At 59.8% G+C, this 114,502-nt stretch carries 108 protein-coding genes, 2 tRNA genes, 2 pseudogenes and 1 riboswitch (2 of these 113 running past the window's edge); of the genes and pseudogenes, 53 read left to right on the forward strand and 59 right to left on the reverse strand.

Annotated elements, in window-relative coordinates; genetic code table 11:
- The 5 genes from BJP08_RS07140 to BJP08_RS07160 form a co-directional block, all read right to left on the reverse strand.
- Positions 1-751 carry the 5' portion of an HtaA domain-containing protein gene (locus BJP08_RS07140; protein WP_071568941.1) on the reverse strand. It extends 20 nt beyond the left edge of the window, so the window shows 751 of its 771 coding nt (coding positions 1-751); its start codon is at positions 749-751; the stop codon falls past the left edge of the window.
- Positions 752-851: 100 nt separating this feature from the next.
- Positions 852-1,631 (reverse strand): heme ABC transporter ATP-binding protein, encoded by a 780-nt coding sequence (locus BJP08_RS07145; RefSeq protein ID WP_071568942.1) that lies wholly within the window; start codon positions 1,629-1,631, stop codon positions 852-854.
- Positions 1,628-2,671, reverse strand: coding sequence for an iron ABC transporter permease (locus BJP08_RS07150; protein ID WP_071568943.1), 1,044 nt, complete (start codon positions 2,669-2,671; stop codon positions 1,628-1,630). Before BJP08_RS07150 ends, BJP08_RS07145 begins: the two co-directional genes overlap by 4 nt.
- Positions 2,668-3,735, reverse strand: coding sequence for a hemin ABC transporter substrate-binding protein (locus tag BJP08_RS07155; protein WP_071568944.1), 1,068 nt, complete (start codon positions 3,733-3,735; stop codon positions 2,668-2,670). Before BJP08_RS07155 ends, BJP08_RS07150 begins: the two co-directional genes overlap by 4 nt.
- Before the next feature lie 14 nt (positions 3,736-3,749).
- Positions 3,750-5,660 (reverse strand): HtaA domain-containing protein, encoded by a 1,911-nt coding sequence (locus BJP08_RS07160; RefSeq protein WP_083428462.1) that lies wholly within the window; start codon positions 5,658-5,660, stop codon positions 3,750-3,752.
- A gap of 77 nt (positions 5,661-5,737) precedes the next feature.
- On the opposite strand from BJP08_RS07160, the gene BJP08_RS07165 reads away from it, so the two are divergent.
- Complete coding sequence (locus BJP08_RS07165; protein WP_071568946.1) at positions 5,738-6,190, forward strand: hypothetical protein; 453 nt, start codon at positions 5,738-5,740, stop codon at positions 6,188-6,190.
- Here BJP08_RS07165 and BJP08_RS07170 read toward each other — a convergent pair.
- Positions 6,176-6,829 (reverse strand): heme oxygenase (biliverdin-producing), encoded by a 654-nt coding sequence (locus BJP08_RS07170; RefSeq protein WP_071568947.1) that lies wholly within the window; start codon positions 6,827-6,829, stop codon positions 6,176-6,178. The genes BJP08_RS07165 and BJP08_RS07170 overlap by 15 nt on opposite strands.
- 101 nt (positions 6,830-6,930) lie before the next feature.
- Complete coding sequence (locus tag BJP08_RS07175; RefSeq protein ID WP_071568948.1) at positions 6,931-7,509, reverse strand: DNA-3-methyladenine glycosylase; 579 nt, start codon at positions 7,507-7,509, stop codon at positions 6,931-6,933.
- A gap of 156 nt (positions 7,510-7,665) precedes the next feature.
- Between BJP08_RS07175 and BJP08_RS07180 the strand changes: the two genes are divergently transcribed.
- Together BJP08_RS07180 and BJP08_RS11630 are read left to right on the forward strand one after the other, a co-directional pair.
- Positions 7,666-9,204, forward strand: a complete 1,539-nt coding sequence (locus BJP08_RS07180) for an FMN-binding glutamate synthase family protein (protein ID WP_071568949.1) — start codon at positions 7,666-7,668, stop codon at positions 9,202-9,204.
- A 39-nt stretch (positions 9,205-9,243) separates the two neighbouring features.
- A complete protein-coding gene (locus BJP08_RS11630) occupies positions 9,244-9,420 on the forward strand; it encodes a hypothetical protein (RefSeq protein WP_177221731.1) in 177 nt (58 codons plus the stop codon).
- A gap of 21 nt (positions 9,421-9,441) precedes the next feature.
- Here BJP08_RS11630 and BJP08_RS07185 read toward each other — a convergent pair whose 3' ends face one another.
- Positions 9,442-10,242, reverse strand: a complete 801-nt coding sequence (locus BJP08_RS07185) for a Cof-type HAD-IIB family hydrolase (protein WP_071568950.1) — start codon at positions 10,240-10,242, stop codon at positions 9,442-9,444.
- 336 nt (positions 10,243-10,578) lie between these two features.
- On the opposite strand from BJP08_RS07185, the gene BJP08_RS07190 reads away from it, so the two are divergent.
- The 7 genes from BJP08_RS07190 to BJP08_RS07220 all read left to right on the forward strand — a co-directional run bounded on the left by BJP08_RS07190 (position 10,579) and on the right by BJP08_RS07220 (position 20,339).
- The gene (locus BJP08_RS07190; RefSeq protein ID WP_071568951.1) at positions 10,579-12,045 is read left to right on the forward strand and encodes a glyceraldehyde-3-phosphate dehydrogenase; all 1,467 of its coding nucleotides are present in this window, start codon (positions 10,579-10,581) and stop codon (positions 12,043-12,045) included.
- A 253-nt stretch (positions 12,046-12,298) separates the two neighbouring features.
- Complete coding sequence (locus BJP08_RS07195) at positions 12,299-14,233, forward strand: Rib/alpha-like domain-containing protein (RefSeq protein ID WP_071568952.1); 1,935 nt, start codon at positions 12,299-12,301, stop codon at positions 14,231-14,233.
- Between the two features lie 17 nt (positions 14,234-14,250).
- Positions 14,251-16,617 carry a zinc-dependent metalloprotease gene (locus BJP08_RS07200; protein ID WP_143110047.1) on the forward strand — a complete coding sequence of 789 codons (2,367 nt, stop codon included), beginning with the start codon at positions 14,251-14,253 and terminating at the stop codon, positions 16,615-16,617.
- Between the two features lie 160 nt (positions 16,618-16,777).
- A complete protein-coding gene (locus tag BJP08_RS07205) occupies positions 16,778-17,734 on the forward strand; it encodes a metal ABC transporter substrate-binding protein (protein ID WP_071568954.1) in 957 nt (318 codons plus the stop codon).
- A 3-nt stretch (positions 17,735-17,737) separates the two neighbouring features.
- Positions 17,738-18,487, forward strand: coding sequence for a metal ABC transporter ATP-binding protein (locus BJP08_RS07210; protein ID WP_071568955.1), 750 nt, complete (start codon positions 17,738-17,740; stop codon positions 18,485-18,487).
- A gap of 50 nt (positions 18,488-18,537) precedes the next feature.
- The gene (locus BJP08_RS07215; RefSeq protein ID WP_255364794.1) at positions 18,538-19,440 is read left to right on the forward strand and encodes a metal ABC transporter permease; all 903 of its coding nucleotides are present in this window, start codon (positions 18,538-18,540) and stop codon (positions 19,438-19,440) included.
- Positions 19,437-20,339 carry a metal ABC transporter permease gene (locus tag BJP08_RS07220; protein ID WP_071568957.1) on the forward strand — a complete coding sequence of 301 codons (903 nt, stop codon included), beginning with the start codon at positions 19,437-19,439 and terminating at the stop codon, positions 20,337-20,339. Before BJP08_RS07215 ends, BJP08_RS07220 begins: the two co-directional genes overlap by 4 nt.
- Here the strand turns inward: BJP08_RS07220 and BJP08_RS07225 are convergent.
- Entirely contained in the window at positions 20,242-20,943 is a 702-nt protein-coding gene (locus BJP08_RS07225; RefSeq protein WP_071568958.1) for a metal-dependent transcriptional regulator, read from the reverse strand. The two genes, BJP08_RS07220 and BJP08_RS07225, sit on opposite strands and share 98 nt — an antisense overlap.
- Positions 20,944-20,948: 5 nt before the next feature.
- Positions 20,949-21,392: a hypothetical protein gene (locus BJP08_RS07230; protein WP_071568959.1), complete on the reverse strand. Its 444-nt coding sequence runs from the start codon at positions 21,390-21,392 to the stop codon at positions 20,949-20,951.
- Between BJP08_RS07230 and BJP08_RS07235 the strand changes: the two genes are divergently transcribed.
- Positions 21,391-22,539: a YihY/virulence factor BrkB family protein gene (locus tag BJP08_RS07235; RefSeq protein ID WP_071568960.1), complete on the forward strand. Its 1,149-nt coding sequence runs from the start codon at positions 21,391-21,393 to the stop codon at positions 22,537-22,539. The genes BJP08_RS07230 and BJP08_RS07235 overlap by 2 nt on opposite strands.
- Here BJP08_RS07235 and BJP08_RS07240 read toward each other — a convergent pair.
- Complete coding sequence (locus BJP08_RS07240) at positions 22,536-24,182, reverse strand: peptide chain release factor 3 (protein WP_071568961.1); 1,647 nt, start codon at positions 24,180-24,182, stop codon at positions 22,536-22,538. The two genes, BJP08_RS07235 and BJP08_RS07240, sit on opposite strands and share 4 nt — an antisense overlap.
- A gap of 128 nt (positions 24,183-24,310) precedes the next feature.
- Between BJP08_RS07240 and BJP08_RS07245 the strand changes: the two genes are divergently transcribed.
- Positions 24,311-24,865: an NADPH-dependent FMN reductase gene (locus tag BJP08_RS07245; RefSeq protein ID WP_071568962.1), complete on the forward strand. Its 555-nt coding sequence runs from the start codon at positions 24,311-24,313 to the stop codon at positions 24,863-24,865.
- 13 nt (positions 24,866-24,878) lie between these two features.
- Here the strand turns inward: BJP08_RS07245 and pth (BJP08_RS07250) are convergent, their stop codons facing one another.
- From pth (BJP08_RS07250) to BJP08_RS07285, 8 genes are all read right to left on the reverse strand, one after another.
- Positions 24,879-25,478 (reverse strand): aminoacyl-tRNA hydrolase, encoded by a 600-nt coding sequence (gene pth / locus BJP08_RS07250; protein ID WP_143110061.1) that lies wholly within the window; start codon positions 25,476-25,478, stop codon positions 24,879-24,881.
- 66 nt (positions 25,479-25,544) lie between these two features.
- Complete coding sequence (gene pth, locus BJP08_RS07255; protein WP_071568963.1) at positions 25,545-26,120, reverse strand: aminoacyl-tRNA hydrolase; 576 nt, start codon at positions 26,118-26,120, stop codon at positions 25,545-25,547.
- 84 nt (positions 26,121-26,204) lie between these two features.
- Positions 26,205-26,837, reverse strand: a complete 633-nt coding sequence (locus tag BJP08_RS07260; RefSeq protein WP_071568964.1) for a 50S ribosomal protein L25/general stress protein Ctc — start codon at positions 26,835-26,837, stop codon at positions 26,205-26,207.
- Between the two features lie 140 nt (positions 26,838-26,977).
- A complete protein-coding gene (gene hisC / locus BJP08_RS07265; RefSeq protein ID WP_071568965.1) occupies positions 26,978-28,042 on the reverse strand; it encodes a histidinol-phosphate transaminase in 1,065 nt (354 codons plus the stop codon).
- Between the two features lie 34 nt (positions 28,043-28,076).
- Positions 28,077-29,435, reverse strand: a complete 1,359-nt coding sequence (locus BJP08_RS07270) for an amino acid permease (protein WP_071568966.1) — start codon at positions 29,433-29,435, stop codon at positions 28,077-28,079.
- A 161-nt stretch (positions 29,436-29,596) separates the two neighbouring features.
- Positions 29,597-30,574, reverse strand: coding sequence for a ribose-phosphate diphosphokinase (locus BJP08_RS07275; protein ID WP_071568967.1), 978 nt, complete (start codon positions 30,572-30,574; stop codon positions 29,597-29,599).
- A 9-nt stretch (positions 30,575-30,583) separates the two neighbouring features.
- Positions 30,584-32,023 (reverse strand): bifunctional UDP-N-acetylglucosamine diphosphorylase/glucosamine-1-phosphate N-acetyltransferase GlmU, encoded by a 1,440-nt coding sequence (glmU, locus tag BJP08_RS07280; protein ID WP_071568968.1) that lies wholly within the window; start codon positions 32,021-32,023, stop codon positions 30,584-30,586.
- 66 nt (positions 32,024-32,089) lie between these two features.
- Positions 32,090-33,316 (reverse strand): MFS transporter, encoded by a 1,227-nt coding sequence (locus tag BJP08_RS07285; protein ID WP_071568969.1) that lies wholly within the window; start codon positions 33,314-33,316, stop codon positions 32,090-32,092.
- 54 nt (positions 33,317-33,370) lie between these two features.
- On the opposite strand from BJP08_RS07285, the gene BJP08_RS07290 reads away from it, so the two are divergent.
- From BJP08_RS07290 to BJP08_RS07305, 4 genes are all read left to right on the forward strand, one after another.
- Complete coding sequence (locus tag BJP08_RS07290) at positions 33,371-34,903, forward strand: multicopper oxidase family protein (RefSeq protein WP_071568970.1); 1,533 nt, start codon at positions 33,371-33,373, stop codon at positions 34,901-34,903.
- A gap of 248 nt (positions 34,904-35,151) precedes the next feature.
- Complete coding sequence (locus BJP08_RS07295) at positions 35,152-35,784, forward strand: TetR/AcrR family transcriptional regulator (protein WP_071569096.1); 633 nt, start codon at positions 35,152-35,154, stop codon at positions 35,782-35,784.
- A gap of 47 nt (positions 35,785-35,831) precedes the next feature.
- Positions 35,832-39,416: a transcription-repair coupling factor gene (mfd, locus tag BJP08_RS07300; protein WP_083428474.1), complete on the forward strand. Its 3,585-nt coding sequence runs from the start codon at positions 35,832-35,834 to the stop codon at positions 39,414-39,416.
- Between the two features lie 74 nt (positions 39,417-39,490).
- Positions 39,491-39,564: transfer RNA gene (locus BJP08_RS07305), tRNA-Leu, on the forward strand.
- 392 nt (positions 39,565-39,956) lie between these two features.
- On the opposite strand, the gene BJP08_RS07310 is transcribed toward BJP08_RS07305, so the two are convergent.
- Complete coding sequence (locus BJP08_RS07310) at positions 39,957-40,583, reverse strand: bifunctional 2-polyprenyl-6-hydroxyphenol methylase/3-demethylubiquinol 3-O-methyltransferase UbiG (protein WP_071568972.1); 627 nt, start codon at positions 40,581-40,583, stop codon at positions 39,957-39,959.
- A 478-nt stretch (positions 40,584-41,061) separates the two neighbouring features.
- On the opposite strand from BJP08_RS07310, the gene BJP08_RS07320 reads away from it, so the two are divergent.
- A complete protein-coding gene (locus BJP08_RS07320) occupies positions 41,062-41,892 on the forward strand; it encodes a Bax inhibitor-1/YccA family protein (RefSeq protein WP_071568974.1) in 831 nt (276 codons plus the stop codon).
- 138 nt (positions 41,893-42,030) lie between these two features.
- Here the strand turns inward: BJP08_RS07320 and BJP08_RS07325 are convergent, their stop codons facing one another.
- From BJP08_RS07325 to BJP08_RS07335, 3 genes are all read right to left on the reverse strand, one after another.
- Entirely contained in the window at positions 42,031-42,561 is a 531-nt protein-coding gene (locus tag BJP08_RS07325; RefSeq protein ID WP_255364796.1) for a hypothetical protein, read from the reverse strand.
- A gap of 52 nt (positions 42,562-42,613) precedes the next feature.
- Entirely contained in the window at positions 42,614-43,135 is a 522-nt protein-coding gene (gene greA, locus BJP08_RS07330) for a transcription elongation factor GreA (RefSeq protein ID WP_071568975.1), read from the reverse strand.
- A 107-nt stretch (positions 43,136-43,242) separates the two neighbouring features.
- Complete coding sequence (locus BJP08_RS07335) at positions 43,243-43,707, reverse strand: DUF4307 domain-containing protein (protein ID WP_071568976.1); 465 nt, start codon at positions 43,705-43,707, stop codon at positions 43,243-43,245.
- Positions 43,708-43,812: 105 nt separating this feature from the next.
- Here BJP08_RS07335 and mca point away from each other — a divergent pair, with 105 nt between their 5' ends.
- Genes mca through BJP08_RS07350 form a run of 3 tightly spaced genes read left to right on the forward strand, consistent with a single transcriptional unit; the run spans position 43,813 to position 45,870 of the window.
- Positions 43,813-44,721: a mycothiol conjugate amidase Mca gene (gene mca, locus BJP08_RS07340; protein WP_071568977.1), complete on the forward strand. Its 909-nt coding sequence runs from the start codon at positions 43,813-43,815 to the stop codon at positions 44,719-44,721.
- A gap of 30 nt (positions 44,722-44,751) precedes the next feature.
- Complete coding sequence (locus tag BJP08_RS07345; RefSeq protein ID WP_143110048.1) at positions 44,752-45,054, forward strand: hypothetical protein; 303 nt, start codon at positions 44,752-44,754, stop codon at positions 45,052-45,054.
- A 45-nt stretch (positions 45,055-45,099) separates the two neighbouring features.
- On the forward strand, positions 45,100-45,870 hold the full coding sequence (locus BJP08_RS07350; protein WP_071568978.1) for an isoprenyl transferase: 771 nt from the start codon (positions 45,100-45,102) through the stop codon (positions 45,868-45,870).
- Positions 45,871-45,890: 20 nt separating this feature from the next.
- Here the strand turns inward: BJP08_RS07350 and coaA are convergent, their stop codons facing one another.
- A complete protein-coding gene (gene coaA, locus BJP08_RS07355; RefSeq protein WP_071568979.1) occupies positions 45,891-46,826 on the reverse strand; it encodes a type I pantothenate kinase in 936 nt (311 codons plus the stop codon).
- A gap of 187 nt (positions 46,827-47,013) precedes the next feature.
- Between coaA and glyA the strand changes: the two genes are divergently transcribed.
- Positions 47,014-48,306 (forward strand): serine hydroxymethyltransferase, encoded by a 1,293-nt coding sequence (glyA, locus tag BJP08_RS07360; protein WP_071568980.1) that lies wholly within the window; start codon positions 47,014-47,016, stop codon positions 48,304-48,306.
- A gap of 7 nt (positions 48,307-48,313) precedes the next feature.
- Here glyA and BJP08_RS07365 read toward each other — a convergent pair whose 3' ends face one another.
- On the reverse strand, positions 48,314-48,673 hold the full coding sequence (locus BJP08_RS07365) for a DUF5997 family protein (RefSeq protein WP_071568981.1): 360 nt from the start codon (positions 48,671-48,673) through the stop codon (positions 48,314-48,316).
- Positions 48,674-48,696: 23 nt separating this feature from the next.
- Between BJP08_RS07365 and BJP08_RS07370 the strand changes: the two genes are divergently transcribed.
- The 3 genes from BJP08_RS07370 (at position 48,697) to BJP08_RS07380 (ending at position 50,672) form a co-directional block, all read left to right on the forward strand.
- Positions 48,697-49,407 carry a LysR family transcriptional regulator substrate-binding protein gene (locus tag BJP08_RS07370; RefSeq protein ID WP_071568982.1) on the forward strand — a complete coding sequence of 237 codons (711 nt, stop codon included), beginning with the start codon at positions 48,697-48,699 and terminating at the stop codon, positions 49,405-49,407.
- A 49-nt stretch (positions 49,408-49,456) separates the two neighbouring features.
- Positions 49,457-50,053 (forward strand): LGFP repeat-containing protein, encoded by a 597-nt coding sequence (locus BJP08_RS07375; RefSeq protein WP_071568983.1) that lies wholly within the window; start codon positions 49,457-49,459, stop codon positions 50,051-50,053.
- A gap of 82 nt (positions 50,054-50,135) precedes the next feature.
- Positions 50,136-50,672 carry a GNAT family N-acetyltransferase gene (locus BJP08_RS07380; RefSeq protein ID WP_071568984.1) on the forward strand — a complete coding sequence of 179 codons (537 nt, stop codon included), beginning with the start codon at positions 50,136-50,138 and terminating at the stop codon, positions 50,670-50,672.
- Here the strand turns inward: BJP08_RS07380 and BJP08_RS07385 are convergent.
- The 5 genes from BJP08_RS07385 to glpX all read right to left on the reverse strand — a co-directional run bounded on the left by BJP08_RS07385 (position 50,669) and on the right by glpX (position 55,905).
- Positions 50,669-52,150, reverse strand: coding sequence for an MDR family MFS transporter (locus tag BJP08_RS07385; protein WP_369816414.1), 1,482 nt, complete (start codon positions 52,148-52,150; stop codon positions 50,669-50,671). The two genes, BJP08_RS07380 and BJP08_RS07385, sit on opposite strands and share 4 nt — an antisense overlap.
- A gap of 50 nt (positions 52,151-52,200) precedes the next feature.
- Entirely contained in the window at positions 52,201-52,827 is a 627-nt protein-coding gene (locus tag BJP08_RS07390) for a TetR/AcrR family transcriptional regulator (protein ID WP_071568986.1), read from the reverse strand.
- 41 nt (positions 52,828-52,868) lie between these two features.
- A complete protein-coding gene (locus tag BJP08_RS07395) occupies positions 52,869-53,384 on the reverse strand; it encodes a hypothetical protein (RefSeq protein WP_071569099.1) in 516 nt (171 codons plus the stop codon).
- A 61-nt stretch (positions 53,385-53,445) separates the two neighbouring features.
- Positions 53,446-54,846, reverse strand: a complete 1,401-nt coding sequence (locus BJP08_RS07400) for a class II fumarate hydratase (protein WP_071568987.1) — start codon at positions 54,844-54,846, stop codon at positions 53,446-53,448.
- 45 nt (positions 54,847-54,891) lie between these two features.
- Entirely contained in the window at positions 54,892-55,905 is a 1,014-nt protein-coding gene (glpX, locus tag BJP08_RS07405) for a class II fructose-bisphosphatase (protein WP_071568988.1), read from the reverse strand.
- A 260-nt stretch (positions 55,906-56,165) separates the two neighbouring features.
- Here glpX and BJP08_RS07410 point away from each other — a divergent pair, with 260 nt between their 5' ends.
- Complete coding sequence (locus tag BJP08_RS07410; RefSeq protein WP_071568989.1) at positions 56,166-56,738, forward strand: DUF4245 domain-containing protein; 573 nt, start codon at positions 56,166-56,168, stop codon at positions 56,736-56,738.
- Positions 56,739-56,744: 6 nt separating this feature from the next.
- Here BJP08_RS07410 and BJP08_RS07415 read toward each other — a convergent pair whose 3' ends face one another.
- Complete coding sequence (locus BJP08_RS07415) at positions 56,745-57,017, reverse strand: exodeoxyribonuclease VII small subunit (protein WP_071568990.1); 273 nt, start codon at positions 57,015-57,017, stop codon at positions 56,745-56,747.
- Between the two features lie 28 nt (positions 57,018-57,045).
- Positions 57,046-58,308, reverse strand: a complete 1,263-nt coding sequence (xseA, locus tag BJP08_RS07420; RefSeq protein WP_071568991.1) for an exodeoxyribonuclease VII large subunit — start codon at positions 58,306-58,308, stop codon at positions 57,046-57,048.
- Between the two features lie 112 nt (positions 58,309-58,420).
- On the opposite strand from xseA, the gene BJP08_RS07425 reads away from it, so the two are divergent.
- Positions 58,421-59,380, forward strand: a complete 960-nt coding sequence (locus BJP08_RS07425; RefSeq protein ID WP_071568992.1) for a 4-hydroxy-3-methylbut-2-enyl diphosphate reductase — start codon at positions 58,421-58,423, stop codon at positions 59,378-59,380.
- Here BJP08_RS07425 and BJP08_RS07430 read toward each other — a convergent pair.
- From BJP08_RS07430 to BJP08_RS07440, 3 genes are read right to left on the reverse strand one after another with little or no spacing between them, the layout of a single operon-like run.
- The gene (locus BJP08_RS07430; protein WP_177221733.1) at positions 59,377-60,036 is read right to left on the reverse strand and encodes a DUF6542 domain-containing protein; all 660 of its coding nucleotides are present in this window, start codon (positions 60,034-60,036) and stop codon (positions 59,377-59,379) included. The two genes, BJP08_RS07425 and BJP08_RS07430, sit on opposite strands and share 4 nt — an antisense overlap.
- A 57-nt stretch (positions 60,037-60,093) precedes the next feature.
- Positions 60,094-61,146 carry a DNA recombination protein RmuC gene (locus BJP08_RS07435; RefSeq protein WP_071568994.1) on the reverse strand — a complete coding sequence of 351 codons (1,053 nt, stop codon included), beginning with the start codon at positions 61,144-61,146 and terminating at the stop codon, positions 60,094-60,096.
- A gap of 31 nt (positions 61,147-61,177) precedes the next feature.
- A complete protein-coding gene (locus BJP08_RS07440) occupies positions 61,178-62,536 on the reverse strand; it encodes an AI-2E family transporter (RefSeq protein WP_255364798.1) in 1,359 nt (452 codons plus the stop codon).
- 101 nt (positions 62,537-62,637) lie between these two features.
- Between BJP08_RS07440 and ychF the strand changes: the two genes are divergently transcribed.
- The gene (gene ychF, locus BJP08_RS07445) at positions 62,638-63,723 is read left to right on the forward strand and encodes a redox-regulated ATPase YchF (protein ID WP_071568995.1); all 1,086 of its coding nucleotides are present in this window, start codon (positions 62,638-62,640) and stop codon (positions 63,721-63,723) included.
- Positions 63,724-63,726: 3 nt separating this feature from the next.
- On the opposite strand, the pseudogene BJP08_RS07450 reads toward ychF, so the two are convergent.
- The 3 genes and pseudogenes from BJP08_RS07450 to merA all read right to left on the reverse strand — a co-directional run bounded on the left by BJP08_RS07450 (position 63,727) and on the right by merA (position 66,077).
- A pseudogene (locus BJP08_RS07450) lies at positions 63,727-64,116 on the reverse strand (peptide chain release factor I).
- Positions 64,117-64,308: 192 nt separating this feature from the next.
- A complete protein-coding gene (locus tag BJP08_RS07455) occupies positions 64,309-64,659 on the reverse strand; it encodes a hypothetical protein (RefSeq protein WP_005293255.1) in 351 nt (116 codons plus the stop codon).
- On the reverse strand, positions 64,656-66,077 hold the full coding sequence (gene merA / locus BJP08_RS07460; protein WP_071568997.1) for a mercury(II) reductase: 1,422 nt from the start codon (positions 66,075-66,077) through the stop codon (positions 64,656-64,658). The genes BJP08_RS07455 and merA overlap by 4 nt, the downstream gene beginning before the upstream one ends.
- 98 nt (positions 66,078-66,175) lie before the next feature.
- Between merA and BJP08_RS07465 the strand changes: the two genes are divergently transcribed.
- Positions 66,176-66,565, forward strand: coding sequence for a heavy metal-responsive transcriptional regulator (locus BJP08_RS07465; protein ID WP_005290994.1), 390 nt, complete (start codon positions 66,176-66,178; stop codon positions 66,563-66,565).
- Positions 66,566-66,611: 46 nt separating this feature from the next.
- Here the strand turns inward: BJP08_RS07465 and BJP08_RS11995 are convergent.
- Positions 66,612-66,857 (reverse strand): annotated as a pseudogene (locus BJP08_RS11995) (alkane 1-monooxygenase); the annotation flags it as partial.
- 145 nt (positions 66,858-67,002) lie between these two features.
- On the opposite strand from BJP08_RS11995, the gene BJP08_RS07475 reads away from it, so the two are divergent.
- Positions 67,003-67,764: a helix-turn-helix transcriptional regulator gene (locus BJP08_RS07475; RefSeq protein WP_143110051.1), complete on the forward strand. Its 762-nt coding sequence runs from the start codon at positions 67,003-67,005 to the stop codon at positions 67,762-67,764.
- Positions 67,765-68,123: 359 nt separating this feature from the next.
- On the opposite strand, the gene BJP08_RS07485 is transcribed toward BJP08_RS07475, so the two are convergent.
- The 4 genes from BJP08_RS07485 to BJP08_RS11635 all read right to left on the reverse strand — a co-directional run bounded on the left by BJP08_RS07485 (position 68,124) and on the right by BJP08_RS11635 (position 71,633).
- The gene (locus BJP08_RS07485; protein WP_071569000.1) at positions 68,124-68,369 is read right to left on the reverse strand and encodes a CopG family transcriptional regulator; all 246 of its coding nucleotides are present in this window, start codon (positions 68,367-68,369) and stop codon (positions 68,124-68,126) included.
- 994 nt (positions 68,370-69,363) lie between these two features.
- Positions 69,364-69,807, reverse strand: coding sequence for an alternative ribosome rescue aminoacyl-tRNA hydrolase ArfB (gene arfB / locus BJP08_RS07495; protein ID WP_071569100.1), 444 nt, complete (start codon positions 69,805-69,807; stop codon positions 69,364-69,366).
- A 303-nt stretch (positions 69,808-70,110) separates the two neighbouring features.
- Entirely contained in the window at positions 70,111-71,433 is a 1,323-nt protein-coding gene (locus BJP08_RS07505; protein ID WP_071569002.1) for a hypothetical protein, read from the reverse strand.
- Positions 71,434-71,486: 53 nt separating this feature from the next.
- A complete protein-coding gene (locus tag BJP08_RS11635; protein WP_177221734.1) occupies positions 71,487-71,633 on the reverse strand; it encodes a hypothetical protein in 147 nt (48 codons plus the stop codon).
- Between the two features lie 697 nt (positions 71,634-72,330).
- Here BJP08_RS11635 and BJP08_RS07510 point away from each other — a divergent pair.
- A complete protein-coding gene (locus tag BJP08_RS07510; RefSeq protein ID WP_071569003.1) occupies positions 72,331-73,311 on the forward strand; it encodes an NAD(P)-binding domain-containing protein in 981 nt (326 codons plus the stop codon).
- A 78-nt stretch (positions 73,312-73,389) separates the two neighbouring features.
- Here the strand turns inward: BJP08_RS07510 and BJP08_RS07515 are convergent, their stop codons facing one another.
- The 4 genes from BJP08_RS07515 to BJP08_RS07530 form a co-directional block, all read right to left on the reverse strand.
- Complete coding sequence (locus BJP08_RS07515) at positions 73,390-75,282, reverse strand: cation-translocating P-type ATPase (RefSeq protein ID WP_071569004.1); 1,893 nt, start codon at positions 75,280-75,282, stop codon at positions 73,390-73,392.
- A complete protein-coding gene (locus BJP08_RS07520) occupies positions 75,279-75,638 on the reverse strand; it encodes a helix-turn-helix transcriptional regulator (protein WP_070362728.1) in 360 nt (119 codons plus the stop codon). Before BJP08_RS07520 ends, BJP08_RS07515 begins: the two co-directional genes overlap by 4 nt.
- A 187-nt stretch (positions 75,639-75,825) precedes the next feature.
- Positions 75,826-76,374 (reverse strand): DUF488 family protein, encoded by a 549-nt coding sequence (locus BJP08_RS07525; RefSeq protein WP_071569005.1) that lies wholly within the window; start codon positions 76,372-76,374, stop codon positions 75,826-75,828.
- Between the two features lie 10 nt (positions 76,375-76,384).
- Complete coding sequence (locus tag BJP08_RS07530; protein ID WP_083428468.1) at positions 76,385-77,875, reverse strand: HNH endonuclease signature motif containing protein; 1,491 nt, start codon at positions 77,873-77,875, stop codon at positions 76,385-76,387.
- A gap of 146 nt (positions 77,876-78,021) precedes the next feature.
- On the opposite strand from BJP08_RS07530, the gene BJP08_RS07535 reads away from it, so the two are divergent.
- On the forward strand, positions 78,022-78,399 hold the full coding sequence (locus BJP08_RS07535; RefSeq protein WP_143110052.1) for a hypothetical protein: 378 nt from the start codon (positions 78,022-78,024) through the stop codon (positions 78,397-78,399).
- Between the two features lie 32 nt (positions 78,400-78,431).
- Positions 78,432-78,929, forward strand: coding sequence for a 2'-5' RNA ligase family protein (locus BJP08_RS07540; protein WP_071569007.1), 498 nt, complete (start codon positions 78,432-78,434; stop codon positions 78,927-78,929).
- On the opposite strand, the gene BJP08_RS07545 is transcribed toward BJP08_RS07540, so the two are convergent.
- Both BJP08_RS07545 and BJP08_RS07550 read right to left on the reverse strand, forming a co-directional pair.
- Positions 78,856-79,965 (reverse strand): FUSC family protein, encoded by a 1,110-nt coding sequence (locus BJP08_RS07545; RefSeq protein WP_177221735.1) that lies wholly within the window; start codon positions 79,963-79,965, stop codon positions 78,856-78,858. The two genes, BJP08_RS07540 and BJP08_RS07545, sit on opposite strands and share 74 nt — an antisense overlap.
- 123 nt (positions 79,966-80,088) lie before the next feature.
- Positions 80,089-80,886 carry a spermidine synthase gene (locus BJP08_RS07550; RefSeq protein ID WP_071569009.1) on the reverse strand — a complete coding sequence of 266 codons (798 nt, stop codon included), beginning with the start codon at positions 80,884-80,886 and terminating at the stop codon, positions 80,089-80,091.
- A 37-nt stretch (positions 80,887-80,923) separates the two neighbouring features.
- Here BJP08_RS07550 and BJP08_RS07555 point away from each other — a divergent pair, with 37 nt between their 5' ends.
- Complete coding sequence (locus BJP08_RS07555; RefSeq protein WP_071569010.1) at positions 80,924-81,343, forward strand: GNAT family N-acetyltransferase; 420 nt, start codon at positions 80,924-80,926, stop codon at positions 81,341-81,343.
- On the opposite strand, the gene BJP08_RS07560 is transcribed toward BJP08_RS07555, so the two are convergent.
- Positions 81,340-82,782 (reverse strand): DHA2 family efflux MFS transporter permease subunit, encoded by a 1,443-nt coding sequence (locus BJP08_RS07560; protein ID WP_255364799.1) that lies wholly within the window; start codon positions 82,780-82,782, stop codon positions 81,340-81,342. The genes BJP08_RS07555 and BJP08_RS07560 overlap by 4 nt on opposite strands.
- Before the next feature lie 63 nt (positions 82,783-82,845).
- Between BJP08_RS07560 and BJP08_RS07565 the strand changes: the two genes are divergently transcribed.
- A complete protein-coding gene (locus BJP08_RS07565; protein WP_083428478.1) occupies positions 82,846-83,799 on the forward strand; it encodes a Dyp-type peroxidase in 954 nt (317 codons plus the stop codon).
- Here the strand turns inward: BJP08_RS07565 and BJP08_RS07570 are convergent.
- Together BJP08_RS07570 and BJP08_RS07575 are read right to left on the reverse strand one after the other, a co-directional pair.
- Positions 83,796-85,028 carry a DUF4185 domain-containing protein gene (locus BJP08_RS07570; RefSeq protein ID WP_143110054.1) on the reverse strand — a complete coding sequence of 411 codons (1,233 nt, stop codon included), beginning with the start codon at positions 85,026-85,028 and terminating at the stop codon, positions 83,796-83,798. The two genes, BJP08_RS07565 and BJP08_RS07570, sit on opposite strands and share 4 nt — an antisense overlap.
- Before the next feature lie 268 nt (positions 85,029-85,296).
- The gene (locus tag BJP08_RS07575; protein ID WP_071566945.1) at positions 85,297-85,794 is read right to left on the reverse strand and encodes a ferritin; all 498 of its coding nucleotides are present in this window, start codon (positions 85,792-85,794) and stop codon (positions 85,297-85,299) included.
- 154 nt (positions 85,795-85,948) lie between these two features.
- On the opposite strand from BJP08_RS07575, the gene fdnG reads away from it, so the two are divergent.
- The 3 genes from fdnG to nrfD are packed head-to-tail and all read left to right on the forward strand — an operon-like array spanning position 85,949 to position 91,321.
- The gene (gene fdnG, locus BJP08_RS07585) at positions 85,949-89,218 is read left to right on the forward strand and encodes a formate dehydrogenase-N subunit alpha (RefSeq protein WP_255364800.1); all 3,270 of its coding nucleotides are present in this window, start codon (positions 85,949-85,951) and stop codon (positions 89,216-89,218) included.
- 9 nt (positions 89,219-89,227) lie between these two features.
- Positions 89,228-90,226, forward strand: a complete 999-nt coding sequence (locus tag BJP08_RS07590) for a 4Fe-4S dicluster domain-containing protein (protein WP_071569015.1) — start codon at positions 89,228-89,230, stop codon at positions 90,224-90,226.
- Positions 90,227-91,321: an NrfD/PsrC family molybdoenzyme membrane anchor subunit gene (gene nrfD, locus BJP08_RS07595; protein WP_071569016.1), complete on the forward strand. Its 1,095-nt coding sequence runs from the start codon at positions 90,227-90,229 to the stop codon at positions 91,319-91,321.
- A 74-nt stretch (positions 91,322-91,395) separates the two neighbouring features.
- Here the strand turns inward: nrfD and selD are convergent, their stop codons facing one another.
- Positions 91,396-92,385 (reverse strand): selenide, water dikinase SelD, encoded by a 990-nt coding sequence (selD, locus tag BJP08_RS07600; RefSeq protein ID WP_071569017.1) that lies wholly within the window; start codon positions 92,383-92,385, stop codon positions 91,396-91,398.
- A 24-nt stretch (positions 92,386-92,409) separates the two neighbouring features.
- Between selD and BJP08_RS07605 the strand changes: the two genes are divergently transcribed.
- From BJP08_RS07605 to selB, 3 genes are all read left to right on the forward strand, one after another.
- Positions 92,410-92,504 (forward strand) — tRNA-Sec (locus tag BJP08_RS07605).
- A gap of 29 nt (positions 92,505-92,533) precedes the next feature.
- Positions 92,534-93,823, forward strand: a complete 1,290-nt coding sequence (selA, locus tag BJP08_RS07610) for an L-seryl-tRNA(Sec) selenium transferase (RefSeq protein WP_071569018.1) — start codon at positions 92,534-92,536, stop codon at positions 93,821-93,823.
- Between the two features lie 7 nt (positions 93,824-93,830).
- Positions 93,831-95,603, forward strand: a complete 1,773-nt coding sequence (gene selB / locus BJP08_RS07615) for a selenocysteine-specific translation elongation factor (RefSeq protein WP_071569019.1) — start codon at positions 93,831-93,833, stop codon at positions 95,601-95,603.
- 20 nt (positions 95,604-95,623) lie between these two features.
- Here selB and BJP08_RS07620 read toward each other — a convergent pair whose 3' ends face one another.
- The 4 genes from BJP08_RS07620 to BJP08_RS07635 are packed head-to-tail and all read right to left on the reverse strand — an operon-like array spanning position 95,624 to position 98,960.
- Complete coding sequence (locus BJP08_RS07620) at positions 95,624-96,049, reverse strand: cupin domain-containing protein (protein ID WP_071569020.1); 426 nt, start codon at positions 96,047-96,049, stop codon at positions 95,624-95,626.
- Positions 96,050-96,082: 33 nt separating this feature from the next.
- On the reverse strand, positions 96,083-97,108 hold the full coding sequence (locus BJP08_RS07625; RefSeq protein WP_143110055.1) for a hypothetical protein: 1,026 nt from the start codon (positions 97,106-97,108) through the stop codon (positions 96,083-96,085).
- 36 nt (positions 97,109-97,144) lie between these two features.
- The gene (locus BJP08_RS07630) at positions 97,145-98,032 is read right to left on the reverse strand and encodes a DMT family transporter (protein WP_071569022.1); all 888 of its coding nucleotides are present in this window, start codon (positions 98,030-98,032) and stop codon (positions 97,145-97,147) included.
- A gap of 19 nt (positions 98,033-98,051) precedes the next feature.
- A complete protein-coding gene (locus BJP08_RS07635; RefSeq protein WP_071569023.1) occupies positions 98,052-98,960 on the reverse strand; it encodes a DUF808 domain-containing protein in 909 nt (302 codons plus the stop codon).
- A 266-nt stretch (positions 98,961-99,226) separates the two neighbouring features.
- Between BJP08_RS07635 and BJP08_RS07640 the strand changes: the two genes are divergently transcribed.
- From BJP08_RS07640 to BJP08_RS07675, 8 genes are all read left to right on the forward strand, one after another.
- Positions 99,227-100,834, forward strand: coding sequence for an ABC transporter substrate-binding protein (locus BJP08_RS07640; protein ID WP_071569024.1), 1,608 nt, complete (start codon positions 99,227-99,229; stop codon positions 100,832-100,834).
- 118 nt (positions 100,835-100,952) lie between these two features.
- Positions 100,953-101,879 carry an ABC transporter permease gene (locus BJP08_RS07645; protein ID WP_071569025.1) on the forward strand — a complete coding sequence of 309 codons (927 nt, stop codon included), beginning with the start codon at positions 100,953-100,955 and terminating at the stop codon, positions 101,877-101,879.
- Complete coding sequence (locus BJP08_RS07650; protein ID WP_071569026.1) at positions 101,872-102,837, forward strand: ABC transporter permease; 966 nt, start codon at positions 101,872-101,874, stop codon at positions 102,835-102,837. The genes BJP08_RS07645 and BJP08_RS07650 overlap by 8 nt, the downstream gene beginning before the upstream one ends.
- Positions 102,834-104,513 (forward strand): ABC transporter ATP-binding protein, encoded by a 1,680-nt coding sequence (locus BJP08_RS07655; protein ID WP_071569027.1) that lies wholly within the window; start codon positions 102,834-102,836, stop codon positions 104,511-104,513. Before BJP08_RS07650 ends, BJP08_RS07655 begins: the two co-directional genes overlap by 4 nt.
- 97 nt (positions 104,514-104,610) lie before the next feature.
- Positions 104,611-104,726, forward strand: a riboswitch (TPP riboswitch).
- A complete protein-coding gene (locus BJP08_RS07660; RefSeq protein ID WP_071569028.1) occupies positions 104,722-105,321 on the forward strand; it encodes an ECF transporter S component in 600 nt (199 codons plus the stop codon). (Overlaps the previous riboswitch by 5 nt.)
- 11 nt (positions 105,322-105,332) lie before the next feature.
- Positions 105,333-106,685, forward strand: a complete 1,353-nt coding sequence (locus BJP08_RS07665) for an ABC transporter ATP-binding protein (protein WP_071569102.1) — start codon at positions 105,333-105,335, stop codon at positions 106,683-106,685.
- Positions 106,682-107,443, forward strand: coding sequence for an energy-coupling factor transporter transmembrane protein EcfT (locus tag BJP08_RS07670; protein ID WP_071569029.1), 762 nt, complete (start codon positions 106,682-106,684; stop codon positions 107,441-107,443). Before BJP08_RS07665 ends, BJP08_RS07670 begins: the two co-directional genes overlap by 4 nt.
- 3 nt (positions 107,444-107,446) lie before the next feature.
- Complete coding sequence (locus BJP08_RS07675) at positions 107,447-107,926, forward strand: hypothetical protein (RefSeq protein WP_071569030.1); 480 nt, start codon at positions 107,447-107,449, stop codon at positions 107,924-107,926.
- Here the strand turns inward: BJP08_RS07675 and BJP08_RS07680 are convergent.
- Both BJP08_RS07680 and BJP08_RS07685 read right to left on the reverse strand, forming a co-directional pair.
- Positions 107,923-108,459: a DUF402 domain-containing protein gene (locus BJP08_RS07680; protein ID WP_071569031.1), complete on the reverse strand. Its 537-nt coding sequence runs from the start codon at positions 108,457-108,459 to the stop codon at positions 107,923-107,925. The genes BJP08_RS07675 and BJP08_RS07680 overlap by 4 nt on opposite strands.
- 7 nt (positions 108,460-108,466) lie before the next feature.
- On the reverse strand, positions 108,467-109,156 hold the full coding sequence (locus BJP08_RS07685; protein ID WP_071569032.1) for a hypothetical protein: 690 nt from the start codon (positions 109,154-109,156) through the stop codon (positions 108,467-108,469).
- A gap of 182 nt (positions 109,157-109,338) precedes the next feature.
- Between BJP08_RS07685 and typA the strand changes: the two genes are divergently transcribed.
- The 5 genes in view from typA to fdxA are tightly spaced (at most 30 nt apart) and all read left to right on the forward strand, a layout consistent with a single transcriptional unit that may run on beyond the window.
- Positions 109,339-111,255 carry a translational GTPase TypA gene (gene typA, locus BJP08_RS07690; protein WP_071569033.1) on the forward strand — a complete coding sequence of 639 codons (1,917 nt, stop codon included), beginning with the start codon at positions 109,339-109,341 and terminating at the stop codon, positions 111,253-111,255.
- A 30-nt stretch (positions 111,256-111,285) separates the two neighbouring features.
- A complete protein-coding gene (locus BJP08_RS07695; RefSeq protein WP_071569034.1) occupies positions 111,286-112,965 on the forward strand; it encodes an ABC transporter family substrate-binding protein in 1,680 nt (559 codons plus the stop codon).
- On the forward strand, positions 112,949-113,824 hold the full coding sequence (gene mshB / locus BJP08_RS07700; RefSeq protein WP_071569035.1) for an N-acetyl-1-D-myo-inositol-2-amino-2-deoxy-alpha-D-glucopyranoside deacetylase: 876 nt from the start codon (positions 112,949-112,951) through the stop codon (positions 113,822-113,824). Before BJP08_RS07695 ends, mshB begins: the two co-directional genes overlap by 17 nt.
- Entirely contained in the window at positions 113,821-114,198 is a 378-nt protein-coding gene (locus BJP08_RS07705) for a hypothetical protein (RefSeq protein WP_071569036.1), read from the forward strand. Before mshB ends, BJP08_RS07705 begins: the two co-directional genes overlap by 4 nt.
- Positions 114,199-114,211: 13 nt before the next feature.
- Positions 114,212-114,502 carry the 5' portion of a ferredoxin gene (fdxA, locus tag BJP08_RS07710; RefSeq protein ID WP_071569037.1) on the forward strand. It continues 36 nt past the right edge of the window, so the window shows 291 of its 327 coding nt (coding positions 1-291); it begins with the start codon at positions 114,212-114,214; its stop codon lies off the right edge, out of view.

A 114,502-nucleotide genomic window follows, 5' to 3' on the forward strand; every position in this document is an offset into this window, starting at 1 on the left:
TTGCCTGGAGACCCGGCTGGCTCGCTGCAAATGCGAGGCCACCGAGGGTCGCGATTGCGGCCAGCACGATTCCGACGATTGCGCCGGTACCAAGGCTTGACCCTTCCGGTTGCGTGGAGGCATCTTTGAACTTCAGTGCAAGGGATACCTTGGAATCTGCCAAAGACTCACCGGCTTTGTACTGCTTATCGAAGATTGCGGAGCCGTCCTCTGTCAGTTTGCTCGGGGTGAAGGAGGCAGCAAATTTGTTGTCCTTGTCAGCCTTCAAGGGCTGCTTGACGTCGAACTCGACGATGCGCTTGTCATCACCGGTCAACGTGGTGGCCTCTGCGCCGGGCATAGCGCCCTTGCGGACATAGTCTGCCTGTAGGAACCCTTTGGCGCCCTCGATGATGACCTTGAAGTCCGACAGTTGGATATCCATCGCGCCGTGGTGTGCCTCGATGCGGATGGTGCCATCGAGGTCGATGACCCCTTCGCCGGTTGCCGTGAGCTTGGACTCCTGCGCGTTCACAGGCAAGGCGAAGTCGGTTAGCTTGTTTTCGGAAAGTACCTTTTCCGCCCCCTCGGACGTTGTGATGGTTGCCGCGGCAAAAGGCTTCTGGATGTAGTTCAGGAAGGATCCCTTGATATTCCAGGTTGCGTTCCCGGACTCGAGGATTGGGGCTTCCGCGAATGCGCTCGGTGCGGCGAGCGTGGTTGTGGCAAGGGAGGCAGCAGTAAGGGCTGCCAGGGTAGCGGAACGAGACATGTGCGTCCTTTCGTGAGTAATCGCAACCCCACAAGAGTGTGAGGTTAGGCTAACCTTAAATAGTACTGTTGGTTTGGTCAATGGCCGGGGGTAGTGGGGGCTACGGTGCACCTGTCGCAGGGACACAGTTCGCTTCATTGGGCGCGATGAACACCCGATTCCCGCTGTGCAGGACCGTAATAGGCCAGTCGTAGACCTCGCTCAGAATATGGTCCTGGTACACGTCAGTGACCGGTCCTGACGCCGCAACAGCGCCCTGCTTCAAGCACACCACGTGGTCGCAGTACCGCGCAGCAAGCTGAAGATCGTGTAGCACGACGATCACGGTTGCGCCATTACGCGCCAGGACGCGGGCGACGCCCATCGTCTGCTCTTGGAAGCGCACGTCCATCGCGGCAGTCGGTTCGTCGAGAAACACCACCGGTGTTTGCTGAGCCAACACGCGGGCGAAGGCTACTCGGGCGCGCTCACCGCCGGAAAGCGTGATCATCTCTCGCTCCTGGAGGTGCGTGATCCCGGTCGCGGCGAGCGCTTCGTTGACGATGGTGGCGTCGTCAGGCTGGGTGCCCCACGGGTGGCGCCCCATCTCGACGACGTCGCGCACCAAGAACGAAAAGGCGACGCTGACATCCTGCAGCATGACGGCACGCGTCCGAGCGAGTTGATGAGCGGTGCACCCAGACACATCCTGACCCGCAAGCTGGATGCTTCCGCTTGAGAGGGGCGTATCGCCTGAGAGCGCAGCGAGCAATGTTGACTTGCCAGCTCCGTTAGGGCCGATGAGACCCGTGACCTCTCCACTCTGCGCGGACATGGTGACATCGCGGAGTATTGCGCGCCCCTGTTTATGGACTGTGACATGTGAAGCGGTAACTGTCATTGTGCATGGCCCTTTCTCATCATTTGTCGCAGCAGGAAGAAGAAAGTCGGCCCGCCGATCAGCGCTGTGAAAATGCCGATCGGTAAGTCGGCGAACGGAATGATCGTGCGAGAGAGGATGTCACCAGCGCCGATCAGGAGCGCGCCACCGAGCGCAGAAGCAGGCACGAGCACCGTATTCGACGGGCCCACCGCGGTGCGCACGATATGTGGAACCACAAGCCCCACGAACCCGATCAACCCGGCGAAGGAGACCGCCGCAGCGGTGAGCAGGGTCGATAGTGCAATCGCCAACATGCGCAGGCGCGCAACGTTGATGCCTACATGGAAGGCTGCTTGGTCGCCCAAAGCAAGGATGTCGAGCTTGCGCACGAAACACATGGCGCATGCCACGGCGATGGCGACGACGCCAGCTACCACCCCAGTTTGCGCCCAACTGGCCCCAGCGAGGCTGCCCATCTGCCAGAACACGATCTGCTCCCGCGCTGTGGTGGGGGCGATGAAAGTTAGCGCTGAAATACATGCGCCACAGATCGCGTTTGCTGCGATGCCTACCAGCACGAGGTTCAATACGCGGACTCGGCCGCCCGAGCGTGCCAGCTGGTAGACGACCACGGTGACGAATATGCCAGTTGCGAACGCGAAGATCGGTACGGTCATCGTCCCGAACGCGGTGATGCCGAATACGGTGGCGATTGTTGCACCCACACCTGCTCCGGTGCTGACACCAACGATGCTTGGTTCTGCCAGCGGGTTGGCAAATACGGACTGCATCAGCGCCCCGCCTGTCCCCAGCGCTGCGCCGACGCAGAGTCCCAGAACGAGCCTCGGGATGCGGATCTGCCACAATACTGATGCCTCGAGAGAAGCCGCTGACATCGGCCCCGCTGTGAGGATCGGCCAGAGTTCTCCGGGGGAGAACTCAAACTGGCCTACCACGAGCGAGGCGACGGCGGTGAGTACTAGCAGGGAAGCGGTGGCTGCGAACAACACAATTCTTCCAACGCGCCGTGCGTGGATCGCTCCGCGGTGCCGACTCATAGCTGCTCCCCGTAGAGCGCGTGCGCCGCGCGTAGCAGCAGTTCGCCGGTTTGGGGGCCGAACGCAAGGGAGTCGCCGTCGGGCAGTGCGAGGACCCGCCTGTGCTGCCCCGCGGTGGTTTGCGCGACGCCGGGGCGCTGGAGGAGGCCTTCAATATCGCCTGTGGACTGGAGCCCACCGTTCATCATGACGAACACTTCGGGGTTTACTTCGGCGAGTGCTTCAGGGCTTGCTGGCGAAGGTTTGCCGATGCCGTGCTCGGAATTGACGTCCCTACCACCAAGCGCGGTGATGAGTTCTTCGGTTCCTTCATCGCGCCCAAGTAGGTAGAAGACTCCACCGGTGCCGCGAGCGTACAAAAACGACATTCGCAGGGGTTCTTCAGGAGCCACCGCCGCGATTGCATCGACCGCTTGCTGGACTTCTTTCTCGCTGCGTTCGGCGAGAAGTCGGCCCGCCTCCGGTTCGCCGACGAGGGTTGCCACATTAGTGATGTCTTCGGCAATCGAAGCCAGCGAACGCGTCGGCTCCAGCATGACGGTCGTGATACCGGCTGCCCGTATTTGATCAATCGCCTCAACTGGTCCTACTGAGCGGTCGACGAGCACCAAGCTGGGCCGCAGGTTCAGGATGGCTTCGACGTTAAGTGAGTGCCCGTTTTCCGTAACCACGGGCAGATGCGCAAGCGACGGCTCCGAGGAACTTACGGTGCGTCCAACAATGTTGTCTGCCATGCCGACACCACGAAGCGTTTTGGTGAACGTGCCGTAGAGGTCCAGTGCGAGGATACGGGAGGTGTCAGTGATGGTGACATCGTAGCCGTCCGCATCGGTCACTTCGACGGGCAGCGCTTGTTCCCGTGGGGTGTCGATTGGCTCGACCTCGGAAATCTCCGAGACCATCGCAACCCCTTGAGCCCGGTGCGGATCCCCGGTCGTCTGCAGCGACTCCGCGAGCTCGTTGGTGGTGTGTTGCGTTGGGTTGTCCCACTCCGCGCACCCGCTAAGGCTCAGCGTTATCGCAGTCGCGGTAACAAAGGAAAGAGCGGTTTGCAGTATTTTCATAGTGTCATATCTCCCTATCCGATGACTGCGAACCTGATGAGCGCACCGCCCGCACCAAGCAGCGAGGCAATGAGCACCAAGAGCGTTGCGACGGTCGCGTCATCCCAACCATCCGCTCCCGTACGAGAATTGGGTGCGGTGTTTTTGATCTGGAACTTTCCGCCTTCTGGCTGATCAGGGGATGAGGTGGTTGTATCCCCCGAATGCTCGTCGAGCACGCTTCCACGGGCAGGCGTAGCCGAGGAGGCAACAGACTTCCGCAGTTTTGCCCGAGCGTCGGCCCCGGCCGCACTGTTGGAAGCAGGGGACGCCCCATCTGTGGTGCCCTGACCGTCAGCGCAGTTAGCCGATCCGCCGAGTTGAGCGGTGAAGTGAATTGTGTCGAGCGGATCGCCAGGAGGGTAGAACTGCCCAAACGCTTCCGAACCTATGCTCGTGAGCTCTGCCTCTGCGGTGCCGGTTACCGCAGAGTCGCTTACATCGAGGCTTGTGAACGTGAGGTCTGCGATGGCGATGCGCCCGTAGTCTCTCGGCTCGCCCTCCATGGTGTTCGACGTCGCGTTGAGGATCAGCTTGCCAGTATTTCCAGAGAACTGGATTTCCATGTTGGAAAATCGGGTGTCCAAGATGCCCCCGTGCCCGGTAAAGCGGATCGAACCGGGGTAGAGGATAGACCCCGACCGTGTCGCAGTATCAACTGCCCCGGAATTGCCGTTGAACGTAAAGGCTCCGCCGCTATCCCCAACGCCTTGGAGCTCCCATTTTCCTTTCGCAATATTGCCCCGGATGTACGTACGGAACGACTGCCGGATTCCCCACTGCGCTTCAGCAGAGGTAACTCCGCGTGAGGTGTCACCATCACAGACAGTATTTGAAGATGCATTACCGGCCAACGGTGCTGCCGCTGCCGCACCGCTCTTACTATGGGCGGATACGTTGCTCGATGGGGATGTCGGAGCCGATGCTTCGTTGCGCGCCAGGGCCTTGTTAGCTGCCGCAGTGGTCGTCCTGGATCCCGTTGAAGGGTGCTCGGTACGTACGGCCTGTTGCGACGATGACGATGTGGCGCGCTCGTGTAATGACGTTGCACTTCGCAAGATCTTGTCGGCGTTGTTGAATAAGCCGTTGACCTCGACGAGCGTGTCGTTTATCTGTCCAAGCCAGAACGCTGGTCCGCTTGTCGCCTTGGACCGCATGGGTCCACTTCGCCCCTGACCTGCTGCGTTGCTCGTGCCCGCTGATGGGGGCCCGAGCGTGAAGTCGGGGGTCGGTCCGGCACCCGAAGCGTCCTTGAGCGAGAGCTCGATACTGACCGGGTCGAGGGGCTCGCCTGCCTCATAGAAGCCGGCGAAGATGTTTGCGCCGGAGGAGGTGAGCGAAGTTTGGCCGCTCAGCGTCGCCTGGTTTGCGGTGAAGTCCGGCTCGGCGTCAAGCGTGATGGTGGCGAGTACCTCCTTTTGCCCTTCTTCGACTGGACCCACAGCGCCTGCACCGACGTACTTACGTGTGCTGTAGTCCACCCGAAGTTCTGCGCTTGTGCCATTGACCACCAGGATCGGGTTGCTCAGTGTGAGCTCAAGCGAGCCATCGTGGCCGCTGAAGTGGACTGAGCCGATGAAGTTGAATTGCCCGGAGGATGGGCCGGTAATCGCGGAGGATTCGGCTGGGAATTGGAATGTCGCCCCCGATCGAGAGGCTCCTTCATCCGTGGAAATGGAACCCTTTGCGACGCCAGTTTCGATGTACTTGCGGAACGATTCTCGCACCCCCCAATCCATGGTTCCAGCAGACACAGTGCGGTGTGACGCGGTTTGTTCTTGTGCCGTAGCTGGAGGAGGGGAGAGAGGGAGCGGGCTGAACGCAGTGGCTGTGAGGCCAATCATGCTGGCCGACGCGGCCAATGCGCATACATAACGGATAGACATGTTTCTTGCGGAATACTCTTTAACGTTGGGGAAATGAGGGTAAGCTTACCTAACAAAAATAAGGGAAGCGTAGCTTTATGGAGGGTGTTGTGATGGTGGTGGATCAAGAGCCTGAAACCGAGCTGATTTCAGTCGTGTTAGAGGCGCCCCAGGAGCGGTTCGCGCCGTGGGAGCGTGCGCTGGCGGCTGTGATTGCTGGCGTTGTGGTATTTGGCGTGAGTGCTGGAAATCTGTGGGTGAGCTCCTTGGCTTGTGTCGGGTTGGTCGCGCTAGTTTTTGTGCTGGCTGCGCTGCCGTCGCGGCGTCGGTGTCAGGCGTCACCACGCGGCGACCGCCGCTCCGGCCTTCTCGTCGGTGCGGTGTGGGCCGGGGTGATCGCGGTGTCGTTGGTGGTGTTGTTTGTGGTGCCTGAGCGCTACACCTTTACCGGAGGCGTGCTTGCCGCCTTTGCGGCGGCAGGTGCTGTTTGGGGTGTGTTTGCGTACCTCGATAGCAGTGCCGCCAAGCGTCGGAGGCTAGTCCAGGCGTGACGTGAGTTCCCGGAATACGGCTTCATTGAGCGTGAAGACATGCTTCGCGGCCTCAATGAGCCGGGTGCGTTCGGCGTCGCTAAGTTGCATGGCGTCCAGCGACGCTTTGTACTGTGCGCGATACGGCGGGATTTTCCCGATAGCGGAAAAGTCGTAGAAATTTAGGGCGTCATCGCCGAGGCCGTACTCGCTGCGAAAAATGCGGGCGAGTGCCTGACCGCCGGCGATGTCGCCGAGGTAGCGGACGTAGTGGTGCGCTATCACCTCGGGTCCATTGTCGGCGGTGAGCGCGTTGAGTTCGGCAACGTAGCGCGAGGTTGCCTCGAGCGGGTGGTGATGCTGCTGCCAGTCTGCGCCGAGCAACGTTGTGAGGTCTGTGGAGATTGCGTTCACCCGCTCAAGTCTCGGGTCGGCGATGCGGACCACGGCGGGGTGAGCGGCCGCACGGCGTACCGCGGCTTCGAGCGCAGAGTAGATGTGGAAGTACTGCACGGTGAGCTCGGCGACTGCCATCTGGTTGAGCTGGCCACCGCTCAGGTTGGACATGAAGCGGGAGGTCTCGGCGCTTGCGTGCGCGGTGGCGGTCTGCTCTTTCAGGGCGGTAGAAAGTGGCATCTGCGCAGGGGCGATAAGGGTCATCGGTGACTCCAATCGTGTATAGGTGGGGAGCGTGCACTCCAAACTGACCTACCAATAGTAAGGCAAGGCTTGCCTAAGAAAAATCGCCCAAAAGTTTAGGGTTATACCTTGTTTTTATTGCTCGTTTTATAACCACGTGGCGTGGAAACACTTTTGTCTCCGGGGATCCAGAACCGCCAGGGGGCGTCAGCATTCTTTGAGATGCCAATACGGGGGCCACAAACCCACTCCGGGGGAGCGGTAGGTGCAGTCAGAGAGACGCTTTTGTGGTTGTCGGTGAGATCGAATCCCAACGCTTCGCCCAGGTTTCCGGGGCCACGCGCCAGGTTGTCTTCAGTGATGGGAAGGCGGTCGGGTTTTTGGCGGCGTCGATACGCGGTGTCGTGCCCCTCGATGACCCTGCCACCTCGGAGCAGGCATCCCTGGCCGACGCCCTCCGGTGCGCACACGATGTTGACATTGTGGTGAATGCCGTATGAAAGATACACGTAGAAGCGCCCTGGAGGACCAAACATTGCAGCATTGCGCTGCGTTTTTCCTCGATAGGTGTGGGCGGCGGCGTCTTCCTCGCCGAGGTACGCCTCCACTTCGGTCAGAACAATGGTGACTCCACCATGCGTCAATGTGCACCCCAGCAGCTCTGGCGCGACGATGTTTGCGGGGCGAGAAAAGTCAATCATGGGCCCAACTCTAACCAGTGATCCCCATTGGTGGCTGAACGAAAGGGGGAAATGCCACACGAAGCGTTGTTGGAGTTTGTTTTAATAATTTTTTGCGTACGGTGAACGGTGAACACGGAAACGCTTTTCTACGGGCCACGTAACCTAAGGAGCATCATGGCAGGCAAGCGCAACTGGGCAGCAACAGCATCAATCGCGGCAGCGTTGGGAGTGGGGACCGTCGCAGCTGTTGATCTGACTCAGAAGAAACACTCCATTCGCAGGATTTACCCCGTCCTGGGGCGTGCGAGGTGGGCGCTGGAGAAAATCCGACCGGAGCTCCAGCAGTACTTCATTGAACGCGACTGGGACGGACGCCCATTCGATCGCCGAACCCGCAGCCTCATCTACTCGCGTGCGAAGGGGCAGACCTCGACCACCGCGTTCGGCACGCAAGAAAACGTCTACGAGCAAGGCCACCGCTCCCTGGTGCACTCGATGCGCCCGGTGGAAATGCCTGCAGAGCCACCCCGCGTGCTCATTGGTGGCCCGCAGTGCTCCCAGCCGTACAGCGCCGCGCTGCTGAACATTTCTGCGATGAGCTTCGGCTCGCTGTCTGGTCGCGCTGTCGAGGCAATGAATAAGGGCGCCAAGTTGGGTGGGTTCTACCAGGACACCGGTGAGGGCGGCCTGTCTCCGCACCACGAAAAGTACGGTGGGGACCTGGTATGGGAAATCGGTACGGGCTACTTCGGCGCACGGACCCCGATGGGTGGCTTTGATTCGGACACGTTCGCGGAAAAAGCAAAGCGTCCGCAGGTAAAGATGACGCTGCTGAAGCTCTCGCAGGGCGCAAAACCAGGTCTGGGTGGTGAGCTTCCGGCTGCAAAGGCGACGAAGGAAGTTGCGGAGATCCGCGGCATTGAAGAAGGAAAGGCGTTCACATCTCCGGGCGCGCACTCCGAGTTTGATACACCAGTTGGGCTGTTGCATTTCATCGACCAGATGCGCACTCTTTCCGGTGGTAAGCCAGTTGGATTCAAATTGTGCATTGGCTCCCGCCAGGAGTTCCTCTCCGTGTGCAAGGCCATGCTTGAGACTGGGATTTTGCCGGACTACATCGTGGTCGACGGCTCTGAGGGCGGTACCGGATCTGCTCCGAAGGAATTCGAAGACCATGTGGGCCTGCCACTCACTGAGGGGCTGACGTTCGTGAACAACGCACTGGTCGGCTGCGGCCTTCGCGACAAGATCAAGATTGGTGCTGCAGGTAAGATCGCCGCCGGTAACGACCTTGTTCGTCGCATGGTGCAGGGCGCAGACTTCCTGCTGAGCGCCCGCGCAATGATGATGGCCGTCGGCTGTGTACAGGCGATGGAGTGCCACCTTGGCACTTGCCCGGCGGGCGTCGCGACGCAGGACCCCTGGCGTGAGCGGGGGCTGGACGTTGAGGATAAGTCGATGCGCGTGATGCGGTACCAAAAAGCCACCGTGGCTTCCGCATTGCGACTCATGGCCGCGATGGGAGTGCAGGATCCGAAGGACCTGCGTCCGGAGATGATTCGCTGCAACGACGACTACGGAAAGCCCCAGACGTACCGTGAGCGCTACGAGTGGCTTCGCGACGGCCAGCTGGTTGAGGGCGATATCCCATCGAACTGGCTCGAGGACTGGGAGGCTGCGTCTGCAGAGTCGTTTCTAGCGAACGAAAAGTAGCGCTTAGCGTAGGCAGGGAAAATTTGCCACAATAGGGGCATGACCCTAGATGAATCACAACGGGCGAAAGAACTGGCCGAGCTAGAGGAGCGTCTCGAGCTCGGTCGTAAACATCACGAAGAACTCATGGCGCAAATGAAAGCAAAAGTCCAGGAGTTCGAAGAGCGTCAAGCTGAGCTTGAGCGAGCAATTGCGGAGCGTAAGTCCGCAGAATAAACGCCGTAAGTGCCGTAAGCGTTAGGCCTCGTTGAGCCATGCAGCAAGTCGATGTACCGCTGCATGCTCGGCGTTTGTGCCAATGACTTCGTCCGCGACCGCCTTCAGGTCGGGGTGCGCGTTGCCCATCGCAACCGCAGTGCCAGCCTCCTGCAACATCGTGTAGTCATTAAGAAAGTCACCGATCGCGGCAGTAGCAGCGTGTGGCACGCCTAACGTATCCGCGATCGCGAGCAGTGCCTTCCCCTTGTCTGCCTCCGGGCTCATGATATCGATCCAATGCTTGCCACTGACCACGTGGTGCAGTCCAGGCGCATGCTCTTGTACCCACGCCAGCGCGTTCCGCTCTGCGTCTCCATCCACGTAGAGAGCTACTTTCACTGGTTGCTCGAAGGGGACGTCGACAAGAGAATCAGCGAGTGTGTTTGCATGGTAGTACTTCGCGATTTCCCGCTCCACCTCCTCGGACGCCCCACGAACAGAGTAGGACTGTTCCGGCGTGCACAAGACTGCCGACGCTGAAAATGGCGCCGTTTCAAACGCGCGGAGAAAGTCCCGCACCGGCCGCTCTGGCATGGCAGTCACGTTGATGATGCGGCCGTCGTGAACAACGACGGAACCGTTCTCGGCGATAAAGGTGCGTGGCTCGTGCGCTGTGAACATGTCTCGAAGTGTCGCTAGCTGGCGTCCAGATGCCGGTGTGACGAGGACGTTGCGTTCGTCGGCAAGTCGAAGCGCATCCCAAAATGTGTCGGGGATGTGTCCGTGCTCGTCGAGCAGCGTGCCATCCATATCGAGGGCGATAATTTGCGGGCAAGGCATAAGTTCGTAGTCCTCCAAAGCGTTGATGTACGAGCATAGGCTACCGAAGGAACGCCAACGGTCGCTTGTCGACGCCGCGCTGGACAAATACGGTCTTCCCGTACCGGGGGTACGGTTTGGGGGTGGAGGCTGGGTGTCGGCAGGTTCGCAGTACAAAGCCCACTTAAAGCGATCAATGTGGCATGGCTCGTCGACAGGGATTGATCTAGCTGGAGTATTCGCAACAAAGATGGACCAATACGCGCTACGATAAGTCCTTGGTTGGGGGTACGGCTGTTCGTGCTGTGCACCCCCAAGTCAAACGTTTGCCGATCGTTCAATTACCGCATGAAGAGGATGACTGTGTCTACGCCTACGAATACAACGCCCCAAAATGACTGGAACCACAAGCTGACCCTCGCGCAGGAAATGCTGCCGCTCATCAGTCAGCTACACCGTGAAAACAACGTTGTCACCTCGATTTTTGGGCGCCTGCTGGTAGGCGTGACAGACATCGACATTATTAAGGCGCACCGATACGCGCGCCGGATCGTCGAGAAGGAGCTCCCGCTTGAGGACACACTTCCGGTGCTCCGTGAGTTGGTGCAGATGAACTTGGGTACTGTCTCTATTGACCTTGGCCGACTTGCGAGCGACTACAAGAAGTCCGGTGCCAGCGATTTACGTGCGTACCTCAACGAGGCGCTCGTCGAGGTAGTCGACACTGACTCGGAACTCGAGCCGCGCGATGTCGTGCTCTACGGCTTCGGCCGCATCGGCCGCCTGCTGGCCCGCATACTCATTGCCCGCGAGGCGATGTACGGTGGCGCTCGACTGCGTGCTGTGGTCGTGCGGAAGAAAGGCGACGATGACATTGTGAAGCGTGCGTCGCTGCTGCGCCGCGACTCAGTGCACGGCCCATTCGACGGCACCATCACCGTCGATCACGAGAAAGAGATCATCTGGGCGAATGGCACGCCGATCCAGATGATCTACGCGAACGACCCGGCGGCCATCGACTACACCGCGTACGGCATCAACGATGCAATCGTCGTCGATAACACCGGCGTCTGGCGCGACGAGGCTGGTCTGGGGCAGCACCTGAAGTCCAAAGGGGTTTCTCGCGTTCTGCTCACTGCGCCTGGCAAGGGCGATATCAAGAACATCGTCTACGGCATCAACCACGCGGATATCACCGACGGCGACCAGATTCTGTCGGCGGCGTCGTGCACCACGAACGGCATCACGCCGGTGCTGAAGGTCATCAATGATCGCTACGGCGTGGTGCACGGCCACGTTGAGACGGTGCACTCCTACACGAACGACCAGAACCTGGCCGACAACTTCCACAAAGGCGACCGCCGCGGGCGCGCTGCAGGCCTCAATATGGTGCTCACGGAGACCGGCGCAGCGAAGGCTGTTTCTAAGGCGCTTCCAGAGTTTGAAGGCAAGCTGACCGGCAACGCGATCCGTGTGCCGACGCCTGACGTGTCAATGGCTGTGCTCAATCTTGAGCTGGAGGTCGAGACAACGAAGGACGAAGTCAACAACTTCCTCCGCAAAGTATCGACGGATTCCAACCTGCGGCAGCAAATCGACTACATCCAGTCCCCGGAGGTGGTATCGACTGATTTACTCGGCACCACGCACGCCGGTGTTGTCGACGGCCTCGCGACTATTTCCTCGGGCAAGCACCTCGTGCTGTACGTATGGTACGACAATGAGTACGGCTACTCCCACCAAGTGGTGCGTGTTGTTGAGGAGATTGCCGGTGTTCGCCCACGCATTTACCCGGCACGTGCTATCCCAGAAGATCTGAAGTAGTCATTTTGTTCCGCGCCCCGGGCTGTGTATCGCAGTTCCTGGGGCGCGGTGCAGATTTTTTGGGGGTGGACGTTTTGTGCAGGAAGTTCGCGAATTGACGTTCATACACTAAGTTAGAAGCGTACGTCTTTCTGTATTGGGTGATTCGAAGAAGTGTAAGGCAGAGGCAACAGTGCGTCGAGGTAAGTGTAAAACCGGTCTCGCGGTCGCGACGGCGACTTCGATCATGTTTGCTTCCGTAGGTGTAAGTCCCATGCGTGCTCACGCGCAGCATTTAGGCTCGGAAGCTATCGCAGAACACGCCGTGGACACTTCCGATAGCCTTGGATTCGAAGAGTTGCCCGCGGGGAAAGCGAAGCGCTCCTACCTATTCCTCGATACAGATGGATCCCCGCTCGCGAACACAGAGGTACGTTTCGTCAGCCAGGATGGAAAGACATCATACGCAGAGCGCACTAATGAGAGCGGTGCAGTCGCATTTATTGTTGACCCTGGCTCGTACCGCTATCAAATCTACGGTGGTCGTGAGGCAGAAAAGCCGCGGTTTGTGTCACAGTGGATCACCGTCAAAGAAGATACTTTCATAATCACTTCGTTGAAGTTGCCGGCTGAACAGACGATCTTCTATACGTGGCCGAAGATCGATTTAAAGCCTGGTGAGCGCAAAGTCGTCATGCCGAACGAAGAGAATGAGACCGGCACCGAGTTCGAAAAAATCGGTGGCACTCCCGAATGGGTAACTGTGTACCGTGACGGCACAGTGGAAGTTGCCCCACTTGAGACGACGAAGTCTGGTGTGTACACCGTTAGGATCCGTGCTTCGAATGCGCCCGATTTTGCTGTCAGAATCGAATTGCAGGACGCGGCTACCGGTGCTGATCGGTATGCGTTTAAGTATCCGACGAGTTATATTCGCCCGGGCTCTGTCGGCTCGAGTTTTAAGCCGAGCTTGACCCTGCGTAAAGACGGTTACGATTTCGTGAACCAGCCGGTGCCACCTGGGACTACGTTTGAGACCTCATCGCCAGAAGCGACGATCGATAAGAGTACCGGTGAAATCAAGTACATCGCTTCAAGGAACGCCAAGGTTGGGGAGACCGTTAAGATCCCCGTGGCTGTCACGATGCCAGATGGCAGTCGACTCAAGACGGAGGCGGCCTTTGAGGTGATTCCTCCACTGATCAAGACGGTAACAGACATCTCCTATGGTGAAGCGCGCGTTGCACCAGGAGGAAAGTTCGTCGCGAACCTCAATGTCAAGGGGGATCTACCGGTAGGGACAGAGTTCCGCTGGGATGCCAGGAAGAACAAAGATCTTCGAGGATGGAACGTCGCAGTCGACAGTGCTACTGGGACTGTCGAAGCTGTGGTTCCCGAAGGCGTCGAGGAGGATTATAGCTTGCGCATCCTGGCAAGCTATACGGACGGATCAAGCGAATATGTGACGTTGCCTGTGCACATCGTGGACCAGCTCGGTCCGGAAGAACTTGAGGCGCACAAGTTGCGGTACACGCAGCAGATTGTGACCCCTGGTAAGGCGTTCACCGCTGAGCCTGCGGGCGACCCAGTCTATGGCAGTGTCTTCTCCATTGAAAACGACGGCGGTATTCCGATCACTATCGATCGGGCGACGGGCCGAGTAACTGCAAAGATCCCCGCGGGCACGAAGGCTGACAGTACCTACACTGCGAAGCTGCGCGTCGATTTCCCTGGCGGGCACCAAATCATCGAGCTGAAGGCTACCGCTAACTCGATGGCTAGGAAGAGCTCAGTGGATTACGCTGTGCAGGAGGGCTTTGCGAAGCCAAAAAACAAGTACTCTGGCGTCCGTTACGGGCTGCCGAAGAGCTACAAAAATCAGGATGCGAAGGTTGAAATAAACCCGGAGACGGGTGAGGTCCGAGCAACAGTGCCACGTGGCCAAAAGGCTAAAGAGATCAATGTTCCAGTCGTTGCGACATGGGAGGATGGTTCGCAGCAACTGGTGGACTTGCACGTTGTTCCTAAACAGACAGCCACGCAAAAGGAGCTGACCTGGGAACGCGTATGGTGGCTCGTGCCGTTCATGATCGCAGCAGAGGGCTTTGGCATTTTGCTGTTTTGGGTGTGGGATAGCAATAAACATGTGGCACCGTTTAATGTACTAACGAATGCGTTGAAGAACGCCGGATTTAACGTTTCGGGATAAAGGACGAAAAAGTGAAGATGAAACGAACTCTTGCTATCGTGCTGTGCGCAGGTCTCACCCTTGGGGGGGTTGAGCCCGTCGCGGATGCGTCCATCCAGAAAAATCCCGGCGGAATCTGGATCGAAAATGATTCTCAGACTGAGGGGTTCGCTACTGTCAACCTAGCGTATGGGTCGAAGCTGAATGCTACCTTCCAAAATCCGCAGTCGGTTGGCGGCCTGTTGGAGTGCAGTCTTGAGACTGTTTTGACTGTTGACGGGAAGCGGGTGGCGTTCCTCCCGACCGAGACGAAAGCGGTTGATGAGCCAAGCGAGATTGGCTATAAAACTACGTTGACGCATTACGATGCAAACACCGAAATCGAGATGAAGCGCACGGTCGAAATCGGGACGAACTCGATGGATGTGACCGTCGAGGCGATCGACAAGTCGAAACGAGATCGACAGATCAGCATCGAGATGTTTTCCTCTGTGCCAAAGTATGGCCAAGAGGTCGGCACATACCGAGGCAGCAGGTTCAACTTCGGCCCAAACGAACTCGGTTACGACGTTTCTGTGAACTTCCGCAGTGCGGATGTCTCCAAGGCTGCGGGGCACGCTATCGAATCCGGTGAGGCGAACAGCGTTGGCGAGGTTGCCGATGACGGGGCTGGTTATCAGTACGCGGTGTGGAATAAGAAGTTGCCTGCACAGAAGTCGATTTCTGCCACCGCGAACATTTTTATCCAGACGCAGCCTACTGCAAAAGATACTGACCGCGACGGGCTGCCTGACGAGTGGGAGCGCTACGGGTTTACTACTGCGGACGGAACACCGCTGCCGCTGAATCGATGGGGCGCGGATCCCGATAAGCCCGATTTGTTCTTGCAGCTGAACTGGATGAAGTCTGAATGGGAAACGCTGAATTGCAACGAAGTAAACAAGTTCGGTGCGAACATAGAAGACTTCCAAAAATTTGCGAAGTGTGCCGAAGCCAATGCAAACGTGTACAGGCCATCCCGAGAGTCGCTCATGGAGCTGGAAGAGAAGTTTGCTGAGCATGGCATTAGTCTTCATATTGATGCCGGTGACCTCTACTCTTCTGTGTCGAGCTACGAGAACAAGCATGGTGGTCCGACAGAGGATTACACACCGCTGTATTTCGCAGATGGCATGTCGAAGCGAGACAAGCTCGGGAAGAAACGCCAGGAGCTGCTGGGGGCACGCGAATCAGTGTTCCGAGTGGGCATCATTGGTGACCAGATGGAGAAAGGTGATTGGTCGACAGGTACTGGTCTCGTTAACGATTCGGCGTTTTACGTGGCCTACCACGATAACGTGACTAGCCAGGAGCAGTTACGTAACACGATTCTTCACGAGTTCGGCCACAACCTGGGCCTTACTCACAACGGTGCGCTTTCTACGAATCCGGTCAACACCGAGGAATACCTTCCGACGTACAAGTCGGTCATGAACTACCTTTACCAGTGGTCGCACTTCGACTACTCAGACCAACTTTATGAGTCGATTCCCAAGACCGACAAAAACTACCCGAAGGAGAAGTGCGAGCAGGACGGGGTGGTCTGCTACGAGGGGAAGTATTCCGTCCCCGCTGACTGGGACAACTTGAATCTCAAAGGCAAGTACATTGGCTCAGGCGAAGGCATTATTGGTGCTGAGGAAGTTCCTGAGCCGAGCCACAATATTACAGCGCGCGAGCTCGAAGTTATCGCTGCAGATCAGAACCCTGGCAAGGCCGGTTTCCGTCTGGCAGGTGGAGAGGATGCGGCCGTGGTGACGAACCGTTCAACCGACGTGCTTCACGGCGAGATCCGTAACCTCGGTTTGGATCTGCACAAGTTCACGGTGTACGCCAAGTACCCGACGATCACAGGTGCTGAACCGATTGAAGTCACTGTGCCAGGGCAGATTAATGCCAATGGTGTGGAGCCCTCTGCACGAGTTGAAATACCGATTAAGAACGCAACCTCATTGCGTGACTCGACAATGCCGCTTGAAATTCGCATTGTAAATGCGGAGGGGAAGGAAGTATTCAAAGAGGAGTATCAGGTCTCTGTCCTCGACTACACGGCAGAAGAAATGGAGCGTATCCGTGAGGAGATCGAAAAGAATCCTGATGCCAGTGATCGCTTGAAAGAATCAGCACGTCGCATTTTGGATCCAAAGGCCGGTCGGCAGGCGCCGGAGGAACCGGACCGTATTGACGTGGCGACACCGACGCCGCAGAAGCCACCGAGCAATACGGGTAAGAACACGGTTGGCCAGTCGGAGAAGTCGTCCGCGTCTGACAACGTGGGGATGATCGTCGGCATTATTGCTGCGGTCGGTGGTGTGTTGGCTGCGGCGTACGCTGCGGCGTGGGCTTCAGGTCTGTTGAAGCTCTAAGCCTGTTGGCAAAGGCCCTGTGGGAATGCTCCCGCGGGGCCTTTTCTATTAGTGCAGTTTCATGGCGCAAAATCGTGAGTTTGCGCACACCGAGTTGGAAGTTCGGCAAGGCGAACTTTAGAGTTAGTGGGGTACACCTGAGTTTGAAAGGAAACACTTCATGTCACGCACATCCAGGATCCTCACCGCATGCGCACTTGCCTTGGGCGTAGGGCTTGCAGGCTGCTCGTCTGCCGATGACCACCAGGCGGCACAAGACGGCATCAGCACCGACGGTGCACTGCAGGTCTACGCAACGACGGGCTACCTGGCTGACGCGATCGCCAACATTGCTCCAGAGGCTGAAGTCACAACGATGGTTGGGCCCGGCGGGGACCCGCACACCTACCAGCCTTCAACGAAGGACATCGATAAGATTCAGTCCTCCGATGTGGTGTTCTGGAACGGGCTGCACCTGGAAGCCCAGATGATCAAACAGCTAGAGAGCCTCGGAGAGCGCCAGCTGGCGGTAGGGGACCAGCTGCCGAACAGCTTGCTGCTGGACTGGCCAGAAACCGATGCCGAGGGTAACCCGCTGCACGACCCGCACGTGTGGAACAGTCCAGAGGCGTGGAGCCTGGTCGTTGGCGAAGTAGCGGACAAGCTTGCAGAGGTCGACCCTTCCAAGGCTGACGAGTACCACGAGAATGCTGCGAAGTACCAGGCAGAGATCGCCGATGCGAACGAGAAGGCAGCAGCGATGCTGGCGAAGATCACTGGGCCTCGAATCTTGATTACTGGCCACGATGCCTTTAACTACTTCGGTAAGACGTACGGGTTGGAGGTCCACGCCACGGACTTTGTTTCCACAGAGGCGAAGCTGTCGGCCTCGGAACTCTCGGACCTCGCCGACCTCATCGCGGACAACAAGGTGCCGACGATCTTCCAAGACAATCAGGCGAACCCCCAGGCGATCAAGAGCCTGCAGGAGGCTGTGCACGCCCGCGGATGGGATGTCACCATTTCTGACGAGGAGCTCTTCGCTGACACGCTCGGCCCTACCGCGCCAACGGATACGTACATCGGGGCGTTCCTGCATAACGCTGGAGCTGTCGCTGCAGCGCTTGGAGGTAAGTAACCCATGACTACACAGTCGTTCGCGTGCGCCACGCGTAATCTGTCCGTTGCCTACCACCTCGATCCGGTCCTGGAACAGGTGAATGTGCGGGTCCCCAAGGGCGTCATCATGGGGATCGTCGGGCCGAATGGTGCCGGCAAGTCAACCCTGATCAAGGCGATGCTGGGGCTTATCCCGACGCTGACCGGGGAGACCGAGTTCTTCGGCCAGCCGCTCAAGGCAGTGCGCCACCGCGTGGGGTACATGCCACAACACGCGAGCGTCGACTGGGACTTTCCTACGACGGTGCTCGACGTGGTGACGATGGGTACATACGGGAAGCTGGGCTGGTTCCGCAGGGCGGGGAAGCGCGAACGCGCCGCCGCATACGGCGCCTTGGAACGCGTAGGGATGCAGGATTTCGCTGGCCGCCAGATCGGTGCACTCTCAGGCGGGCAGCGCCAGCGCGTCTTTCTCGCACGCGGGCTAGTACAGGACCCGGACTTGTTCTTCCTCGACGAGCCGTTTCAAGGCATTGACGCGAAAAGTGAGGCGACAATTATCGACGTGCTCCGCACCATGCGCGAGAATGGCACAACAATCGTGATGGTGCACCACGACCTTTCGACAGTGCCGACGTACTGCGATGCGGTGACGCTGCTGGATAAGACAGTGATTGCATCGGGGCCAGTCTCCTCCACGTTTACGCCGGAAACGATTGCGCAGGCGTACGGGTTAGGTGCGGACTCGATGGGATTGTTGGGTGTGCTGTGATGGGGACGTCGATAAGCCTTAGTGCGTTCTTTGCGAACCACACCTATGCCATGGTGTTTTGGGGGACCACCATTATTGGCGCAGTGGCAGGGATGCTTGGGACGTTCGCGTACCTGCGGAAGCAGTCGCTGACCAGTGATGTGATTTCGCACTCCGCACTACCAGGCACGTTGCTGGCGTTTTTGCTGTGCGTCGGGCTGGGAGTCGACGGCCGTAACATGGTTGCGCTGCTGGTTGGAGCCGTAGTCACTGGTACGTGCGCGGTGATGGTGGCGAACACGATTACTGCCCGGACGCGGACGTCGATTGACGCGGCGATGGCGATCAGCTTGTCGTTCTTCTTCGGGTTCGGGATGCTGTTGCTGGACGTGATCACGAACAATCCGTTCCCAGGCAAAGGTGGTATTCAGGACTACCTGTTCGGCAACGCATCCGTGATTACCAGGGCGGACCTGCGAATCAGCATCATCGTCGGGTTGCTCGCGGTCTGCGTGATGTGCGTGTTGTTTAAGGAGTTCGAGCTGCGCTCCTTCGACCCCGTGCAGTCCACGATGCTTGGGTTTCGCCCGAGGGTCATCGACACGGTGATGTTCATGACGATCGCGCTTGCGACGGTGATCGGCGTCAAATCTGTCGGGTTGGTGTTGATGGTGGCATTCGTCGTAACTCCGCCTGCCGCGGCGCGCCAGTGGGTGCAAACGGTGCCAGCGATGGTCGTGCTCGCGGGCGTGTTTGGAGCCGTCGGCAGTGGTGCTGGATCCTACTTGTCCATCGCGCTTGGCAACGTGCCGACCGGCCCCGTTATCGTGCTTGTCCTGTTCGCGATGTTTCTGGTGTCGTTCATCTTCGCCCCGAAGCGAAGCGTCATCGCCCGGGCCCGTTCGCAGCGGCGAGCGACGGCAGCGCTGCGTGCCCGGCTGGAAACAACAGCTTCGGCGGAGGTGGCGTCGTGAGTTTCATCGTCGGAACACTTTTGCTCGCGGTGGTCACGGCGTGCGCATGCGCAGTGCCGGGAGCATTCGTTGTGCTGCGGAAGCACTCCATGCTCATAGATGCTATCGGGCATGCGATCTTGCCGGGCATTGCCCTGGGGTACTTGTTTACGAACAACCTGAACTCACCGGTGGTGATCGTGTGCGCGGCGCTGGCCGGTGTGGCGGTGGTCCTCGGCGCACAGTGGCTCGGGGATTCGGGACTCGTGACTGGAGACGCCCCGCAGGGCCTCATCTTCCCGGCACTGTTCAGCGTGGGCGTCATCCTGATTACGTCCCACTTCTCGAACGTCCACCTGGATACGCACGCGGTGCTCGTCGGCGACTTGAACCTGGCTGCGTGGAATCAGCTTACAGTTGGCGGGGCGCAGCTGGGACCGGTGTATCTCTACATCATGCTCGCGGTGCTAGCGCTCAACGTGGTCGCGATTGGTCTTGTGTATCCGCAACTGCTCGCGTCCACGTTTGATGGCCAGTTCGCGCGCAGCATCGGCATACCAGTGCGCATGCTGTCCGTCGCGTTTATGTTCCTGGTGTCCTTGACTGTCACAGCAGCGTTCAACGCAGTCGGGGCGATCCTGGTCATTGCGCTGGTGGTCATCCCTGCGGCAGCAGCCAAACAGTTGGCCACGACGGTACCGCGCATGATATTGATGGCGGTCCTGCTCGCCGCGGTCGGGGCGGTCGCAGGCTTCGGCGTTGCTTACCTTCTCGACGCCCCTACGTCCGCCACGATGACCGTCATCTACGGGCTTGAATTCCTCAGCTGCGCCCTCTGGGCACGGCGGGCTCAGCGGTCACCCAGACGGCGTCCGCTGCGCGTTTCCCAAGAGCAAGGGGTGGGTGCTGGCCGTCGATAACCACTTCGACAGTGTCAGAAAACGGGGCTGCTTGCTGGGTGCGCAGACGCGTGCCCACCGTGACACCGGAGGTGTCGAAGAACTGCAGCAGGCTCGGATCACCGTCGGAAACACGCTGGACCACGACGTCGGTGCCTGGTGTAATCGTGCTCAGAGGCTCAGCGTGGAACTGCGGCACGGTGCCGTCGGCGGCGGGAATGGGGTCGCCGTGTGGGTCGCGGGAAGGATAGTTGAGGTGGGCGTCGAGGCGCTGCAGCATGAATTCCGAAACGGCGTGCTCGAGCACCTCGGCGTCATCATGGACCTGGTCCCACGTGTAACCGAGCGTTTCCACGAGGAATGTTTCGATGAGCCGGTGACGGCGAATCATCGCGACGGCGTGCGCGCGGCCTTCCTCCGTGAGCGTGATGGGCGCGTACGGCTTATGGTGCACATACCCTTGCTGGGCAAGCTTCTTGACGGCATCCGACACGCTCGAGAGCCGAAGCCCCATGTAATCCGCCAGCACCTTGGTGGTCACCTTCGTGTCTGACCACTCGGTGAGCGCCCAGAGTGACTTGAGGTAGTCCTGTGTACTGGTGGAGAGCTGGGAAACGGAATCCATGAGGCTTACTGTACAGACTCGAGAATGAACGCGAGGTGCATGGTTTGCAGCTCGAGCTCGCCTTCGGTCGCCGACAGCGAAGCGATTTCCTTACGCGCCTCAGCGGTCAGCGGGATGACCCATCCGGCGTTGGGGTCGAGTACGGGAATAGCGGGCTTTTTGACGGGTACCCAGGTCACGGTGCGCGCGCCGGGGCAGATCATCTGGAGTGGGCCGTCGAAACGCTGGAGCTCCGCGAGTGCCGCTGGTGTGGAGGTCACGATGACCAGTCGTTCGTCCGAACCTGGAGAGAGCGCCGCAGTCGTGACCTTGAGCACCGGGAGCTCCACACGCTCATACTCCGTCGGGTACTCAGCGAGCGCAGGAGCAGCGCCCGCCCCGAACCATTGTTTAATCTGACCCAACACGCTCATGGTGCACACGATACCCTGTACTAGGGTAAACGCCATGGAACACAGCCAATCGCCTCCGGCGACAGACTACGTCGTGCCCTATGGTCCCGGCGAACTCGTGCACGTGCCGCAGCACAGCGACAGGCCTGACGTGTTCACAAAAGATAACCGAGTGACGCCGCAGGGCTGGATATACGTGGCTAAGCGTGTCATTGCGGACTTCTCGGTTGACGCAATGCTTGACCGCGCGGCTGCGCTGACCTACTACGCAGTGTTGTCTATCGCCCCGATGATTCTGGCGGTCTACTCGATCGCGACGCTGCTGCTGCCACGTGACGAAGCCGCCGTCAACGACATTATCGACGACTTCATCGCCCTCTATGTGCCCGAAGCACTGGAAGATGAAGCCTTGCGCTTCCTCCTGACGGTGATTGGCACCCCGGCGCAGAGCACGATTGCGCTGGTGGTATCGATCGTGGTCTCGCTTCTTTCCGCATCCGCGTACGTGCGGTCCTTCTCCCGGAACGCGAACGTCATGTACGGCCGCATGGAGGGGCGCAACCTGGTACGCACGTGGTTCACCATGTGGGTCACCACGCTGATATTGGTGCTTGGGGTGATCGTGATCATCGTCGGCACGTTTTTGCGCGAGTCAATCGTGAATGGTCTGCTGCAGCCGATCGCGGAACCACTGGGGATGACCGAGGCCGTTGATTACCTGACAAAGATCTTCCTGCCGGTCTGGGACTACGCCCGCTTCCCGGTCACTATCGTGACTGCGATCGCGTTGATCTCCATCCTCTACTTCGTTTCGCCCAACGTTCGGCTGGAGAAGTTCCGCCTGCTGACCCTCGGGTCCTCGATGGCGCTGACGGCGATTTTTATCATTTGGCTTGGCTTCTCATGGTTCATCGGCACGATAGGGATCTCCAGCGCGTACGGGGCGTTCGGCACAGTGGGCGCCGTCCTTGTGCTGGTCTGGGTGATGAATGTCGTGCTCCTCGAGGGCGTCAAGATCGACGCGGAAGTGCTGCGCGTGAAGCAACTGCAGGCGGGCTACGACGCCGAAACAATAATCCAGGTCCCGCCGCGCAGCACAAAAGCGGTCGATTTCCGGCTCAAGGTGCAGCGCTGGATCGACCGCAGTGCCTCCGTACTCAAAGCACAGGAGGACACAGGTCCGGGGGAGGAGCCGGAGGTCTAGTCGGCGACGAGCGGTTCCATCGTGAGGTTCGGGTGCTCCTTCTGGATGAAGGCCAGCCGCCACTTATCACCGAACAGAGCGATGAGTTCGCCGTCGGTGCGCGTGAAGATTTCGACGCCTCGCTGGCGACCAAGCGCTTCCGCGGATTCGGCGTCGGTCCGGCGGGCCACCGAGTACGGGATTGGTTCCGTGATGGTTTCCACGTTGTACTCCAGCTCCATGCGGGCCTGCATGACCTCGAACTGCATCGGGCCGACGGCCGCCATGACCGGAGCGGCATCGCCACGCAGGTCGTTGCGCAGGATCTGCACTACGCCTTCCGCATCCAGCTGGTCGAGGGCCTTCCGGAACTGCTTGTACTTGCCCAGCGACTTTGCGCGCAGCGTTTGGAAGTGTTCCGGTGCGAACTGCGGCATCGGCGGGTACTGCACCTTCTTGCCTGCGTAGATGGTGTCGCCCGGCGCAAGCGAACCGGCGTTGACCAGGCCGATGATGTCGCCCGGGTAGGCGGTTTCCACGGTGTCGCGGTTTCGCCCGAAGACGGTCAGCGCGTACTTGGTGGAGAACGTGCGGCCACTTTGGGCGTGGGTGACCTGCATGCCACGGTCGAATTCACCGGAGATGACTCGCATGAACGCCAGCGTGTCGCGGTGGTTCCTATCCATGCCAGCCTGCACTTTGAACACCACACCGGAAAAGTCGTCGTCGAGGTCACGGTGAGTATCCATCGCGGTTGTTGAGGCCTCGACTGCCTTCGGGTCCGCGTCGCGGCCTTGAGGAGCCGGGGCGATCGCGCACAGCGTGTCCAAGATTTGGTGGACGCCGAAGTTCAACATTGCGGAGGCGAAGATGATGGGGGAGGTCACGCACTGCTCGAACAAGGTCTGGTCGTGTACGGCGCCGTCGGCGGCGAGTAGATCAGCTTCCTCGACGGCGGTCTCCCAGGTTTCGCCCTCGCGGTCAGCAGCCTCATCGGGGGAGTAGTGCTCTTCCGGTGCGATGGTGGACCCGCCGGCGGTACGGATGAAGTGGATGTAGTTGTCTGCTTCGCCGTCGGCGTTGATGTGGGCGAGGCCGCGGAAGTCGCCAGCCTCGCCGACAGGCCAGTACAGCGGGGTCGGCTGCAGGTCGATCTCCTGGACAATCTCGTCGACCAGCTCGAGTGGCTCGCGGCCGATGCGGTCCCACTTGTTGACCACCGTGACGATCGGCAAGCCGCGCGCCTTGCAGACGCGGAAAAGCTTGAGTGTCTGCGGCTCGAGGCCCTTGGCGGCGTCGATAAGCATGACAGCGGCATCGACGGCGGACAGCACGCGGTAGGTGTCCTCGGAGAAGTCGGCGTGACCGGGCGTATCGACCAGGTTGATCATGTACGGCGTGGTCGCCTCCGAGCGCTCCGGCAGGTACTCGAACTGGAGCGCCGAGGATGCCACGGAGATGCCGCGTTCCTTTTCCATGTCCATCCAGTCGGAGACTGTCGACTTGCGGTTGCCCTTGCCGTGCACCGCACCTGCCTCCGAAATAACGTGCGCGTGCAGCGCGAGCGCCTCCGTCAGTGTGGACTTACCAGCATCGGGGTGGGCAATAACTGCGAACGTGCGGCGACGGTGGGCCTCTGCGCGGGTACCAGTAGACGTGCTCATAAGTGCTCAAGCGTAGTCGCAAGGCGGGGGTGATGGACAACCGGCAGCGGGTAGGGTGAGAAGCGGTGCTATAGTCGCCGAGTTTTGAAAACATTAGGTCTATGTAACGCAAGACTGTGAGGTTTGTGATGAAAGTCGGAATCGTGCTCGGGTCCATTCGCCAAGGTCGCTTCGGCGAGCAAGTTGCGCACTGGGTCGCTGACGCCGCAGCGAACAGTCCCGACGTCACTTACGAGATCCTGGACCTCCAGGAGTTCCAGGTGCCGCTACTCGACACCACCACGCTGCCAGGGGGCGCGAACAAGCAGTACGCCGACGAGCGAGTTGCCGCCTGGTCCCGCGCGGTCGACGGCTGCGATGGCTACATCTTCGTCACCCCCGAGCACAACCACTCCGTGCCTGGTGCGATGAAGAACGCCTACGACAGTCTCAGCGACGAGTGGGCCATGAAGCCGGTGGCATTCGTCGGCTACAGTGCAGACGGCGCGATTCGTGCAGTGGAGCACTGGCGTCAGATCGTCGCGAACTTCTCCATGTTCGACGTTCGCAACCAGGTCGCCCTTTCACTTTTCGACGACGCCACCAACGGCACCCTTACCCCGCGTCCTCAGAAGAACACCGACCTGACGAAGATGCTGAATGCGCTGGAACAGTTCTTGCGTCACCACCACGATTCCCAGTAGGTGCCACCGTGGGCTAGCTGCGCGGGTGGATTTCGTTTTGCGCCTGCGCCAACCCCGATGTGGTGATTACACGGACGGCGTCGGCGGCTAACGCGATTGCTTCGCTGGGTTGAGATGCGAAGTCTGCGAGCACCCAGTCGGGGATAGCGATGCCGCTTGCTTTCGGTGGTCTGCCGATGCCGACGCGCACCCGCACGTAGTCGCGCGTCCCGAGCTCCTGCGACAGAGACTTCAACCCGTTGTGGCCGTTCTCGTTGCCACCCTGCTTCAGGCGCACCTTCCCGGGAGGAAGATCCAGCTCATCGTGGACGATCACGATGCGTTCCGGGGGAAGGTTGTAGCGCGCGGCGAGCGGGGCGATGGCCTTGCCGGACTCGTTCATGTAGGTGTGTGCGCGGGCGTAGGCCACACCATCCTTGACGGCGAAGGAGTATTCGCGGCCGGTGGTGACCGGAAGCCCTTCCGCGAGCGCGTCCACAACGAGGTAGCCGATGTTGTGCCGCGTCTTCTCGTATTGGGTACCTGGGTTGCCCAGCCCAACGACGAGCCAATCGATGTTTTCGGGTTGCTTAGGGACAGAGTTCGTGCGCTTGAGGCGGCGGAAGAAGTTCAACACGGAGGCCAGTCTAAAACAGAGACCCTCGATTCTCACGGCGAAAGCGTGGAGGACAGGGGAGCGTTAACCCTGCGCGTGTGCGATGAACGCGTCGGCCGCATCGGAAACAGCAATCGCGACATCGATCTGTTCTTTCGCCGCGAACTGGCGCAGTACATAGTCCGCGGGCGGCATTTTGCCAGGCGGTCGCCCAATTCCCACCGCGAGCTTGTGGTAGTTCTTTCCGTTCTTCAGCTTCGACAGAGACTGGGTCACCGACTTCAACCCGTTGTGCCCGTGGTCGCCCCCGCCAGTGCGCAGCTTCACCTCTCCCAGCGGTAGGTCCAACTCGTCGTGGACGACGTACAGATCTGCCGGGGAAGCGTCGAAGTAGTCCAGTAGCGCCTTGATGGGGCCTCCGGACACGTTCATGTAGCTCTGCGTACGAGCCAGGACCACCCGACGGTCGGGGAGGAGCCTCCCCGCGGCAAGCTCCGCCACCTGGGTGCTGGTGCGCTTGTGCAGCGCCAACGTCGCCGGTGATATCGTCGCTCGGCCAGCGAGCTCCTCGATAACATGCACGCCAACGTTGTGGCGCGTTCCCTCATATTTCGGGCCAGGATTTCCAAGGCCCACCACGATGATTGGTGAAGCAGTCATTCCCACATCATAAGCACAGACGGCAAAACGCCCCGCTCGCGTGTGGAACGGGGCGTCGAAACGCTATGAAAAGCAGCGGGAGGATTACTCTGCTGCCTCAGTGGACTCAGCGCCAGCCTCAGCGCCGCCCTCTTCAGCTTCCTCAGCTGCAGCCTCGAGAGCCTCGTCAACCTGCTCGTAGGTGAAGTTCACCAGCAGGTGATCCGGAGCGGACACCAGCTCAGCGCCCTCAGGCAGCGTGACGTCGGCGGCGGTGATGAGGTCGCCGATCTCCTTGCCCTCGATGCTGACCTCGATCTCGTCTGGGATGTTCAGAGCGTCGATCTCGATCTCGATCAGGTCGGACTCGACCAGGACGACTGCGTCTGGGTGAGCCTCGCCAACGGTGACAACCGGGACCTCGACGACAACCTTCTCGCCGCGCTTAATGCCGAGCAGGTCAATGTGGTCGATATCGAGGGTGATCACGTTCTGGTCGATGTGCTTGACCATCGCGAGCAGCTTCTCGCCGTCGAGCTCCAGTTCAACAATGGCGTTGACGCCCTCGTTGCGCACGATGGAGGTCATCTCGATGCGGTCAACGGAGAAGTGAACGTTGTCGATGCCAGCTTCGTAGAGAACGCCCGGGATGCGGCCGTCGCGACGCAGGCGACGTGCAGCGCCCTTGCCGAACTCTTCGCGCTTCTGACCTGGGACAACAATTGGGGTAATAGCCATGCTTGTGACTCCTTTTGTACATGGGCCACAAAAAACCTGTGACCACTGAACGGACAAATTGCTCGTCGAGTGATCACAGGCCAAAGTCTGAGATACATATCGCGTCGATAACGGCCAAATCAGCCCTCGCCGAGACCCAGCTAGCTTAGGTTTCGACGTCCACCATTGTCAAGTGCCTGCCAAGCGGAAATGCACGTGTCGGTTTCTGCCTCATTCGTGGCCGTAATGCGGATGCCTTCGTCGAATGCGCGAACAAGCACCCCGTGCGACGCAAGCTGCGCCGCCAGCTCCTGCGGTGACCCGTTGAGGCTTTCAGCAGGCACCCACACGAAGTTCGCCTCAGAGTGCGGTGTGCCATACCCAGAGAAAAAGCCTTCGAGACGCCCGCGCTGCGCACGGGTGCGGGCTACACGCTCGTGGAGCTCGTCGTGCGCCGAAAGGGATGCGAGCGCACCGACCTGCGCTACCGAGCTCACGCTAAACGGGACCGCGACCTTGTTGAGCGCATCGATCGTCTCCTCCTGGCCGAACGCGTAGCCTACGCGCGCCCCGGCCAGCCCGTACGCCTTGGAAAAAGTTCGCAGGCATACAACGTTGGGGTAGACCTGGACTTCATCCACGCCACGTGGAGAGTCTTTGGCGGCGTTGTACTCGAAGTACGCTTCATCCAACGCAACGAGGACGTCATCAGGGACGCGGGCCATAAAATCTGCCCACTCGCGTTCCGTGATGGTGGTGCCCGTTGGGTTATTCGGGTTACATACAAACACCAGGGATGTGCGCGGGGTGATTGCGTCCGCCATCGCAGGCAGGTCCATTCGATGATCTGTGGTCAAGGGCACTGCAACCGGGGTCGCTCCGGCAATCTGAGCGAAAATCGGGTAGGCCTCGAACGAGCGCCACGGGAAGACCACCTCGCTGCCGGGCTGCGACGTCATGGTGACAAGCTGCTGGCACAACGCCGAGGACCCGGTGCCGACAGCGACCTGTGCAGGCCGCACGCCGAGCGATGCAGCGATCGCTTCACGCAGCTGGAGTGCGCCCATGTCCGGGTAGCGGTTTACCGTGCGCAACGACTGGGACATCGCATCCTCTACCGCAGGCAGTGGGCCCTCAGCAATCTCGTTGGAAGAAAGCTTCACCGCGCGTTCGTTCCTTTGCCCAGGGACGTACGACGGAAGGCTATCGAGATCTTTGCGAATCACAATGGATGCTCCTTGACTAGAGAATGAGGAAACGTTAGGCACGCGACTTCGGCTTGAGCGCCCAAATGATTGAAAGCGCGATCACCCAGCCGATCAGGGCGAACAGGCCCGTGCGGTAGTCAGGCAGGAATGCCATCAGGACCAGCACCAAGATGAAGAACCCTGCGCAGATCCAGTTAGCCACCGGGTACCACGGGGCACGGAACGACACATCGGGGTGCGTCTTCCGGAAGTTCAGATGCGCAAAGCACACCGCCGCCCAGGTAATCAGCTCGGAGCCAACAATGATGGCCAACAGAATGGCGAACACGCGACCCTCAAAGAAGTAGTTCATGAACACCACGATGCCCATCAGCGCACCGTTAAACAGTAGCGCGCGAAGCGGTAGCCCCTTCTTCGTCGTCGCAGCGAAGAACGGGGACGCCTGGCCGTTGCGCGCGAGATCGCGCAGCATGCGGCTTCCCGAGTACGTCATCGTGTTACACACGGACGCAACCGCAACCAAGATGACAAGGTTGAGTAGGTGCGCGGCGCCGTCGATACCTACGGAGGAGAGCACCCGGACAAACGGGCTTGCAGAAATATCCTGTTCATCCCACGGCGCGAGGAGCAAGATGACGCTCATGCCACCGATGTAGAAGACGAGAATCCGCCAAATAACAGAGTTCACCGCGCGCGGGATCGTCTTTTCCGGGTGCTCCGTCTCGCCAGCAGCGGTACCGATCGACATGATGCCACCGAACGTAAACGTCACCGCCACCAGGGAGAACAGTACGCCGGACGCGCCGTTCGGGAAGAAGCCACCGTGGACGAACAGGTTCTCGAAGCCGACTGCCGGTTCCGGCCCAAGACCTAGCACCAGCACCACGCCCAAAATGATCATCAAGATCAGCGCGATGACCTTAAACAGTGAGAGCCAGTACTCGGCCTCGGCGAACACACTCACGCGTGCTGCGTTAATCAGCATCACAACGATCAGTGTGACAAGGGCAGTGAGCCAGTGTGGAATGTCCGGGAACCAGAAATCGAGGAAAGTACCCATCGCGGTGAGTTCAATCATGCCCACCACAATGGTGGTAAACCACCAGTTCCACCCCGTGATAAACCCGGCGCGTGGCCCGATGAACTCGCGGGCGTAAGCCGCGAACGAACCCGATACCGGGTGCGCGACTGCCATTTCTCCGAGCATGCGCATCAGTAGATAGACGATGAACCCGACAACCAAAAACGTCAGCAGGACCGCTGGGCCCGCATAGCTAATCGATTCTGCGGAACCAAGAAACAGGCCAGTTCCGATGCAGGAACCGAATGCGATCATTTGCAGCTGACGGTTTTTCACCTTGCGCTGCAGGCCACCATCGCTGGTGGTTTGATGCTGTTCATCGCCGCTCATTGGCGTACTCCTTGCGATAAAGGTTGCCGGATAGCCGGAGGCTCCCTCACACAATAATCAATTGCTTGTGTCAGACAACCGTTGGGTGTGTACAAAGAACCCCCTTGACGCCACTTCGCAGGGAAGCGCGCAAGGGGGAGCACCGAAAACGCGGTGTGGGGTTATGCTTGACCTTCGAAGAGAGTGGTCACCGAACCGTTTTCGAAAATCTCGTGAATTGTCTTCGCCAGCAGCGGAGCGATGGAAAGCACGGTGAGGTTCTTCCAACCCTCGGTGCTCTGCGGAAGCGTATCGGTGGTGATCACTTCCTCGGCGCCGCAGTCGCTGAGACGCTCGCGCGCAGGATCCGAGAACACGCCGTGGGTACACGCGATGACGACCGACTTTGCGCCGGCTTTCTTCAGCACACCCACTGCACCTGCGATGGTGCCGCCGGTGTCAATCATGTCGTCCATCAGGATGCAATCCTTACCGTCGACGTCGCCGACGACGCGGTTGGAAACAACCTTGTTCGCAGCGTCAATGTCGCGGGTCTTGTGCACGAACGCCATCGGGGCATCGCCCAGCATATTGGCCCACTTCTCAGCAGACTTCACGCGACCGGCATCAGGGGAGACCACCACGAGGTTATCCATCGGGTACTTGGACTTGATGTAGTCCACGAGGATCGGCTGTGCGTGCATGTGGTCGACCGGGCCGTCGAAGAAACCCTGGATCTGATCCGTGTGCAGGTCCACGGACACGATGCGGTCCGCACCAGCAGCGGTGAGCAGGTCAGCAACCAGACGAGCGGAGATAGGCTCGCGGCCGCGGTGCTTCTTGTCCTGGCGTGCGTACGGGTAGAATGGCAGAATCGCGGTAATTCGCTTCGCGGAACCACGCTTGAGCGCATCAATCATGATGAGTTGCTCCATCAGCCACTTGTTCAATGGCTGCGCGTGCGACTGCATCACAAAGCAGTCCGAGCCACGCACGGACTCTTCGAAGCGAACAAAGATTTCACCATTCGCAAAATCGCGCGCGGTGGTTGGTACCAACTCGATGTTGAGGGCTTTTGCGACGGCCTCCGCAAGCTCAGGATGAGCGCGCCCAGTAAAGAGCTTGAGGTCTTTTTGGCTTTCCGTGGAATATCCAGTCATGGTGATCCTTTAGTTCTCGCGTGCTTTCTTTGCAGCATTCGCTGCGTCCGTACCCGGGCGGTTAGCCTCAACCCAACCTTCGATGTTGCGCTGATGGCCTTCCTTGATGGCCAGCGCACCCGCCGGCACATCCTTTGTTACCACCGTACCTGCGCCAGTGTACGCGCCATCGCCTACCGTTACTGGCGCTACGAACATCGTGTCTGAGCCGGTGCGGCAGTAGTCGCCGATCGTGGTGTGGTGTTTCTGGACACCGTCGTAGTTCGCAAACACAGAGGAGGCGCCGATGTTGGACTCGCGGCCGACGGTGGCGTCGCCAATGTAGGTCAGGTGTGGCACCTTGGAGCCTTCCCCGATTTTCGCGTTCTTCGCCTCGACGAAGCCGCCGAGCTTGCCATTCGCGCCAAGCTCAGTGCCCGGACGGATGAACGTGAACGGTCCGACGTTCGCGTGAGCGCCGATGACGGAGAGGGAGCCCTGCGTGCGAACAACCTGTGCTCCCTCGCCGACTTCCATATCGGTCAACGTGGTGTCTGGGCCGATCGTGGCGCCGTCACCGATCACCGTCGAGCCCCACAGCTGCGTGTTCGGATGGATGATCACGTCCTGGCCGATCTCGACGTTGACACCGATCCAGGTCGTAGCCGGATCGACGACGGTAGCGCCGGCGCGCATTGCGCGCTCGACCAGGCGACGGTTGAGCTCCTTGCCAGCCTCGGCGAGCTGCACTCGATCGTTCACGCCGGCAAGTTCGCGGGGATCCTTCGCGACGTAGGCGCTGACGGCCTTGCCGTCGCCACGCGCGATGCCGAGTACGTCGGTGATGTAGAGCTCACCCTGCGCGTTGTTGGCGTCGATACGGGTCAGCGCGTCGCGCAGTACGGCAGCGTCGAAGGCGAACACGCCGGAGTTAACCTCGCGGACCTTCTTTTGATCCTCGTTGGCGTCCTTTTCCTCCACGATTTCCAGCACGTTGCCGGAAGCGTCGCGGATGATGCGGCCATAGCCGGTAGGGTTGTCGAACTCGAGCGACAGGACGGTGACGGCGGCGCTGGTGGCTTTGTGGGCGTCGATAAGCTCGGTGATTGTCGATGGCTGCAACAGCGGCACATCACCGTTCGTAACAACGACAGTGCCCTCGAAGTCTGGGATGACCTCGAGCCCGCACTGTACAGCGTGGCCCGTGCCGTTTTGCTCCTCCTGGACTGCCTGCTTGATGCTGCGCCCCATCTCTTCGGCGATAGCATCAACGGCGGGGGAGACTTGGTCACGCTGGTGGCCGACAACCGCGACGAGTTCCTGTGGCCCCACCGCGTTGGCTGCGTGCAGCGAGTGCGCAAGCAGGCTGCGCCCGCCGATCTCGTGCAGTGTCTTCTGGATGCTGGACTTCATGCGCGTGCCCGCACCTGCGGCGAGGACAACGACTGCGCATTCAGGATGATTTACCACTGAACGGGTACTCCTTAATTCATCGGTGAATGAGGTATTAAACCAACTGCACAACAGCATAACGCGCTACGTGCGCGCGTTTGCAGACACATCCTTCAAACCTGCCGCGCGCCACACACCGATCGCACCGACTGCGGCCAAGAACAGCAGCGTCGCCTCAGGGCCGAGGACCGAAACCGCCGAGGAAATAGCGCCGACAATCAGCAGTACGATGCCCATCGCTGTGTTCGCTGCACCCGTGATCATTGTGCGTCGATCGCCTTCGGCCATGTCCACGAGGTAGGTCTTTCGACCCACACGCACCGTGGTGTGTGCCAGGTTGACCAGGAAGAACCCGATCGGCATGACCCAGCGGTTCACATCGGGGGAAAGCCAGTGCGCGGACATCACCAAGAGCACAAGCACGACGGATGCGGCGGCAGCGGCCCACGCCATCGCGTTTTTCGACGACTTATCCGCCCACAAGCCTGAGACCTTTCCGCCGACGAGTGCGGCACCACCCGAGGCCAGGATGAAGCCGCCGAGGGAAGAAAGATTCGTGCCTTCATGCTGGGCGAGCACAACAATGAATGGTGTCGAAAGGGCAGTGACCAGCATGAGTGATCGAACGATAAGGAATTTTTGGAGGTCCTTGTCACCCTTGATGAGGTCCCAGGTTTGGCGGGCCCACCCCTTGTTGGAGGCCTCCGACGGTTCCTCTTCCGGCTCCTTGATGGTGCCGAAGACCAAGGACGCGAACGCCCAGGTCGAGGCACCCACCGCGAGGAGCGTCACGAGCACCCACCGGGGCAGATCATTCGGCAGTATTGCGAACAGCACACCAATAGCGAGGGTGACGGCACCCGACAGCGCGGTCGCTTGTCCCGTGATGAGTCCGCGTCGGCCCTTCGAGATAGTTCGGCCCTGCACATCTTTGCCGGAGATTGAGCACAATGCGCGGAACAGAGACAGCGCCGCGAGCAGAACCACAACCGCAACGCCCAAGGCTGCACCGCTGAGTAGCGCTGCAGAGAGTGCAATGAGCCCAGCTGATGCAGCCTGGCCCCACGAACCAACCAGCCACACCCACTTCCGCGAACGCTGCGAGGTGACCCACGGGCTCAACGCCGCTTGTGGCAGCATCGAGCCTGATTCGCGGATCGGCACCAAGAACGCTGTGAACAGGGCTGGCACTCCAGCGGCTGTGAACAGCCACGGCAACACAGTCTTCGCCGCGACGATTTGGTCACCGATGCCCTGTAGACCGTTGGCCCATACGAATCGGCGTGCGTTGTACTCCTCGTGAGACGTCATACCAAAGATAGTAGGGTCGGCAGCAGACTTTATACATTCGGACGAGGAGAACCAATGGCTTCGGCACGTGCCAACCGCAACGTCATCAGCAGAAGGACATTCTTCAAAGGGGCACTGTTAACGCAGGTAGCAGTGCTGGCAGCGTGCGCCGGGGAAGGTCCGGGTGGGGTGCGCTCCGGGCAGGCGACGCCCGCGGGTGCTGACGCAGAGGCCCGCCCGCTCCCCATCCCGCCGCTGGAACAGGGCACGCTGAACGGCAACACGCGCAGCTTTGAACTCACCGCGCAGCAAGGCGAGTACGAAATCGTACCCGGCACCATGACGAAGACCTGGGGCTTCAACGGTCCCTGGCTTGGACCTACGCTTTACATGCGCCAAGGTGAAACGATCGAGATGAGAGTGAATAACGATCTCGACGAGCCGACGGTGGTCCACTGGCACGGTCTGCACCTGCCAGCGGCGGCCGACGGTGGACCAGCCCTCATCTTCGACCCCGGAACGAGCTGGGAACCGACCTGGCAGGTCGAACAGGCGGCGTCTACCTGCTGGTACCACCCGCACCCGCACGAGATTTCCGCCCTGCACGCCTACCGCGGCCTCGCCGGGGGCATTGTCGTTGCCGACGACGCATCCGACGCGCTCGGCCTGCCACAGGAATACGGTGTCGACGACATCCCCGTCATCATCACCGATGCGAAATTCACCGAGGATGGTCAGCTCGATGAAACCATCGACCCAACCTACGGTCTCCTCGGGACGACGCCGCTGGTGAATGGCATCACGAAGCCGCGCTTTGAGGCGTCGACAAGCCGTGTTCGACTTCGTATCTTCAACGGTGCAACGATGCGTTTCCACCACCTGAGCCTCGGCGTGCCCTTCAACATCATCGCGACAGACCAGGGGCTTCTCGACGCCCCCATCGAAGCCGACGCGGTTCTGCTGAGCCCAGGCGAGCGTGTGGAGATCATTGTCGACCTTGAAGCAGGCAAGGACCTGATGCTGCGTAGCGACGGCGTCCCGAACGGGGGAGGCCTACCTGACGAGGAAGCCGCCAACGGTTTTGGCCTGCAAGACACCTTCGACTTGCTCGAGATCAAAGCCCCGGAAAGCGACACCGCGCTCGACGCATTGCCGGCCCAGCTCATCCCCGTCGTGCGCCCCGATGTTAGCGGCGCACCGGAGCGCGAGTTTCGGCTCAACGGCTTCCAGATCAACGAGCAATCCATGGACATGGAACGCGTCGACTTTGTCATCGACCACAACGGTCCAGAAATCTGGCATGTCACCAACGAGAACTCCGACTGGCCGCACAACTTTCACGTGCACAACGCCAGGTTCCTGGTGGACAAGGTGGACCACGGTGAGGTTGCCTTCACCGAAGGCTGGCATGACACCATCTTTGTACCGCCACTGTCAACCGTCACACTCATCGTGGAGTTCGGTTGGCACCCCGATCCGACTTTGGCGTACATGTACCACTGCCACATGCTCTTCCACGAAGACGAAGGGATGATGGGGCAGTTCGTCATGGTTGAGCCTGGACAGAAGGCGAACCTGCGGCCGATGCCGGAAGGGCACCACCACTAAACAGGGGTGAACGTAGAACAAGCCCCCGCGACCATGCAAAATGCTAGGTGACGGGGGCAATAAAAAGCTTCCCCACCAGGACTCGAACCTAGAATGACGGTACCAAAAACCGTAGTGTTGCCGATTACACCATGGGGAATTACTCGACCTAGTGTAACCGAAACCTCACGAAATGTTAAAAAGCATGATGAGCTGGCAGTTTACGGGCTGTCGGGGTGATGTCCGGGGTGGGTTCTAAGCTAGAACGCATGGCTCGGCAGCGAATGACAAGAACACAGCGCAGGGACCAGTTGCTCGCAATTGGTCGCGCTGCCTTTGCAGAACGCGGATTTGATGGGATCTCCATGGAGGAGATTGCGCTGCGTGCGGATGTGTCGAAGCCTGTCGTGTACGAACACTTCGGGAGTAAGACCGGGCTGTACGACGCCGTAGTGTCGCAGGAGATGGCGCGGTTTGAACGCACGATTGTCGAAGTGATCCAAAACGGGCGTTGGCGAGAACGCATTGATAACGGTGTGCTGGCGCTTCTGACCTACATCGAAGAAGAGACCGATGGGTTCATCATCCTGGTGCACGGTAGGATCTTCGGGCGTGAGCGGACGTACTCAACCGTGTTGAACCGGGTGACCGCGGAGGTGTCCTACCTGCTTGAGCGCGCGTTTGAGCACCGTGGCCTCGATGCTTCGGTGGCGGCGTTGTATGGGCAGGCGTTGGTTGGGACGGTGTCGAATACGGCGTTGTGGTGGTTGGATCAGCGTGGCGTCGATACGCGGTTGGATAAGGCGACGGTGGCGGCGCACATTTCGAACCTGTGCTGGAACGGGTTGAAGGGGTTGGAGGAGCAACCCCGCATTATGACGAACGAAGTGGAGGAACAGTAGTGGAAGAACAGACAGCTCAGGCGCCTGCGTTGGGTGGTTTGCTCACCATGGCGCTCACCGACCCGAAGCTGAAGGGCTTGGTGGGCAACATCGGCGTCGATTCGCTGCATGTGACTGGGATTGACCAGGTTCGTTCGTGGGCTGCGGGCGCGTTGGCCCGCCAGGTTCCAGTGCTGTTGGTGACTGCGACGAGCCACGAGGCGGAGGATCTGACCGCTGAGTTGCAGGCGATGCTTGGTAAGCGCAAGGTCGCGAACTTCCCAGCCTTCGAGACGCTGCCGCACGAGCGGTTGTCGCCAGCACCTGACGTCGTGGGCGCCCGCGCGAAGGTGCTGTGGGAGATGCCTCAGGTCATCGTGGCCTCAGCGCGTGCGTTCTGCCAACCGGTGCTGCCCGCGGTGAAGCCGATCACGGTTCAGGTCGACACTGAGTGGGACTTCACGGAGTTGACCGAACAGGTCGTCAATTTTGCCTACGAGCACGTTGACATGGTGACGAAGCGAGGCGAGTTCGCCACGCGCGGCGGCATTATCGATATCTTTCCAACGACCGCTGAGTACCCAGTGCGCCTCGAGTTCTGGGGCGACGAAGTCACTGACATCCGCAGCTTCGCAGTTGCCGACCAGCGCACCATCGAGGAGCTCACATGCGTTGAGCTCTTCCCGGCGCGCCAGCTCATTATCGACGCCAGCGTCGCCAAACGCGCCGACGAGCTTGCCCGCACGAACCCGTCGAACTCCACGCTCGTGCAGCTGCTGACGCGGATCTCTGAGCACACGCACGCCGATGGGGAAGAAGTGCTCATCCCGGTGCTCAGCGATGCGAAGTACTCGATGCTGCCGGAACTCATGCCGAAGGGCAGTATTGTGCTCGTCTCCGGTCCGGAGAAGGTGCGCACCCGCATCGCGGACCTTGAGGCCACCGACCAGGAGTTCTTGGAAGCCGGGTGGGAAGCCGCGGCGATGGGCGCGGACGGGCCGCTTGCCGTGGAGGGGCTGGACGTATCGGCGTCCTCGTTCCGCTCGTTCGAGTCGCTGGAGGTGTCGGCGCGAAACGCGGGCAACGCGTGGTGGACGTTCGCACCTCCTGGCATGTTTGCTGCCGACGACGCGATGACGCTACCGCTGGAGTTCGAGGCGGCACCGGCGCCGAAGGGGGAGCCGAAGGCGATCGAGCAGCTCTACGCGACGCTCAAGCTGCACGTGCAAACCAACGGCGGCAAGGTGGCGTTCGTGGCGCCCACGAAAGGCACCGTTGAGCGCATGGCGGAGCGACTGAGGGAGCACGGTATTTCGGCACGCATCGCCACTCCGGGCCTTGAGCCCGTCGATGGCGCTGTGACGGTCTACCAGTCCTTGTCACACGCAGGCCTTGTATTCCCAGGTCCGAACCTGGTGGTGGTGACAGAAACTGACGTGACCGGCAACCGCGTCGGCGACATCGCGGGCGCGAAACGGCGTCGCCCGCGCCGCCGGAACCGGGTTGATCCACTCGCACTGACTCCTGGTGATTTCGTGGTGCATGACACGCACGGCATCGGCAAATTCATCAAGATGGCCGAGCGTACGGTCAAGACCGGTGACGAAGACTCCCGACGCGAGTACATCGTCCTGGAATACCAGCCGGCTAAGCGAGGCCAGCCCGGCGACCAGCTCTGGGTGCCGATGGAATCCCTCGACCTGCTGAGCAAGTACACCGGTGGCGAGAAGCCGTCACTGTCCAAGATGGGCGGCTCCGACTGGAAGAACACCAAGCGCAAAGCGCGCGCCGCCGTACGCGAAATCGCCAGCGAGCTCATCGAACTATATGCGAAGCGGCAGGCCGCGCCGGGCCACGCCTTCGGCCCGGATACGCCGTGGCAGCTCGAGATGGAGGACGCGTTTCCGTTCGTGGAAACGGAGGACCAGCTCGCCGCTATCGAGGCTGTCAAGGAGGACATGGAGAAGCCGACGCCGATGGACCGCGTGATCGTCGGCGACGTGGGCTTTGGCAAGACCGAGGTTGCTGTGCGCGCCGCGTTCAAAGCGGTGCAGGACGGGCAGCAGGTCGCGGTGCTTGTACCGACGACCCTGCTTGCCCAGCAGCATTACTCCACGTTCAACGAGCGCATGGACGGCTTCGGGGTCACGGTCCGCGAGCTGTCGCGCTTTACCTCCGCGAAGGAGGCTAAGGAAATCACGGCTGGGTTGGCGGATGGCTCCGTCGATATCGTGATCGGCACGCACCGCCTGCTGCAAACAGGGGTGTTTTGGAAGAAGCTCGGCCTCATCATTGTGGATGAGGAGCAGCGCTTCGGCGTGGAGCACAAGGAACACATCAAGGCCCTCAAGAGCCACGTCGACGTCCTCACCATGACGGCGACGCCGATCCCGCGCACCCTTGAGATGAGCCTGACTGGCATCCGCGAAATGACCTCGATTACGACTCCTCCGGAGGACCGCCACCCGGTGCTGACCTACGTTGGTCCGCAGGAAGAGAAACAGGTCGCAGCAGCTATTCGACGCGAGCTCCTCCGTGACGGCCAGGTGTTTTACATCCACAATCGCGTTTCCGACATTGAGAAGACTGCGCGCACGCTGCGGCAGCTCGTGCCCGAGGCGCGCGTCGTGGTCGCGCACGGCCAGATGGGTGAACAGCAGCTCGAACAAACAGTCCAAGGTTTTTGGAACCGCGAGTTCGACGTTCTTGTTTGTACCACGATCGTCGAAACGGGCTTGGACATCGCCAACGCTAACACCCTGATCGTGGAGAATGCACAGAACATGGGCCTGAGCCAGCTGCACCAGCTTCGCGGGCGTGTTGGGCGTTCCCGCGAACGCGGCTACGCGTACTTCCTGTACCCAAAGGAAAAGACGCTCACCGAAACGTCCTACGACCGCCTTGCGACCATCGCACAACACAACGACCTCGGAGCAGGCATCGCCGTCGCGCAGAAAGACCTGGAGATGCGAGGCGCCGGCAACGTGCTCGGCGCGGAGCAGTCCGGTCACATCGCAGGCGTCGGCTTCGACATGTACGTCAGGTTGGTCGGAGAGGCCGTCGAAACGTACAAGGCGCTCATGAGCGGGAATGTCGTTGACGCGACAGACCAAGGCCCGAAGGAAATCAGAGTGGATCTGCCTGTCGACGCCCACATACCTGAAAGCTACATCAACGCCGAGCGCTTGCGCCTGGACGTGTACCGCAAACTTGCCGAGGCCCGCGATGAGCAGGACCTACGCAAGGTCGCCGAGGAAATGATCGACCGCTTCGGTACGCTTCCGACCGAGGTGCTGCGGCTCTTCGCGGTCGCACGCGTGCGGCACCTCGCCCGAACCGCTGGGATCTCGGACATTTTGACCCAAGGCACGAGGATCAAATTCCACCCTGTGGAGCTGCCCGACTCGAAGCAGGTCAGACTGAAGCGCCTGTACCCCGGCGCGAACTACCGCGCTGCGGCGAAGACACTGCAGGTACCAATGCCGCGCGAAGGCAAAGGCATCAACCAGCCGAATCTGCGCGACATGGAGCTGCTGCAGTGGGTTGCCGACTTCATCGCGGACATCTTCGATGCCGAGAAGATCTCCGTTACCGGTGAGTCCGACGGCGACGGCGACAGGAAAAAGAAGCGCATCATCAGCGTGAGCCAGTAGCGAGTTCTACCGGGCTCTGCCAGGTGGCGCCCATTGGGAGTTTTCCCGGTACTGCCTGTACTATGAGCTCGTGCGCCCCCATAGCCCAATCGGCAGAGGCAGTTGACTTAAAATCAATTCAGTGTGGGTTCGAGTCCCACTGGGGGCACAACGTAACACCCCGCATACCTACAGGTAGCGGGGTGTTCGCTTGCATATTGGCTAGACTGTGGGCCGCCCTTGTTGCCAAAAACTGGGAGGAAACAATGAAACAGTACGCAGCAACGAAAATGATCGGTCACGATACTCGAACAATCTCCACCACAGCATCCACTAGCCGATGAAGCTACGCCTTCGGCAAGCGCGGCGGGGCGCACCGGGGCATAGTCGTTTTCAACGCGCCACTCCATCAACGCCGGACAGAAGGGGGAGGGGATTGCTGGACCACCGAGTACGGCGAGCGCCGAAACGAGCATGGTCCGCGGGCCGATGTCTTGGTGACGAGCCCCCTTACCGTCGAAGCGCGTCAATCTTGTCCAGTAGTTCTGGGCTTATGCCGCACTAGAGCAGGCTGGTCAACGAGCGCGCAGCCTGCTCATCAACCTTCGGCTTTTGTAGAACAGCGACCAAGAACCCGGACTCTGCCGTGAATGGTTCCAAATCCCAGCTCGCAAACTGGTGCTGTGGCTGGAACCCGACCGCGCAGCACATAGTGAGGAAGTCGTTGAACTCCCAGCCGCGTCCGCGCCCGAATCCGACGACGAACCGTCCGCCTGGGCGCAACGCCTGAAAGATGTTTTCGAGTGCTGGCTTACGGCCGTCGACGGCGAGAAAGCCCATGACGTTGCCCGCTGAGACCGCGATATCGATGTCGTGGGCCTCGATCGGGTCGGTGGAGAGGTCGCCAACGGTCCAGGTCGCCTCGGGGAAGTCCTGTTGTGCGTACCCGATCAGTACAGGGTCGATGTCCACACCGAACACAGTGTGTCCGCGCTTCGCCAGGTAGCCGCCAAGGCGACCAGTTCCGCATCCCGCGTCGAGGATACGGGCGTAGCGGGCGGAGAGTGCGTCGATAAGCCGAGCCTCCCCGTCAATGTCCTTGCCCTCCTGCACGAAGTTGCGCCACCGGCGGGCGTAATTCTCGGAGTGATCCGGGTTTGCAGCGACGATTTCTTTCCAAGTTGCCATGCCAAAAACTATAGCTTTGGCTCCCTGGAAGTCACGTCGTCACCGGCGAGGAACCAGTCAAGGTTGGCGTGGGCTTCGCTCTCCTAGTCGTCAACAACTACGTCTCGATGTTCCTTCGCAGTCTTGCGCATCGCCACGTTGAGCTCGTCCATGTTCTCACTAACGTAACAGCCGCTCGGTCGCGAAGAGTGCTCGCGTCGAATGCGGCGGAAAGCATCACCACCGCCAACACTGTGGTCAACGTCGTCGGGATGAGGCGCTGGAAACACCTGACCCAAAAGATCTTCAATTGCAGTGAGATATCCCAGTAGCTCCCACGCATAAGGTTGAACGTGATCAAATACCCCGAGAGCGCGAAGATCACACCCACACCAACCATGCCTCCGCCGAACCCCGGAAGGTTGAGATGGAACTAATCTAAGCGCCAGTGCGTTGGTGTAGATGAACGATTGTTCCCAAAAGAAAGGATCAGGGGTCCGTGAGTAGCAACAACCCTGTATTGAAAACTCTGCCGGGTGTAGATTCCCAACGTGGCACTGGATACCAGGGGTACGGTGCCGCGAACCCGTACGAACAAGCACCGATGGGTGCATCGGCGGGCGCGGTGTCTGAGGACCGCCCAATGACGGTCGACGACGTAGTCACCAAAACCGGTATTACACTCGCCGTCATCGTCGCGTTTGCGGTAATCAACTTTGGTCTTTACGTTGGCGGGCACGGTTCCATCGCCGGCGTTCTTACGCTGGTTGGTGCAGTAGCCGGCTTCATCTTGGTAATGATCCATGCATTCGGCAACAAGTACGGTTCGCCGATTATTACCTTGGCGTACGCTGTTGCTGAAGGCCTGTTCCTCGGCGGGTTTTCATTTGCCATAGCCGGGCGTTTCAGCGTAGCGGGTGCGGACGCCGGTGCGCTGATCTTCCAAGCCATCCTTGGTACGTTCGGTGTGTTCGCGGGCATGCTCGTGGTCTACCGCACGGGTGCGATCCGCGTGACGCCGCGTTTCAACCGAATTCTCACCGCAGCCATTTTCGGTGTGCTGATCCTCGTTGTCGGCAACCTCTTGCTCAGCATCTTTACCGGCATGAACCCGCTTCGCGGTGGTGGCACCATCGCTATCGTATTCAGCCTCGTCTGCATCGTGTTGGGCGCGCTTGCGTTTCTGCAGGACTTTGATGTGGCAGACAAGCTGGTACGCATGGGTGCTCCATCCAAGGCAGCCTGGGGCGTCGCGCTTGGCTTGGCAGTCACCCTGGTGTGGCTCTACACCGAGATCCTGCGACTGCTGTCCTACTTCCAACAGCGTTAGCAAAGACGCACAGCACTACAAACGCCCGGTCTCACAACACGGTGGGACCGGGTTTCGTTTCGCTCATTGAAAAACAACGAAGCCCCGGCCCGACAAAGCAAGACGGAACCGGGGCGCAAGAAGCGGTGGGCGCTGCCGTTAGCGCTCACCCTCCGGGTTGATGGACGTTCCATCAACAGTGATCGTGTTAAACACCAGCACGCCATCGACGATGTCCGGGTTCCCCAGGACAACCTGTACGTCTTCGATCTCGCGGTTCGGGCTAACCGTGGAGCGAGTAGCAGTGCCTTGCGCGAGCTGCTCAGACCAGGTGTCCCACACGATGTCCTGGAGGAAGTCGTTCTGGTCGCTGCAGTTGAGAGTCAGCGAAGCCGGACGCTCAAGGCCGACGCTGCCACAGTTGTTCACCAGTGGGGTCTTGTCGGAGGCGCCCATGGCGGTGACGGTTTCGGTAACTGCTGCCTCAGAGGTGGCACCTGCCGCATCAACTACGTTGGTCGGGGTTGCTTTTGCACGCTTACCAGGAAGCGACGACGGGTCCTGGGTTTGAGCAGTGTCGACTTTCATGTCCGAAGGGTTTTGGTGCGGAGGGTGGCAGGCAGCCAACCCGACCGCACCGATTGCGACCATGCTGGTGAGCACAAGCTTGCGGGAAAAGAACGTATTCACAGGATTTCCTTCAATGTCAGCGATTACGGATAACGCCGGTGGCGGCGGCAGGCTACTTCGCCCGTGGCGTGGAAGCCTTAACAGAATCATACGGCTCGGCGGAGACAATTGTTACCGAAATCTCACGGCCATTTGGAGCGTTGTAAGTGCGGGTTTCGCCCTCGGAAGCACCAACAACAGCCGCGCCGAGCGGGGAGTTTTCCGAGTAAGTCTCTAGGTCCTCGTTGTCCGTGGATGCCGCGCGGGTGCCGATCAGGAACGTTTCCTTATCGTTTTCGTCATTGTTGTAGTAAACGTGCACTACGGAGCCAACGTGGGCGACGCCCTCGACGATGCCGGTGCGTTCCGTCGTGGAGTTCGCGAGCAGCTCGGAAATCTGCTTAATGCGAGCCTCTTCCTGGTCCTGCTGCTCACGAGCAGCGTCGTAACCAGCGTTTTCCTTGAGGTCGCCCTCTTCACGGCGCTCGTTGATTTCGGCTGCGATGACAGGGCGATTGTCGATGAGCTGCTGAAGCTCAGCTTCAAGCTTGGCCTTCATCTCCGGGGTGATGTACTGCTGCTGAGTTTGCGCCATCAGGTAAAAACCTTCCCTATATATGTCAAACGAGCCCGCCGGTCGGCGGGCAACTTTACCAGGCGGATAATAGCACAGCCGTCGCGCAGGTGGTGCACTGGTGAGGTTTAGCGGGCGTCGTAAAAGGTGCTGGTTGGGTCCAAGTAAAAAGGCAGGTTATCCGAGCACCCGTAGACGCGTCCGGAGACAGCAGGCTCGCGCACCGGTAGCTCAACAGCGACGCGCTCGAGTTCCTGTCCACCTGCGGGGAGCACTACTTCGCGACGTCCGACTTCGGCATGCGCGTAGTTCACCGCGGTAAGGATGCAGTAGGAAGGAGTTTCAACGTCTTTGCGGGTTACGTCGATCCACATGCGTGTCGTGGAGTCGTCGACGGCTTCCAACGAGATGAAGTCGGCGGTAACGGTGCGGGATTCCTGCTTCTTGAAGTAATCAAAGACGCTGTAGAGCAAAACAACAACGAGTCCGATGGCGATCAGCGCGACGATCCGGCCGGTGGCGTTGCTGCGTTTCGTGGCCGTCGGGGTGGCGCTGGAGCCGTACCGGGATGTTGGGCGACTGGGGGAAGTCACGGTTACCTACCTCGCTGAATGACTCTAAAGCTGCAATCCGTTCCAATGGTACTAAGATGGCGCGGAGTTACGGAATCAGGCCCCAAATATGTTCTAGGAGGAATAGTGGCCGGCTTGCGCTTGATGGCGATCCACGCACACCCTGACGACGAATCCTCTAAGGGTGCGGCAACGATGGCGAAGTACGCTGCGGAAGGGAACCGGGTACTCGTCGTCACCTGCACTGATGGGCGACGCGGCGATATCCTCAACCCCGCGATGGACCGCCCCGGCGTGCTGGAAAATATTCTTGAGGTGCGCGAACAAGAAATGGCAGAGGCCGCCGAAGCGCTTGGGGTGGAGCACCAGTGGATGGGGTATGAAGACTCCGGCTTGCCACAAGGTGACCCGCTGCCGCCGTTGCCGGAGGGCTCCTTTGCAACGCAAGACCCGGAAGCTGTAGCGGCGCATCTTGTGGAGTCGATCCGAGAGTTCCGTCCCCACGTCATCATCACCTACGACGAAAACGGTGGTTACCCGCACCCCGACCATTTGATGGTGCACGAAATCTCGATGCTGGCGTGGGACAAAGCGGGCAATCCCTCCTTTTCCCCCAAGGCAGGACCGGCGTGGACGCCGTTGAAGCTGTACTACAGTCACGGATTTATACTGCAGCGGATGCGGCTTCTGCAGGAGCGCCTGTATTCGCAAGGCAAGAAGAGTCCGTATGAGCTGATGATTCAGCGGTGGGAGGAAAACAAGGCGGACGTGATGAGTCGCGTGACCACAAGGGTGGAGTGCGCAGAGTACTTCCCGCAACGCGCAGCTGCGCTGACAGCGCATGCGACGCAGATCGATCCGGCTGGAGCGTTCTTGGCGAGCCCAGTCGAGGACCAACAGGAAGTGTGGCCGACTGAGGAGTTTGAGTTGGCCAGAACTCGCGTAGCATCAACGTTGCCGGAAGATGATCTCTTCGCAGGTATTGATCCAGAGACCGCGGACGCGCTCGCCGAAGGCTACGGGCAAGAGCGCTAATTTTCTCAGCACAAGGAAGACGAATTGAACATGATGACCACGGCACACGCGGCGATTATTAACACCTCTGCATACTTGGTGGCGCAGGCTCCGAAAGAAAACCCGGTCGGGCCCGACTTCGGCAAGGCCTCACCATTCGGCTTGCTGCTGCTGGTGATGCTGGCGGTGGTCATCCTCTCGTTGGGCTTTGCGTTTCATCGTCGCTACTCCCGGTTCCGTCGCCGCAGCATCTTCGCGGAGGCACACGGGATCGATCCGTTTGACCAGGAAGCACTCGATAAAGCGATGGCGGAGGCGGGCGTGCTTGATCGCCGGAAGAAGCGGTGGATCTAAAACCGCTAACATACATACCGTTGATTGGTGAGTAAGGTTGGGTCCGTGAGTAGCCTCCAAAAGATTCTGTATCCGCTGTACGAAGCGCGCCTGAAGCGTGAGCTGAGAGGCAAGAAGCGGCCGAAGCACATCGCGGTGATGGCTGACGGTAACCGGCGATGGGCGCGTGAAGCTGGTTTTACTGACATTTCGCATGGGCACCGCGTTGGTGGGGCGAAAATCGGTGAGCTCGTGCGGTGGTCGGCGGAGATGGATGTGGACGTCGTCACGATCTACTTGCTGTCGACAGAGAACTTGCAGCGCACATCCGAAGAAGTAGAGCTGCTTTTCGACATTATTTCTGAGGTCATCGAGGACCTTGCCACGCAGTCTTACTCTTGCAAAGTCCGTCTCGTGGGCCACTTGGAACTCCTACCGGACGAAGTCGCGGAGCGGATGCGCCGCTCTGCCGACACCACTACGGGCAAGGCGGGCCTGACCGTCAACATTGCCGTGGGCTATGGCGGTCGGCAAGAAATTGTCGACGCCGTTCGCAGCCTCATTAGTGATGCCGCAGCCAGCGGCTGCAGCGTCGATGAACTGGTGAACGCGGTAACGGTCGAGTCTGTCTCGGAGCACCTGTACACCTCGGGCCAGCCCGATCCCGATTTGGTGATTCGAACCTCAGGAGAGCAGCGCTTGTCTGGCTTCCTGCTGTGGCAGGCCGCGTATTCTGAAATTTGGTTCACGGACACGTACTGGCCCGCGTTCCGCAAAATCGATTTCCTTCGGGCGCTACGCGAATACTCACAGCGCTCGCGCCGCTTCGGCAAATAGGATGCAGCGGCAGCCGGGCGTTACATTTTGCGCATGCGGACCCATTGCACCGAGTGATCGGGTCCCTTCCGGAGCACCAGCGAGGCTCGGATGCGGGTTGGGGCAATGTTTTCCACCAGGTTCGGCAAGTTGATGGACTGCCAGATATCGCGCGCCTTATGGCGGGCCTGCGCGTCATCGATGTTGGCGTAGTGCGCGAAGTGGGCGCCCGGCTCGCGGAATGCAGTGTTCCGTAGCTTGAGGAAGCGGTCGATGTACCAGCGCTCAATATCGGTGGTGACGGCGTCGACGTAGATAGAGAAGTCGAAGAGGTCGGACACCATGAGGGTTGGGCCGGTTTGCAAGACGTTGAGCCCCTCGAGGATAAGGATGTCCGGTTGGCGGACCTCGATGTATTCGCCAGGAACGATGTCGTAGGCGAAGTGAGAGTAAATAGGCGCTTTCACAAGTGGTTGACCTGATTTCACGTCGGTGACGAAGCGCATGAGTTCGCGGCGGTTGTAGGACTCTGGGAACCCCTTGCGGTCCATAAGGTTGCGCTCGTGTAAGACTTTGCTGGGGTAGAGGAACCCGTCAGTGGTGATGAGGTCTACACGGGGGTGCGAGTCCCAGCGCTGGAGCAGCACTTGGAGCACACGCGCCGTAGTCGACTTGCCGACGGCCACCGAGCCCGCAATACCGATGATGAAAGGTACGTGGCCGGGGTCGTCCCCGATGAACGTCTCGGTTGCCTTTGTGAGCTTTTGGCGTGCGCGAACCTGGAGATGGATGAGGCGAGAGATCGGAAGATAGATGTCCTCGACCTCCTGCATGTCGAGGTTCTCGCCAATACCACTGAGCTCGGCGACTTCGTCTTCCGTGAGCACCTGCGGCATTTGGGCACGTCGGCGGCGCCAGTCGTCGCGGTGGAAATCCAAGTAGGGGCTTGAATCCGAAGTGCGGGAAGATTTCGCCATGCGTAACATTCTTACATTGCGTGTTTCGAAGCCGCGAACTGAGGGGCGCGCGTGAAGAAGTTCCTGAATAAAGTGGAGTTCTTTCGTAGCGTTGATGCTTATACTGCATAGCAGTGCCGGGCACCTCTGTGCCCGTGCATGAGTAACAACATGATTCATTGTCTGAACTTGAAAGGACCCGGTGCACGTGTCTGAAGACCTCCGCTACCAGGATCTCGCTACTTTTGACCCCGAAGTTCACGAAGCGATTGTTCAAGAGCTGTCTCGCCAGCGAAACACGCTGGAAATGATTGCCTCCGAGAACTTCGTTCCGCGAGCTGTACTGCAAGCACAGGGTTCGGTGTTTACGAACAAATACGCCGAAGGCTACCCCGGCCGTCGCTACTACGGTGGCTGTGAACACGCCGACGTCGTCGAGGACTTGGCGCGTGACCGCGCGAAGGAGCTGTTCGGCGCGAAGTACGCTAACGTGCAACCTCACTCCGGTGCGCAGGCAAACGCGGCCGTATTGATGGCGCTGTGCGAGCCCGGCGACACCATCCTGGGCCTGAGCCTGGCGCACGGTGGCCACTTGACGCACGGTATGAAGATCAACTTCTCCGGCAAGCTGTACAACGTCGCTGCGTACGAGGTCGAGAAGGACACGTGCACCATCGACATGAAGAAGCTGCGTGAACAGGCGCGCGAGGTCAAGCCGAAGGTGATCATCGCGGGTTGGTCCGCGTACCCCCGCCACGAGGACTTTGCTGAGTTCCGCTCGATCGCCGACGAAGTCGGCGCGTACCTGTGGGTAGACATGGCGCACTTCGCGGGCCTGGTCGCCGCCGGGCTGCACCCGTCGCCGGTCCCGCACGCACACGTCGTGTCCTCCACGGTGCACAAGACGATTGGTGGGCCACGCTCCGGCTTCATCCTGACCAACGACCTTGAGCTGCACAAGAAGCTCAACTCGGCAGTGTTCCCTGGCCAGCAGGGCGGCCCGCTGGTGCACGTGATTGCGGCGAAGGCGACTGCGTTCAAGCTCGCTGGGACGGATGCGTTCCGCAACCGTCAGGAGCGTACGCTCGAGGGGGCAAAAATCCTCGCCGAGCGCTTGACGCAGCCAGACGCCAAGGAAGCTGGTATCGATGTCGTCTCGGGCGGCACCGATGTCCACCTTGTGCTAGTTGATCTGCGCGACTCCGCGATGGACGGCCAGCAGGCAGAGGATCTGCTGCACAAGGCCGGAATCACAGTGAACCGCAACGCGGTTCCGTTCGACCCACGTCCGCCAGCCGTCACCTCGGGCCTGCGCATCGGTACCCCTGCGCTGGCGACCCGTGGTTTCGGTAAAGAAGAGTTTGAGGAGGTCGCGGATATTATCGCGGAGGCGCTCATCCAAGGCGAGAATGCGGATGTCGACGCGCTGCACGCTCGCGTCGATGCGTTGGCGGAGCGCTTCCCGCTCTACCCGGACCTCGAAGACTGGAAGATGCTCTAAGCGTTACTTACTGTTGCTGCTCGGCCCGGCGCTGCTCTGAATGAGTGGTGCGGGCCGAGCGCAGCCATTCCGGCTGGTTTTTGAGCAGCTCGTTGATCTCCTCGGTGGTGAGTGGCTTGTCCATGTCGTTCGCCTTCAACGCGGTGATCGAGATACCGAGCTTGCGGGCAACTTCGGGGCGGGGGTGTGGCCCGTTGCGACGCAGTTCCTGCAGCCACTCTGGGGGATTGTGCTGGAGTTCGCGTAGCTGTTCGTGGGTTACGGCATTGTCCTGGAATTCCTGCGGCGTCGCTGGCAGATAGATCCCAAGTTTCTTCGCGGCAGTCGCTGCCTTCATTGCAGTCCCGGATGGCTTCTGTGTAGTCATACACCAAACGGTAGCATTAGGCCATGCTATCGCTTGCTTTCGTCACCGGCACAGAACCCGGGAAGTGGTTCAAACGCTTTACGCAGTCCACGCCGCATGCGCTTGACACGAAGGGTGTCGACGACCCCTTCGCTGAACTTGTAAGCGACACATCGCCGACGTCGCTAGCGCTGATGCGGCTACCGGACTCCCGCGTAACCGACGAGTTTCACGTCGTGCGTCTTTATGAAGAGGTGCCGGGCGTCGCTGTTCCCAAAGAGTCTCTGTTCGCGGAACTCGGCGAACGCGTTAATTACAGGGACCTCGAGGGCGAAATTATCAATTGGACGTTCCAGCCGCAGGCCACGCTCGATGAGTTGCGCGCTGCGCTGCAAGTCGTTGCGGCAAACGTGGGCGTGGTATTGGCGCCGTTGCCGCTGTTGAAGGTGCTGTCGAAAAAGCAGATTGCGTGCTTGGAAGTGCGTGACGCTCCGTTGGTGGAGACGGAGATTGCGCTGGTGTGGCGGAAAGCTGACGACGGTGACGTGATTCAGGACTTTGTTGGCGTCGCAAAGGGGCGCACGGCGCGATCGTCGCGGGGGAGCAGGCAGGGGGCTTCGACGAGGCGACGCAAACAGGTGTCAGACTCCCGTAATGCCCAGGGGAAACGTACATATACCAAGCACGGTAAAAAGCGCAAGGGTGTAAACCTAAAAGGGCCCCAAACGGGGGTGAAAAGACGGCGCCGGAAATGATATTTGCATAATGGAAACCAGACAAAAATTGACAATGAAAGGAAAAACGATGAACTACAAGAAGGTTTTCACTTCCGCAGTTGCAGCTACCGCTCTGGCCGCAGGCATGGTCGCGTGCTCCGATGGGGAGGGCGTCGATAGCACTGCTACCACCGCTGCGGAGAGCGCTTCCGGCACCGCAACGGTAACCAACATCGAAACCGCCACCGAGGCAGCCGAGACCGAAACTGCCACTGAGACGGATGGCGCCGAAGGGTCCGCGGAAGCTGTCTCCCTCTCCACCGCGGACGGTCAGGAAGTGAAGGTTCCTACCGGACTGGTACAGGCAATTGGCCAGTACGCTGAGTCGGACTGGGGCGAGCCGATGAAGGTAACGGAGCACGATGGCAGCTGGATCGTCGACTTCGACAACGACCACCACGTTGCTTGGAATGAGAACACGGGCGGCGCACCTATTTGGGGCCAGATCGCAAACGTGTGGCTGACCCAGGAAGGCGTGATGGATGAGGTCGGCTTCCCAACTGAGGCCGAAACTCCGCTTCCGAACGAGTCTGGCTGGTTCCAGGAGTTCGAGCGTGGCACCATCGAGTGGACTCGTGAGAACAATGACACCGGTGCGTTCGCTGCGAACATCATCGAGAAGTAATTTTCTAGCCCCTGATAGGCCCTAAAATAGGCCTCTGTCCCCGTTGGTTGCACGATGTGTGACCAATGGGGACAATGTTTTTATGACCAAAAAAGGGTTTACCATTCGACCAATCCGGCCAGAAGACTACTCACAGGTGCGTGGCATCTACGAGATGGGGCTGAGTACCGGAAACGCAACCTACGAGACGCGCGGCCTGACATGGGACCAATTTTCCAGGGCGAAAATCATGGAAACGGTCTTTGTCGCAGTCGAAGAAAACGATGACGCGCGCGTCTTGGGATGGGTAGCTGCGGCGAAGGCGTCGTCGAGAAGCGTGTGCCATGGTGTGGTTGAAGATTCCATCTACGTGCACCCAGACGCGCGAGGCATGGGGGTGTCTGGTGCACTGCTGGATAAGCTCATCGCGACGTGCATCGAGCTTGACAAATGGTCAATACACTCGTGGATCTTCCCGGAAAACGAGGGCTCGGCAGGGCTGCACAAGTCGCGCGGGTTCCAAAAAGTTGGCACCCTGCACCACATGGCCAAAATGTCATACGGGGAGCGGGAAGGGCAGTGGCGCGACACCGACATTTATGAGCTGCTACTGCCGAAACCAGAAGAAAAGCAGCCTTAGTCCAGCGTCTCCTTCAGTGGATCTTCTCGCACAGGGAAGAGCAACACCAACGCGATGGCAGCAAGCGGGACCATCAACAGGAAGACTGGCGTCAGGCCGTCGTTGTAGCTGCTGAGGACAGCGTCGCGGAGCGCGTCCGGCAGCTGCGCGACCAGGTTCGGCGTTAGGGAGTTGCGGCCGCCGCCACTTGAGAACTGCTCTGCGTAGGGGGCCGCCTCTTGCGGATCCATCGCGGCCAGGGCTTTCGGTAGGCGTTCTGCAAGCTGATCCGTCATATTGTGGATAAACAGCGAACCAATGAGCGATGCGCCGATAGCGGAACCAATTTGGCGGAAGAAGTTGTTCGTAGCGGTGGCGGTGCCAACCATGGCTAGCGGGAACGAGTTTTGCACGATCAAGACAAGTACCTGCATGACCAAGCCGAGGCCAAAACCAAAGATAAACATGTAAATGCCCAGCGTGGTCAATGGCGTGGTCACTTCGAGCCGCGAGAAAAAGAAGAGGCCGATCGCAACAATCGTCATGCCGATAATCGGGTACATCTTGTACCGGCCTGTCTTCGAGATGACGAAACCGACCGCTGTACCCGTTCCGAGCATGCCAACGACCATTGGCAGCATCATCAGGCCTGCGTTGGTCGGGGTGAGTTCGTGCACCATCTGCAGGTACGTGGGCAAGTATGCAAGCGTACCTGTCATCGCCAGGCCGAGCACTGTGCCGGCGGCCGTCGTTAAGACCATGTTCCGGTTACGGAACAAATGCATCGGGATGAGTGGGTTCGCAGCGCGCAGCTCGACCATAACAAAGAGGATCGCAGCAACAACCGCTAGAGAGGCAGTGCCTAAGATCGTCGGCGAGGACCATTCGTACTGTGTGCCGCCCCACGTCGTGGTCAGAATTAGCGAGGTCGTTGCCGCAGCCATGAGTACCGTGCCCAGCCAGTCGATGCTTTGGTCCGAGCGGGTTCCCTTGCGTAGATGTAGCACGATCGAGCAGACAGTCATGGCGAGCAGCCCGAGGGGGATGTTTATCCAAAGCCCCCAACGCCAGCCGGGACCATCCGTAAACCAGCCACCCAGCACCGGGCCAAGCACAGAAGACACCCCGAACACTGCGCCCATTACGCCCATGTACTTGCCGCGGTCGCGTGCGGGGACGACCTCAGCGATGATCGCCTGGGAGTTCACCATCATGCCGCCGGCACCAAAACCCTGCACGGCGCGACCCACGATGAGCAACTGCATCGACTGCGCAAGCCCGCCCAACGTCGAACCGATAACAAACAGGCCGATCGAGCAAATATATGGCCACTTGCGTCCGGCTCTGTCGCCGAGCTTGCCGTTGATCGGCATCGCGATCGTCATCGTGACCAGGAACGACGAAATTACCCAGCTCATGTGGTCGACACCACCAAGCTCTCCGACGATGGTCGGCAGCGCAGTGGAGAAGATCATCTGGCCCAACGAACTCATCAACATCGTGATGAGCAGCGCCCCAAAGATGAGGCCGACGTGCGGCTTTGCGTTGTTTACCACTGCAACTCCTTTGCATACTTCGTGACGACGGCAGCTACGCGCCGAGCTTGCGCCTTGGGAGGCTCTTCCTCTTGAAAATGGGGGCTGCGCGCAAAAAGCACCAATGTTGTCCGAAACAGCTCCACGATGATTCGTACTTCTGCTTCTTCGGCGACGTCGAGACAGCGGTCCCCGGGATGGTTCTTGAAATGCTCGCGCACAGCCTGTTCGAGATGGCGTAACGTGTCGCGCTTACGGGCCAGCATTGCGTTAGCGAGTGACGGGTTGTCCTGCATGAGTTGCTGGATTCGGCAGGCATCGTTGGCACCATCGGTAGCGGGCGATTCTTCCATTGCATCAATGACCAATGCCAGCATGTTTGCAGATTGTTCCGTGGCAATACGGTCAAAGCTCTCGCTGGTGAACTCGAGCGGAAAAGGGCCAAGCACGGCCTCGTCCTTCGAATCCATGTAGTTAAAGAACGTCCGCCGAGAAATTTCGGCGCCTTGACAAATATCTTCGACGGTCACGTCGTCGTAGCCGTCGCGTGCCACGAGCGATGCTGCCGTATCGAAGATTCGCTGCCTCGTTTCGCGGCGTTTCCGCTGGCGTAGGCCTTCCGTTCGATCAGAAAAATTCACGGGGTGCAATGTTACACCCCGTGCAAAAATTTCAAAGAATCCTACTCAATCAGGAGCGATAACGTGCCCTCCACGGTCGGTGAGCTATCGCCACGGCGCTCGAAAAACTGCGCTTCTACGATGCCCGGCTCCGGGCTAGAGAAGACCCAGAAACCATCATCAGTAGTTGAAGGACACTGTTTTGTCAGGGCAGATGCGCTGCCGTCGTGCGCAATCAGCGCGACGCAACCACTCAGAGGGTAGCTGACCATGCCCTGACCCTCATGGAGAGAGAGCACAGCGGGCCACGCAGCAACGGCGGCTTCCGGATTGTGCGACTGGAGAGTGCCCTGGAATGTTCCGGAGGGGGCGTCGTCACGCGCTTGCGGTGACTCAGGGAACGCAGTCACCGTCACAACTGTGGGCGCCCCGTTTGGCTCCGATTTGGGCTGCACGGACCAATACGCAGCAGCGAGCGCGATGCCAATGAGCGAGACCACCAACGCCAACACTCCGCCAATGACCCAAGGCTTATTGGAGCCTCCAGCTGTGCGGAGTTGAGAAAATGAGTCAGACATAAAAATCATCCCTGGTCGTGCTCATGAGCATGGGCAGTAGCAGGGATGATTGTAGCGGAGACTAGTTGCGCTCAGTGTGCGCCATGGACAGGACGTTCAGGCGCTTGTCGAGCTCCTCCTCAGTGAGCGTATTGCCGTCAATGAAGCCAAGATCGATCACGGCCTGGCGGATCGTGATGCCTTCCTTCACCGCGTGCTTTGCTACCTTCGCAGCGTTCTCGTAACCGATTGCGCTGTTGAGAGGCGTAACGATCGACGGCGAAGACTCCGCAAGCTGCTTCATTCGGTCTTCGTTCGCCTCGATACCATCGACCAGGCGGGTAGCGAACTGACGGGAAACGTTCGAGAGCAGACGAGCAGACTCCAACACGTTGCGCGCCATCATCGGGATGAACACGTTGAGCTCGAACTGGCCCTGCGAGCCACCAAACGCCACCGCAGCATCGTTGCCGATGACCTGGGCAGAAACCTGGGTCGCGGCTTCACACAGCACAGGGTTGACCTTGCCCGGCATGATCGACGAACCTGGCTGCAGGTCTGGCAGATGAATCTCCGCGAACCCTGCGAGTGGGCCCGAACCCATCAGACGAATGTCGTTCGCGATCTTGTACAGGGAGACAGCAACCGTGCGCATTGCACCGGAGAACTCCACCAGCGCGTCGCGCGCAGCCTGGGCCTCGAAGTGGTTCTTTGCCTCCGACAGCTGCGTCAGCCCAGTGAGCTTCACAAGCTCCGCCGTGACCTTTGCGCCGAAGTCTGCTGGCGTGTTGATACCAGTGCCAACCGCAGTGCCACCGATAGCAAGCTCACCGAGGCGACCAACGGTTGCCTCGACGCGCTCAATACCAAGCTCGATCTGGCGCGCGTAACCGGAGAACTCCTGGCCAAGGGTCAGCGGGGTTGCATCCATCAGGTGCGTACGGCCCGACTTCACGACCTCGTGCCACTCCTTCGCCTTCGCTGCGAGGGATGCCTCCAGCACCTTCAGGGCAGGAATGAGCACCTCGACGGCAGCTTCCGTAGCGGCAACATGGGTAGCGGTAGGGAACGTGTCGTTCGAGGACTGTCCCATGTTGACGTGGTCATTTGGGTGGACCTCAACACCATTCGCGTGCGCGATCGACGCGATCACCTCATTGGTGTTCATATTCGAGGAGGTACCAGAGCCCGTCTGGAAGACGTCGATTGGGAACTGGTCGTTGTGCTTACCGTCCGCGATTTCCTTCGCCGCAGCGATGATCGCGTCGGCCTTTTTCGCATCGAGCTTGCCCGAATCCTTGTTGACCTGTGCACACGCAGCCTTGAGAAGCCCAAGGGCACGGATCTGCTGGTGCTCAAGGCCCCGGCCAGAAATAGGGAAGTTCTCTACAGCACGTTGGGTCTGAGCACGCCACAGTGCATCAACAGGTACTTTGACCTCACCCATGGTGTCGTGCTCGATACGGTACTGCTTATCGGCCATTCAATCTTTCCTTTACTTGTTACTTACAAAAATCGATGCTTTGAATTACTTGATCGGGCCGGAGTAATCGATGACCGAGTACTCCTGAAGCTTCGGCAGCTGGTGAAGGGACTCCACGTAGCGGACCGTGCCAGACTTCGAGCGCATCACCAGCGATCGGGTAGTAGCACCATTCTTACGATAGGAGACGCCACGCAACATATCGCCATTGGTCACACCGGTTGCCGCGAAATAGCAGTTATCGGAGGCCACCAGGTCGTCGAGTCCAAGCACCCGGTCGAGGTCATGGCCGGCTGCCAGCACTCGTTCGCGTTCTTCATCAGACTGTGGCGCGAGCTGGCCCTGGATCTCGCCACCCAGGCACCTGAGCGCACACGCCGTGATAACGCCCTCCGGAGTGCCGCCGATGCCCATCGCCATGTCGATGGAATTAGTATTTTGAGCGGCGGCGATGGCGCCAGCGACGTCACCATCCATAATGAAACGGACCTTGGCGCCAGCCTTGCGGATCTCCTCAACCAGCTTGTTATGACGTGGGCGATCGAGCACCACAACGGTGATATTTGCGACGTTTACCCCCTTGGCTTCTGCGACAGCCTTGATGTTGAACTCGACAGACTTCGTAATGTCGATGACACCGACGGCCTCAGGGCCGACTGCAATCTTGTTCATGTAGAAGGCATCCTGTGGGTTAAACATGGAGCCGCGGTCTGCGGCCGCAATGACCGAGATAGCGTTCGGGCGCCCTTCCGCCATCAGGCGCGTGCCATCGACAGGATCAACTGCGAGGTCAACCTGGGCACCAAAACCGTTGCCGACACTTTCCCCATTAAACAACATCGGGGCCTCATCTTTTTCGCCCTCGCCGATGACGATGACACCATCCATCGTGACGGAGTTAATCATCTTGCGCATGGCGTCAACTGCGGCGCCGTCACCTTCATTTTTCATCCCGCGACCAACCCAGCGCCCGGAAGCGAGTGCGGCGGCCTCGGTGACGCGCACGAGCTCCATCGCGAGGTTGCGATCGGGGAAGTTTTCAGAAGTTTGTTCAGACATGAAACAGTGCCCTCCTGCGGCAAACTAGTTTTAGTTGTGACAACATCGACATCTTGCCACGTTGTAAAGCCACACCACTTCGGTCTGGCACACCTCTATCATGGCACTTTTGTCGGGCAGAAACTGTTGTTTATACACCTAAAATGGGGCAAAGCGGTGAGTTGAGTGGTCTGAACTGGGGACTTTCTCCATAAAAAGCCAACGCGCGGGGGTAAATCACAAATTCGGGGGTATTGAAAATCCATGTCATACTGGAGCGCGTGGCTCAAGAAAACAAACCTCGCATTTTCCAAGATGGCAGAGACATGCTCATCAACGTCATTTTGATCGTGGTCGTCATGGTCATCGCCGTTGGTGCGACCGGGTTGTGCACGTTCAATCCCGGTAAGCCTGAAAATGGGCCGGTGCAAGAAGTCGATGCGAAGACTTTCCTTGGACTAGAGGCCCGCGGCGTTGACTTTCCGGTGCGGTATCCGGACATGCCGGAGGGATGGGTGACGAACTCCGCTCGGAGGAGCATGATCGCCCAGCAGCCAGCTCCCGTCGTTGGGTGGGTCACCCCCGATGGTGGCTTCATCCAGCTGACACAAACAGGTGCCGACAGTAACACCGTCCAATCCACGGTGGACGGGAAGCAGCGCACGCTTGAACGCGAGGAAACCATCGACGGCCACCGCGTCGAGATTTTTTCGGGCACCGAAGCGAAAACACGTCCTCTGTGGATTGTCGACGCCGGCGATGCCCGATTCGCCGTCACCGGAGCCGGAACGGAGGCTGAGTTTGAAACGCTCATCAGCACTGCGCTGGCTGCCCAACCGCTGCCAGCGCAGTAGTGGGGGCTATTCGGCCTGAGGCGCCTGCGCCGTTGCGTCGCGTTGCTGGATAGCCGCCTCGACGCGCTTGGATGCACCTTCGAGAAGCTGCTCGCAGCGCTTCGCCAACGCTTCGCCGTATTCCCAGTATTTCAGTGACTCGTCTAAGCTCATTTGCCCAAGTTCGAGGACTCTGACTGTTTCTACGAGCTGTTGCCTCGCTTGCTCAAACGAAAGCGTTGCTGGGTCGGGGAATGCAGCCTCGGTCGGCTGGCCACTGCCGTAGGTGTTATCGGACATGGATCGTCTCCTTGACGTATTAGTGGTGTTAGTCGGCGGGGGTAGTTCCCATTGCTGCAGCGGTTATAGAGCCGTCCGCGACGCGGATACGCAGCTGCGATCCAGGTGGTGACTGCTCGATGCTGGTCACTACCTCTGGATCGGAATGGTCGCGGGGGAGGACCTGGACTACGGAGTATCCACGTGCCAGGGTCGCTGCCGGACCCAACGCCGAAACCTGTGAACGGAGCGCCGCGACCTGCTGCGTTTCTCGTGTCAACAGGTGACTGATTTCTCGGCGCATTGAGGCGACCTGTTGGGAAACCTCTTCACTGCGCCGCTCAATAGCCAGCAGCGGGTTCTGCATTACTGGGCGCGAGCGCCAGTACTGGATCTCTTCAGCTTTGGTGGAAACCCAGGTGCGTAGCGCCTGGGCACTGCGTGCACGAGCCTCAGACAGAAACGCAAGCTCCTGGGCCGCGTCGATGACGACGCGCTTCGCCGCATCAGTTGGCGTCGCGGCACGGAGGTCCGCGACGTTATCGAGCACCGGGTTGTCGGGCTCGTGGCCAATAGCAGACACCACCGGCGTTCCCGCCGCAGCCACGGCGCGCTGCAGCGCCTCCTCAGAAAACGGAAGGAGATCTTCGACCGAGCCTCCGCCACGGGCAATGATGATGACCTCAACATTGGGGTCCGCGTCGAGCGTTTGCAACGCCTGAATAACCTCGGGTACCGCGTTCGGGCCCTGCACAGCAGTGTTGATCACGCGGAACTGCACCGCGGGCCAGCGGCTCTGTGCCACGGAAAGCACGTCGCGCTCGGCGGCGGAGCCACGACCAGTGATGAGGCCAATCGTGTTCGGCAGCAGCGGGATAGGGCGCTTGCGTGCTTGGTCGAAAAGGCCTTCGCTCGCGAGTTGCTTGCGGAGTTGCTCGATCTTCGCGAGTAATTCACCAATGCCGACGTGGCGGATCTGCGTCGTCCACATCGAAAACGACCCGCGTCCCTCGTAGAAAGCCGGCTTGCCATAGATAACGACGCGATCGCCGTCCTTTGGTGGCGTCGGCAAGCTCCTTAAGTAGTCCGAGGAAACAGTGAGCTGCACGCTCGTCTCCTGCTGTGTATCGCGAAGCGTGAGATAGGAAAACTTCCAGCTCGGCTTGTAATTCACCTGCGTGAGCTGGCCCTCAACCCACAAGTGTCCGAGACGATTAATCCACCCCTTGACCGACTTGTTCAACTTTGCCACTGGCCATGGCTGCTCAGGGCTACTTGGTGAGCTCGAACGCTCACCTTGCGCTTGTGTCACCACCGCTCCTTTCCCAGCGTGTCGATGGAATACGCTGTCATTGTTTCATAGATAGATCGCCACAAGTATGTGTACCTACTGTTTTAGACGTTGATTCGGTAGGGTCGGTTCCATGACAAATCAGGGTAAAAAAGTTCTTCTGGCAGCACCGCGTGGTTACTGCGCTGGTGTGGACCGTGCAGTCGTCACTGTGGAAAAGGCGCTGGAAAAATACGGAACCCCAATTTATGTGCGCAAAGAGATCGTCCACAACAAGTACGTAGTGGAAACGCTAGAGAAGCGCGGCGTCATCTTTGTCGACGAAACCGACGAAGTCCCCGAAGGCTCGCACCTGGTCTTCTCCGCGCACGGAGTGTCTCCTGCGGTCCGTGAGGCCGCAGAGGACCGTAGCTTGCTGGCTCTCGACGCCTCGTGCCCGCTCGTGACCAAGGTCCATAACGAGGTGAAGAGGTTCGCTAAGCATGGCTACCAGATTCTGCTCGTTGGTCACGAAGGCCACGAAGAGGTCGAGGGCACCGCGGGTGAGGCCCCGAAGGTCACCCACCTCGTTGACGGAGTAGAAGGGGTCGACGCCCTTCCTGACTTCCCGGAAGGCACGAAGCTCGTGTGGCTGTCACAGACCACGCTCTCAGTTGATGAGACGATGCTCATTGTCGAAAAACTCCGCGAACGCTTCCCGGATCTGGAAAACCCGCCTAGCGACGACATCTGCTACGCAACGCAAAACCGCCAAGTAGCGGTGAAGAAGATCGCGCCGCAGACGGAACTCGTTATTGTGGTCGGCTCGCAGAACTCCTCCAACTCGAAGCGACTCGTGGAGGTCGCACTCGACGCAGGCGCCGATAACGCCTACCTCATCGACTACGCCCACCAGGTACAAGACGAATGGTTCGAAGGCGTTCATACCGTAGGCGTGACCTCGGGCGCCTCGGTACCGGAAATTCTGGTGCAGGAACTATTAGCAGAGCTTGCCGATCGCGGCTACACAGACGTGGAGGAAGTCACCACCACGGTGGAGACGATTACCTTCGCGCTGCCTCGAGACCTACGCCAGCCGCGTCGTAGCAGCTAACGCTCATCGTTTTTGTACAGGTCCTCGCCAAGGCGCGAGGCCACGCGCCGGGCCCGCTCCCCACGGGGGCGGGCCTGACTGCGTTCAGCCTTCGTTCGCTTGAGCAGCTCCTCAACCGTGATGCCGCCTTTGCTGCGCTCACGGGCCCGGCGTCCCTCGTAGTTCGTGCGACGGTTGGACTGGTTCATGCGGCGGCGTTGCGCCCGCTCACGGCGTAGCACCTCATCGTTATGGCGCTGGATAAGCCAGTACCGCACGACGGCGATCACCAGGGCCCCAGCGGTCACTGTGAAGAGAATGGGGAAGTGCTCGATCACTGGATACAGCACCATAAGGATGGCGGTTTTCCCACCTGTGCCCGCTTCTCCGAGCTGGTTGCGCGCTGAAATTAGACCAAAACCGAGCAGGGCTACGACGAACAGGAGCGGGGTAGCGGCGACGGTAAGGAACAACCCACGCGGGTCTACCAACGTTGTTACCGCGATCACTGCCACGCTGAAGAATACGAGCAGAGGCCATCCGATGTATCCCGCCGACGTCGCGATAACGACGCCGGTCAGCAGCGCAGCGAAGATGATGCCGATGCTGGAAACGGTAGGCAAACCGTGGAAGGTAGCGGTACCAGTGCGCGGGGATCGGAGAGAGTTTTGAGACACGCTGGGCATTCTACCCGGCCTACCCGTAGGTCTTGCTAGTTTGACCCGCTCCCAGGGCTATGAATTCGTCGATTCGGCATCGCGGAGGCGTGGGCGAGCATCAACGGGGCGCAGCTCCGAAGCGCTCGACGAGTGCCCGGCGGCGCCCAGTTCTTCGAGTTTGCGGGCAGTTACCATCACGCGGCTATCGAGCGACGCCAGAGTTGCATTATATGCCTCGACCGCTTTTTCGAGGCTGCCGCCGACGCGGTTGTAATGCTCAGTCAACGTCCCGAGGCGGCGGTACAGTTCCTCACCGAGCCGCTGGATCGTTTGCGCCTCCCGGTTCATCGTGTCTTGCCGCCAGCCCAACTCGACTGTGCGTAGTAACGCGAACAATGTAGTCGGCGTGGCAATGACGACGTTTCGGGCGAATGCGTAGTCGAGCAACTCCGGGTCGATGGCCAACCCGGCATCTAAAAACGGGTCGGCCGGGACGAACATCACGATGAATTCTGGACTTGGTTGGAAGGCCTTTATATACGACTTCGAGGACAGCGTATCGACGTGGCTTCGCAGCAGATGCGCATGCCTGCGCAGGTAGCCCTGTTTCTCCTCTGGGTCTTCTGTATTGAGCGCATCAAGGTACGAAGAGAACGGGACTTTTGCATCGACGATGATGTTTCGGCCCTGGCTCAGTCGAATCACCATATCGGGGCGCAAGGAGGCGCCGTCGAAATGCATGTGAGTCTGCGTGTCGAAGTCGACGTGCTCCACCATCCCTCCGAGCTCTACCACGCGCTGTAGCTGGACCTCGCCCCAGCGACCCCGGACCTGCGGGGAGCGCAGCGCGGTGATGAGCTGATCGGTTCGATCCCCGAGCCTGGACGAGGTTCGCGCGATAGCCTGCACCTGGCCAGCCAAGGCAGACTGAGCGACTGCCTGCTCTTTATCGATGTCGTCGAGACGCCCTTGCAAGTCCCGTAATGCCTGGGCCAACGGGCGCAAGTCAGTAGAGGACTGCTGCGGTGGATTGGCGCGCCGCATCCAAGCTGCGCCAGCGGAAAAGCCTCCGATAGCTCCGATGAGCAGTCCGGTAATGATCAGTAACAGCGCAGTGGATGTGTTCATGTGGCCAGTAGAGCACATGGGACAGACATGGTTACGGAGCGGGCCGGAAACGTTCGAACACTTGTTTTATTTTGCCGGGGGTGTAGAGAGGGCGCATGCGGCGGTTAAGCTGCCCTTCGCCAGCGTCTTCGGCGGGTTCGTCTGAGAGCTCCGAGGCCTCCGCGGGCACTGTCCCGGTCCACTCGTCTTCTTCGCGCAGCGCATCGCGCTTATGTCGACTCTCGACGCTTTCCAGCTCAGCAATTACTCGCCCTTCCTCAGTGGTGAAGGAAAGGTCCTCTGGCTGGACCTCACCAGAGTGGATACGCACAATATCGAGCGCGTACCGGTAGCACACAGCGATCATCGCGGCGACGGGAACAGCCAAGAACGCTCCAATGAGGTTGAAGAGACCGCCACCGACGGTCACGGAAACCAACACGATCACCGGATGTAGATTCATCGCACGAGACTGCAACATCGGAGACAGCACGTTGCCTTCCAGCTGCTGAACCACAATAACGATCGCAAATACGATCAGCGCCTGCGTCACGCCAAGAGATACCAGCGCCACCAGGATCGCTAGAGCACCAGCCACAACTGCGCCCACAATCGGGATGAATCCCGCGATGAACGTCAACACAGCGAGTGTGAACGCCATCGGGACGCCCACGAAGTAAATACCGAGGCCGATGAAGATGGCGTCGACAAGCGAGACAACAGCTTGAGCGCGAATGAAACCACCAAGCGTATTCCACGCCCGAGTGAAGAGCTCGGTGAAGTGCAGCCCAGTGCGTCCTCCGGTAGCACTGCGAAGCCAAGGTAAAAACTTGTGCCCGTCTTTCAAGAAGAAGAAGGTCAAGACAAGCACAACAAACAGCGTGACAATAAGACCCGCGGCAGTCCCGATGCCAGTGAACACGCCACCAGCAATGGCGCCCGCCTGGTTCTGGAGCCACTGGGCGATTTCGTTCACAGCCTCGTTGAGGTCATCGGGGTTGACGTTGAGCGGTGGCCCCTGCAGCCAAAGCTGCAGACGCTGCACGCCTTCGAGTGCTTGCAGATAGAGCAGCCTCGAATGCGTCGCAATGTCCGGAGCAATTAACGAGACGAGAAAGCCGAGAAACCCAAAGAAGCCAAGCAACGTCAAGAGCGCAGCAAACCCAGCTGGTATGCCATGTTGGCGCAGCCAGCCCGCAACGGGCGCAAGCACAGTGCAGATGATGAGCGCCAGGACAACCGGGAGGATGCCCGCCCAAAACATGCCGATCACTTTGCCAAGCGCGGCCAAGAAGACCGCGACAATGAGGACGCGCAGCGTCAACGTTGCGGCGGACTTGATCCATGCGCGGTAGACAATGCCGCGATCGATCGGGTTGGCGTCGTGGTCGAGAGGTTTCTGAGTGCTCACGCGACCTATTGTGCCCCATCCGAGGGAGAAAGAAACGTAACCCGACCGCGAGCTGCAAACTTTTCGACGGCAGCGTGATCGGTGAGCTAGGATTGGCCAGCGTGAGTCTTACACTTGGAATTGTCGGTTTGCCCAATGTCGGAAAGTCAACCCTGTTTAATGCGTTGACGCGGAATGACGTGCTCGCAGCGAACTACCCGTTCGCAACCATCGAGCCGAACGTCGGGCTGGTTGAATTGCCAGACCCGCGGCTGAAGCGCTTAGCGGAGATCTTTGAATCCGAACGCATCCTGCCCGCGACGGTGTCGTTCGTTGACATCGCCGGGATCGTCAAGGGGGCGTCCGAGGGCGAAGGCATGGGCAACGCCTTCCTTGCCAACATTCGTGAAGCAGACGCCATTTGCCAAGTCGTTCGCGCCTTCGCTGACGACAACGTCATTCACGTCGATGGCAAAGTCGACCCAGCGTCCGACATTGCGGTCATTAACACCGAGCTGATCCTCGCTGACCTGCAGACCATCGAGAAAGCGTTACCGCGCCTCGAGAAGGAAGGCCGTAAGAACAAGGACGTCGCAGCAGAAGCTGAAGAGGCCAAGAAAGCACAAGCAGTGCTTGAAGACGACCGCACCCTTTTCGCCGCGGCAAAAGCAGGAGACATCGACCTCGATTTGCTCCATCACCTGCACCTCATGACGGCGAAACCATTCCTCTACGTATTCAACTCCGACGAAGCCGTGCTCACCGACGAGGCCCGCAAGCAGGAACTGCGCGAACTTGTCGCACCTGCGGAGGCAGTCTTCCTGGACGCGCAAACAGAGACGGAGCTGCTCGAACTAGACGAAAAGGACGCGTCGGAGCTCCTCGCGTCCGTTGGACAGGACGAACCTGGGCTGGAAACGCTCGCAAAGGCAGGTTTCGCAACCCTCGGCTTGCAGACCTATCTTACTGCTGGGCCAAAGGAAGCCCGCGCCTGGACGATCCACCAGGGCGATACCGCACCGAAAGCTGCGGGCGTCATCCACACCGACTTCGAGAAAGGCTTCATCAAGGCTGAAATCGTCAGCTTCGAAGACCTCGACAAGTTTGGGTCCATGGCCGAGGCACGTGCCAACGGCAAGGTGCGTCAAGAAGGCAAGGAATACGTCATGGAAGATGGCGACGTGGTCGAGTTCAAGTTCAACGTGTAGTGCTTAACCTCTGCGATGAACTCTTTGATCCCGGGACGTGATGAGGACTGGGGATATTGTGCTCCCCCGAACGCTACGGCCCGGGGGCACGAGGCTGTGTCGCAGGTGCAGGCGAGAGGACCACTAGCGAAATACAGACCGCTGAGTCGACGCAGTCACGGTAAAGACGGAGCCGTCTAGGTGGTGCTCGAGGTTGCGCGAGATACGGTGACGCTGGGCGTCGGTAAGCGATGCGCATTCCGCGACATCGATGGAAAGCTGGACTTTGCCGTCCGTCGTGTTGACGCCCTGGCCGCCCGGAGTCGACGATTTCGCGAAACGCTCCGCGAGATCGGCGGCGATGACCGCACCGTCGGGGATCCCCGGGCCGGGTGCTATGGTCATGTCGTTCATGCCGCCCAGCCTAGGTGCCCACAACCCTTTCTCGTCTCGGCGGAAGCGGAGACCGCGTCGCGACGGCCGGGATCCAGCCTCAGTATTATCCTCGTCACCGGTTGATTCGAACGCTTTTTGCTCCTCCTTCTCCCGTCGGGCTTCGATTTCAGCGGCCTCCGCAGGTGGCAGTGATCGCTGGATCCGCTCGAACTACCGGTTCCGATCAGCGGTCGAAGGATTTTCGCAGCAGCCGGACCTGCGGCGCCGGTGCCGCCGCCGTAGCCTGACGAGCATCCCCGCCATGACGGCCATCACGACGGCGGTCCCGGCACCGATGATCCAGGGATTACCGAGGAGCCCACCGACGCCTGCGAGTGCTCCGCCCGCCGCGATGAACGGCAGGCCGCAGCAGAGCAGCGACGGAAGCGCGCAGCATGCCAGCAAGAGCAGCCCGGTCACTGCAGCGACGACGGGACCGGCGCGCCATTCGTCGCGGTCCTGATCGGCGCTCATCGTCTGCTTCAGGATGAGATCTCCCCGATTGCCTGCGTTGCCGTTCATGCGCAGCACGACAGCAGCGACGGGTCGGTGGTGAAGGCCTTCGCGGCGATCCGGATGCCCTCGGCCATGGTCAGGTAGGGGGCCCAGGCGTTGGCGACCTCGGCGACGGTCCTGCCGAGCACGTGGACGCCTGCGGCGGCGAGCTCCCCGGCGTCCTTGGCGACGGCGGTCAGGCCGAGGATCTCTTTCGTCTCGGCGTTCACGACGATCTTGATGAACCCGCGGGTGTCGCGGTTGACCAAGGCGCGGGGCACGTGGTGCAGGGGCAGGACGCGGCAGTCGCAGCGGATCCCCGCGGCGAGGACGTCCTTCTCGGTCATCCCGACCGCGCCGATCGCGGGCCCGGTGAACGTCACCCGCGGCAGGCGGGCGTAGTCGACGGACCGGTCGGCGTCGGCGAACGCGTTCTCGGCGACGAGGGTGCCGTGGTGGGCGGCGACGTAGACGAACTCGGGGTGCCCGGTCACGTCGCCCGCGGCCCAGACCCGCGGGTTCGAGGACTGCAGCCGGTCGGAGACGACCACCTCGCCGGAGTCTCCGGTATTCACCCCGACCGCATCGAGGTTCAGGCCATCGGTGACGGGACGGCGTCCGAGGGCGACCAGGACCTGGTCGGCGCGGAACTCCTGCGAGCCGCCGGACAAGGCGGCGGTCACGACGGCCTCGCCTCCCGTGCCGCGGGAGACCCGGGTGGGCACTGCGCGGCTGACGACGCGGATGCCCCCGTCGGCGAACACCTCCTGGAGCGCCTTCGACACCTCCGGCTCCTCCTTCGAGGCGAGCCGGGACCGCACGAGCAGCGTGACCTGCGAGCCGAGGCGGGCGAACAGCTGCGCCTGCTCCAGGGCGACGTAGCCGCCGCCGAGCACCAGCAGCGACTCGGGGACCTCCGTCAGCTCCATCGCCGTGGTCGAGGTCAGGTATCCGGTCTCCTTCAGGCCGTCGATCGGCGGTGCCCACGGGCGAGAACCAGTCGCGACCAGGTAGTGGTGGGCCTCGATGGTCTCGACGCTTCCGTCGGATCCGGCAACATCGAGAACCGGCGCATCAGGGGTGCCCACGAACGAGGCGTCGCCGCGGAGGACCTGCCAGCCGTAGGAGTCGGCGACGTCGGCGTACTTCTCGCCGCGCAGCGACTCCACCAACGCTTGCTTCCCAGCGATCAGCGCGGGCATGTCGACGGGATCCGCCGTCGTCGCGATCCCGGGGAACCGGGTTGCGGCGTCGACCGCGACGTGCCGCGCGCCGGCCGCGGCAATGAGCGCCTTCGACGGGACGCAGCCCGTGTTCACGCAGGTGCCGCCGAGCGTCCCGCGCTCGATCATCACCACCGACTTCCCGAGCGTGCCGGCGCGGATCGCAGCGGCGAACGCGCCGCCTCCCGATCCGATGATGGCGAGATCGTACTTCGTAGGCATCGCTACTCCTGTCAACTCTTGGCTTTCTGCTCTGTCTCAGCCATACTGGACCTTCCCGTGCAGGGGAAGGTCAAGCGCGGCCACGGAGGGAGACAGCAATGTGGATCGGAGAACTCGCCGAGAGGGCGGGCACTACCGCGAAGACCCTTCGCTTCTACGAGGAACAGGGCCTTCTGCCCCCGACCGAGCGCACGCCGTCCGGATACCGCGACTACGCGCCCGAGACGGTCGCTCGGATCGACTTCATCCACCGCGGCCAGGCCGCGGGTCTCACTCTCGCCCAGATCCGCCAGATCCTCGACATCCGCGACGGCGGCCATGCGCCCTGCGAGCACGTGCGCGACCTGCTTGACGTGCGCCTCGCTGAGATCGAGCAGCAGATCGCGCAGCTCTCCGTGCTGCGCGACACTATCGCGGACCTTAGCCAGGACGCCGCGCACCCGGATCCTGAAACGTGCAGCACCGATCAAGTGTGTAGATACTTGTAGACGGCGGGAGTCAATGACTCAAACGCTACAACCCCGATATGCGCTAGCGCATGTCGATGCCGCCGGTGCCCACCTCGATGATTTTGGTGGTGGCCGCGATAGCACACAGCAGCGGCATCGAGGCGGAGGCCTGCAGTGCGAAGTGGTGGACTCGGAAGGACGCGTTGTTCACGCCGATTTCGTCCGCAGCCTGGGTGATCTCCAGACGAGTCTTGGCGATCTTTTCCGCAGATGGCCCGCACTAGCTGCCGAAGGCATAATGCCCGAAGCTTAAGAAGCCGAACGCTTTCATTGGATAACACTCCTTTTGATGGTGTTAACGAGAGGGGGTAACTGTGCGACGACATACCGTCGAGTTCAAATTCAACGTGTAGTGACTTTCACCCCACGCGGTATACCTGATTGACTACTCACTGAGCGCTCAGTAATCTAGCCTTATGGATGACCGCACCAAACGACGTGTAGAACTTGAGTTAACCCAAGAGGAAGCGGCTCGAAAAGCTGGGGTGTCTCTCGCGACTTGGCGCCGCTGGGAGTTAGACCCTGGCTCGGTGAGCGTGAAGAGTCGAGTCGCATGTGAGGGTGTCCTCAAAGCTACTTTGGAATTCCATCGAGCGCTCTCGAAATCTTATGACGCTTTCGCCGGCTCATGGAAAGGTTCGTCCATGCTTACGCCGAGACAAGCGTACGCAATTAGCCTGCAGCTGGATCTGTGGGCCGACACGGATATCGCGGAGTGGTTGCGGGATCCTAGTGAGCCGCTCCACGAGATTTCGCCGTTCGACCACTTCGATCTTCGTGTCATGATGCACGTGGGGGAAAATCGAGCCTGGGCAGAAGGGGTCCGTCAACGGTGTTACGTCATTTCCGGCGAGATTCAGTCCGGAACGCTTCCCTTTGACCGCCCAGGCCCTCTGATCGATGAGATTTTGATCGGAGCGGCTCTCGATGGCGCGCAGGGTCTTCTGGAGGATATGCCTGAACTTTTCGCTAAAATCCCGTCCCGAGATGGCATTTTTGATGATGAACATTTCGAAATTGGGGACGATGACTGGGACGTAGTAGCCGAAGGTTTTCGGGATGCCTGCGGATCGGATGATTGGGAAATTCCACTTTGGAAGTGGCACCCGCTTCTTCCGTGGGTTTTGACTCGACGCCCGCCATTTACTTGGTTCGATTTGGGCGGGACCTCCGAGTAATCCATCAGTAGAGTTGATTGATCTGTTTGCCCCGAATCGAATGCATGGTCCGAGGAGTCAGTGGGCAAGCTATTGGTGATATTAACTACGAAATGCATGGGGTTCATCTCCGTGACTAATCAAGCAAACTACGATACTGCTTACGCGCCTTCATTGAGTGGATGATGGCTTCAGTACCGTCATCCCAGAGAAGAACGACAATCTCCAGCAACCGCATAGAAGAATCAAATCCGAGCCGAAGTTCACGCTGCGGGTGATCCTCGTCGAGCGGCGCTTTGTATACTCATCCCGAAGTGGCCGCAGCGAGCGAGGATTCCGGTTCGATTCCGTGCTTTTCAGCGCTACGGCGGACCTCGATCTCAAATGGCATTTTTTAGATCCTTGCGGATTGCCTGCGATCGCGACAACCCGTGTGAGGCGGCATACTGGTCGAGATGAAAGACTTCGCTAGGGGAGAGGCGGATGGAAACAACTTGCGCGCCTTCCTCATCCCGTGGTTTTCGCCCGCGTTTCCGTAGCCTCTCCACGTCGTAGTCTTCTTCGGCTTCGGTAACCCACCTGTCAATTTGCGCCTCGCTCACAGGTTGGCCATTAATCGTTTTCATAGGAACTACGGGTTTTGGGCTTCTCTGCTACACCAATGGGCTAGCTGAATGCAGTACCCGAACAAACCCTCGTAACTTTCGTGACGTTCCGCCAAAATCACATAGTTGCTGGATGATTCCATGGCTGAGGCAACCTTTCGATACACCGAATTGCGGGCTGTGAGGCGGAAAATCTTCCGCCCATCTGTCGCGGTAGCGATGATGTGTGGTTTAGCCGAAGAGCCTTTCGGGACAGGTAAATATTCTAAATTCACGTCTTCGAACACCCATTTCGCTCTATCGCGGAGTTGCTCGTGGTCGTCTTCGTCCCATTCGTTAAAAAGAATCGTTTGAGCGGTGCCAGGGATCCTTTTGTTCAGCTCATAGTTTTCAATGAGTCGGCGGGTCTTGGTCCAAGAATCGGGTAAGTGGATCGTGAGACCGCGTATGTTGCCGTGTTCGGGGAGCTTTCCCCGACGGTCGCGTTTGCGAGGAGCCGGATCCCATTGGTGTAGGCGAATTTGGCATGCTCTTTGCCGAAGAAGATGACTCCTACGGGGTGGCCTCGATGGAGTAGGCAGACAGCGTCCGATTCTCGAGTATCGATTTCTGAGCCGGACTTCTTACTTTTCAAATAGGCTTCCCCAGCGAAGAACTCGACCTGGATGTCGTCTCCATATTTTGCTGAAGAGAAGACTGAATCATCGTAGACGTAAAGAGTGAAATCGGACTCGTTGGGTAGCTCGAGAGTTTTGTCCAACGGTTTCTGTGGCCATGGCGCTAACCTGGCGTTTCCTCGGACGCTGTGTTTGGCCGGTTTCTCGGAAGTTTGTTTGTTGCCAAAAAGTCGTGCGAAAAATCCCATGATTAACCTAAATCTCGAGGCGAATCTCCGCTTCATCTTCGCACATAGATGTGTGGGATAGTAGGTTCCGTTACCCGATCATCGGTTATGGGGATGGTGGTCGCATCGGCTTGTGCTATGACTGTATAGGCGGGGCAGCGTCGACCCGATCTACGGCAGCTGGGGCTTACGCCTCGTCGACTTCAACTCCGAGCGCCGCTTCTTCGTTTCGAGACGGCGCCGCACCGAGCCGCGCGTCGGCTTCGTTTTCCGCCGCGGGGGAGGCGGTGGGGCGAGCGCCTCGCGCAACAAGATGGCCATGCGTTCCCGCGCCTCGGCACGGTTGCGGAGCTGCGACCGCTGCGTCGATGCGCTCACGGTGAGCACCGTGCCGTCCAGGCGGTGTTCGAGGTTGTGGAGGGCGCGGCGGCGTTGAGTGTCGGAAAGCGATGCGCATTCCGCGATGTCGATGGAGAGCTGCACCTTACTGGCGGTGGTGTTGACGCCCTGGCCGCCCGGGCCCGATGCCTTCGCGAACCGCTCCGACAGGTCCGCCGTGGCGACGACGAGGCCGCCGGGGATCCCCGGGCCGGGCGCGATGGTCAAGTCCTGCATGCCGCCCATACTACGTTCTTGCGTCCTGCGTCAACCAACCCAGACCGCAGCCCAGTTGCAACGTAAGTCTCAGCGATCGACCTCCCGGTAAATCTCATCCATCGTGAACTTCCTACCGGAGTCAATCTCGACGGCTGAGCGAAGTTCCTGCAGATCTTCGATTCTTTCGGCGATGGCGGATCGAGCAAAGCTCGGAAACAGTTACGCCCTCAGCACGCGCAAGCTTCGTTACGAGTGATGCTTCCTCGCTGCTCAAACGGATTCTCAGGAACACAACTGCTACCTATCTCGTGGAGAAAACCTCTATGCTTTCTTCTCGTCTCGACGGAAACGTAAACCGCGTCGCGTTGTGCGGGTTTCTGTCGCAGATTGATCTTCGTCGCCGGTCGACTCGAGCGCTTTTTGCTCCCCCCGCTCCCGTCGCGCTTCGATTTCTGCGGCCTTTGCCAGCAGCCGGTCGTCGTTTATGTCGCGAATTTTCTCGGTGGCTTTTTGCGCTTGACCCACCGCCGATTGGCGGGCGCGGTTCGCGGCATCGATGGTGTCGCCCGCTAGCGACACCACAGATTGACGCCATCCTTGGACCTGGAGACGCTCTGCGTCCTCCACGCTCATCCGCAAATACTGCGCAAACGCACTAATAATGTCGTGAATCTCGTTCGCGTGTGCGGTGATATGGCGAGCACGAATCGGGTTTGTCACCCAGACCTGATTGCTCAACTTGGCTGTCTCACGGATGGCTGTATCCATCTCGAGCAGACGTCGGGTGGTCGATTCCAATCGATCCTTGCGCGCGTCGTGGATTCCCTCACGGTGAGAATCCAGCTGGCGAGGCTCAAACTCATTCACGTGGGCGATCTCCAGGACATACATCCGATCGTGGAGGTAGATGCTCCGAGCGGCCACACCTAGCCAAAGCGGCAGATCGCCTTTCAGCCTAGCTAAGAAAGCTTCAAGTTTCTTGGAGTTGTTCTTCTGTTTCCGGAGCTGATCAACGGCATCATCGAGTTGTTCGACGGCGTAAGACTCGATGCCGTTGAGCGCTGATCCGAGGTGGTCGACCTTCGACCAAGTAGTTGCGGAGACGCTACTGCTGCGCCGGTAAAGTTCGTCCGCTTCTTCAATCGTGTACTGGATACCCCCAAGCTGTGCCAGTGCATCAACCTTGCGCTGCCGGAGAAGAGTATCGAGCTTCTCATCGATGACCTCTAGATACTCCTTGATTTCAGCAATTGCTGCCTCAATTGCGGCCTGAGCTGCGATGGCAGCGGCGGTCGAAGCCATGGCGGGCGAAAACTTCACCTCTTGAAACGAGGTGTGTTTGAAGAATCGACTTGGATTGTCGGCGAGCCCAAGATCGCTTCGGCGTAGGACTCCAGGAACCGGTCCAGACGACGTGCGATGCTGGAGCAGCTTCGCAGTTTCGTCCGTTGCCTTGTAATACTTGCCGGATTTGAACTGCCGGTTGGAAATCGTGCTCAACACATTGTTAGCGCGGAAAAGCACTTGCGGTGACGCAGGCGAAAATGCGGGTGCGGAAGTGGCAGGGAAGCGATCTTCCTCGCTAAGGATCAGCAGACCCTCTTCATCTGCCAGGAAAGCTAGGTCCTTGCTTGAAGTCTCCATAACCAGAGATTGTAGTCCTGGCGGGCGGCAAATTCGTCGCAAAGCACCTGCGCCTATCGCCGCGGCAGCACGACCTCTAGGTACTTGTGCGCGTAGCCGACCGCGATGACGGCGAGCGACGCGAACGCGCCGATGACGGTCTCCGCGGTGCGGGCGAGCAGCATCGCCCAGATGGGGGAGGCCTCGACCGTCTGCACCATCAACAGGGCGGTCGGGGGGGGATGAAGCTGACGGTGATGGTGTAGTTGTGGGGCACCTACATCTCGGTGAGGGACCGCAGAATCACAATCCACACGACGATCTGCCATCCCTGCATCGGGTGGGACAGCAGGAAGCCTGCCACCGCGATGCCTGTGAGGGGTGCCCAGGACGCGCTCGATGGCGCGGTAGTACTGTGTTCTTTTCGTTTTCGTGATTACGAAACATCCTGTAAATACCTGCCGGGACCTGCGGAGAAATGGTTTCGTATTTTTGTGTTTTTTAAGAAACCGCACAGCAGGCACCCCACCGTGCCCCCGCTGTGCCGTTACTGGAACTCTTCTTGTGCGACTCTTTCTAGTGGCCCTGCAGTATGAAAAATATGTACATTTGATGCGTTTCTCTCCGTGTCCTGTTGCTTCCTGAGTTGCTAGATGTTCCGGGAGCGATCGAGCCATGGCCGCATCCTGTGGTACTTCTCCGGATATACCTACTGTCTTTCGCGGAATGGTTATTTACAAACGACACGTCGTCGAGCTCAAGTTCAACGTGTAACGCGGGGTATTAAGGTGGAGATAGTTGATTACCATTGACAAGCTCCCGCGTTGGTGAACTCGCGGAGACACACCTGGGCGGGCACGTGCCCGATGAGAAGCGACACTGAGCGGCGCTTCCGGGAGATTCTGGAGGGATGATCGATTGTCTGAGCACCACACGGCGATCGTTGTCGGTGGTGGCCAGTCCGGCCTAGCCACGGCATACTACCTGCGGCGCTTCAAAGTGGACTTCTTGGTCCTAGACAACCAAGAGGAACCCGGTGGAGCGTGGTTGCACACGTGGCCTTCGCTGACGCTTTTCTCCGCCGCGGAGTTCTCCAACCTGCCCGGCTGGCCCATGCCACACTACCCGGGGTACCCGCCTGCAAGTCATGTCATCGACTATCTGGAAAGCTACGAAAAACGCTACGACCTTCCGGTTAGGCGCCCAGTGCACGTTCGAAACGTGTCTCATGAGGGAGGGATGTTCACCCTAGATTCGACCGCCGGTCAATTCACGGCGGAACACGTTGTCGCAGCCACCGGCACGTGGTCCGCGCCCTTCGTGCCCTACTATCCCGGCACTTTTCGCGGACGCCAGTGGCACTCGTCGACTTACCCCGGTCCCGAACCATTCCGCGGTGCTAAGGTCGCGGTGGTCGGTGGGGCGAACTCAGGTGCACAGATCGCCGCGGACCTCATCGGGACGTCGGAGGTCACATGGTTCACGCTTGAGCCGCCGCGCTGGATGCCTGATGATGTCGATGGCCGCGATCTCTTTCTTCGCAGCCGCCGCCGAATCCTCGGTGGCGATGCCGGCCCGAACCTCGGGGACATTGTCGCACTGCCTCATCTACGTGAGCTCCGCAACTCCGGTCAGCTCACCGCTACCCCCATCTTCGATAGCTTGAGCGAGCTCGACCACGACCACCTGATCTGGTGCACTGGTTTCCGTCCAGCCCTCGGTCCATTCCGCCACCTCATGCGCGGCCGCGAAACCGCGGTGAAGAATCTGCATCTAGTCGGCTATGGCAACTGGACAGGCGACGGGTCGGCAACGCTGATGGGTGTGGGGCCCTTTGCCAAACACACTGCCCAGGTTGTCGCGGGCCGTGTCGATGGAGCTCGACATCAAAAGTTTTGAGATGACGGTCGGTCCCTGAGCAGATCGATCCTTCCAAGATCCGCGTCGGAGAGCCAGCGCGCTGGACGAAAGTATGGCTCAGCGCTTCGCTTGTGCAGCCCGTAGGCCGTTCAAGATCACGATGACTTCGGCGACCTCGTGCACCAACACGACGGCGGCTAGGCCCAGCACGCCGGTGATCGCCAGTGGCATCAACACGATGATGATGGCCAGAGACAGCACGATGTTTTGGTTGATGATCCTGCTGCCTCGGCGGGCGTGCTGCAGCGCCTGCGGGATCAGCCGGAGGTCGTGGCCGGTGAAGGCGACGTCAGCGGACTCGATCGCGGCGTCAGAGCCGGTCGCTCCCATCGCTATACCCACCGTTGCGCCCGCCAGTGCCGGAGCGTCGTTGATGCCGTCGCCGATCATGGCCGTCGGTGTCTTGGAGGAGAGTTCGGCGACGATGCTTGCCTTGTCCTCTGGGCGTAGCTCGGCGCGCACATCGTCGATCCCGGCGATCTCAGCCAGCGCCCGGGCGGTGCGAGTGTTGTCGCCGGTGAGCATGCTCACCTTCACGTCGTTAGCGTGCAGGGTCTGCACAGCTTCGGGAACCTCGGGACGCAGCTCGTCGCGGACCCCGATCGCTCCGGCGAGGGCGTCATCGACGGTGACCAGTACGCAGGTTTGGCCCTCGGACTCCATGCGCTCAACGTCTGCCTTTAGTGGCCCGGCGTCGATCCACCGGGGGCTGCCCACCAGCACCCGTCGACCTTCGACGGTGCCGCCGATGCCATGACCGGCTTCCTCGCTGATGTCCGAGGCGGCGGGTGCTTCGGGCGCCGCTGCCGCGATCGCCGCGGCGAGGGGGTGCGTCGATTGCTGCTCAACTGCCGCCGCGAAGGCAAGCACCTGCGCCCGATCGAATCCGTCCGCCGGGACCACCCCGGTAACCTCGGGCTGGTTGCGGGTAAGAGTTCCGGTCTTGTCCACCGCCAGGTGACGGATGCCGCCGAGCCGCTCGAACGCCGCGCCGGACTTGATGACCACGCCGAACTGACTGGCCGCGCCGATCGCCGCCACGACCGTCAGCGGCACGGAGATTGCCAGTGCGCACGGCGACGCTGCGACCAGAACCACCAACGCACGGGTGATCCACGTCTCGGGGTCGCCCAGCAGCGAGCCGATCACGCCCACTAGCACCGCCAGGATCAACACCCCGGGCACTAGGGGTCGGGCAATCCGGTCGGCGATCCGGGCGCGGTCGCCCTTTTCCGCCTGTGCCTGCTCGACCAGGTCCACGAGTGTGGTCAGCGAGTTGTCAGTTCCAGCTGCGGTCGTCTCGACCTCCAGCACACCGGCGGAGTTGATCGCTCCCGCGGGCACCTCGTCGCCCGGTGCGACCTCCTCCGGAATGGATTCTCCGGTGATCGCTGAGGTGTCAAGGCTGGAGCGTCCGGACCGAATGATGCCGTCTGTGGCGATCCGCTCCCCGGGGCGCACAAGCATCAGCTCGCCAACTACGAGGTCCTTCGCTGCGACCTCGACCGCCGTGCCGTCGCGCAGCACCGTCGCGGTCTGCGGCACCAACTTCAACAGTGCTCGCAGTCCGCTCTGCGCCCGGTCCATCGCCTTGTCCTCCAGCGCCTCGGCGATCGAGTACAGGAACGCTAGAGCCGCGGCCTCTCCGACGTAACCGAGGATCACCGCGCCGCCCGCGCTGATTGTCATCAGCAAGCCAATGCCGAGCTTGCGCTTCGTGACAAGGTTCCGGGTAGCGCCGGGCGCGAACGTATACGCCCCCAACAGTAGGCCGATCCAGAACAGTACTGTCGCGGGTGTCTCTAGCCCGGACCAGCCCAGCGCCAGACCTATGCAGAGGGCTACGCCGGAGAAGATCGGCAGTAGCAACTCGGGGTCCTTCCACCATGGCCGATCGAGATCTTCGATTTCCGTGGTTGGTTCGTGTTCGCATCCACACGCTGAACTCATGCGTCCGTTCCTTTCTCGTCGCAGCCGGGCACCGAGCACTCAGGGTCGATGCACGGGGCATTCTCGTCGACAGCCAACGTCGCGTTCACTAGCGCGTTGAGCGCTGTCGCGAGGTGCGGATCGGCGATTTCGTAGCGTGTCTTGCGGCCCTCCGGCTCGGCGACGACGATGCCGCAGTCACGCAAGCAGGTCAGGTGGTTCGAGACGTTCGAGCGGGTCAGGTCCAAGTCGCGCGAAAGCACAGCCGGGTAGCTCGGGCCGTCGAGTAGGGTCATCAGGATTCTGGAGCGCGTCGGATCCGCCATGGCCCGGCCGAGCCGGTTCATGACATCGAGGCGTGAAGCAATGGTCAGCATGTGCTGAACTATACAGTCAGCACTGAACTATTTAAAACGCACTGAACTGACATTGAAGCGAAGAGCTTGCGACCTGTTCGATCAATGCGTTTTTAGAGGCTTTTTGAGAGGTTGGCGCCCCTAAAGCTAAAAATAGGTTTGTACTGGGGAAACGGGAACAAGGGCAGTGGCGGGTAGTTGAGACTTGCTACTTGGTCTCTTGTTTCGGGTAGTGCACTTTCTTATCCTCGCCGACGACAGCTCCGTCGTTGAACTTCGCTGCACCTAAGGTGGGGCCGTGCTGCGTCATTCCCATGATGTGCTGCACGTTGTCGCCGTGGGCCAGGAGGTGGTCGGCGATGATGCGTCGGTGGCAACGCCACCAGACTGCCTCTGAGCACATGATTACTGTTGGGCATGTCCTGGCTTGTTCCCTGAGCGCTTGGAGTGACTGTGCGAATTCGTCGCCAAGTGCGTGGTCCGCGTAGTTGTGGAAGCTTCGGTTGCGCCAGTTGCCGTTCACCTCGAAGGGGACTGTTTTGGACACGTTGCGCCGCCCGGTGAGCCCTTCGTTTCGGGAGTATTCGATGCCGTGCCCAGGTAAGTGTTGGGCAAGTTGATCGTCGTTGAACCAGGGGTACTTCCTGGAGCCGGGAAGCTTGCGCACGTCCACGACTGCACGCACGCCGGAAGCCTCGAGCATGCCCACGAATTGGTCAAACTCGAGGTTTGAATGGCCGACGGTAAAGATCTGCATGCCTCCGACCCTAGGCGCTTTGAGATAGTGGAGCCGTAACGGGAGGTGAGAGGCCTGGCGGATACAAGGCGGGGTCACGCTCTCCGGTCCGTACGCAGTTGCACCTGCCTTTTGCGGCGTAGATTCTGCTGACTGCCGAGTGTTTCGCAGGCACCGATTGGTTGAATTTCATTGGATCGGACGGGTGCTTTCGGTATCCCGCTTTGCCTGTTTGCGGGTCGAAATCCATGTAGCCCTTGTCAAAGGAGCCGTCTCTGTTGTCGTTGTTGCACCTGTGGTGCTCGCGGCAGAGACCAGTAAGGTTTTCGATATCGGTGTGTCCGCCCTTTATCCAGGCGAGGATATGATGTGCCTCACATTCTGACATAGGGGTGGTGCAGCCGAGCCAGGAGCATACCCCTTGGATGGCGAACATTGCGATTCGCTGTTCGACCGATGCGAGCCGGGTTGTTCTCCCCATCCACAGTGGCACCGAGGTGACGCCGTCCACTTGGAGGAGGAAGTCTGTAGTTCCGTCCATGCCGAGGCGTACAAGATCGAAACAGTCGACTTCGATGCCGGTGTTGGTGCCGTAAAGCATGGAAGCATCGCCGTCGGCGAGGTCGTCGAGAGTAAGTGCAATGACCACCGAGGCAGCGCCGCCGTTCGCCTTCTGGTGCGATTGCTCGTGTTGTTTGAAAATGGCGAAGAACTGGTCGAACCGACGTTGCTGCCGGGTGCGGGAGTCCACTTCGTCGTGCATCGCTGCTGGAAGGTTGGAGTTTGGCGCGAGGCCCTTGTCTGTGTGCGCTTTGATCAGGGCGGCATCTCCAGCCGTAGCGTTGATGTAGATGTCTACAGTGCCATCCGATTTGCGACGACCAATGGACATGCCACGATTTTCATACCCGGCATTAGGGTTGGTATGTGGGGCGTGTTTCCGGTTGACGTCGCTGACTGCGCGGCGAACGAACTGCCGGAGGTCTTCGGGGTTGCGACGTAAGCCCTCGGTCATGGCTGCGGAGTAGATGCGGGTGCGTTCGTCCACGCCAGCTTTGAGCAACTTGTCGAGTTCGCGCCGGATGATGTTTTGCTTCTCTGCACTAACCTGGGAAGACGTCTTTCTGGCAGTTGCCTGTTGTTGCTCCACTTCATGGGTGCGGGCGAAAAGCTCCTTGTCGCTTTCCTCGCTGGCCGGGCGAGTGCTAGGTGCTGGCGGCTGGCCGAAGAGGAGTCGGCCTCGTTCGAGGCGGTTGTAGGCTTCGCCCCTTGACAGGTCGAGACACTGCTGGAGGTACGCGTTGGGGTAGTTGGCACCGACGATTCGGCCGGCTTCTTCACGCTCGGCGATGAAGGCGAAGGCGGCGTCGATGGTTGCCTTCTTTTTGAATTGCTCCTCGAGGCGTTCCATTTCGTGCCGGATATCACTGAATATGAGGGCGGAGGGGTCGTCGAAAAGCTTGCTTAATGTGCGCAGCGCCGCCGAAATATCGTTGACACATTGGGTGATTGTGCTGGTCATGGCCCCTCCTTTCGTGAGTTGCTATCACCGTATCAACCCGAGCCGACACAAATAAGCGATATTCGAACAAATAAGCTAACCTTCTGGCAGTTTGGTACGTTGAGACGTGACAGACAAGCACTTGAGGACGGAGGCGTTCGAACAACATGGCAAGCAATGGCAGTGATGATCGCTACCGGTACATGGGCCTCGAAATGATTCCGACGCCATGTTATAACGCGAAAACCAGCGAGCCCTGTCCGGGAACATCGTGGATGTGGCGGGTCGAACACGGTGTCATCGCGTTGAAATTCAACAACGACAAAGTGCTCACCGGCACTTCATATGGTTTTGAAGACTACAAAGATTGGGACCGAGGAAACGCCCTGCAAGACGTGATCCTGGGCTCTGCTGCCGACGGGTTAAGCATTCCCGAAGCCCTCGAGCGCGTCCGCAAGGCGTTCGGCAACCCTGACGTTATCGTGGACCTGAGAGACATCAACGAGTCCGTTGACGAGCTGCGCCGACGGCACAGCAACTGCTGACCCCATATAGAGGAACCTGTAACGAGTGAGCCATGTCCCCGGAAAATATTTTGCTGCGCTTGCCTGAATCGCAAGAGCAGGAGATTCGCAAGATTTATGAGGCGCTTGCGCAGCGCGGCTTTCCCGTACAGCAGCAGCGCCCTCACGTGTCGGTCACGTTTGCGCCTGAGATGTCACGAAAGGTGATCGCCCGGGCGGGTGAGCTCCTGCCGCAGCTCTTGCCTGCGCGTCTGGACAGGGTGGGCACGGTGGTGTTCGGGACGAAGTCGAAGCAGACGGTGGCGTGGCTGCTGCAGGGCTCGGTCGAGCTTGAGCGGGCAGCGCGGGAACTCAGCGAGCTCAATCCCGATGGCCGTGGTGCTCGGTGGATTCCGCATCTGACGATGGGCTTGCGCCTGCCGAAAGTAATCGTAGGAGACTATATCCAGGCGCTCGCGGAGGTGACATCGCCACACTTCAGGGCTGTCGATGTGGAGTATGCGGCGCTATATCAGCCGAAGTTTGGCTCCGAGTATAGGTTCGAGCCCTAGGAGCTTGGGGCTTAGGCGCAGCAACGTTGAAGCGTTGACGCACCAGGTGAGGGTTCGTTTTCGTGTACCCGATGGCAATAATTACGAGGGCTGACGCGGCGCCAAGGATGGTTTCCGCGCTGCGGGCGAGCAACATAGGCGCGACGGGGGCAGGTTCGACGGCTTGGATCATCAGCAGGGCGGTCGGGGTGATGAAGCTCGCTGCCAGCGTGTAGTTGCGGGTGACATAGGTTTCGGTCAAGAACTGCAGGATGATGATCCATATCACGAACTGCCATTCCTGCATGTGGTGCGAGAGGAGGAACCCGGCGACGAGAATGCCGGAAAGGGTGCCGAGCATACGTTGCAAGGCACGAAAGTACTGCACGCGGTAGCGGTTGTTGACCAGCGGCACTACCGCGGCGACCATCGCCCAGTAGAAGTGCGACAGCGGGTCAATGAGAGCGACGGAGATGATGCCGATCGTTCCAGCGAGCAGGGGAGCGAGGAAGAATCGCGCTGCCTCTCGCTTCAGCGCCTGCTTATCGACGCCCACTTCCTCCGCTCGCGGTTCACGCACATTGGGACCTTCCCCTATGAGGTGCGATATTCTCCCGAGCCCAAAGCAAAGACCGGCCGTTGCTGCAGCGACTGCCATCGCGATCAGTGGGTGTGCAGGGTGGGCAAGGGACCCCACCGCGGCGATTGCGAAGAGCACGAAGACGGACCCGGTTGGGCGTGTACCTGACCACAGCGCGATGGTCGCCCACACCGAGGACGCGACGGCAGAGATGAGCATAATGAGCCATTGGTTGGTGTGGGTCCAGGACATCGTCGCGCCAATTGCGATCGCGACCACGATGGCGGTACCAGCAAGGAGCTGGTGCCGTGCCCTGTCCTGACGGGTTTCGTGGCGTCCGTAGACACCGGTGAACGCGCCGAAGTTGGCGTAGATGGCGAGGTCGAAACGGCCGATCCACAGCAACAGCAGTAGTGGGATGGCTACCCCGGCGGCTGTGCGAAACGCCGGGATGTGGTCCCGTCGTGCGGGTGCCATCGTGAACATTGCGCGAAAATGGTTCAAAGATCAGCCCTTTCTCCCAGACGTGACAAAATGGTTACCTTAGTCCTCTGCTGCGAGCCCCAAAAACGCTCAGTCTGTCCGATGCGGACGCAAACGTTAGTCGCGTCGGGCAAGGCGGTGAGTGGAAGCGCCGTCGAGCAGCGTCGTGCCATCCTTGACGGCAAGGGAGGGGGCGGTGGTGGCGTCGAAAACTAAGGGGGTGTTGCTCGCTGCGACGACGATGTTGCCGTACTCGTGGCCGTCGAGCATTGCTGGCGGCGCGACGGCCACTGCGTAAGAGAACACCTCGAGGAGCCCGGCAACCTCTGCGCGGGTGTTTGGCAGTTGCTGCCTGTCGCCGATGTTCGCGATGTAGATACCACTGGGTCGAAGGGCGGTAGCGCAGGCGCGGAAAAACTCAACGGTGGTCAGCGGGCGAGGGGTGGAGGGGCCGCTGAAGACGTCGCGAACAATGAGGTCGAGTCTTCCCGGCTGGCAGGCATGGGTAAACGCGCGCGCTTCGGCGCAACGGATTGTGACAGGTTCGAGGTTCTCCTGAAATGCCCAGCGCACGAGCTGCGCGAGCTTCCGGTCGATCTCCACCGCCGTCTGGTGGCTTTGGGGGTAGCGATGTGCGAAGTATGCAGGCAGCGTGCACGCGGCCCCGCCGAGGTGGACCGCGCGGAAATCCGATGGCACAGAGTCGCCGGGGTGCACGAACCCCGTGATCCACTGCATGTAGTCGAACGTCAGCACTTCCGGTGCGCCGAGGACAACGTAGGAGCTTGGTACGCGGTTGAGCTCGAGGGTGTAGCCGCCGTCGCGAAGTTCGTCGGCGATGATGGTTGCCGTGCCGGTGTCTACGGGGAATGTTCCCGTGATGGTTTTCTTTGGGGTGCGGGGTTTGCGTCGCATTTCATGCTCTACCTTTCAGCGTTTATTCTTACCTGTTATGTACACATTGCGTGAAGCCCGCCCCGAGGACCGCCAGGCGGTCGTGGATGTTTGGGACGAATCTGGCATTACCCAGGAGTGGAATGACCCGCCGACCGATTTCGATCTTGCGATGGAAAGCCCCGGCAGCACGGTGCTCGTCGCGGAATCGCCCGAAGGTGTCGTTGATGGTGCAACCGTCGTAGGTTTCGACGGCCACCGCGGGTGGATCCACATGACCGGAGTGCGCCCTAGCGCTCGAGGAGGCGGCGTGGGGCGCCTGCTTTCCGACGGCTGCGTGGAATGGCTGCGCGAACGCAAAGCCCCAGCAGTGCACTTGATGGTGGCAGAAGGAAACGACGCAGGGCGTGCTTTCTGGGAGCATCTCGGCTACTTCAAGATTGAGCCGCCTGTGTACATGATTTCCTTGGAAGATTAATCGTTCCAAGACTGGGTGCGCACAAACCTGGTGGAAACCAGTACACCGATGATGACGGCGCCGAGCGGTAGTAGCATCGACGCGGACATCGCTTGGGCGAATGGTTGGTGAAGCAGGTCGGGGAGTGCTTGGGTGCTCCTTCCGCCGGAAAAGTTGGCAGCTGCCGGCCCGAGTTGGCGCGTGAGCTGCCGTGACATCATCGCTGCGATTCCCGCCGAACCAATGACCGCACCAAGTTGGCGCACGGTGTTGTAGACGCTGGAGCCCGCCCCTGCCAAACGCGGGTCGAGGTTCCGCGTCGCGATCATGGACAGCGGCCCCCACACCATGGAGTTACCAAACCCGTTGATCACTGAAACCACGAGCAACCACGTCGGGGAAATACCGGGGTCAGTGATGAAAGAAGCGCCACCAATCGCAACCGCGACGAGGGAAAGGCCCGCGATTGCGAACGGCTTTGGTTGATGGGTGTTGGTGAGCTTGCCAACCCAAGGGGAGAAGCAGCCGGAGATCAAGCCTGCTGGCAGCAGGAGCATCGCCGCCTGGGTCGGGGTGTAGTGCTGCACATTTTGCACGTAGATCATCCACGGAATGACGTAGGTGGACACTGCGAAGCCAACCGTGGAAATCGCCACGCAGGCGAGCGAGTAGTTCCGGTCCGAAAATAGCTCCAACGGCACCAACGGGTCTCGGGTGGTTCGTGTTTGCCACCATACGAAAAGTGCCAGCAACGCAGTGCCGGTGAGCATCAGGGTCACGATGGGCAGGCTCCACGAGTAGGTTTGTCCCTCTTGGATCCCAAAGACCAGGCAAAACATACCAAACGCGGACAGAGCGACACCGACCCAGTCGAACGTCCTCGCATTCTGCTCAAGCTTTGGCACGAAAACCCAAGCCAAGGCGATACCAACAATGCCTACTGGGACGTTGATGATGAAGATCCACGCCCAGCCCCAGGCGTCGACAAGGAGGCCGCCGAGCAGCGGCCCGACAATTGTAGCTACTCCAGCCGTCGCGCCCCAGACGCCCATGGCACCACCGCGCTGTTTCGGCGGGAACGTACGCAGCATCACTGACATGGTTTGCGGCGTCACGAGCGCACCCCCAAAACCCTGCACAGCGCGGGCAAGAATCAGGGCCTCTATCGAGGTGGCCAAACCACACGCAAGTGAGGCGACCGTGAACAGGCTCAAGCCGAACAGGTACACGTTCCGTGGCCCGACCCGGTCGCCGAGACGTCCCGTCACTAAGAGTGGTACCGCGTACGCGAGGAGGTACGAGCTGTTTACCCAAATAATCTGGTTATACGTCGCGTCAAATGCACGGGCAATCGCAGGAATCGCGACAGCGACGATCGTCGAGTCAACGAGGATGACGAAAAAGCCAACCATCATTGACCACAACGCCGCCCAGGGTGCTGTGCTGCGGGGAGTCTCCACCGCACCGACTCTACCGGGTGTCCACAAGTGGCGAAAGAGGATATGAGTCTTATGATGGCACCTATGGACGATCTACATTCCACAAAAGTTTCCCAGAACGTCATCTTGCCGCAGTCGAAAGACGCGATCTTTCTGACGTTGACCATCGTGCCGGGTCATGAGGGGGAGGTGGTGGACATCATCGGTGGCCTCTCGGGGCTCGTCAACGGCGTCGGGTTCCGTTGGCCCGAGGCTCACTTGAGCGCAGTGCTGGGCATCGGCGCCAAGATGTGGGAGCGCCTCTTCACCGTGGAAAAACCTGAGGGCCTCCACGAGTTCGTTGAGTTACAAGGTGAGAAGCACCATGCGCCGTCGACGCCAGGGGATCTGTTCTTCCACATCCGGGCAGACGAGTACGACGTCGCGTTCGAGCTTGCGCGCCGCATCACGAAACAGCTTGGCGACGCCATCGAAGACTTCGACGAGACGCACGCTTTCCAGTACCAGGACTTCCGCGACCCACTCGGGTTTGTCGACGGCACCGAGTCCCCGCGTGGCCAAGACGGCATCGCAACGGCGATTATTCGCGAAGGAAAGTGGGCGGGGGGCAGCCATATCGTGCTGCAGAAGTACGTCCACGACCTGAAAGCCTGGGACGATTTACCCGTCGAGGAGCAGGAGCGCGTCATCGGACGTACGAAGCACGAGGACATTGAATTCGATGACGACGTAAAGCCCGCCAACAGTCACGTTGCAGTGAACTCCATCGAAGACGAAGACGGGGAGTCGTTGGAGATCGTTCGTAACAACCTCACGTTCGGTGATGCGGCCGGTCAGCAGGGAACGTTCTTCATGAGCTACGCGAAGGACGTTGCCATCACCGAACGGATGCTGCGCCGCATGTTTATCGGCGAACCAGCTGGCAATTACGACAGAATCCTCGACTTTTCCACAGCGCTCACGGGGTGTAATTTCTTTGCCCCGCCGAAGGCGTTTATGGAAAACGTCGAGGAGTACGTCCGAGAAGAATTGCGCTAGCCCACAAGTTGCTGCAGCTGCGGTGGCAGGTACTGGCGGATGGTGGGCCACGCCACCGCACCGATTAAGCCCAGCCCGGCGAGCACACCAACCGTGATGAGCGCTGCCTTCGTCTTGGAGCTGCCCTCCGAGGACATCAGGTTATCTTCGGCGTCCATGTCGTCAGTCTGCGGCGGGTTCGGCGTCACGTTGACGTCGATGTTGTCCTGGTCATGCGGGCGCATCGACTCAGGATCAATACCGAAGAACGTGTCTAGGCCCTTCACGTTGAACTGTGTCGACATGTAGCGTTCGTTGGTGTTCGTGTTCCACTGCGAAATGACGACGTCGAGGTTCGCGATCGTGGAACCGGGCACGATGTACCCACCGTAAGGTTGGGAGAAATTCATCGGCGTCTGCTGTAAGTCCCAGTAGCCATTCTTGGCGATTGTTGCGACAGGCACGTCGTTCCAACTTTGAGGCAGCCTATCCGAAATACGGACCTCGATGGCGAGCGTTGCCTCGTTGAACATCACGAACACCCAATGGTTGTCGATGTAACGAAGGTTCATCTCACCGGCCTTGACGTGGTCGCCGAAGAGGATCGCGCCTGCTTCGTTGCCCCACTCGCCAGTATCGGGGTCGAACAATTCCCAACTTGGTTGGTCCCCAATTTGCGCCTCAGTAAAGCGTGCCAGGTACACCGGGTGCTCACGTTGGAACCCGGACATCACAGCGTAGATGTAGCCGTCGGGCCCCTTCTCCCAGGAGATGAGCTGGCCAAGACCATTAAGGTAGTGGTTCGGGGTTCGCCCGATGCTCTTCCAGGTTTTCCCCTCGTCCGTCGATTTCCAGAATTGGGTATCCAGCACATTGCCGATTCCACGGTTCCACATACCCTGCATGTAGAGCGTGCCGTTGATGTTGATCACGTCGGATGGGATGAGCGTTAAGTTATCTCCCTCCTCGCGGAAGTAGTTGATCAGGCCGTACGCGTCGCGTCGGCCGTTCAGCGGGCGGAGGATTTCAATCTGCCCGTTCTTCATCCTTGCTACGACGCCAATAGGGCTGATCCAATCGCCTTCACCGAACTTTCGGCCACGGAAGGAGTCTCCGAAGACCATCGCGAATTCGTCTTCGTTGAGTGGCGTCATCGTGCCCAGGTCGCCAGCCCCAATACCGATATGTGCCGACCAAGGGCCCAGGATGTCACCCATGATCTGCACCACGGTACCATCGGGCGTTCTCATTGGTTGTTGCTTCGGCTTCGCAGGAAGTTCTTCGGGGCTATGTGGACGGATCGTAGGCCAGGTAGGCAAGATTGAGTGAGTTTGAGCGTTTGCATTGGGAGTCGAAAGGCCAGTCGTTGTCAGGGCAAGGGTAGTGGCACAAGCGACAAGTCTCTTTAAGGGTGACAAGGGCATGGGGGGCTCCTGGGGAGAAACGTTGTGAGGCAAAATTTTCGACGCCGCACCTCACGGCAATGTATTGCGGTGAAGTGGACGTCGAAAATTCAGGTTAGTTTGAGGAATCGTTGCGCTGGCCAAGACCCGAGTCGAGACGCAGCAGTCCAGAACCATCATTGCCGACAAGTGTCAGCTGGTCAACAATCTCAGAGACTGTTGCTTCTTCGCTGATCTGCTCGTCGAGGAACCAAGTGATGAGGGAGCGGGAGTCGAAGTCCTTGACCTCATCGGCGATGCCGGCGATGTTTCGAATCATCGCGGAGACCTTGCGCTCGTGCTCAAGCGCAGCCTTGAACGCAGCCAGTGGGGAATCGATCGATGGAGCGTCGAGTGCGACGGTGTGCAAGGTGACGTCGTGACCACGGTCGATGAGGTGCGTTGCGAACTTCTCCGCGTGGTCGCACTCTTCGTGTGCCTGCTCTGCAAACCAAGACGCGAAGCCCGGGAAAGACTGTGCCTCCATGGTGTAGGCGAGCTGGCGGTACAGCAGTGCCGCCTGGTATTCCGCAGTGACCTGCTCGTTCATTGCATCTTGCAATTTCTTGTCCATAGTCAAGCTCCTTTGAAGGTGTAGTTGAAAACTGATGTTACGGCGCTATTTTACGCCTGCGAGGCAAAAATGCATCAAAAGTAAGGGTATCCTAATTAATGACCTGGGGGTATGTCGATGGGGAACCTCCGCGAAATGGGCTATCCTTGCTGGTATGTCTCGTTTTAGTCCCCTAAATTGGCCGGTTGTGCGCCAGATACGCGGTGGTGACGCCTTCGCCCGAGGCGAAAACACCGAATCCGCGCGCAGCCAAGAAATGGAAGGCCGCATCGTAGAAGCGGACCGCGTCGTTAAGAGCGTGTGTCCGTACTGTGCCGTCGGCTGTGGCCAGCGCGTATATGTAAAAGATAATAAGGTCATTCAAATTGAAGGCGACCCGGATTCTCCGCACTCGCGTGGGCGTCTGTGCCCGAAGGGCGCGGCATCCGAGCAGCTTGTCAACGCTGAAAACCGCGTGACCGACATTCTCTACCGAGCGCCACGTTCGAAGGAATGGGTCAAGCTTGACCGAGAAACCGCCATGGAGATGGTCGTCGATCGCTTCCTGGAAGCTCGTGAAAACGGCTGGCAGGATTTTGACGACAAGGGACGCCCAGTGCGTCGAACCATGGGCATCGCAGGCCTGGGCGGCGCTGCGATGGACAATGAGGAAAACTACCTGATTAAGAAGCTGTGGACTGCAGCGGGCGCGGTGCAGGTAGAAAACCAAGCTCGTATATGACACTCCTCCACGGTTCCCAGTTTGGGATCCTCGTTTGGACGCGGTGGAGCGACCCAGCCACTGCAGGACATGGCAAATGCGGACTGCATTGTCATCCAAGGGTCAAACATGGCCGAAGCGCACCCAGTTGGGTTCCAGTGGGTCATGGAAGCGAAGGCACGTGGTGCACGAATCATCCACGTTGACCCTCGATTCACGCGTACGTCGGCGATGGCGCATAAGCACATCCCGATTCGTGGTGGTACCGACATCATCCTGTTGGGTGCTGTCATTAACTACGTGTTGGAAAACAACCTGTACTTCGAGGATTACGTCAAGGCGTTCACGAACGCTTCGACGCTGATCAGTGAGGAGTTCCAGGACACGGAGGACCTCGAAGGTCTGTTCTCTGGATACGACCCTGAAACGGGTGGCTACTCCAACGAATCGTGGCAGGCACGCAAGAAGTGGGATGCGCAGACTTCGTGGGATGTGGAGAAGGACGAAACGCTTCAGGATCCGCGAACTGTGTTCCAGATTCTGAAGCGCCACTACTCCCGCTACACCCCGCAGGTTGTCGCTGAGTCGTGCGGTATTTCCGAAGAGGACTTCTACTACCTTGCGAACTCGATTGCGGAGAACTCTGGCCGCGATCGCACCACCTGTTTTGCGTACGCGCTTGGCTGGACTCAGCACACGTTGGGTGCGCAGTTCATCCGTACGTGTGCGATTCTGCAGACGCTGATGGGCAACATCGGCCGTCCAGGCTCGGGCATTATGGCGCTGCGTGGTCACGCATCGATTCAGGGCTCGACGGACGTGCCAACGCTGTTCCACATCCTGCCTGGCTACCTGCCGATGCCGCAGTCCACGCACCAGACGTGGGACGAGTACTTGGCAGCAGTGTCGAAGCGTGATCAGAAGGGCTTCTGGCAGACCGGCGACACCTACGCAGTGTCGTTGATGAAGGCCTACTGGGGCGACGCCGCGACCGAGGAGAACAACTGGGGCATGGATCTCATGCCACGGTTGACTGGTGCTCACTCGACGTACCACACGCTGCAGCTGATGAACCAGGGGCTTGTCGACGGCTACTTCGTCTTCGGCCAAAACCCTGCCGTTGCGCAGTCGAACGGTCGCATTCAGCGTATGGCTCTGACCAAGCTGAAGTGGCTCGTCGTCCGTGACTTCTCTGAGATTGAGACAGCGACGTTCTGGAAGGATTCTCCAGAGGTGCAGTCTGGTGAGATTTCGCCGGAGGAGATCGACACGGAGGTGTTCCTTTTCCCAGCAGCGAACCACGTTGAGAAGGCGGGCACGTTTACCCAGACTTCGCGTGTGCTGCAGTGGCGCTTCAAGGCCAAGGACGCTCCGGGCGATGTAGAGAGCGACCTTGAGTTCTTCTACGACTTGGGCCTTCGCCTGAAGGAACGAGTTAAGAATTCGACTGACCCGCGAGACCTGCCGCTGCAGAAGATCACCTGGGACTACGAGTGCGATGAGCACGGTGAGATTCTGCCGGAGTCAGTCCTGAAGGAGATCAACGGCTACTACCTCGAGGGTCCTCGGAAGGGGCAGCTCGTGGACAAGTTCGCGGATCTCAAGGCAGATGGTTCCACCTCATCTGGTTGCTGGATTTACTGTGGTGTATACGCCGACGACGTCAACCGTTCGGCGAACAAGCGCCCAGGCCAGGAACAGAACGCAATGGCGTTGGAGTGGGGCTGGGCATGGCCGATGAACCGTCGCGTGCTCTACAACCGTGCTTCTGCGGATCCGGATGGCAAGCCATGGTCGGAGCGCAAGAAGCTGGTTTGGTGGAACGAGGACAAGGAACTGTGGGAGTCCGACGACGTTGTGGACTTCCCGGTCAACCGGGCCCCTGGTTTCAAGCCAGAGCGCGACGCGGTTGGTCCTGCAGCCCTTGCTGGTGACGACGCGTTCATCATGCAGGCTGACGGAAAGGCGTGGCTGTTTGCCCCAACCGGAATGGTTGATGGGCCGATGCCGACGCACTATGAGCCGCAGGAGTCCCCGTTTGCGAACCCGCTGTACAAGCAGCAGCAGTCGCCGTCGCGAATCGTGATGCGTGGAGAGGACAACCTTTCGGCGCCGAACTTCGGTGAACCCGGCGTGGGCGTGTACCCGTACATGCTGAACACCTACCGTTTGACCGAGGCGTACACGTCCGGTTCGATGACGCGAAGCCTGCCATTCTTGGCAGAGCTGCAGCCTGAACTATTCTGCGAGGTTTCGCACAAGCTGGCTGAAGCAATCGGCTTGAAGAATGGCGACTGGGCGACGATTATCTCGCCGCGCAACGCCATTGAGGCACGTGTGCTGGTGACGGAGCGCATGAAGACGCTGGTCATCGACGGCCACGAGTTCCAGCAGATCGGTATGCCGTACCACTTCGGCGCAGGTTCTTATGCTGAGGTCGAGGGCGACGGACCGAACGACCTGCTTGGCATCATGCTGGACCCGAACGTCAACATCCAGGCGTCGAAGGTTTCCGCGGTGGATATCCGACCGGGCCGACGCCCGCGTGGTGAGGATCGTATGAAGCTGGTGCGCGAGTACCAGCGCCGTGCGCGCCTGACGGAGGACACCGGTACCAAGCTGACCGACGAGTCGAAAGACGTCATCGTCGGTGAGCAGCTCGGTGACACCGAGGCAGCGAAGCACGATTCGACGAAGAAGAACATGGCGAACGGGGAAGGATAGGTTTTGACGATGAAGACAAAGAATCAGATCACCGAATCCCCAGCCAACATCGGGTACGAGAAGGAGGCCCGCAAGGCTTTCTTCACGGATACGTCGATTTGTATTGGCTGTAAGGCGTGTGAGGTTGCATGTAAAGAGTGGAACCGAAACCCGCAAGACGGCTACAAGTTGTCAGGTAACTCCTACGACAACACTGGTTCGCTGAACGCGGATACGTGGCGCCACGTGGCGTTCATCGAGCAGGGCGAGGAGCGTATCCGGCAGGCTCGCGAGGAGGGTGCCAAGCTCGTTGGGCTTGGGATGCCGAGCGTGAAGCCAGCGGAGGAAACTTCGACCCGTGCCGTGCTTCCGGATACCCCGGACTTCCGCTGGTTGATGTCCTCCGACGTGTGTAAGCACTGCACCAACGCAGGCTGCTTGGATGTGTGCCCAACTGGTGCGTTGTTCCGCACGGAGCACGGCACGGTTGTCGTGCAGGACGATGTGTGCAACGGTTGCGGCACTTGCGTGGCTGGTTGCCCGTTCGGCGTCATCGAGCGTCGCAGCGATGGCGGTGTGCGTAAGCGTAATGAGCGCTCCGGTACTGGCGAGGACTTCACACCAGGTGAGAGCGCGCCGATTAAGAACATTGGCGTCGCTCAGAAGTGCACCATGTGCTTTGACCGTCTCCAGGTCGGCGAACAGCCAGCGTGTGCCAAAACCTGCCCGACGACCTCGATCAAGTACGGCACCTACGACGAGATGCTCGCGCTTGCGAAGGCACGAGTGAAGGAACTGCATGCGCAAGGCATGACGGAAGCCCGCCTCTACGGTGCAAACGAGAACGATGGTGTGGGCGGTACTGGCTCGATCTTTCTGCTGCTGGATGCGCCGGAGGTCTATGGTCTTCCGCCAGACCCTGTGGTTCCTACGGCAAACCTGCCGGAGCTTGCGAAGCGTGGCGTTATCGCCGCAGCCGGAATGGTTGGCACTATTGCAGCCGCGGTCCTGATCGGAGGTAGGAAGTAAATGGCTGAGTTTGATAGCTACCGTCCACCACAGGAGCCGCGTCGCCCGCGGCGCCGAGACGTAGCGGAAGGCGATCGCCCGCGCGGTTCTAAGAAGCGCCGCGGTGAGGAGCTGATGGTGCCGGAGGCGAACTTCGAGCACTTTGATTCCTACTACGGCAAGCCGATTGTGAAGTTCCCACCATGGGAGTGGCCGATTGGTGTCTACTTCTTCCTCGGCGGCCTCGCCGGTGGTTCGTCTCTGTTGGCAGTGGGTGCTGACGCGACAGGCAACAGGGAACTGCGTCGCAACATGCGGATTAGTTCGATGGCTGCTGCTGCGGTGGGCTCCGGTTGCCTGGTGCTCGACCTTGGGCGTCCGGAGCGGCTGCTGAACATGTTCCGCGTGTTCAAGCTGTCCTCACCGATGAGCGTTGGCTCCTGGCTGTTGGGTTCGTTTTCTGCGATGCAGGGCCTGGCCGCACTGCCGGAACTTGATGAGCTGACGGGTAAGAAACTGCCGCTGCCAAGCCCGTTGCGTTCGTTCTTTGAGTTCGCAGCAACCCCGGCAGGCATCGCCGGTGGTGTGCTTGCCTCGCCACTGGCCGCGTACACTGCGGTGCTGATCGGTAACACGTCGGTTCCTGCATGGCAGGAGGCCGGTAAGAACCTTCCGTTCGTGTTCGTATCCTCCGCGACCGCCGCGACGGGCGGCATGGGCATGCTCGCAACATCCACGGAAAACGCTGCAGTGCCACGCGCGCTCGGCGTCGCTGGTGCAGCCGCCGACGTTGCGGCAACGGCCTACATGACCAGCCAGTTGGACGACGTCACGAAGGAAGCGTTCTCTACAGGCAAGGCAGGCAAGCTCTTCAAGGCTTCTGAGATTTGTCTCGCTGCTGGCGGTGTTGGTGCGCTGTTCAGCAAGAAGAGCCGCGTGCTCGCCGGTATTTCGGGGCTCGCGTTGATGGCAGGTTCCTGCCTGACACGTTTTGCGGTACTCGAAGCTGGTAAGCAGTCCACCGAGGACCCGAAGTACGTCGTTGAACCGCAGCGGGAGCGTCTGAGGAAGCGCCGTGAAGCAGGCAAGGTTGATGACAGCATCACGACCGCGTAGCTACTACAGGAGCTAATACGCAGCACTGCCCCTCTCACACGCAAGGTGTCGGAGGGGCAGTTCTGTTATTCCAGTTACTTCACCTGAACGCGGCCGTTGCCAGCGACGGTTTCACCGATGACGGGGTAGCCCGGGATCTCGCCGATGACGAGCAGCCCACCTGAAGTCTGAGCGTCTGCAAGGAGCAGCAGCTCATCGCCGTCCAGGTCGGAATCGACGTTGGGGCGGACCCAGTCGAGATTGCGCTTCGAGCCGCCAGGGATGTACCCGGCTTCGAGGGTTTCACGAGCGCCCTCGATGAAAGGAACCTTGGTGTGGTCGATGACGGCGTCGATACCGGAGGCGCGCGCCATCTTGAACAGGTGCCCGAGTAGACCAAATCCGGTGACGTCGGTCGCAGCCTTCACGCCCGCGGCGACGGCCTTTTCCGAGGCCTCCTTGTTCAGCGTTGTCATGACCTCAATGGCTTGCGGGAAGACGTCGCCGGTTGCCTTGTGGCGGTTGTTCAGCAGGCCTGAGCCAATCGGCTTGGTCAGGGTGATTGGTAGTCCAGCCTCTGCCGCGTCATTTCGCATGAGCTTCGCTGGGTCCACGATGCCGGTGGCGGCCATTCCGTAAATCGGCTCAGGCGCGGTGATCGAGTGCCCGCCAGTCACGCTGATGCCTGCTGCGGTGGCCGCGTCCATGCCGCCGTGGAGTACGTCGCGGATGAGCTCGGATGGGAGGACTTCGCGTGGCCAGGCAAGCAGGTTGATGGCGGTGATTGGGGTGCCGCCCATTGCGTAAACGTCGGAAAGTGCGTTGACGGCTGCGATCTTGCCCCAGGTGTAGGCGTCGTCGCAGACGGGAGTGAAGAAGTCGGCGGTGGAAATGACAGCGAGGTCGTCGCGAACATGAATCGCGGAGGCGTCGTCGCCGTCGTCGAGGCCAACAATGACGTTTGGGTCAGCGAAGCCGACGAGTCCTTTTACGGCCTCTTCCAGCTCGCCGGGGGGAATTTTGCAAGCGCATCCGCCGCCGGATGCGTACTGGGTCAACCGAATCTTAGAATTATCAGCAGTCATACCTACATGGTAGCGTTGCTTTTCGGAGGCGTACGTGTCCTGGTGGCCACCCCAGTCTTCAAAACTGGTGAGGTCGAGCATCTCGGCCTGGCAGGTTCGATTCCTGTCCGTCTCCGCCAAAACGTTGTGTTGTTGTAAGGGGAAGCACATGAATGATCCTCGCCGTCGAATCCCTCGCACAGACGCACTGCTTGCGCTCGCAGCGCAGGAGTACACCGCGCTGGCGCCGCACGCGCTCAAGGCGGTTGCGGGGAAGCTACAACAGCGCGCTCGCGACGGCGAGATTTCCCCCGAAGAGGTCACCCCAGAGTTTCTCAAAGCTTGTCGACGCCACCCCGGGTCCCTTACCCCAGTCCTCAACGCGACTGGTGTGGTAGTACACACAAATATCGGCCGGGCGCCGCTTGCCCCGCAGGCAATCGACGCGATGGTGGATGCCGCGCAGTACGTCGACGTAGAGATGGATCTCGCAGCAGGTGTTCGATCCCGCGATAGGGGTAGGGCCGCCACGGATGCGATTTTGGCAGCCTGTCCTGCTGCGGAGGATGCACTCGTGGTCAACAATGGCGCGGCAGCGTTGCTTTTGGCTGTGGCAACGTTTGCCGAGGGACGCGATGTCGTTATCTCTCGCGGCGAGCTCATCGAAATCGGGGCGGGGTTTCGTCTACCGGAGCTCATCGAAAGCGCACGGGTTTCTCTCGTAGAAGTTGGTGCGACGAACCGTACGCACCCCTTTGATTACGAGCGGGCGCTCGACAACGCGGGCGCGGTGCTCAAAGTCCACCCGTCGAATTACAAGGTGCACGGGTTTACCGCAGAGACCACCATCGCGCAGCTCCGCGAAATCGTCCGGCCGCGTGGATGCGCCCTGATCGCCGATATTGGTTCGGGCCTGCTTCACCCAGACCCGTTGCTCCCTGATGAACTAGATGCCACCACGGCCCTGCTTGAGGGCGCGGACGTCGTGCTGTTTTCCGGCGACAAACTTCTGGGAGGCCCGCAGGCGGGCGTGATGGTCGGTACGAAGGACGCCATTGCGAAGCTGAAGCGGCACCCGCTGGCACGCGCCGTGCGCATCGATAAACTGCGGCTCGCGGCGTTGGAGGCGAGCTTGAACATCGACAGCACTCCGGTCCATGACTACCTGCACGCCGAGCCAGACGCCCTCAAGGCCCGCGCCGAAGCGCTGGCGGCGAAGGTGGGAGGCACCGTCGTCCCACACGACGGCCGCGTTGGGGGCGGCGGCGCGCCGGGATTCCCCTTGCCTGGGTGGGCGGTTGCACTCGACCAGTCGCTGGCGGCCCCGTTGCGGACCGGTACCCCGGTTGTACTCGGACGTGTTCACGAGGACGAGCTGCTCATCGACCCGCGCTGTGTGCCACCCGAGCGAGACCACGAGATCGCAGCCGCGATTCAGATAGCCCAAAGAAAGGACTAAGCCGCACGTGTTTGTAGTTGCGACAGCAGGCCACGTTGACCATGGAAAGTCCACGCTGGTCAAGGCCCTCACCGGGATGGAGCCTGATCGGTGGGATGAGGAAAAAGACCGCGGGCTGACGATCGACCTCGGGTTCGTGTGGACCAACGTTGACGGTGAGGACATCGCGTTCGTTGACGTACCCGGACATGAACGCTTCATAGCCAACATGCTCGCCGGGGTTGGACCAGTCACGGATGTCCTGTTCGTAGTTGCCGCCGACGAAGGCTGGATGCAGCAAACGCTTGACCACAGGGATGCCATCAACGCGTTCGGAGTTCAGCATGGTGTCATTGCTATGACAAGGTCGGATAAGGCGGACGCTGGGCGTCGACAGGCAGTAGTTGAAGAAACCTGCCGGAATGTAGCTGGCACCAGTATGGAGCACTGGCCTGTAGTCGAGGTCTCTGCAAAAACGGGCGAGGGCGTCGACGAACTCAGAAGCGCGCTCGTGACGATGTTGCGACACCAGCCCGCAGCGGACCCCGCAGGTCGGATACGCATGTGGGTTGACCGGGCATTTCACATTAAAGGCGCAGGCACCGTCGTTACGGGAACACTCACCAGCGGCACGATCACGCCAGGTCAGGCGCTGACGCTCCAGGCTGCGGCGGGGCAGCGCGAGGTCACTGTGCGTGGTATCCAATCGGAAGACAACGCAGTTGAAGAAGCAAAGCCGACAATGCGCGTCGCGCTCAACCTTCGGGGTGTGAGCGTCGACGAAGTATCGCGCGGCGCGGCGCTGTGCACACCAGGGAAGTGGCACACGACGTCTGTGGTGGATGTGAGACATACCCATGGCGCTGCCCTCAACGATGTGCCGCAGGAGGTTGTCGTGCACATCGGTACCGCGGGCGTGAGCGCGAAAGTGCGCCCGTTCGGTGCGGGGCACGCGCGGCTCATCCTGGAGCACGACCTGGTGTTGAGCATCGGGGACAGGCTGGTGCTGCGAGGCTCCGGAGCACAGCAAATTCTCGGTGGGGTAGAAGCTATCGACGTCGACCCGCCCGCCCTTCCCAGGCGTGGCGACGGGCGGAAGCGCTCAGCGCAGCTGGAGACGCTGCCGGATATCAACGCGGAAATCGCCAGGAGAGTGGCTGTGCCACCGGAGGTGTTGACGCGCCTCGGCTTCCGGGTGGGCGAGCAACCGCCCCAGGGCAACGTGGCGTTCGCCGGGTACTGGATCCGCGCGCAGCAGGTTATGGAGTGGAAAGACGCGTTGCTGCAGGCCTTGCATGCGCACTTGGCGGAGCACCCTTTGTCGGAGGGTTTGGCCACCGGGGCAGCGGTGGAGGCTCTCGGGCTGCCGGATGCGAAATTGTTGCCTCTCGTGGTCGCCGCCGCGAAACTACACACCCGCGATGGTTACGTTTGCAGCACCGCCCGAGTTGATCTCGGGGCGGCAGAGCTGGCGGTGCAAAAGTTGGAGGCGAGGCTTCGTGCTCAGCCCTTCCAGGCCCCCGAGGCGCGCGACCTCGAACAGCTGGGGCTGGGCACGAAAGAGCTTGCAGCAGCGGAGCGGGCCGGAAGGGTATTGCGGCTTGGCGACGGCGTCGTTGTTGCCGCCGACGCGATCACAATTGCCACAGCGAGGTTGCGGGACCTGCCGCAGCCGTTCCGCACCACTGATGCACGCCAGGTGCTCGAGACGACCCGGCGCGTCGCCATCCCGCTGCTAGAGCTCCTGGACGCACGCGGGATTACCCGCCAAGTAGAGGCGGGCGTTCGAGTCCTGGCGTAGCGGCCTCGGAGCAGGCGGGCTTAGTGCTCGTGCTCGTCAGCGTCCGCATCGGCCTTCGTCTCGTGGACGGTGCCGTGCTTGTGCTCCGGTGCTGCGTAGATCGAGTACACCTTCGCCGGAGCGTCGGATTCGTTCACGAAGTTGTGCCACTGGCCGGCAGGGACGAACGCTGCGTCGTCGTCGCCGATGACCTTGTCTACGGTCAGGTTGTCTTCGGATGGGCCGATCATCGCGCGCAGCTCACCGGACTCGACGCGAATGAATTGGTCGTGATCGTCGTGGATCTCAGCGCCGATTTCGCCACCAGCCGGAATGCTCATCACGGTCAGCTGCAGGTGCTTCCCGGTCCACAGGGTATCGCGGAATGCGTCGTTCTCAAGCGTTGCCTGCTCAATGTCGAAAGTTACTGGGTTCGGGCCGTGGTCGGTGCGCAAAATCTTGGACATAATTCCTCCTCGCAAATAGGTTCGGTTGCACCCTCAGCATAGCGTGCTTTCAGGCTTGCGGTGGCGGCCAGCTTCCTCGCTGCGGCGCCGCTGCGCTTTTTGCACTTCGGTGAGGTAGTCGCTGTCGTCGCTGCTAGGGGTCTCGAGCAGGGCTACCTCATCAGGTATCGACGCCACTTCCTCCTCCACAGCGTCCGTATCTACCAGCGGCGCAGGCTTCGCATCAGCAGTGCTCGTTTTCGGACGCGACGGGGTTGCGGCCCGTGAGCGGTCGACGGTTACCGCCCACGAGCCGTCGGGGAACTGGACCGTCTCGAAGGGTTTCCCGGAGTTCGATTCTGATTGGGTAAGGTCAGGCACGCGAAGCCACAGAGGGTCCGTTGCCTCTGCGTAGTCAGCGATGTCGAGGGCTGCCATGCCGTCCAAGAAGAACGCCCGGGCGACGGTGATCTCGTTGTCGGTCGAGGGGGCGTCGAAAAGTATGGTGCGGACACCGTCGACGTCTGCAGCTGAGACGCAGCCGAGCACTCGCTCACCAAGCGTGACCACGACGTCGGAGTTGGACACTTGGAGCCCAACGAACCACTGGCCTGGCGCCAGGCTTGCGAGCTGCTCCGCGCTGAACTCACCCCGTTCCGTATCGATGATCGCCATGTCTCCACTTGGCAGCACAAGGAAGTCGGAGCCTGCATTATTGCGAGGAACGGCGAGCTGCGGAGGCGGCAAAATAACATCGACGGCGAACTTGCCGTGCACTGCATCAAACTTTACCGCAGCCAAGGTCATCGGCAGCAGCTGCGACTGATGGACCCGTTCCAGGTCGACGTAGCGCGCCCTATCGAACTGCGCAATTTCTCCGACAATGCCATTGCCGAGCCTGCGCACCCGCCAGCTTTCCTCGACCGCGTTCGGCTCAAGCACCACCGGCACGTAGGACGTATGACGTGTGCCCCCGAATTCCGCAAACAGGGACGACTGTACGACGTCAGTCACACTGACTTCTTCGCCTGCTCCCCACGTCGATGGAGCAAGCGGATACACCGGTAGAGAAAGTTTCACGACGTCATACTCCTAACTGCATCCGGAATTACGAAATCATTGCTCGGGCCAACGACGAGGCGCCTGCGTAACAGGCGGTGGGGGAGAAGCACCAAACCATGCAATCACCACACCAGCTACCGTGACACACAAGATACCCAACACAAGGTGGGCAGTAAGCACGTCACCCCGAAACACGACACCCAGAATCGTGCCCAGCACCGGCTCGATCGCAAACAGCGTGCCGACAATCTGCGCCGACGTAAACCGTGCCGCCAGCGTGTCAGCCATATATGGGATGGCGACGCCAACAAAGCCTGCCAACGCCAACAGCATCCAACTATGCGCATCAAGCTTGGCCGCGTCACGGATGGAGAACGGCAGCGTGAGCAGGGCCGCAATCGTAATGGAGAGAGCAAGCTCGCCCATCCCACCCGAGGACTTGCCAACCTTTTCCGCAAAGATCGTGTACAGCGCGCAGAAGGCGGCGCCGCACAACGCGAAACCAACACCTAAAGGATTCAAACCGGACGAAGGACCAGCAATCAGCGCGACCCCGGCGAGCGCAACCAACGCCCAGAGCCGGATCCGCCACTGCCGAATACCAAAAAATGTCACACAGCACGGGCCCAAGAAATCAATGGTGATCGCGGCGCCAAGCGGAATGCGGGCGATCGCTGCGTACAAAAACTGGTTCATCAGCGCGATCGACGCGCCGAAAATGAATGCCTGCTTCCACTGCTCCTCCGACATCTCGCGCACATTCGGTCGGAAGACCAGGAGAAGAATGACGGCGCCAAGCAAGAAGCGCAGCGTAGAAATGCTGACAGTACTTGCAACAACGAAGAGAGAAGCAGCGAGCAGCGCGGAAACCTGATTACCCAGCGAACCAATAAAGATAAGTCCGATTGGGCGAACCAAGGTACGAGTCGAGCGCGCTGCCATGCTCCTTACTTTAACCGCCTTAATGGGTCCGCTTGATCGCGGAAACCACGCCAACAACGAGCAAGCCAACAACGAGGCCTGCGGCCAGGGAAATGCCTGTCTCTACGAACCAACCGAGGACACCGTTATGTACGGAGTTTACGGCCCGGTCTACCACTTCGTGGACAAAATGCAGGCCGAAGACTTCGTCAAGGCCGCGAAGAATGAGGTGCCCGCCAACCCACAGCATCGCAACGGTGCCGATCACGCCGATGGCAGAGAGTACGGCGGGCATGGATTTCACCATTGCGCGTCCCAATCCCGCTGCACGGTCACGCTGGATCATCGCGCGGCCAATGTCATCGATCTTGACCAGCAGTGCAACCGCGCCGTAGACAGCAAGGGTGATAAAAATGCCCACTGCGATGAGCACGGCAGCTTCCACCCAGATCGACTGATCGGCCACCTCGTCGAGGGCGATGATCATGATTTCCGCGCTCAGGATGAGGTCCGTTCGAATCGCGCTTTTCACCAGTGCGTCTTCGTCTTGAGAAGATCGGTTTACTGCGGCATCTTCGTCGGCCTCGATATCGCTGGAGAGCTTGTGGACGATCTTCTCAGCACCCTCGAAACATAAGTACGTGCCGCCAACCATCAAAATTGGGACCAGTGCCCACGGCGCAAACGCGTTGAGTGCCAACGCGATCGGCAGAATGATGAGCAGCTTGTTCCGCAGAGATCCCTTCGTGATCTTCCAGATCATTGGAAGCTCGCGCGCCGGGGTCACACCAGAAACGTATTGGGGAGTGACAGCCGCATCATCAATGACGACGCCTGCAGCTTTTGCCGACGTTTTCGCCGTAAGGGAAGCCACATCGTCTGCTGAAGAAGCTGCGGTCCTAGCGATGAGAGCTACGTCGTCAAAGAGGGCGAGGAGACCTCCGGCCATGTGTGTTCCCTTTCCTAGGAATCGTTGCGGTGGGCGACCGAAAGTCTACACGTCGAGCTAGGAATGCTACGCGCCTGTGCAGGCTGTTAGCTGTGAAGGAGCTGGCAGAAAGTACCCCCAAAAGTGTAAAACCATGCAGGAAACCTGAATTATTTACCAATGTCGCAATCTTGTGTGGTGGAATAGAGGGCACTTCTTCAAGTGTGATGTAGTCCACTTGGGTGAATGCAATTGAAGCTAGCTAACAACAATCTGAAGGAGGCGCTGTGCGGACAGTAAAAGCAGCAGCGATCTTGGCGGTAGGAACCCTCACACTCGGATTGGCTGCGTGTGGTGGATCCGGCAACGACGAGGCCGCGAGCGGTCAGGGTGAGTCGACCGGCGGCGACGACTATGTGCTGGTATATGGCACTGAGCCACAGAACCCGCTCATCCCGGGCAACACGAACGAGGTCGGTGGCGGACGCATCATCGATGAGATCTTCTCCGGTCTTGTCTACTACGACACCGAGGGCAAGATTCATAACGACCTCGCAGAGTCCATCGACCTCGAGGGTGATACCCTGTACAAGGTCACCCTGAAGGACGGCATTAAGTGGCAGGATGGCACGCCGGTCACAGCGAACGACTTCGTCGATGCATGGAACTACATTGTTGCGAACTCGCTGCTCGGCGAGAGCTTCTTCGAATCCATCAAGGGCTACGACCCAGAAGGTGTGCCAACCCTCGAAGGGCTGAACGTCGTCGACGACAAGACCTTTACTATCGAGCTGGCTCAGCCAGAGGCAGACTTCCCAACCCGCCTTGGCTACTCCGCGTTCTTCCCGATGCACCCATCCGCGTTTGAGGACATCGACGCATACGGTGAGAACCCAATCTCCAACGGCCCATACAAGCTGGCTGAGTGGAACCACAACCAGGACGCAACCATTGTCCCGAACGAAGAGTATGCAGGTGAAAAGAAACCACAGAACGACGGTGTGACCTTCGTCTTCTACGCGCAGCAGGACGCGGCGTACGCTGATCTGCTCGCGGGCAACCTGGACGTCTTGGACGCTATTCCGGATTCTGCATTCGCAAGCTACGAATCCGAGTTGGGTGACCGTGCGGTCAACCAGCCGTCGGCAATCTTCCAGTCGTTCACCATCCCGGAGAACCTTGAGCACTTCAACGGTGAGGAAGGCCAGCTGCGCCGCCAGGCACTGTCTATGGCGATCGACCGTGACGAAATCACGAAGACGATTTTCCAGGGCACCCGCACCCCGGCGACCGACTTCACCTCGCCAGTCATCCCTGGCCACTCGGACTCTCTGAACGGGGCGGAGGTGCTCGAGTACAACCCAGAGGAAGCCAAGCGCCTGTGGGCTGAGGCCGACAAGATCAAACCATTCACCGGCGAGTTCTCCCTGTCCTACAACGCTGACGGCGGCCACCAGGCATGGGTCGACGCTGTTGCGAACTCCATCCGCAACACCCTCGGTATCGACGCAGTCGGTAACGCATACCCAGACTTCAAGTCTCTGCGTGACGACGTCACAAACAGGACCATCAAGGGTGCGTTCCGCACCGGCTGGCAGGCAGACTACCCGTCGCTGGGTAACTTCCTGAGTCCGCTGTACGCCTCCAACGGTGGCTCCAATGATGGTGACTACGCAAACCCTGAGGTGGACAACCTGCTGAAGGAAGCAGCTGCTGCGGGCGACGTCGAAGCCGCAACGCCTATCTACAACAAGGTGCAGGAGCAGCTTCTGAAGGACCTGCCGGCGATCCCACTGTGGTACTCGAACGTCAACGGTGGCTCCTCGGAAAACGTTGAAAACGTTGCGTTCAACTGGAAGTCCGTTCCGGTGTATACCCAAATCACCAAGAAGTAATATATTCCCTACGCTCTTACCCATCCCCACCCCGTCTGCGTACAAGCATGCGGGGTGTTGGGTTTGGGTGCGTCCACAAGCTCATTTTCACTACGAAGAATAAGGAGAGCCTGCAACTATGTTGCGATATATCGGGCGACGGCTCCTTCAGATGATTCCCGTGTTCTTTGGGGCCACCTTGCTGCTGTACGCACTGGTGTTTCTCATGCCCGGTGATCCTGTCCAGGCCCTCGGCGGCGACCGTGGCTTAACCGAAGCTGCGCGAGCACGCATCGAAGCCGAATACAACCTCGACAAACCTTTCCTCGTCCAGTACTTGCTCTACCTGAAGGGGATCATGGTCGGTGACTTCGGAAAGACGTTCTCCGGGCAACCAGTTGCTTCGGTGATGGCAAACGCATTCCCGGTCACCATTAAACTTGGCCTGATGGCGCTGGCATTCGAAGCGTTCTTCGGTATCCTCTTCGGATTCTTTGCAGGCATTCGTCGTGGCGGTATTTTCGACTCGACTGTGTTGGTTGTGTCGCTGTTCGTCATCGCCGTGCCGTCTTTCGTGATTGGCTTTGTCCTCCAGTACCTTGTGGGCGTGCGCTGGGGCCTACTCCCCGTAACGGTGGGGCGAAACGAGTCCTTCATCGCTCTGCTCATGCCGGCCGTCGTGTTGGGTGCCTTGTCCTGTGCGTACGTGATTCGACTAACCAGGCAATCCATCAGTGACAACCTCCGCGCGGACTATGTGCGCACCGCACGCGCTAAAGGGCTGTCAAAAGGTACGGTGATGTCTCGCCACGTGCTACGGAACTCTCTCATCCCAGTCGTGACGTTCTTGGGCGCTGATCTCGGTGCGCTCATGGGCGGCGCGATTGTGACAGAAGGCATCTTCGGCATCAACGGTGTCGGTGGCACGATCTACCAGGCCATCATTAAAGGTGAACCGGCGACAGTCGTGTCCTTTACCACCGTGCTGGTGATCATCTACATCGTTGCCAACCTGATAGTTGACCTGCTCTACGCAGTACTTGACCCAAGGATCCGCTATGCATAACTCTCAAGATCTCACAGCAGCTGCCCGCGCTGGGCAGGAGTATTTCATCGCGGAAACGGACGAAACCGGACTTGGTGCCGTTGACGCAGTGCAGGACGAGTCTGCCCCCACGAGTCAGTGGGGTGAAGCATGGCGAGCACTGCGACGCCGTCCCCTGTTTTGGGTATCCGCACTCCTGATTTTGTTCGCCATTCTGCTTGCCCTGGTGCCGGGCCTGTTTACTAGCGTGGACCCGCGTGAGTGTATGCTCTCTCGCTCGCTCGGCACGCCTGAGCCTGGCCACCCGTTCGGGTTCGATCGTCAAGGCTGCGATATTTACGCTCGTACAGTTTATGGTGCACGTGCGTCAGTCACAGTCGGTGTGCTTACTACGATCGTCGTGACGGTCCTAGGTTCACTGATCGGCGCGATCGCCGGTTTTTATGGTGGCATTTGGGACACGCTGCTGTCCCGCCTGACGGATATTTTCTTCGCTGTGCCACTCGTGCTGGCAGCGATCGTCGTGATGTCCATGTTCCAGAACCAGCGCTCCATCTGGATGGTGGTGTTCGCGCTCTCCATGTTTGGCTGGACGCAGATTGCACGTATCGCGCGCGGCGCCGTGATGGGTGTGAAGAATGACGAATTCGTGACAGCTGCCCGCGCGCTAGGCGCGAGCGACGTGCGGATCATCTTCTCACACATCCTGCCGAACGCGGCTGCGCCAATCATTGTGTACGCCACCGTCGCGTTGGGCACGTTCATCGTCGCAGAAGCGACCCTGTCGTTCCTAGGTATCGGTTTGCCGACGACAGTCGTGTCGTGGGGCGGCGACATTTCCGCTGCGCAGGCATCTCTGAGGACACAGCCAATGGTGCTGTTCTACCCTGCAATTGCTTTGGCACTGACGGTGCTGAGCTTCATCATGATGGGTGACGCTGTGCGCGACGCCCTTGACCCTAAATCGAGGAAACGATGAGCGAGTTACAAGATCAACCGCTACTCGAGATAGCGGACCTGAAAGTCACATTCGAGTCGACCACCGGTGTTGTCGAAGCGGTTCGCGATTTCGACCTGACGATCTATCCAGGCCAGTCGATCGCTATCGTGGGCGAGTCGGGGTCGGGCAAGTCCACCGCAGCGATGTCCATCTTGGGGCTGCTGCCTGGGACGGGCAAGGTTACGAGCGGTTCCATCAAGCTGAATGGCGAAGAGCTGACAGAGCTTGATGAGAAGGGATGGCAGAAGGTCCGAGGCAACAAGATTGGTCTTGTGCCGCAGGACCCGATGAGCAACCTGAACCCGGTGTGGCGTATTGGTACACAGGTGGAAGAGTCCCTTCGCGCAAACCACGTGGTGGAGGGCTCTGAGCGCCACGCACGCGTCGTGCAACTGCTCGAGGAAGCCGGCCTACCTGAGGCCGAGCGCCGCGCCAAGCAATACCCACACGAGTTTTCTGGTGGTATGCGCCAGCGTGCACTCATCGCGATCGGCCTTGCCGCGCGCCCTGAGCTGCTCATTGCTGACGAACCGACGTCCGCGCTGGACGTGACGGTGCAGAAGAAGATTCTCGACCACTTGGAGACGTTGACTGAGGAACTCGGCACGGCGCTGCTGTTCATCACACACGACCTCGGTCTGGCCGCCGAGCGCGCGGATCACCTGCTGGTGATGCACCGCGGGCGGATCGTGGAGAAGGGGCCGAGCCTGCAGATTCTGCGGAACCCGCAGCACCCGTACACGAAGCGCCTTGTCACTGCCGCTCCTTCCTTGGCATCCGCACGCATTCAGAGCGCGAAGGCGAAAGGTATTGAATCTGACGAAGAACTTGTTGCCGGTCACCATGATTCTGAAGAAGTGGTGCTGAGCGTGCAGAACTTGGTGAAAGAGTTCGACGTTCGCGGACAGAAAGGCAAGCAGAAGGTGCTGCGTGCTGTCGACGACGTCTCGTTTGACGTTCGGCGCGGCACGACACTAGCACTCGTTGGTGAGTCCGGCTCCGGCAAATCGACGGTTGCGAACATGGCGCTGCGGTTGTTGGAGCCAACGAGTGGACGAGTCTTGTTCGAAGGGCAAGACATCGCAAAGCTTAAGGGCCGCGAGTTGTTTGATATGCGTCGCAAGATGCAGGTGGTATTCCAGAACCCGTACGGTTCGCTGGATCCGATGTACTCCATCTATCGCTGCATTGAGGAGCCGTTGACGCTGCACAAGGTCGGCAACCGGAAGGAGCGCGAGGCACGAGTAGCGGAGTTGCTCGACTTGGTGCAGATGCCGCGATCGGCGATGCGTCGATACCCGAATGAGCTGTCCGGTGGTCAGCGTCAGCGCATCGCAATTGCACGTGCGATGGCGCTGGACCCGGAGGTCATCGTCCTGGATGAGGCAGTGTCGGCACTGGACGTACTCGTGCAGAACCAGATTCTCCGACTGCTCACTCATCTTCAGGAGGAGATGCGGCTTTCGTACCTGTTCATCACGCATGACCTCGCGGTGGTCCGCCAGACGGCTGACGACATCGTGGTGATGCGGCAAGGTAAGGCCGTCGAGCAGGGCCGGGCCGATGACATCTTCGATAGCCCTCAGGATCCGTACACACAAAACCTGATTAATTCGGTACCTGGGCTCAATATTGAGTTGGGCGTCGGAGAGTAGGTCCTACCTGCCCAATTGTTCCAAAACGTTACGCCACAATCCAGGTTATGAACGCCGCGATTGTGGCGTAGCGTTTAGGAATGTACAGTATTGTCACAAATTCATACACGGGTGCCTTTGTGGGAAAGAAAAGCGAAGGCTGAGATGCAACAGCGAACCGTTGAACCTGATCCGGATAATGCCGGCGTTTAGGAAGGAATGTAAGCGTATGAATACGCGTGGAAGCCATTCGTGGCGTGTTATTGATATTGTTACCGCAGCTGTTTTGGGGGTGGCGTGCGGGCTCATCTTTTGGATGTGGAACAGCGTCGGGTACGCGGGCTTTAAAGCCTTCGACGCTCTCACCCCTGGCCTTGGTGGCCTGTTCACCGGGATTTGGTTCCTCGGTGGAACGCTGGGTGGCTTGGTTATCCGTAAGCCTGGCGCTGCGGTTTTCGTCGAGGTGCTTGCGGCGTCGGTGTCTGCTGTCATCGGAAGTCAGTGGGGGATTGAGACGCTGTACTCCGGGCTCGCACAGGGCCTTGGCGCAGAGATTGTGTTCTTGATCTTCGCGTATAAGAAGTTTTCGACGACGGTTGCAGTTCTTGCCGGCATGGGCAGTGCAGTAGGTGCGTTCGTACTTGAGCTGTTCTTGTCTGCCAACTTCGCGATGGGCTTGGCGTTCAACGTGATCTACCTCAGCTGCATGCTGGTATCTGGTGCGTTGCTGGCCGGAATTGTTGGGAAGCTTCTGGTTGATGCACTGGCCAAGACTGGTGCGCTTGACCGGTTTGGTGCAGGACGCGAGCGTTTCCAGCAGGAGGTATAGCCTCGGTGGCTGTGGGAGACCAGGTCATCCAGGCGCAAGGCCTGGGCTATAAGCACGCAACGCGCCCGAACCCTGCGTTTACCGGTGTGGACTTGACCGTCTCCCGTGGGGAGCGGGTCCTACTTACTGGCGATTCTGGTGCGGGTAAATCAACGCTGCTCGCAGTGCTTGCCGGGTTGGCAGCGCACGGTGAGGATGGGCAAGTCTTTGGCACGGTCAAGGTGAACGGCACGGTCGGCATGGTGATGCAGGACCCCGAGGCCCAAACCATCCTGACTCGTGTTGGGGATGACGTTGCGTTTGGCGCTGAGAATATGGGGATTTGTCCTGAGGAGATTTGGCCGCGCGTGCATGAGGCCCTCGATGCCGTGGGGCTGGACGTGCCGCTGGACCACAACACCGCGCACCTTTCCGGTGGGCAGAAACAGCGACTAACGCTGGCAGGCGTGTTGGCGATGGGCGCGGACATCATCTTGTTGGACGAGCCCACCGCGAACCTTGATCCCGAGGGACGCGACGATGTGGTGCGCGCGGTCGATGCCGTGTGCCGCCGGACAGGGGCGACCCTGATCGTGGTAGAGCACCGACCTGCGCACTGGGTTGATTTCGTGGATACCTTCTATCACCTCACCGCAGAGGGGCTGCAGCCTAGCGGCCCTGACCAGCTACCGATGCCGCCGCAGTTGCCGCCAGCATTAGACGTTCCGGTGAACACGGATTTCGCGCTGCGTACTGAGGACCTTCAGGTGGCGTTCGGGTCCCCTCGCAACATTGAGGTGCCGGAGGGGTTCTCGACCGTGATTACAGGCAAGAACGGTGTAGGGAAAACGACGCTCGTGCAGGCGTTGGCGGGACTCGTCGCGCCTCTGAGTGGCGCTATCGAGTACTCGCTGCGTATTCGGAACGGTTTGACTACGCCGTCGCACCGCTGGAAGTCGAAGGACTTAGCGCAGCGGATCGGTTATGTGTTCCAGGAACCGGAGCACCAGTTTGTGACCGCAAATGTGCGTGAGGAAGTCGCATTGTCGGGAGCGCCGAAACATCGCGTGGACGAGTTGTTGCAGCGTTTGCGGCTTGACCATGTGGTGGATGCCAACCCGTTTACGCTTTCGGGTGGGGAGAAGCGCCGACTCTCAGTTGCGACTGCCCTGGTCAACGCCCCTGAGCTGCTTATTCTTGACGAGCCTACGTTTGGGCAAGACGATCGAACGTTTGTTGAGATTGTTTCGTTGATTCGTGAGTTGGCCAATGAGGGGAAGACGATTATGTCTATTACCCACGATGAGGCGTTCGTTGGTTCGTTGGGCGACCACATGGAGGAGCTGCGCAACGACGCAGGTCCCGTAGATGAGGTGGACGCATGAACTTGCTCAACGGCATTAACCCCGTAACCCGTATCCTTGGGCTGGCTCTGTTGACCACGCCGCTGATGGTGACAATCGATTGGGTTTCTGCTGTTGTCGCCATCGTGTTCACGCTAGCGGTCGTGCCGCTGTGTGGACTGTCATTTGGAACGTTTTTTAAGCGTGCGCTGCCGATTCTTTTTGTTGCACCGCTTGCGGGTATCCCGATGGCGTTGTACGGCCAGTCCGGGGGAGCAACGTACCTGGAGTGGGGGCTCATCCATGTGACGGAGCTTTCCATTTCGCTTGCGCTGTCCATGGTGCTTCGCGTGTTCGCGATCGCACTGCCCGTGATTGTGCTGTCTGCGCATGTAGATCCGACTGATCTCGGTGATGGGCTTTCACAAGTGCTGAAGTTGCCGGAGCGTTTTGTCCTGGGATCAGTGGCTGCGTTTCGCATGTTGACGCTGCTTCGTGAGGATGTTGAGGCGATGCGGATGGCGCGTCGTGCCCGTGGCATTGCGGATACGGGGCGTGTGAAGTACTGGTTTTCGTTGGCCTTCGGCTTATTGGTGATGTCGCTGCGCAGGGCGGGCAAGCTGGCGACGGCAATGGAGGCCCGAGCATTCGGCGGCCCTCAAAAGCGTACGTGGGCTCGAGAGTCTCGGCTTACCAGGCGCGATTGGGTTGTCATGGCTATATGCATTGCCGTTGCGTGCGTCGCGTTGGGGCTTTCGGTTGCTACTGGGTACTTCCGGCCAGTGTGGAGCGTCTCGTAGGTCATGGCGTACACACTGCTTATCGACGGCCTCTCCGGCGCAGGTAAAACCACACTGGCTAAGCAAATCGGTGCTGCGCTGGGCATTCCGGTGGTGCATTGCGATGAGTTCTATCCCGGCTGGAACGGGCTTGAGGAAGGCGCGCGGATCGTGGCACGTGACGTGCTCTCACTGCAGGATCCTGGGTACTGGCGTTGGGATTGGGAACGCAATTGTCGTGGGGAGTGGGTGAGCCTGGACCCGACTTCGGATCTGATCGTTGAGGGCGTGGGGGCTGTCACTGAGGGTTCGATCGTGGCGGCGAGGGCACGTGGCTGCGTGAACACATTGTGGGTGGATGCGGCGGAGTCTCTGCGCCGTTCGCGGGCGCTGCTTCGCGATCCAGAGTACGCGCGGTTTTGGGACATGTGGGCAGCCCAGGAAAAGGAACAACGTGTGCGGCGGGGTGCCGTGTACTTCGACGCGGTTATCGAACGTTGCTAGTCAGCCGGGGTGAGCGTAACGTTCTTTGCCCAGGTTAAGTCGATGCCAAGCGCGCTGAGCCAGCGCATTGCGTTGTCTCCGTGTCGGGTGATTCCCTCGACAGCGTTGAGAGTGACCTCCATCGCACGTTCGGCTTCTTTGGCAGTGATGAGTCCGGCGGAGGTAGCTGCGGCGAGCTCGTCAATGTCAAGGACTTCGATAGGACGGCCGGTCACCGACACAAGGTCGACGTAGAGGTCGCGGGTCTGCCAGACGCCGTCGTGTTCAATGATGTCTGCGACGTCGAAGTAGAAGTCCTGCTGCACGTCGATACCTTCGCGGAAGTGGAAAATGTTTGCGCGAAGGCCGAGGGACGGAAGTAGCCAGCTTTCCAAGTACCCGAATCTTGGGTGATTGGCGCCGCGGGCCATGTACAGACCGAAATCGGTCGTCGTGAAGACATCCACGTCGCGCAGGAATCCCTTAGGGTCGGTGTTGATCTTCGACGAAGTGTCGAAAGTTTCCTGCTTCACTGGATGAAGGTCGACGGTCATAGGGCGCTTACCTTACGTTGAACTGTGCTGCTGTCGGAGCGAAGTGACAGACATTGTTCTTGGTGCGTGCGGCACCGTCTATCACTGCGAGGACCTTTCCAGCTCCTGTTTTAGCGGTCGCGGACAGGGTGGTTGGTCCTGTTGGGTTTATCTGATTGTTCGCGAGTGGTGTTACACCGGTTTTGCCGGTGTTGAGGTTGATCCAGTACGCGTTCATGAGACCTTGGCGTTCTGCGGCGGGTGGGGTGCCAAGGGCAGTAAAGACGAATGTGGCTTCCCCAGCTTTAGCGCCGGGGGCTGGTGTTGGAGCGGGGCCCGGTACGACGAGCGCGGAGGCGGTGGAGTGCAGTCCTGGTCCGATGCAGTTGCTGGACACCGTCGGCCAATAGAACTGCGTAAAGGCGGGAGCATCGTTCGGCAGTGGTGGGCCGCCAAGTTCTCCTTTACCTGCAAAGAAGTTCACGGCCGTGCGCAGTGCATTGGCGACCTGTGGCGGAACGAAAGGCTGATCGGCGAACTGGTTGATGCGGGCAGCCGTGTCATTGGTTGGGCGTCCGAGGCTATCAACAGCAGAAGAGAGAGATGACGGGATGTTGGGCTGCTGCGCATTCGCCAGCGGCGCGACGACGAGTGTGCACGCAGCGCAGAGCGCAGTAAGGTGTCGGGCGGCGCGACGCGTGAGGTGGGAGGGGTGCACGGAGTGACCTAACTTTCCTTCGCATGACGAGTATGGGTGGCCGTCGAAAAGCCATAACCCTAGTCACAATAGTCACTTTTGTCACAGGGTCAAGTGGTGGGCGGGCTGTAAGGTGCATGTTTGATGCTTTGCGAGTAGCATTTAACCGTTATTTCCACCTATGCGAAGGAGCACCGGTTTCAGTGTCGCATCCTGAATTTCGAAACGTAGCGATTGTCGCTCACGTTGACCACGGCAAGACTACATTGGTCAACGCAATGCTGGAGCAATCCGGCGTATTCTCTGACCACGGCGAACACGGTGACCGCGTGATGGATTCCGGCGAGCTCGAGTCCGAGCGTGGCATCACCATCCTGGCCAAGAACACCGCTATCCGCCGCAAGGGGAAGGGTAGGGACGGCACCGACCTCGTCATTAACGTGATCGATACGCCGGGACACGCTGACTTCGGTGGTGAGGTCGAGCGCGGCTTGTCCATGGTCGATGGCGTTGTGCTGCTTATCGACGCCTCCGAGGGGCCACTTCCGCAGACTCGTTTCGTGCTGGGCAAGGCACTGGAAGCGAAGAAGCCGGTCATCATCTGCGTGAACAAGACTGACCGCCCGGACGCCCGCATCGACGAGGTTGTCGAGGAAGCGCAGGACCTGCTGCTGGAGCTCGGCGCCGGCCTCGAAGACCCGGAGGCAGCTGAAGCTGCGGAAAATCTGCTTGAGCTCCCCGTGCTGTACACGTCGGGTCGTGCCGGCCGGGCATCGCTCGAGAACCCGGGCAATGGCAACCTGCCGGACAACGATGATCTGCTTCCGCTATTCAACGTCATCTACGACGTGCTGCCGGAGCCTTCCGCCGAGATCGACGCGCCGCTGCAGGCGCAGGTCACGAACCTTGACTCCTCGTCGTTCCTGGGTCGTATCGCGTTGATTCGCGTGTACAAGGGCACTGTCAAGAAGGGCGACACGGTCGCGTGGGTGCACTACGACTCCGAGGGCGAGCAGCACGTCAAGAACGTGAAGATCGCCGAACTACTGGTCACCGAGGGACTCGACCGTGTTCCGGCGAAGGACGGCGTCGTCGCGGGTGACATCGCTGCAGTGTCGGGCATCGACGAAATCATGATTGGTGACACACTGTGCGACGTCGACCACATTGAGCCGCTCGAGCGCATCAAGATTGACGATCCCGCAATTTCGATGACGATCGGTGTGAACACCTCGCCGATGGCAGGCCGTAACGGTGGCGACAAGCTGACCGCCCGCATGGTGAAGGCGCGCCTGGACCAGGAGCTCATCGGTAACGTCTCCATCAAGGTGTTGCCGACCGAGCGCCCGGACACCTGGGAAGTGCAAGGTCGCGGCGAGATGGCCCTGACCGTGCTGATTGAAACGATGCGTCGTGAAGGCTTTGAGCTGACCGTTGGTAAGCCGCAGGTAGTGACCAAGGAGATCGACGGTAAGGTGTACGAGCCGTACGACCACATGGTTATCGACGTCCCCTCCGAGCACCAGGGCGCTGTTACCCAGCTGATGGCGGCTCGTAAGGGCCAGATGACGGCGATGGGCAACACGGGCTCCGGCGATTGGGTTCGCATGGAGTTCGACGTTCCGGCTCGTGGCCTGATTGGTTTCCGCACGACGTTCTTGACCGAGACCCGTGGTGCAGGCATTGCGAACTCCTACTCGATCGAGCACCGCCCCTGGGCCGGCGAGATCAAGGGGCGCCCAACCGGCTCGCTGGTTGCCGACCGTTCTGGGCAGGTTACTGCGTACGCGCTGACGCAGCTTGCCGACCGTGGTGACTTCTTCGTTGAGCCGGGCGCAGAGACTTACGAAGGCATGGTCGTTGGCGCGAACAATCGTGATGAGGATATGGATATCAACATCACGAAGGAGAAGAAGCTGACGAACATGCGCTCCGCTACCGCTGACGCAACCGTTACGCTGGCGAAGGCCCGCACGCTGTCCCTCGACGAGGCAATTGAGTTCTGCGACGACGACGAGTGCGTCGAGGTCGCCCCGGAGGCAATGCGTGTGCGCAAGATCATCCTCGATTCCACGGAGCGGGGCCGTGCCCGTTCCCGCGCAAAGCAGCGCAATAAGTAGTCAGGTACTGGTGCGGTAGTATCTACTGCGATGAATCCGCACCACTTTTCAGCGCCACGCCGCTCGCGACCACTGCGAGTCGGCGTGGCGCTGCTTGCGTGCTGTAGCGTGGCCGCGCTTTCTGCTTGCGTTGCGTCGCCGGGGCCGCCACCGCTGGTGGACCCAAGTGATGCCGCGGCGCGTGAGATGTACGAGCAGGACACAACTACTACCGCCTCTGCGGAGCCGGAGGGGAAGACGCGAGCACGCTCGCAGGTGGATGTTGGCGTCGATTCGCTTCGCAACGGGCTCAACCCGCATCTGATCGCTGACGAATCAGCGGTTGTTCGAAGCGTGGCGAACCTTGTGCTTCCTAGCGCGTTTCATAACGGGGTCAGAAACTCCGCGCTGCTGAATGGGGCGACGGTTGTCGCTGGGTCGCCGCAGGCGATGACGGTGCGTTACATCATCCGTGACACGGCGCAGTGGTCTGATGGCACGCCGGTGACTGGAGCCGACTTTGCGTACCTGTGGCGTGGGATGCGGTCCACACCAGGGGTGCGAAACCCGGCCGGGTACCGTGCAATTGAGGCGGTACGCGTCAGTGGTGCGACTGGCAAGGTTGTTGACGTCGACTTTTCGGAGCCGGTCGCTGACTGGCGCGGGCTTTTTGATAACTTGCTGCCTGCGCACGTATTCGCGGCAGATGGTTCGGACTTCGGCGTGGCGCTGCGCGAAACGATTCCTGTCTCGGCTGGCCGCTACATGGTGCGCGGAGTGGATCGCGGACGCGGGACGATCACGTTGAACCGTAACGATCGTTTTTGGGCAGCGAACCCGGCCAAGATTGATATTTTGACGCTGCACGCGGTGCGCGGCACGACGCAGATTGCGGACCAACTGCGAACCGGCCAGCTCGCGTTTGTCGACCGTGTGCCAGGGGAGACCACGAGTCGCGTTCTGGACCTGGTGCCGGGCGTGCAGTCGAGGACGTTAGACTCGCCACGGGTGCTTGGCGCTGTGCTGTCTGCTACTTCCGGAATGTCTCCGGAGGTACGCGCGGAGCTGCGTTCCCTGATTGATATCCCGCTGCTGGCAAGCATCGCGTTGGACCGTACCGCTGACGTCGCGGTTGCGGAGCACGGACGTGTGAGCGCACAGGACCCTCAGGCTGTGTACACGCATGTCGCGTTGCATGGCGCTATTCGGATTGGTGCGGACCTTGCGGACCCAACTGCGATCGCGGCAGCCAGGTCGATGGTGGACATGCTGCAGGCACGCGGGGTGACAGCGCGAGTGGTGGCGACTGATTTCGGCTCGCTGATCCGCTCGGGCTTGGAAGAGAACACCGTCGACGTCCTGGTGGCGTGGCAGCACGACCCGGAGAATTTGTCCGACGCTGCGAGCCGCTTGGACTGCGTTGCGGGCGCCCCGCGCGCGGGCAACCTTGCCGGTTTTTGCGAGCTGCATTCTGTCGCGCTTGCGAAGGAAATCCTGGCAGGTTCGTACGGGCTGACGCAGGCCACGCGGGCGGTCAACGATGTACTCGAGAAGGAGGCGTTATGGATGCCGATTGCGCGCGAGCGTCGTATCATCGCCCTCGGGGAGGGCATCATCGGGCCGGATACAGATTTGAATAACTGGCAAGCAGGCTTATCGACGGCCGCTTCGTGGCGCCTGCAGCCGAAACGAGACGAAGGAGACCGGAACAACCATGCACAACTCCCGTGACCTACAGGGCTATCGCGTCCTTGCTGTGCACGCTCACCCCGACGACGAGTCCATCACCATGGCGGGGACACTCTTCGACCTAGCGCGACGCGGAGCAGACGTGCTTGTAGTGACGTGCACGTTAGGTGAGGAAGGTGAGGTGATCGGCGAGCCCTACCAGCTGTTGACGAATGACCACGGTGACCAGCTCGGCGGGTTCCGTATCGCGGAGCTGCACGGCGCCCTTGATGCGATCGGTGTTCGCGGTGAGTTCCTTGGCGGTGCTGGTTGTTTCCGCGACAGCGGGATGGAGGGGTCGGAGGCCAGCAAGAACCCTCGCGCGTTCGTCAATAGTGGGCGTCGCGCGGTTGATGCCTTGCTTGAGGTGCTGCGCCGGGAGCGCCCGCACCTTGTGCTGACCTACGGCCCTGACGGCGGGTATGGGCACCCGGATCACATTCGTGCGCACGAGATCGTGCATGAGGCCGCTGAGGAGTTCGATATCCCGCGCATCCTGTGGGCAGTGCGTAGGAGGGATGAAACGGATGCATTGCTGCCGCAGGTAGCGCCTGAAGGGTGGCGGCTGCCCGAGCCAGGTGAGCTCGACGGCGTCGATAGCGTCGACGTCTCGGTGCGCCTGGACGACGAGGCGTACAGTGCAAAGATTGCCGCGATGGCTGCACACGCGACGCAGATCTGGGTCGCGGATGGCCGGACGAGCGCGACGAACCCACATTCGGTGCTGGGCAACGGTCCAGTCATGTACTACGCACTGTCGAACTTGATCGTGCAGCCAATTCAGCCGTTTGAGCACTTCCAGCTCGGTGGGGGCGAAGCGGTCGTCGATAAGGCTGACGTGCTCAGTGGCCTTGAGCGATGACTGACACCCGCGACAAAACCGATATCCCCCGTGGAGAGAAGGTAGCGGGAGTCATCTGGCTTTCCGTCGGCGCGCTTATTTCACTTTTGCTGGAGGCTGTCAACTTGGACACACGAATCGCAGGAATCGCGGTGCCGTTTACTGCAGTCATCGCGGCGCTCTTTAACAGCGTGCTGACGAAGACCGCAGCGTTGTGGTCGGACCTTGTGCTGGTCAAGCTTGTGCCGCTTACCGTTTGGGTGGCGGGCTTCTTCGTCCTGCTGAGTGCCCTCCCAGCCAGCGGGGCGATGGTGCTTCCTGCGAGCCCGCTGACCCTTGTGCTGCTTTTTGCAGGCTTGAGTGGGGGCGTTTGGCCCCTTTTCGGTCGAAAGTGACATACTGTAACGCATGACTTATGTGATTGCTCAACCTTGCGTGGACGTAATGGACCGCAGCTGCGTCGAAGAATGCCCAGTCGACTGCATCTACGAGGGCAAGCGCATGCTCTACATTCACCCAGACGAGTGCGTCGACTGCGGTGCATGTGAGCCAGCTTGCCCAGTAGAAGCTATCTTCTACGAGGATGACACTCCAGAAGAGTGGGCAGAGTACTACGACGCAAACGCCGGCTTTTTCGACGAGCTTGGCTCGCCAGGCGGAGCAACCAAGCTTGGGCCTCAAGATTTCGACCACCCATTT

It is taken from the genome of Corynebacterium sp. NML140438 (assembly GCF_001875725.1).
GTDB lineage: Bacteria > Actinomycetota > Actinomycetes > Mycobacteriales > Mycobacteriaceae > Corynebacterium.

Bases quoted from the DNA above. Each gene is read 5' to 3' on its own strand.
- BJP08_RS07540 (WP_071569007.1), top strand. From the start codon at position 78,432: ATGTCCCCGGAAAATATTTTGCTGCGCTTGCCTGAATCGCAAGAGCAG.
- BJP08_RS11635 (WP_177221734.1), bottom strand. From the start codon at position 71,633: ATGGTGCAGACGGTCGAGGCCTCCCCCATCTGGGCGATGCTGCTCGCC.
- BJP08_RS07270 (WP_071568966.1), bottom strand. From the start codon at position 29,435: ATGAGCGGCGATGAACAGCATCAAACCACCAGCGATGGTGGCCTGCAG.
- BJP08_RS07215 (WP_255364794.1), top strand. From the start codon at position 18,538: ATGGTGTTTTGGGGGACCACCATTATTGGCGCAGTGGCAGGGATGCTT.
- BJP08_RS07555 (WP_071569010.1), top strand. From the start codon at position 80,924: ATGTACACATTGCGTGAAGCCCGCCCCGAGGACCGCCAGGCGGTCGTG.
- BJP08_RS07530 (WP_083428468.1), bottom strand. From the start codon at position 77,875: ATGACCAGCACAATCACCCAATGTGTCAACGATATTTCGGCGGCGCTG.
- BJP08_RS07185 (WP_071568950.1), bottom strand. From the start codon at position 10,242: ATGCCTTGCCCGCAAATTATCGCCCTCGATATGGATGGCACGCTGCTC.
- BJP08_RS07515 (WP_071569004.1), bottom strand. From the start codon at position 75,282: ATGAGTTCAGCGTGTGGATGCGAACACGAACCAACCACGGAAATCGAA.
- arfB (WP_071569100.1), bottom strand. From the start codon at position 69,807: ATGCAGGACTTGACCATCGCGCCCGGCCCGGGGATCCCCGGCGGCCTC.
- greA (WP_071568975.1), bottom strand. From the start codon at position 43,135: ATGGCGCAAACTCAGCAGCAGTACATCACCCCGGAGATGAAGGCCAAG.
- BJP08_RS07650 (WP_071569026.1), top strand. From the start codon at position 101,872: ATGCATAACTCTCAAGATCTCACAGCAGCTGCCCGCGCTGGGCAGGAG.
- BJP08_RS07200 (WP_143110047.1), top strand. From the start codon at position 14,251: ATGAAACGAACTCTTGCTATCGTGCTGTGCGCAGGTCTCACCCTTGGG.
- BJP08_RS07190 (WP_071568951.1), top strand. From the start codon at position 10,579: ATGACTGTGTCTACGCCTACGAATACAACGCCCCAAAATGACTGGAAC.
- BJP08_RS07475 (WP_143110051.1), top strand. From the start codon at position 67,003: ATGGATGACCGCACCAAACGACGTGTAGAACTTGAGTTAACCCAAGAG.
- glpX (WP_071568988.1), bottom strand. From the start codon at position 55,905: ATGTCTGAACAAACTTCTGAAAACTTCCCCGATCGCAACCTCGCGATG.
- BJP08_RS07160 (WP_083428462.1), bottom strand. From the start codon at position 5,660: ATGTCTATCCGTTATGTATGCGCATTGGCCGCGTCGGCCAGCATGATT.
- BJP08_RS07465 (WP_005290994.1), top strand. From the start codon at position 66,176: ATGTGGATCGGAGAACTCGCCGAGAGGGCGGGCACTACCGCGAAGACC.
- selA (WP_071569018.1), top strand. From the start codon at position 92,534: ATGAATGATCCTCGCCGTCGAATCCCTCGCACAGACGCACTGCTTGCG.
- BJP08_RS07655 (WP_071569027.1), top strand. From the start codon at position 102,834: ATGAGCGAGTTACAAGATCAACCGCTACTCGAGATAGCGGACCTGAAA.
- BJP08_RS07380 (WP_071568984.1), top strand. From the start codon at position 50,136: ATGACCAAAAAAGGGTTTACCATTCGACCAATCCGGCCAGAAGACTAC.
- BJP08_RS07680 (WP_071569031.1), bottom strand. From the start codon at position 108,459: ATGACCGTCGACCTTCATCCAGTGAAGCAGGAAACTTTCGACACTTCG.
- BJP08_RS07675 (WP_071569030.1), top strand. From the start codon at position 107,447: ATGGCGTACACACTGCTTATCGACGGCCTCTCCGGCGCAGGTAAAACC.
- BJP08_RS07425 (WP_071568992.1), top strand. From the start codon at position 58,421: ATGACAAATCAGGGTAAAAAAGTTCTTCTGGCAGCACCGCGTGGTTAC.
- BJP08_RS07645 (WP_071569025.1), top strand. From the start codon at position 100,953: ATGTTGCGATATATCGGGCGACGGCTCCTTCAGATGATTCCCGTGTTC.
- BJP08_RS07620 (WP_071569020.1), bottom strand. From the start codon at position 96,049: ATGTCCAAGATTTTGCGCACCGACCACGGCCCGAACCCAGTAACTTTC.
- BJP08_RS07195 (WP_071568952.1), top strand. From the start codon at position 12,299: ATGCGTGCTCACGCGCAGCATTTAGGCTCGGAAGCTATCGCAGAACAC.
- BJP08_RS07285 (WP_071568969.1), bottom strand. From the start codon at position 33,316: ATGACGTCTCACGAGGAGTACAACGCACGCCGATTCGTATGGGCCAAC.
- BJP08_RS07225 (WP_071568958.1), bottom strand. From the start codon at position 20,943: ATGGATTCCGTTTCCCAGCTCTCCACCAGTACACAGGACTACCTCAAG.
- BJP08_RS07565 (WP_083428478.1), top strand. From the start codon at position 82,846: ATGGACGATCTACATTCCACAAAAGTTTCCCAGAACGTCATCTTGCCG.
- BJP08_RS07205 (WP_071568954.1), top strand. From the start codon at position 16,778: ATGTCACGCACATCCAGGATCCTCACCGCATGCGCACTTGCCTTGGGC.
- BJP08_RS07635 (WP_071569023.1), bottom strand. From the start codon at position 98,960: ATGGCCGGAGGTCTCCTCGCCCTCTTTGACGACGTAGCTCTCATCGCT.
- mshB (WP_071569035.1), top strand. From the start codon at position 112,949: ATGCACAACTCCCGTGACCTACAGGGCTATCGCGTCCTTGCTGTGCAC.
- BJP08_RS07290 (WP_071568970.1), top strand. From the start codon at position 33,371: ATGGCTTCGGCACGTGCCAACCGCAACGTCATCAGCAGAAGGACATTC.
- BJP08_RS07245 (WP_071568962.1), top strand. From the start codon at position 24,311: ATGAAAGTCGGAATCGTGCTCGGGTCCATTCGCCAAGGTCGCTTCGGC.
- BJP08_RS07260 (WP_071568964.1), bottom strand. From the start codon at position 26,837: ATGGCTATTACCCCAATTGTTGTCCCAGGTCAGAAGCGCGAAGAGTTC.
- BJP08_RS07575 (WP_071566945.1), bottom strand. From the start codon at position 85,794: ATGGACAAGAAATTGCAAGATGCAATGAACGAGCAGGTCACTGCGGAA.
- BJP08_RS07435 (WP_071568994.1), bottom strand. From the start codon at position 61,146: ATGAACACATCCACTGCGCTGTTACTGATCATTACCGGACTGCTCATC.
- BJP08_RS07400 (WP_071568987.1), bottom strand. From the start codon at position 54,846: ATGGCCGATAAGCAGTACCGTATCGAGCACGACACCATGGGTGAGGTC.
- BJP08_RS07235 (WP_071568960.1), top strand. From the start codon at position 21,391: ATGGAACACAGCCAATCGCCTCCGGCGACAGACTACGTCGTGCCCTAT.
- BJP08_RS07395 (WP_071569099.1), bottom strand. From the start codon at position 53,384: ATGTCTGACTCATTTTCTCAACTCCGCACAGCTGGAGGCTCCAATAAG.
- nrfD (WP_071569016.1), top strand. From the start codon at position 90,227: ATGGCTGAGTTTGATAGCTACCGTCCACCACAGGAGCCGCGTCGCCCG.
- pth (WP_071568963.1), bottom strand. From the start codon at position 26,120: ATGACTGCTTCACCAATCATCGTGGTGGGCCTTGGAAATCCTGGCCCG.
- BJP08_RS07345 (WP_143110048.1), top strand. From the start codon at position 44,752: ATGATGACCACGGCACACGCGGCGATTATTAACACCTCTGCATACTTG.
- BJP08_RS07240 (WP_071568961.1), bottom strand. From the start codon at position 24,182: ATGAGCACGTCTACTGGTACCCGCGCAGAGGCCCACCGTCGCCGCACG.
- BJP08_RS11630 (WP_177221731.1), top strand. From the start codon at position 9,244: ATGACCCTAGATGAATCACAACGGGCGAAAGAACTGGCCGAGCTAGAG.
- BJP08_RS07370 (WP_071568982.1), top strand. From the start codon at position 48,697: ATGCTATCGCTTGCTTTCGTCACCGGCACAGAACCCGGGAAGTGGTTC.
- BJP08_RS07570 (WP_143110054.1), bottom strand. From the start codon at position 85,028: ATGAGAACGCCCGATGGTACCGTGGTGCAGATCATGGGTGACATCCTG.
- BJP08_RS07210 (WP_071568955.1), top strand. From the start codon at position 17,738: ATGACTACACAGTCGTTCGCGTGCGCCACGCGTAATCTGTCCGTTGCC.
- BJP08_RS07695 (WP_071569034.1), top strand. From the start codon at position 111,286: ATGAATCCGCACCACTTTTCAGCGCCACGCCGCTCGCGACCACTGCGA.
- BJP08_RS07165 (WP_071568946.1), top strand. From the start codon at position 5,738: ATGGAGGGTGTTGTGATGGTGGTGGATCAAGAGCCTGAAACCGAGCTG.
- BJP08_RS07375 (WP_071568983.1), top strand. From the start codon at position 49,457: ATGAACTACAAGAAGGTTTTCACTTCCGCAGTTGCAGCTACCGCTCTG.
- BJP08_RS07175 (WP_071568948.1), bottom strand. From the start codon at position 7,509: ATGATTGACTTTTCTCGCCCCGCAAACATCGTCGCGCCAGAGCTGCTG.
- merA (WP_071568997.1), bottom strand. From the start codon at position 66,077: ATGCCTACGAAGTACGATCTCGCCATCATCGGATCGGGAGGCGGCGCG.
- BJP08_RS07705 (WP_071569036.1), top strand. From the start codon at position 113,821: ATGACTGACACCCGCGACAAAACCGATATCCCCCGTGGAGAGAAGGTA.
- BJP08_RS07630 (WP_071569022.1), bottom strand. From the start codon at position 98,032: ATGGCAGCGCGCTCGACTCGTACCTTGGTTCGCCCAATCGGACTTATC.
- BJP08_RS07545 (WP_177221735.1), bottom strand. From the start codon at position 79,965: ATGGCACCCGCACGACGGGACCACATCCCGGCGTTTCGCACAGCCGCC.
- BJP08_RS07535 (WP_143110052.1), top strand. From the start codon at position 78,022: ATGGCAAGCAATGGCAGTGATGATCGCTACCGGTACATGGGCCTCGAA.
- BJP08_RS07295 (WP_071569096.1), top strand. From the start codon at position 35,152: ATGGCTCGGCAGCGAATGACAAGAACACAGCGCAGGGACCAGTTGCTC.
- BJP08_RS07590 (WP_071569015.1), top strand. From the start codon at position 89,228: ATGAAGACAAAGAATCAGATCACCGAATCCCCAGCCAACATCGGGTAC.
- BJP08_RS07145 (WP_071568942.1), bottom strand. From the start codon at position 1,631: ATGACAGTTACCGCTTCACATGTCACAGTCCATAAACAGGGGCGCGCA.
- mfd (WP_083428474.1), top strand. From the start codon at position 35,832: ATGGCGCTCACCGACCCGAAGCTGAAGGGCTTGGTGGGCAACATCGGC.
- BJP08_RS07310 (WP_071568972.1), bottom strand. From the start codon at position 40,583: ATGGCAACTTGGAAAGAAATCGTCGCTGCAAACCCGGATCACTCCGAG.
- BJP08_RS07275 (WP_071568967.1), bottom strand. From the start codon at position 30,574: ATGACTGGATATTCCACGGAAAGCCAAAAAGACCTCAAGCTCTTTACT.
- BJP08_RS07385 (WP_369816414.1), bottom strand. From the start codon at position 52,150: ATGTTGATGAGTTCGTTGGGCCAGATGATCTTCTCCACTGCGCTGCCG.
- BJP08_RS07230 (WP_071568959.1), bottom strand. From the start codon at position 21,392: ATGGCGTTTACCCTAGTACAGGGTATCGTGTGCACCATGAGCGTGTTG.
- BJP08_RS07525 (WP_071569005.1), bottom strand. From the start codon at position 76,374: ATGCAGATCTTTACCGTCGGCCATTCAAACCTCGAGTTTGACCAATTC.
- BJP08_RS07660 (WP_071569028.1), top strand. From the start codon at position 104,722: ATGAATACGCGTGGAAGCCATTCGTGGCGTGTTATTGATATTGTTACC.
- BJP08_RS07415 (WP_071568990.1), bottom strand. From the start codon at position 57,017: ATGTCCGATAACACCTACGGCAGTGGCCAGCCGACCGAGGCTGCATTC.
- BJP08_RS07670 (WP_071569029.1), top strand. From the start codon at position 106,682: ATGAACTTGCTCAACGGCATTAACCCCGTAACCCGTATCCTTGGGCTG.
- BJP08_RS07150 (WP_071568943.1), bottom strand. From the start codon at position 2,671: ATGAGTCGGCACCGCGGAGCGATCCACGCACGGCGCGTTGGAAGAATT.
- selD (WP_071569017.1), bottom strand. From the start codon at position 92,385: ATGACTGCTGATAATTCTAAGATTCGGTTGACCCAGTACGCATCCGGC.
- BJP08_RS07485 (WP_071569000.1), bottom strand. From the start codon at position 68,369: ATGAAAACGATTAATGGCCAACCTGTGAGCGAGGCGCAAATTGACAGG.
- BJP08_RS07180 (WP_071568949.1), top strand. From the start codon at position 7,666: ATGGCAGGCAAGCGCAACTGGGCAGCAACAGCATCAATCGCGGCAGCG.
- BJP08_RS07170 (WP_071568947.1), bottom strand. From the start codon at position 6,829: ATGACCCTTATCGCCCCTGCGCAGATGCCACTTTCTACCGCCCTGAAA.
- BJP08_RS07520 (WP_070362728.1), bottom strand. From the start codon at position 75,638: ATGCTGACCATTGCTTCACGCCTCGATGTCATGAACCGGCTCGGCCGG.
- BJP08_RS07550 (WP_071569009.1), bottom strand. From the start codon at position 80,886: ATGCGACGCAAACCCCGCACCCCAAAGAAAACCATCACGGGAACATTC.
- BJP08_RS07455 (WP_005293255.1), bottom strand. From the start codon at position 64,659: ATGAACGGCAACGCAGGCAATCGGGGAGATCTCATCCTGAAGCAGACG.
- BJP08_RS07155 (WP_071568944.1), bottom strand. From the start codon at position 3,735: ATGAAAATACTGCAAACCGCTCTTTCCTTTGTTACCGCGACTGCGATA.
- BJP08_RS07505 (WP_071569002.1), bottom strand. From the start codon at position 71,433: ATGGAGACTTCAAGCAAGGACCTAGCTTTCCTGGCAGATGAAGAGGGT.
- BJP08_RS07365 (WP_071568981.1), bottom strand. From the start codon at position 48,673: ATGACTACACAGAAGCCATCCGGGACTGCAATGAAGGCAGCGACTGCC.
- coaA (WP_071568979.1), bottom strand. From the start codon at position 46,826: ATGGCGAAATCTTCCCGCACTTCGGATTCAAGCCCCTACTTGGATTTC.